This is a genomic window from Pseudomonas sp. Pseu.R1 (genome assembly GCF_045764065.1).
In the GTDB taxonomy this organism is placed as follows: Bacteria; Pseudomonadota; Gammaproteobacteria; order Pseudomonadales; family Pseudomonadaceae; genus Aquipseudomonas.
The window spans coordinates 4679064-4794406 of sequence record NZ_JBJGEE020000001.1 but is presented as its reverse complement, the minus strand read 5'-3'; the positions used below and the strand labels follow the sequence as shown (position 1 = coordinate 4794406).

The 115343-nt window shown below is 59.2% G+C and carries 98 protein-coding genes and 1 tRNA gene (2 of these 99 cut by a window edge); 42 read left to right on the top strand and 57 right to left on the bottom strand.

Going from position 1 to position 115343, the window contains the following annotated elements:
• Positions 1 to 534 carry the 5' portion of a serine O-acetyltransferase gene (gene cysE, locus ACI5GA_RS21820; RefSeq protein WP_404637292.1) on the bottom strand. Its footprint begins 255 nt before the window's first position, so only the first 534 of its 789 coding nucleotides appear in the window; its start codon is at positions 532 to 534; its stop codon lies off the left edge, out of view.
• Positions 534 to 1295 (bottom strand): tRNA (cytosine(32)/uridine(32)-2'-O)-methyltransferase TrmJ, encoded by a 762-nt coding sequence (gene trmJ, locus ACI5GA_RS21815; protein WP_404637290.1) that lies wholly within the window; start codon positions 1293 to 1295, stop codon positions 534 to 536. Before trmJ ends, cysE begins: the two co-directional genes overlap by 1 nt.
• Positions 1296 to 1521: 226 nt before the next feature.
• Here trmJ and suhB point away from each other — a divergent pair, with 226 nt between their 5' ends.
• Positions 1522 to 2337, top strand: a complete 816-nt coding sequence (suhB, locus tag ACI5GA_RS21810; protein ID WP_404637288.1) for an inositol-phosphate phosphatase — start codon at positions 1522 to 1524, stop codon at positions 2335 to 2337.
• A gap of 261 nt (positions 2338 to 2598) precedes the next feature.
• Here suhB and ACI5GA_RS21805 read toward each other — a convergent pair whose 3' ends face one another.
• Positions 2599 to 3543 carry a LysR substrate-binding domain-containing protein gene (locus tag ACI5GA_RS21805; protein ID WP_404637286.1) on the bottom strand — a complete coding sequence of 315 codons (945 nt, stop codon included), beginning with the start codon at positions 3541 to 3543 and terminating at the stop codon, positions 2599 to 2601.
• Between the two features lie 132 nt (positions 3544 to 3675).
• On the opposite strand from ACI5GA_RS21805, the gene ACI5GA_RS21800 reads away from it, so the two are divergent.
• Positions 3676 to 4929, top strand: a complete 1254-nt coding sequence (locus tag ACI5GA_RS21800; protein WP_421424239.1) for a cation:dicarboxylate symporter family transporter — start codon at positions 3676 to 3678, stop codon at positions 4927 to 4929.
• 33 nt (positions 4930 to 4962) lie between these two features.
• Here ACI5GA_RS21800 and ACI5GA_RS21795 read toward each other — a convergent pair whose 3' ends face one another.
• The 8 genes from ACI5GA_RS21795 to queA all read right to left on the bottom strand — a co-directional run bounded on the left by ACI5GA_RS21795 (position 4963) and on the right by queA (position 14275).
• Complete coding sequence (locus tag ACI5GA_RS21795; protein WP_421424238.1) at positions 4963 to 6561, bottom strand: argininosuccinate lyase; 1599 nt, start codon at positions 6559 to 6561, stop codon at positions 4963 to 4965.
• A gap of 66 nt (positions 6562 to 6627) precedes the next feature.
• The gene (locus tag ACI5GA_RS21790; RefSeq protein WP_421424237.1) at positions 6628 to 7872 is read right to left on the bottom strand and encodes an OprD family porin; all 1245 of its coding nucleotides are present in this window, start codon (positions 7870 to 7872) and stop codon (positions 6628 to 6630) included.
• Positions 7873 to 8163: 291 nt separating this feature from the next.
• Positions 8164 to 8709: a glycine zipper 2TM domain-containing protein gene (locus tag ACI5GA_RS21785; RefSeq protein WP_404637278.1), complete on the bottom strand. Its 546-nt coding sequence runs from the start codon at positions 8707 to 8709 to the stop codon at positions 8164 to 8166.
• A 119-nt stretch (positions 8710 to 8828) separates the two neighbouring features.
• Entirely contained in the window at positions 8829 to 9740 is a 912-nt protein-coding gene (secF, locus tag ACI5GA_RS21780; protein ID WP_404637276.1) for a protein translocase subunit SecF, read from the bottom strand.
• Between the two features lie 9 nt (positions 9741 to 9749).
• Positions 9750 to 11618, bottom strand: a complete 1869-nt coding sequence (secD, locus tag ACI5GA_RS21775) for a protein translocase subunit SecD (RefSeq protein WP_404637274.1) — start codon at positions 11616 to 11618, stop codon at positions 9750 to 9752.
• A gap of 62 nt (positions 11619 to 11680) precedes the next feature.
• A complete protein-coding gene (gene yajC, locus ACI5GA_RS21770) occupies positions 11681 to 12019 on the bottom strand; it encodes a preprotein translocase subunit YajC (RefSeq protein WP_108235905.1) in 339 nt (112 codons plus the stop codon).
• A gap of 55 nt (positions 12020 to 12074) precedes the next feature.
• A complete protein-coding gene (gene tgt / locus ACI5GA_RS21765; protein ID WP_421425507.1) occupies positions 12075 to 13190 on the bottom strand; it encodes a tRNA guanosine(34) transglycosylase Tgt in 1116 nt (371 codons plus the stop codon).
• A 14-nt stretch (positions 13191 to 13204) separates the two neighbouring features.
• Positions 13205 to 14275, bottom strand: a complete 1071-nt coding sequence (gene queA, locus ACI5GA_RS21760) for a tRNA preQ1(34) S-adenosylmethionine ribosyltransferase-isomerase QueA (protein WP_421424236.1) — start codon at positions 14273 to 14275, stop codon at positions 13205 to 13207.
• A gap of 107 nt (positions 14276 to 14382) precedes the next feature.
• Between queA and ACI5GA_RS21755 the strand changes: the two genes are divergently transcribed.
• Positions 14383 to 14467: transfer RNA gene (locus ACI5GA_RS21755), tRNA-Leu, on the top strand.
• Between the two features lie 178 nt (positions 14468 to 14645).
• Here the strand turns inward: ACI5GA_RS21755 and ACI5GA_RS21750 are convergent.
• Together ACI5GA_RS21750 and ACI5GA_RS21745 are read right to left on the bottom strand one after the other, a co-directional pair.
• Entirely contained in the window at positions 14646 to 15089 is a 444-nt protein-coding gene (locus ACI5GA_RS21750; RefSeq protein ID WP_404637270.1) for a BRO-N domain-containing protein, read from the bottom strand.
• A gap of 590 nt (positions 15090 to 15679) precedes the next feature.
• On the bottom strand, positions 15680 to 16423 hold the full coding sequence (locus ACI5GA_RS21745; protein ID WP_421424234.1) for an SDR family oxidoreductase: 744 nt from the start codon (positions 16421 to 16423) through the stop codon (positions 15680 to 15682).
• A gap of 137 nt (positions 16424 to 16560) precedes the next feature.
• Here ACI5GA_RS21745 and ACI5GA_RS21740 point away from each other — a divergent pair, with 137 nt between their 5' ends.
• The 5 genes from ACI5GA_RS21740 to ACI5GA_RS21720 all read left to right on the top strand — a co-directional run bounded on the left by ACI5GA_RS21740 (position 16561) and on the right by ACI5GA_RS21720 (position 20937).
• Positions 16561 to 17469, top strand: a complete 909-nt coding sequence (locus ACI5GA_RS21740; RefSeq protein WP_421424233.1) for a LysR family transcriptional regulator — start codon at positions 16561 to 16563, stop codon at positions 17467 to 17469.
• 130 nt (positions 17470 to 17599) lie between these two features.
• On the top strand, positions 17600 to 18262 hold the full coding sequence (locus ACI5GA_RS21735) for a hypothetical protein (RefSeq protein ID WP_404637264.1): 663 nt from the start codon (positions 17600 to 17602) through the stop codon (positions 18260 to 18262).
• 115 nt (positions 18263 to 18377) lie between these two features.
• Positions 18378 to 18956: a DedA family protein gene (locus ACI5GA_RS21730; protein ID WP_404637262.1), complete on the top strand. Its 579-nt coding sequence runs from the start codon at positions 18378 to 18380 to the stop codon at positions 18954 to 18956.
• A 78-nt stretch (positions 18957 to 19034) separates the two neighbouring features.
• The gene (locus ACI5GA_RS21725) at positions 19035 to 19820 is read left to right on the top strand and encodes a transporter substrate-binding domain-containing protein (RefSeq protein WP_404637260.1); all 786 of its coding nucleotides are present in this window, start codon (positions 19035 to 19037) and stop codon (positions 19818 to 19820) included.
• A 148-nt stretch (positions 19821 to 19968) separates the two neighbouring features.
• Positions 19969 to 20937, top strand: a complete 969-nt coding sequence (locus ACI5GA_RS21720) for an ATPase (protein ID WP_404637258.1) — start codon at positions 19969 to 19971, stop codon at positions 20935 to 20937.
• A 23-nt stretch (positions 20938 to 20960) separates the two neighbouring features.
• Here the strand turns inward: ACI5GA_RS21720 and ACI5GA_RS21715 are convergent, their stop codons facing one another.
• The 9 genes from ACI5GA_RS21715 to hmpA all read right to left on the bottom strand — a co-directional run bounded on the left by ACI5GA_RS21715 (position 20961) and on the right by hmpA (position 30031).
• Positions 20961 to 21584, bottom strand: a complete 624-nt coding sequence (locus tag ACI5GA_RS21715) for a CatB-related O-acetyltransferase (protein ID WP_404637256.1) — start codon at positions 21582 to 21584, stop codon at positions 20961 to 20963.
• 37 nt (positions 21585 to 21621) lie between these two features.
• Entirely contained in the window at positions 21622 to 22524 is a 903-nt protein-coding gene (locus ACI5GA_RS21710) for a glycosyltransferase family 2 protein (protein ID WP_404637254.1), read from the bottom strand.
• A gap of 240 nt (positions 22525 to 22764) precedes the next feature.
• Positions 22765 to 23655 carry a heme o synthase gene (cyoE, locus tag ACI5GA_RS21705; protein WP_404637252.1) on the bottom strand — a complete coding sequence of 297 codons (891 nt, stop codon included), beginning with the start codon at positions 23653 to 23655 and terminating at the stop codon, positions 22765 to 22767.
• A gap of 10 nt (positions 23656 to 23665) precedes the next feature.
• Positions 23666 to 23998: a cytochrome o ubiquinol oxidase subunit IV gene (gene cyoD / locus ACI5GA_RS21700; protein ID WP_404637250.1), complete on the bottom strand. Its 333-nt coding sequence runs from the start codon at positions 23996 to 23998 to the stop codon at positions 23666 to 23668.
• A complete protein-coding gene (locus tag ACI5GA_RS21695) occupies positions 23999 to 24625 on the bottom strand; it encodes a cytochrome o ubiquinol oxidase subunit III (protein WP_404637248.1) in 627 nt (208 codons plus the stop codon).
• Positions 24626 to 24628: 3 nt separating this feature from the next.
• Entirely contained in the window at positions 24629 to 26647 is a 2019-nt protein-coding gene (cyoB, locus tag ACI5GA_RS21690; protein WP_404637246.1) for a cytochrome o ubiquinol oxidase subunit I, read from the bottom strand.
• A gap of 3 nt (positions 26648 to 26650) precedes the next feature.
• Complete coding sequence (cyoA, locus tag ACI5GA_RS21685; protein WP_404637244.1) at positions 26651 to 27586, bottom strand: ubiquinol oxidase subunit II; 936 nt, start codon at positions 27584 to 27586, stop codon at positions 26651 to 26653.
• A gap of 468 nt (positions 27587 to 28054) precedes the next feature.
• A complete protein-coding gene (locus ACI5GA_RS21680) occupies positions 28055 to 28564 on the bottom strand; it encodes a disulfide bond formation protein B (protein WP_421424231.1) in 510 nt (169 codons plus the stop codon).
• A 285-nt stretch (positions 28565 to 28849) separates the two neighbouring features.
• A complete protein-coding gene (gene hmpA / locus ACI5GA_RS21675) occupies positions 28850 to 30031 on the bottom strand; it encodes an NO-inducible flavohemoprotein (protein ID WP_421424230.1) in 1182 nt (393 codons plus the stop codon).
• A gap of 291 nt (positions 30032 to 30322) precedes the next feature.
• Between hmpA and ACI5GA_RS21670 the strand changes: the two genes are divergently transcribed.
• From ACI5GA_RS21670 to ACI5GA_RS21655, 4 genes are all read left to right on the top strand, one after another.
• On the top strand, positions 30323 to 31219 hold the full coding sequence (locus ACI5GA_RS21670; protein WP_421424229.1) for a chemotaxis protein CheV: 897 nt from the start codon (positions 30323 to 30325) through the stop codon (positions 31217 to 31219).
• Positions 31220 to 31350: 131 nt separating this feature from the next.
• A complete protein-coding gene (locus ACI5GA_RS21665; RefSeq protein WP_404637236.1) occupies positions 31351 to 31731 on the top strand; it encodes a GNAT family N-acetyltransferase in 381 nt (126 codons plus the stop codon).
• A 44-nt stretch (positions 31732 to 31775) separates the two neighbouring features.
• The gene (locus ACI5GA_RS21660) at positions 31776 to 32099 is read left to right on the top strand and encodes a hypothetical protein (RefSeq protein WP_421424228.1); all 324 of its coding nucleotides are present in this window, start codon (positions 31776 to 31778) and stop codon (positions 32097 to 32099) included.
• Positions 32100 to 32140: 41 nt separating this feature from the next.
• Complete coding sequence (locus ACI5GA_RS21655) at positions 32141 to 33103, top strand: GlxA family transcriptional regulator (protein WP_421424226.1); 963 nt, start codon at positions 32141 to 32143, stop codon at positions 33101 to 33103.
• Between the two features lie 20 nt (positions 33104 to 33123).
• Here the strand turns inward: ACI5GA_RS21655 and ACI5GA_RS21650 are convergent, their stop codons facing one another.
• Genes ACI5GA_RS21650 through ACI5GA_RS21640 form a run of 3 tightly spaced genes read right to left on the bottom strand, consistent with a single transcriptional unit; the run spans position 33124 to position 37312 of the window.
• Positions 33124 to 34116: a fimbrial protein gene (locus ACI5GA_RS21650; RefSeq protein WP_421424224.1), complete on the bottom strand. Its 993-nt coding sequence runs from the start codon at positions 34114 to 34116 to the stop codon at positions 33124 to 33126.
• Between the two features lie 2 nt (positions 34117 to 34118).
• On the bottom strand, positions 34119 to 34880 hold the full coding sequence (locus ACI5GA_RS21645; protein WP_404637228.1) for a fimbrial biogenesis chaperone: 762 nt from the start codon (positions 34878 to 34880) through the stop codon (positions 34119 to 34121).
• Positions 34877 to 37312: a fimbria/pilus outer membrane usher protein gene (locus tag ACI5GA_RS21640; protein ID WP_421425506.1), complete on the bottom strand. Its 2436-nt coding sequence runs from the start codon at positions 37310 to 37312 to the stop codon at positions 34877 to 34879. Before ACI5GA_RS21640 ends, ACI5GA_RS21645 begins: the two co-directional genes overlap by 4 nt.
• Here ACI5GA_RS21640 and ACI5GA_RS21635 point away from each other — a divergent pair.
• Complete coding sequence (locus tag ACI5GA_RS21635; RefSeq protein WP_404637570.1) at positions 37251 to 37442, top strand: hypothetical protein; 192 nt, start codon at positions 37251 to 37253, stop codon at positions 37440 to 37442. The genes ACI5GA_RS21640 and ACI5GA_RS21635 overlap by 62 nt on opposite strands.
• A 169-nt stretch (positions 37443 to 37611) precedes the next feature.
• Here the strand turns inward: ACI5GA_RS21635 and ACI5GA_RS21630 are convergent, their stop codons facing one another.
• From ACI5GA_RS21630 to ACI5GA_RS21620, 3 genes are all read right to left on the bottom strand, one after another.
• Positions 37612 to 38361, bottom strand: a complete 750-nt coding sequence (locus ACI5GA_RS21630) for a molecular chaperone (RefSeq protein WP_421424222.1) — start codon at positions 38359 to 38361, stop codon at positions 37612 to 37614.
• A 58-nt stretch (positions 38362 to 38419) separates the two neighbouring features.
• Positions 38420 to 39001, bottom strand: coding sequence for a fimbrial protein (locus ACI5GA_RS21625; protein WP_421424221.1), 582 nt, complete (start codon positions 38999 to 39001; stop codon positions 38420 to 38422).
• A 331-nt stretch (positions 39002 to 39332) separates the two neighbouring features.
• Positions 39333 to 39662: a hypothetical protein gene (locus ACI5GA_RS21620; protein ID WP_404637222.1), complete on the bottom strand. Its 330-nt coding sequence runs from the start codon at positions 39660 to 39662 to the stop codon at positions 39333 to 39335.
• A gap of 266 nt (positions 39663 to 39928) precedes the next feature.
• On the opposite strand from ACI5GA_RS21620, the gene ACI5GA_RS21615 reads away from it, so the two are divergent.
• The 4 genes from ACI5GA_RS21615 to ACI5GA_RS21600 are packed head-to-tail and all read left to right on the top strand — an operon-like array spanning position 39929 to position 46313.
• Positions 39929 to 41092, top strand: a complete 1164-nt coding sequence (locus ACI5GA_RS21615) for an efflux RND transporter periplasmic adaptor subunit (RefSeq protein ID WP_421424220.1) — start codon at positions 39929 to 39931, stop codon at positions 41090 to 41092.
• A complete protein-coding gene (locus tag ACI5GA_RS21610) occupies positions 41089 to 44223 on the top strand; it encodes a multidrug efflux RND transporter permease subunit (RefSeq protein WP_421424219.1) in 3135 nt (1044 codons plus the stop codon). Before ACI5GA_RS21615 ends, ACI5GA_RS21610 begins: the two co-directional genes overlap by 4 nt.
• A gap of 43 nt (positions 44224 to 44266) precedes the next feature.
• On the top strand, positions 44267 to 44959 hold the full coding sequence (locus ACI5GA_RS21605) for a heavy metal response regulator transcription factor (RefSeq protein ID WP_404637216.1): 693 nt from the start codon (positions 44267 to 44269) through the stop codon (positions 44957 to 44959).
• Positions 44949 to 46313 carry a heavy metal sensor histidine kinase gene (locus tag ACI5GA_RS21600; RefSeq protein ID WP_421424218.1) on the top strand — a complete coding sequence of 455 codons (1365 nt, stop codon included), beginning with the start codon at positions 44949 to 44951 and terminating at the stop codon, positions 46311 to 46313. The genes ACI5GA_RS21605 and ACI5GA_RS21600 overlap by 11 nt, the downstream gene beginning before the upstream one ends.
• Positions 46314 to 46467: 154 nt before the next feature.
• Here ACI5GA_RS21600 and ACI5GA_RS21595 read toward each other — a convergent pair whose 3' ends face one another.
• From ACI5GA_RS21595 to pmbA, 7 genes are all read right to left on the bottom strand, one after another.
• The gene (locus ACI5GA_RS21595; RefSeq protein WP_404637212.1) at positions 46468 to 46806 is read right to left on the bottom strand and encodes a zinc ribbon domain-containing protein YjdM; all 339 of its coding nucleotides are present in this window, start codon (positions 46804 to 46806) and stop codon (positions 46468 to 46470) included.
• A 107-nt stretch (positions 46807 to 46913) separates the two neighbouring features.
• On the bottom strand, positions 46914 to 47801 hold the full coding sequence (locus ACI5GA_RS21590) for a ZIP family metal transporter (RefSeq protein WP_404637210.1): 888 nt from the start codon (positions 47799 to 47801) through the stop codon (positions 46914 to 46916).
• 26 nt (positions 47802 to 47827) lie between these two features.
• Entirely contained in the window at positions 47828 to 48439 is a 612-nt protein-coding gene (locus tag ACI5GA_RS21585; RefSeq protein ID WP_421424217.1) for a superoxide dismutase, read from the bottom strand.
• Position 48440: 1 nt separating this feature from the next.
• A complete protein-coding gene (locus tag ACI5GA_RS21580; protein WP_421424216.1) occupies positions 48441 to 48902 on the bottom strand; it encodes a hypothetical protein in 462 nt (153 codons plus the stop codon).
• A 41-nt stretch (positions 48903 to 48943) separates the two neighbouring features.
• Positions 48944 to 50320, bottom strand: coding sequence for a class II fumarate hydratase (locus ACI5GA_RS21575; protein ID WP_421424215.1), 1377 nt, complete (start codon positions 50318 to 50320; stop codon positions 48944 to 48946).
• The gene (locus ACI5GA_RS21570) at positions 50313 to 50708 is read right to left on the bottom strand and encodes a FagA protein (protein WP_404637202.1); all 396 of its coding nucleotides are present in this window, start codon (positions 50706 to 50708) and stop codon (positions 50313 to 50315) included. The genes ACI5GA_RS21575 and ACI5GA_RS21570 overlap by 8 nt, the downstream gene beginning before the upstream one ends.
• Before the next feature lie 267 nt (positions 50709 to 50975).
• Positions 50976 to 52322, bottom strand: coding sequence for a metalloprotease PmbA (pmbA, locus tag ACI5GA_RS21565; RefSeq protein ID WP_421424214.1), 1347 nt, complete (start codon positions 52320 to 52322; stop codon positions 50976 to 50978).
• A 93-nt stretch (positions 52323 to 52415) separates the two neighbouring features.
• Between pmbA and yjgA the strand changes: the two genes are divergently transcribed.
• Complete coding sequence (gene yjgA / locus ACI5GA_RS21560; RefSeq protein ID WP_404637198.1) at positions 52416 to 52937, top strand: ribosome biogenesis factor YjgA; 522 nt, start codon at positions 52416 to 52418, stop codon at positions 52935 to 52937.
• 108 nt (positions 52938 to 53045) lie between these two features.
• Here yjgA and tldD read toward each other — a convergent pair whose 3' ends face one another.
• The 8 genes from tldD to mreB form a co-directional block, all read right to left on the bottom strand.
• Positions 53046 to 54485, bottom strand: coding sequence for a metalloprotease TldD (gene tldD, locus ACI5GA_RS21555; RefSeq protein WP_421424213.1), 1440 nt, complete (start codon positions 54483 to 54485; stop codon positions 53046 to 53048).
• A gap of 2 nt (positions 54486 to 54487) precedes the next feature.
• The gene (locus ACI5GA_RS21550; RefSeq protein WP_421424212.1) at positions 54488 to 55339 is read right to left on the bottom strand and encodes a carbon-nitrogen hydrolase family protein; all 852 of its coding nucleotides are present in this window, start codon (positions 55337 to 55339) and stop codon (positions 54488 to 54490) included.
• Positions 55340 to 55487: 148 nt separating this feature from the next.
• The gene (locus tag ACI5GA_RS21545; protein WP_421424211.1) at positions 55488 to 59303 is read right to left on the bottom strand and encodes a YhdP family protein; all 3816 of its coding nucleotides are present in this window, start codon (positions 59301 to 59303) and stop codon (positions 55488 to 55490) included.
• Positions 59304 to 59503: 200 nt separating this feature from the next.
• On the bottom strand, positions 59504 to 60961 hold the full coding sequence (gene rng / locus ACI5GA_RS21540) for a ribonuclease G (protein WP_404637190.1): 1458 nt from the start codon (positions 60959 to 60961) through the stop codon (positions 59504 to 59506).
• Positions 60958 to 61569, bottom strand: coding sequence for a Maf family protein (locus ACI5GA_RS21535; protein WP_404637188.1), 612 nt, complete (start codon positions 61567 to 61569; stop codon positions 60958 to 60960). Before ACI5GA_RS21535 ends, rng begins: the two co-directional genes overlap by 4 nt.
• A 159-nt stretch (positions 61570 to 61728) precedes the next feature.
• On the bottom strand, positions 61729 to 62220 hold the full coding sequence (gene mreD, locus ACI5GA_RS21530; protein WP_421424209.1) for a rod shape-determining protein MreD: 492 nt from the start codon (positions 62218 to 62220) through the stop codon (positions 61729 to 61731).
• Positions 62220 to 63347: a rod shape-determining protein MreC gene (mreC, locus tag ACI5GA_RS21525; protein ID WP_404637548.1), complete on the bottom strand. Its 1128-nt coding sequence runs from the start codon at positions 63345 to 63347 to the stop codon at positions 62220 to 62222. Before mreC ends, mreD begins: the two co-directional genes overlap by 1 nt.
• Before the next feature lie 219 nt (positions 63348 to 63566).
• Positions 63567 to 64604 (bottom strand): rod shape-determining protein MreB, encoded by a 1038-nt coding sequence (gene mreB / locus ACI5GA_RS21520; RefSeq protein WP_020292894.1) that lies wholly within the window; start codon positions 64602 to 64604, stop codon positions 63567 to 63569.
• Positions 64605 to 64811: 207 nt separating this feature from the next.
• Here mreB and gatC point away from each other — a divergent pair, with 207 nt between their 5' ends.
• From gatC to ACI5GA_RS21495, 5 genes are all read left to right on the top strand, one after another.
• Positions 64812 to 65099 (top strand): Asp-tRNA(Asn)/Glu-tRNA(Gln) amidotransferase subunit GatC, encoded by a 288-nt coding sequence (gene gatC, locus ACI5GA_RS21515; RefSeq protein WP_404637184.1) that lies wholly within the window; start codon positions 64812 to 64814, stop codon positions 65097 to 65099.
• A 15-nt stretch (positions 65100 to 65114) separates the two neighbouring features.
• Positions 65115 to 66566 (top strand): Asp-tRNA(Asn)/Glu-tRNA(Gln) amidotransferase subunit GatA, encoded by a 1452-nt coding sequence (gatA, locus tag ACI5GA_RS21510; RefSeq protein ID WP_421424208.1) that lies wholly within the window; start codon positions 65115 to 65117, stop codon positions 66564 to 66566.
• A gap of 11 nt (positions 66567 to 66577) precedes the next feature.
• A complete protein-coding gene (gatB, locus tag ACI5GA_RS21505; protein WP_421424207.1) occupies positions 66578 to 68023 on the top strand; it encodes an Asp-tRNA(Asn)/Glu-tRNA(Gln) amidotransferase subunit GatB in 1446 nt (481 codons plus the stop codon).
• A gap of 146 nt (positions 68024 to 68169) precedes the next feature.
• Positions 68170 to 68544: a septal ring lytic transglycosylase RlpA family protein gene (locus ACI5GA_RS21500; RefSeq protein ID WP_421424205.1), complete on the top strand. Its 375-nt coding sequence runs from the start codon at positions 68170 to 68172 to the stop codon at positions 68542 to 68544.
• 60 nt (positions 68545 to 68604) lie between these two features.
• Positions 68605 to 69657: a calcium/sodium antiporter gene (locus ACI5GA_RS21495; protein WP_421425505.1), complete on the top strand. Its 1053-nt coding sequence runs from the start codon at positions 68605 to 68607 to the stop codon at positions 69655 to 69657.
• A 73-nt stretch (positions 69658 to 69730) separates the two neighbouring features.
• Here the strand turns inward: ACI5GA_RS21495 and ACI5GA_RS21490 are convergent, their stop codons facing one another.
• The 5 genes from ACI5GA_RS21490 to ptsP form a co-directional block, all read right to left on the bottom strand.
• A complete protein-coding gene (locus ACI5GA_RS21490; RefSeq protein WP_404637176.1) occupies positions 69731 to 70672 on the bottom strand; it encodes an AEC family transporter in 942 nt (313 codons plus the stop codon).
• A 230-nt stretch (positions 70673 to 70902) separates the two neighbouring features.
• Complete coding sequence (locus ACI5GA_RS21485) at positions 70903 to 72465, bottom strand: alkaline phosphatase D family protein (RefSeq protein WP_421424203.1); 1563 nt, start codon at positions 72463 to 72465, stop codon at positions 70903 to 70905.
• A 190-nt stretch (positions 72466 to 72655) separates the two neighbouring features.
• Positions 72656 to 74389: a PTS fructose-like transporter subunit IIB gene (locus ACI5GA_RS21480; protein ID WP_421424202.1), complete on the bottom strand. Its 1734-nt coding sequence runs from the start codon at positions 74387 to 74389 to the stop codon at positions 72656 to 72658.
• A gap of 13 nt (positions 74390 to 74402) precedes the next feature.
• Positions 74403 to 75359, bottom strand: coding sequence for a 1-phosphofructokinase (gene pfkB, locus ACI5GA_RS21475; protein WP_404637172.1), 957 nt, complete (start codon positions 75357 to 75359; stop codon positions 74403 to 74405).
• Positions 75359 to 78235 carry a phosphoenolpyruvate--protein phosphotransferase gene (gene ptsP / locus ACI5GA_RS21470; RefSeq protein ID WP_421424201.1) on the bottom strand — a complete coding sequence of 959 codons (2877 nt, stop codon included), beginning with the start codon at positions 78233 to 78235 and terminating at the stop codon, positions 75359 to 75361. Before ptsP ends, pfkB begins: the two co-directional genes overlap by 1 nt.
• A 284-nt stretch (positions 78236 to 78519) precedes the next feature.
• Here ptsP and cra point away from each other — a divergent pair, with 284 nt between their 5' ends.
• From cra to ACI5GA_RS21440, 6 genes are all read left to right on the top strand, one after another.
• Positions 78520 to 79515: a catabolite repressor/activator gene (gene cra / locus ACI5GA_RS21465; RefSeq protein WP_404637168.1), complete on the top strand. Its 996-nt coding sequence runs from the start codon at positions 78520 to 78522 to the stop codon at positions 79513 to 79515.
• 3 nt (positions 79516 to 79518) lie between these two features.
• Positions 79519 to 80298, top strand: coding sequence for a TatD family hydrolase (locus ACI5GA_RS21460; RefSeq protein WP_404637166.1), 780 nt, complete (start codon positions 79519 to 79521; stop codon positions 80296 to 80298).
• A 164-nt stretch (positions 80299 to 80462) separates the two neighbouring features.
• Entirely contained in the window at positions 80463 to 81821 is a 1359-nt protein-coding gene (locus ACI5GA_RS21455; RefSeq protein WP_421424200.1) for a DUF6861 domain-containing protein, read from the top strand.
• Positions 81822 to 81829: 8 nt separating this feature from the next.
• A complete protein-coding gene (locus ACI5GA_RS21450) occupies positions 81830 to 82471 on the top strand; it encodes a GAD-like domain-containing protein (protein WP_404637164.1) in 642 nt (213 codons plus the stop codon).
• A gap of 170 nt (positions 82472 to 82641) precedes the next feature.
• Positions 82642 to 83763, top strand: a complete 1122-nt coding sequence (locus ACI5GA_RS21445) for a DUF3182 family protein (protein ID WP_421424199.1) — start codon at positions 82642 to 82644, stop codon at positions 83761 to 83763.
• The gene (locus ACI5GA_RS21440; protein WP_404637160.1) at positions 83747 to 84517 is read left to right on the top strand and encodes an alpha/beta hydrolase family protein; all 771 of its coding nucleotides are present in this window, start codon (positions 83747 to 83749) and stop codon (positions 84515 to 84517) included. Before ACI5GA_RS21445 ends, ACI5GA_RS21440 begins: the two co-directional genes overlap by 17 nt.
• Positions 84518 to 84656: 139 nt before the next feature.
• Here ACI5GA_RS21440 and ACI5GA_RS21435 read toward each other — a convergent pair whose 3' ends face one another.
• Positions 84657 to 85868: a zinc-dependent alcohol dehydrogenase gene (locus tag ACI5GA_RS21435; RefSeq protein WP_421424198.1), complete on the bottom strand. Its 1212-nt coding sequence runs from the start codon at positions 85866 to 85868 to the stop codon at positions 84657 to 84659.
• Between the two features lie 216 nt (positions 85869 to 86084).
• On the opposite strand from ACI5GA_RS21435, the gene ACI5GA_RS21430 reads away from it, so the two are divergent.
• Positions 86085 to 87089 carry a ketopantoate reductase family protein gene (locus tag ACI5GA_RS21430; protein ID WP_421424197.1) on the top strand — a complete coding sequence of 335 codons (1005 nt, stop codon included), beginning with the start codon at positions 86085 to 86087 and terminating at the stop codon, positions 87087 to 87089.
• Positions 87090 to 87262: 173 nt separating this feature from the next.
• Here ACI5GA_RS21430 and garD read toward each other — a convergent pair whose 3' ends face one another.
• From garD to ACI5GA_RS21395, 7 genes are all read right to left on the bottom strand, one after another.
• Entirely contained in the window at positions 87263 to 88816 is a 1554-nt protein-coding gene (garD, locus tag ACI5GA_RS21425) for a galactarate dehydratase (RefSeq protein WP_404637154.1), read from the bottom strand.
• Between the two features lie 10 nt (positions 88817 to 88826).
• The gene (locus ACI5GA_RS21420; RefSeq protein WP_421424196.1) at positions 88827 to 90203 is read right to left on the bottom strand and encodes an MFS transporter; all 1377 of its coding nucleotides are present in this window, start codon (positions 90201 to 90203) and stop codon (positions 88827 to 88829) included.
• 251 nt (positions 90204 to 90454) lie between these two features.
• Entirely contained in the window at positions 90455 to 91366 is a 912-nt protein-coding gene (gene kdgD / locus ACI5GA_RS21415; RefSeq protein ID WP_404637150.1) for a 5-dehydro-4-deoxyglucarate dehydratase, read from the bottom strand.
• A 367-nt stretch (positions 91367 to 91733) separates the two neighbouring features.
• The gene (locus ACI5GA_RS21410) at positions 91734 to 92483 is read right to left on the bottom strand and encodes a FadR/GntR family transcriptional regulator (protein ID WP_404637542.1); all 750 of its coding nucleotides are present in this window, start codon (positions 92481 to 92483) and stop codon (positions 91734 to 91736) included.
• A 117-nt stretch (positions 92484 to 92600) separates the two neighbouring features.
• Positions 92601 to 94337: an ABC transporter ATP-binding protein/permease gene (locus ACI5GA_RS21405; protein WP_421424195.1), complete on the bottom strand. Its 1737-nt coding sequence runs from the start codon at positions 94335 to 94337 to the stop codon at positions 92601 to 92603.
• 99 nt (positions 94338 to 94436) lie between these two features.
• On the bottom strand, positions 94437 to 94997 hold the full coding sequence (locus ACI5GA_RS21400; protein WP_404637146.1) for a response regulator transcription factor: 561 nt from the start codon (positions 94995 to 94997) through the stop codon (positions 94437 to 94439).
• Positions 94994 to 96253 (bottom strand): ATP-binding protein, encoded by a 1260-nt coding sequence (locus ACI5GA_RS21395; RefSeq protein ID WP_404637144.1) that lies wholly within the window; start codon positions 96251 to 96253, stop codon positions 94994 to 94996. The genes ACI5GA_RS21400 and ACI5GA_RS21395 overlap by 4 nt, the downstream gene beginning before the upstream one ends.
• 233 nt (positions 96254 to 96486) lie before the next feature.
• On the opposite strand from ACI5GA_RS21395, the gene ACI5GA_RS21390 reads away from it, so the two are divergent.
• The 12 genes from ACI5GA_RS21390 to ACI5GA_RS21335 all read left to right on the top strand — a co-directional run bounded on the left by ACI5GA_RS21390 (position 96487) and on the right by ACI5GA_RS21335 (position 114622).
• Complete coding sequence (locus tag ACI5GA_RS21390; protein WP_421424194.1) at positions 96487 to 97203, top strand: SIMPL domain-containing protein; 717 nt, start codon at positions 96487 to 96489, stop codon at positions 97201 to 97203.
• A 253-nt stretch (positions 97204 to 97456) separates the two neighbouring features.
• A complete protein-coding gene (locus tag ACI5GA_RS21385) occupies positions 97457 to 99655 on the top strand; it encodes an HET-C-related protein (protein WP_421424193.1) in 2199 nt (732 codons plus the stop codon).
• A 29-nt stretch (positions 99656 to 99684) separates the two neighbouring features.
• Positions 99685 to 101850 (top strand): HET-C-related protein, encoded by a 2166-nt coding sequence (locus ACI5GA_RS21380; RefSeq protein WP_404637138.1) that lies wholly within the window; start codon positions 99685 to 99687, stop codon positions 101848 to 101850.
• A 105-nt stretch (positions 101851 to 101955) separates the two neighbouring features.
• Positions 101956 to 103554, top strand: coding sequence for an ABC transporter substrate-binding protein (locus ACI5GA_RS21375; protein ID WP_404637136.1), 1599 nt, complete (start codon positions 101956 to 101958; stop codon positions 103552 to 103554).
• Positions 103555 to 103838: 284 nt separating this feature from the next.
• Positions 103839 to 105467, top strand: a complete 1629-nt coding sequence (locus ACI5GA_RS21370) for an ABC transporter substrate-binding protein (RefSeq protein ID WP_404637134.1) — start codon at positions 103839 to 103841, stop codon at positions 105465 to 105467.
• Between the two features lie 334 nt (positions 105468 to 105801).
• Positions 105802 to 107403 carry an ABC transporter substrate-binding protein gene (locus ACI5GA_RS21365; RefSeq protein WP_421424192.1) on the top strand — a complete coding sequence of 534 codons (1602 nt, stop codon included), beginning with the start codon at positions 105802 to 105804 and terminating at the stop codon, positions 107401 to 107403.
• A 156-nt stretch (positions 107404 to 107559) separates the two neighbouring features.
• On the top strand, positions 107560 to 108939 hold the full coding sequence (locus ACI5GA_RS21360) for an OprD family porin (RefSeq protein WP_421424191.1): 1380 nt from the start codon (positions 107560 to 107562) through the stop codon (positions 108937 to 108939).
• A 157-nt stretch (positions 108940 to 109096) separates the two neighbouring features.
• Positions 109097 to 110659, top strand: coding sequence for an ABC transporter substrate-binding protein (locus ACI5GA_RS21355; protein ID WP_404637540.1), 1563 nt, complete (start codon positions 109097 to 109099; stop codon positions 110657 to 110659).
• Positions 110660 to 110736: 77 nt separating this feature from the next.
• Positions 110737 to 111747 (top strand): ABC transporter permease subunit, encoded by a 1011-nt coding sequence (locus ACI5GA_RS21350; RefSeq protein WP_404637128.1) that lies wholly within the window; start codon positions 110737 to 110739, stop codon positions 111745 to 111747.
• A 10-nt stretch (positions 111748 to 111757) separates the two neighbouring features.
• Entirely contained in the window at positions 111758 to 112669 is a 912-nt protein-coding gene (locus ACI5GA_RS21345) for an ABC transporter permease subunit (protein ID WP_404637126.1), read from the top strand.
• 10 nt (positions 112670 to 112679) lie between these two features.
• Positions 112680 to 113648: an ABC transporter ATP-binding protein gene (locus tag ACI5GA_RS21340; protein WP_421424190.1), complete on the top strand. Its 969-nt coding sequence runs from the start codon at positions 112680 to 112682 to the stop codon at positions 113646 to 113648.
• On the top strand, positions 113648 to 114622 hold the full coding sequence (locus ACI5GA_RS21335; RefSeq protein ID WP_404637122.1) for a peptide ABC transporter ATP-binding protein: 975 nt from the start codon (positions 113648 to 113650) through the stop codon (positions 114620 to 114622). The genes ACI5GA_RS21340 and ACI5GA_RS21335 overlap by 1 nt, the downstream gene beginning before the upstream one ends.
• A 150-nt stretch (positions 114623 to 114772) precedes the next feature.
• Here the strand turns inward: ACI5GA_RS21335 and ACI5GA_RS21330 are convergent, their stop codons facing one another.
• Positions 114773 to 115343 carry the 3' portion of a PepSY domain-containing protein gene (locus tag ACI5GA_RS21330; RefSeq protein ID WP_421425504.1) on the bottom strand. The gene runs 1991 nt beyond the window's last position, so 571 of the gene's 2562 nt are visible here — the last part of the coding sequence; its start codon lies beyond the right edge, outside the window — the gene reads right to left on this strand; its stop codon occupies positions 114773 to 114775.

Below are 115343 nucleotides of genomic sequence, written 5' to 3'. Positions count from 1 at the left end.
GGCTTCGGCGTCACTTTCATCGGTCTTGACGATGATTCGGCCCGGAATGCCCACAACGGTTGCGCCTGCTGGCACCGGCTTGGTCACCACGGCGTTCGATCCCACTTTCGCACCCGCACCGACGGTGAACGGACCGAGTACCTTGGCACCCGCCCCCACTACCACACCGGATTCCAGCGTCGGATGGCGCTTACCTTTGTTCCAACTGGTGCCGCCCAGGGTCACGCCCTGATACAGCGTCACGTCATCACCGATTTCGGCGGTCTCGCCGATGACGATGCCCATGCCGTGGTCGATAAAGAAGCGTCGACCGACCTTGGCGCCGGGATGAATTTCGATTCCGGTCAACCAGCGACCGAAATTCGACACCATGCGCGCAGGCCACTTGAAATCCTTGTTCCACAACCAGCCAGACAACCGATGCAGCCAGATCGCGTGCATACCGGGGTAGCAGGTCAACACCTCGAAAGCGTTACGGGCCGCCGGGTCACGGTGAAACACACTTTGAATATCTTCTCGCAGACGCTCGAACATCACTGATCCTTCCGCTTGTAGGGCTCACCGTTGGCCGCTTTTTGGGTTTCGGTGAGGATGCCACGCAAAATGCTCATTTCGGATCGGTCGATTTCCGAGCGACCGTACAGGCGACGCAGTCTGGCCATCAGATGGCGCGGCTTGTCCGGATCGAGGAAACCAATGTTCACCAGAGTGGCCTCCAGATGCTCATAGAATTTTTCCATGTCATCCATTGTCACTCGCTCGGCAGTCGGCTCGACCTTCTCGACTTTGCTCACCTGCCCTTCCGTTGCCAGCCAGGCTACGCGCGTTTCGTAGCTGAGCACCTGCACCGCCGCCGCCAGATTCAATGAGCTGAAGTCAGGGTTTGACGGAATGTGGACGTGGTAATGACAACGCTGTAACTCGTCGTTGGTCAGGCCTGCGTATTCACGCCCGAACACCAGCGCGATCTCTTCGCCCTGCGCAGCGTGTTCAACACTCATGACGCCCGCTTCGCGGGGGTCGAGCATCGGCCAGGGGATCTTGCGGTCACGCGCACTGGTGCCCATGACCAACGTGCAGCCGACCAGCGCGTCTTCAAGGGTCGACACCACCTGCGCGGTTTCGAGGATATCGGTGGCACCTGACGCGCGCGCATCGGCATCGGCGTGGGGGAAATGAGCCGGATCGACCAGCACCAGCCGCGAAAGCCCCATGTTTTTCATGGCACGGGCCGCGCCACCGATATTGCCCGGATGACTGGTGCCGACCAGAACCACACGAATGTTTTGCAGCACGGCTGAAGTCTCGCTTGCAGGGGATAAAGGGGGACGAATCTTACAGAAGCACCGGCCCCAAGGCTATGAACCGCTGCTCCAAGGCCTTTACATACACCTTCCGGCGACGCACATCCACTCCCTCTGAGGCGACCGGACGCATGGGAAACGCAGCACTCGCGCTGGAAATCATCGACGAGAACCCCTAGAATGCCCGGCTCTCTTTAACGACCTAGGTGATTTATCCATGCAGCCCATGCTGAATATCGCGCTGCGCGCCGCACGCAGTGCCAGCGAACTGATTTTCCGCTCCATCGAGCGCCTGGATAGCATCAAGGTCGATGAAAAAGACGCGAAAGACTACGTAACCGAGATCGACCGTGCCGCCGAGAAGACCATCATCGATGCGTTGCTCAAGGCGTACCCGACCCACGGCATCCTGGGCGAAGAAAGCGGCCTGAAAGAAGGCACTGGCGAAGGCGCCGACTACCTGTGGATCATCGATCCGCTGGATGGCACCACCAACTTCGTACGTGGCGTACCTCACTTCGCCGTCAGCATTGCCTGTAAATACCGTGGCCGTCTGGAACACGCTGTCGTGCTGGACCCGGTTCGCCAGGAAGAATTCACCGCCACTCGCGGTCGCGGTGCACAGCTGAACGGTCGTCGTCTGCGCGTCAGCCCTCGCAAGAGCCTGGAAGGCGCCCTGCTCGGCACCGGCTTCCCGTTCCGTGAAAACCAGATGGATAATCTGGAAAACTACCTGAACATGTTCCGCTCGCTAGTCGGCCAGACCGCAGGCATCCGTCGCGCAGGCGCGGCCAGCCTGGACCTGGCTTATGTGGCTGCCGGTCGTTTCGACGCATTCTGGGAGTCGGGCCTGTCCGAATGGGACATGGCAGCAGGCGCTCTGCTGATTCAGGAAGCAGGCGGCCTGGTCAGCGACTTCAACGGTGGTCACGACTTCCTTGAAAAGGGTCACATCGTTGCGGGCAACACCAAGTGTTTCAAAGCGGTACTGACCTCGATCGCCCCGTTCGTACCTGCATCGCTGAAGCGCTAAGCTTCGCGATATCAAAAGAACCGGCCCTGTGCCGGTTTTTTTGTGCCTGCTCATCTGACAGCACAAAATCCTGTGGGAGATTCTATGGTGGCTGGCCAACCTTTTGCGCCACCCAGTTGGTTTCCACAAAGATCGTGCCGAATCCAAATTTGGTGTTGGACGCCAAACCTGTGGGAGCCGGCTTGCTGGCGAAAGCGATGGGTCAGTCACCGCTGCGATGTCAGATCTGACGCCTTCGCCAGCAAGCCGGCTCCCACCGGTTCACGCACGGCGATAATCTTGCGCACGTTTTCTCCCGCTCAATTCGCGGGACAGGTCAATAAAGTTCTGCAATGGCGGCAGTTGGTTGAAGCTGCGACACACCAGCGTAATCGGCGCATGCAACCGAGGCTTGGCTCCGGCGATCGGGCAGTAAACGACGCTTTCTTTGTGCACATCCCGCATGGACGCCGGGACAATGGAAATACCCGCCCCCGCCGCCACCAGGCTGACGTTGGTGAGCATTCGCTCGACCTCGAACGCGATCTTCAGGTTGAACCCTGCGTGCTGGCAGGCCGTGATCAGGTTGGCGTACATGCCCGGCGCACCCGGACGCCGGACCAGAATGAATTGCTCTTCGGCCAAATCCTGCAAGGCAATCGACGGCGCCTCCCCCGCCCCATCAAATCCTGCCAGCAAGCGATGCCCCACCGGTAGCGTCAGCAGCATTTCCTCGTTCAGCAAGCGATGAAACTCGATGCTCTGGTGACGACTCACCGGCGCCCGCAGAATCCCTACATCGACACTGCCATCGATGGTCGCTTCGGTGAGTTGCTGCGCGCTGCCTTCTTTCAGCGACACGGCTACAGCGGGAAAGCGCTCCCGATATGCCCGAATGATGCGCGGAATCAGCGGGTGTGCGGCCGCCGAACTGGTGAAGCCGACACTCAATTGTCCCTCGATGCCATGGGCCGCACGGGACGCTTTTTGCGAACCCTCTTTGACCCGAGCCAGAATGTCCTGAGCCTCTTGCAAAAACACCTGGCCGCCCGCCGTCAGATCCACGCCTTTGGGATGACGCTTGAACAGATCGAAACCCAGCTCCTCTTCAAGCGCACGAATCTGCTGACTCAGCGGCGGCTGTTGCATGTTCAAACGCGCTGCCGCACGGGTGAAATGACGCTCTTCGGCCACCATGACGAAATAACGCAGATGACGAAGCTCCATGGTGGTCTATCCCGCAACGAGGTTTTATGATTGCCGCCCGATCGATGCGACAGTGGTCGGCAAGCGTGCCCAATCCCCAAGAGGCTGACAAGGCGCGCTCATAACAATAAATACGCCAGTTCCGGAATGCCGATGCTCATCAGGCTTTTCAGCAGCACCACCTTGCAACTGCTCGTCGCTATCATCTGCGGCGCGCTGCTGGGCGTGCTCGATCCTTATCTCGCAATCAATATGAAGCCATTGAGCGATGGGTTTATTCGCGTGATCGGCTGGTTGATGCCGTTCATGATGTTTCTGCTGATCGCATCGGGTGTCGCCGGTCTGCCTACTCGACAGAAAGGGCTGGCTGGCAGGATTCTGGTGTATTTCCAGAGCATGGCGCTGGTGTCACTGTTGCTGGGTGGCGTCATTGCCGAACTGACACATCCAGGCATCGGGGCGGTCACGCCTCATTTCTCGGCTCGCACCGTCGATGATGTTTTTTCCTGGCACGCAGCAGGTTCTGTGCTGGAGCGCGCCCTCACACAAAATCCCATCCTGCACGTCATGCTCGCGGGGCTTTTGACCGGCGTCGTCATGGGGCGATTCGGCAGCCATCCTCACGTTGAAGCCCTGCACAGGGTTCTGGAAAAGGCCGTCGAATGGCTGTTCAATGGGCTGCGATTGATCCTGAGATTCGCCCCCCTCGCTGCCTTTGGCGCTATCGCCTTCACCATCGGTAAATTCGGCCTGGCGTCAGCGCTCCCGCTGCTCAAGTTCGTGGCCGTGATGTATCTGGCGAGCGCAGCGTTCGTCATCCTGGTGCTGGCGCCAATGGCCCACCTTTCGGGCATACCCCTGTGGTCGCTCGTCAAACACATCAAGGATGAACTGCTGCTCGTGACCTTTACCGGCTCATCGGTAGCCGCCTTGCCCGGCCTGATCGAGAAAATGCAAACGCTTGGCTGCGACCGTCAGCTCACACGACTGGTGCTGACCACGGGTTATACCTTCAACCTCAGCGGCTCGAATATCTACCTGATCACGGCAGTGGTGTTTTTGGCGCAGATGTCGGGCATCGAGCTGACGGGCGCAGAATGGCTGACGCTGCTGCTGATTTCGCTGGTGACCTCACTGGGGTCGACGAGCATGGCGGGGTCTGCGTTCTTCACCCTGATCGCGACACTCAATCTGCTGCACATCGTGCCGGTGGAAGGCGTCGGATTACTGCTAGGGGTCGAACGGCTGATGAAGTGCCGGGTGCTGACCAACGTGCTTGGCAACTGCGTGGCCTGCCTTGCGATTGCCCGTTGGCAGAATGCAGTACACCTGTGGGAGCGAATTCATTCGCAAGACGATGATGCCGGCGATAAATCTTCTGTGCCTGAACTACCGAATCGCGAATGAATTCGCTCCCACAGGGATATCGATCTATAGACCTCAGCCCTTGGAAGACAACAACTTCTCAAACGCCTGATCCAGCTTGCCTTCCGCCTGCGTCAGCTTTTCCCGACGTTCATGCAGCCAGGTCTGGTCGGCGTCCAGCGTCTTGTGCGCTTCGGCCAGCATGCGCTTGACCTCCTCGGGCTGCGGACCGCCAGTGCCTTTTCGGGTCTTGACCATATTTTCCGGCGACAGCGCCGCACGGAAGGTCGCCTCATCCAGCGGCAAAGTGTTCTGCCTCCACTGGTACTTGTCAGCGGCTTTGGTGAACAACTTCTGCGCGTCGGCATACGGGAAGGTCTTCGGCGTCAGGCCTTGATCCCGCGCCTGCTCGACGATCAGCGAAGCAAAGCTGTGGCCGATGCGAAACGGTACTTTCTGTGTACGTTCCAGGGTATCGGCCAGCTCCATGGACGTGGTCCACTCGTTCTCCAGCTCTTCGCGAGCGCGCTGCGGATTGACCTGCAAGGCGTCAAGCACCGCGTCCATCGCACCGAACATCTCTTTGGTCGAATCGAACACCCCCAACGAATCAAACGCGAACTTGTAATCGGTCATGCCAGTGGTGACGTTGTGGGCGCGCAAGGTCACGGTCTGGGCCAGTCCCACCACATCGGACGCTGATTCGCGAGCACGCATCAACAGACCCGGATTGCGCTTCTGCGGCATGGCGCTGCTGGTGTAGGTCTTTTCTTCGTCTAGCAGGAGCCACGGGCGAATCTGGTGGTACTGGGTGTGAATGTCGCCGATCAGAGCACCGATGCGAATGGCCGACGATGAAGCGATGTTTGCCGCCTCGATCGGGATGTCGTAAGTCGAGACCTGGCTGGAGTCCAGCGAGTTCTCACGCACGCCATCGAAGCCCAACAGCTCGGCCATACGCTCGCGGTTCAGCGGGTACGCCGAGTTGGCCAGCACGGCAGTGCCCATCGGGCTGAGATTCAGGCGCTGATACAACTCGCGAACGCGCTGCCCGTCACGATCAAATGCAGCCTCGAACGCCAGCAAGTAGTGGGCATAAGTGATCGGCATCGCCTGCACGCCATTGGTGTAGGCCGGGATCAGCGTATCGACGTTCTTGTCCGCCAGTTCCAACAGGCGCTTGCGGGTGGCGTTCAACGCTTCGCTGTAAGCGAGCACATCGGAACGCAGCTTCGCGAGGCGGTAGGTCGCGAGCATGTCCTGACGACTGCGCCCCGAGTGAATCAGCGAGGCTTCGGGGCCGATCTTGTCGGTCATGATCTGCTCAAGTTGCAGCACATCGCTGGGGCGCTTGCCGTTGGGCTGGTCGGCCTGATCAATGGCATACCGCACGCCAGTGGCGATCTTCTGACCCATGTCGGGTTTGACGATGCCTTCCTCGGTAAGCATGACGATCGAGGCTTTGTTGATCCGGTTCAGCCAGGAAAACTGGCTCTCGGTCTTGCTGCCTTTGGTTTTGGACTTGTCGACAGTCGCGCCGATTTTCGCGGCCTGAGCGGCGCATTGCTCAGTGGTCGCACACGGCAACTCGGCGGTGTTGGCCGCATAGGCGCCATAGCTGTTGAACAGTGCAAAAGCGACGGCCAGATGAATGAGTGTTTTTCGTGCAGGCATTTCAGGCTCCGTTGCGGCAATGGCCGAGGGTGAGCGTTGTCGGGAAAAGGTTGAACCGGGCGCGACTCATAACAACGGCAGTGTGTAGCTGACGATGACGCGGTTCTGGTCGATGTTGTTGCCGCCGTTGCTGCGGTAGGTGCCGTTGCGCCATTTCAATTCGAGGTTCTTGAGCAGGCCGCTCTGGAACACATAGGCGATGTCGGTGTTGCGTTCCCACTCGGTGCCCTCTTTATTACCACGGGAGAAGTTGTCGCCTTGTAGATAGCGGGTCATGAAGGTCAGACCGGGCAACCCAATGGCGGCGAAGTCGTAGTCGTAGCGCGCCTGCCACGAGCGCTCTTCGGGGTTGGCAAAGTCGGGAGAAATCATCACGTAGTTGACGAGAAAGGAGTCGGTGCCCGCCAGGTGCGGAAATCCGGTTTCCCCGCTCATTTTCTGGTAGGCCACGCCAAAACCGTGCCCGCTGATGTTGTAGGTAAAGCGCGCGCCCACGGCGGTGTTGTCGACGTTGGTGTTGCCGTCCTTGAGCGAGCGCGCATAGCGCAGATCACTCTTGATCGACTGGGACTCACCCAGTGGAAAACTGTGCAGCAGCGTCACGATGTGCTGCTTGTAGTTGTTCTCCAGACCGCCGTAGTTGTAAGAAGTGGTCAGGCCTTTGGTCCAGTTGTAGCTGGCGCTGGCAAAATCGAACTTGTCGCTGGGACGCCCGCCTTTGATGCCTTTGCCTTCCGCTTCGATGTCTTCATGGCCACTGTCGTTGCGCTCGGTATTGCTGGTCAGCCGACCGACATTGAGGGTCATGTCGGTGATGTCTTTGGAGGTCACCTGTGCGCCGCGAAACGTCTGCGGCAGCAAGCGCCCGTCGTTGGGCAGCACGGTAGGCAGCCTGGGCATGAGAGTGCCGACGCGTAGCACGCTCTTCGAAATCCTGGCCTTGGCCGTCACACCGGAGCGACCGTAATCGTCCGGCGCTTTCTCGTCGCCTACCGGAAGCAAACCGGTGTTGCGCCGCTCAGGCCCCGAATCCAGCTTCAAGCCGAACAGGCCGATGGCATCCACGCCGAAGCCAACCGTACCTTCAGTGAATCCGGATTCGTAATTGAGGATCAGGCCTTGTGCCCACTCGTCACGTTTGGACTGACTGGCGCCGTCCTGACGGTAATCGCTGTTGAAATAGAAATTGCGAAATTCGAGATCAGCCTTGCTGTCCTCGAAGAAGTCGGCTTCGGCAAAGCCGGGAAAGGTCAGGCTCAGTCCGAGGGCAGCCGCAGACGTGAGACCAAGAGATACAGGGCTCTTATGCATTTTTATTCCCGCATGGCGTGGCGTTTTTTATTGGATTTATTCAGGTGGCCGGATCAGGGAAAGGCCCCCGTCGACCACGAGCAAAAGCTTACGCGGCGGGAATTCAAATAAAAAATATATAGTTAATACCTATTCAAGATTTTTTAGATATTGAAATTTCCGTAGCAGTCCGGCTTGTCGGCGGTGGCGCCTTCGAGAGCGTCACCGCCGGCAAGCCGGGCTGCTACAGATCATTGGTTTTCCTCAGACAAAAAAATACCCCTGCGAGAGGGGTATTTTTTTACAACCGACTTACTGAGCCGCCTGGCTCAACTCCAGTTGGCCGTCTTTGTTGACCGGGATTTGACTGCCCGGATCACGGTCCATACGTACCTGACCCACCTTGTCGTTCAGCTTGTACTTCACGTTGTAGCCCACGACTTTGTCGCTGATGTCATTGACGGTGTTGCAGCGGGTTTCGGTCGTGGTGTAAGTATCGCGGTTCTGCATGCCTTCCTGAACCTTGTTACCCGCATAACCACCGCCGACCGCACCGGCAACGGTCGCGATTTTCTTGCCGTTACCGCCACCGACCTGGTTGCCGAGCAGGCCACCTGCCAAGGCACCGACGACTGTACCGACGATTTGATGCTGATCCTTCACCGGAGCGCGGTGAGTCACGGCAACGTCCTTGCACACCTCACGTGGGGTCTTGATCTGTTCTTTGACAGGCTCGACGGCGAGCACGTCGGCGTACTCCGGACCGTTGTTTTTAACGAGGCTGTAGGTGGCCAAAGCACCACCGGCAGTCACACCGACAGCACCCAATACAGCACCAACGAGCAACGACTTGTTCACGATGAACCTCCTGACCATATTCAGCGTGATTGCTCACGCTACTCCCAGCCTTGGAGCACAAAAAAAGGCGCGAGTTCATACTCGCGCCTTTTAACGTGATGACCGGTCAGAACGGTTGGTTATGGACGGTCGTCAGCCTTCTCCGTGCTCACAGGTGGCAGCAGGTCTTCGGAACGCAGGTTCAGCCAGATCAACACCACGTTGGCGATGTAGATCGAGGAGTACGTACCCGCCAGAACACCGATGAACAATGCCACCGAGAAACCGTGCAGGCTGTCGCCGCCGAAGATCCAAAGCGCGATGATCGCCAGCAACGTGGAAATCGAGGTCGCCAGGGTCCGCAGCAGAGTCTGGGTTGTCGAGATGTTGATGTTCTCGATCAGCGAAGCCTTGCGCAGCAGTCGGAAGTTCTCACGCACCCGGTCGAACACGACGATGGTGTCGTTGAGCGAGTAACCGATGATCGCCAGCACCGCCGCCAACACCGTCAGGTCGAAGGTGATCTGGAAGAACGACAGGATACCCATGGTCACGACCACGTCGTGGATCAGGGAGATGATCGCACCGACCGCGAACTTCCACTGGAAGCGAAAGGCTACGTAGATCAGAACGCCGCCCAGTGCCAGCAACATGCCAATGCCGCCCTGGTCGCGCAGTTCTTCACCCACCTGCGGACCGACGAACTCGACGCGCTTCACGGTGGCCGGGTTATCGGCACCGGTCTTGCGCAGCGCTTCGGCGACTTGAGCTCCCAGCTGTGGATCCTCGCCCGGCATACGCACCAGCAGGTCGGTGGTTGCACCGAAGCTCTGCACGATGGCTTCGTGATAACCGGCACTGGCCAGCTCTTCACGCACCTTGCCCAGATCGGCAGGACGCTCGTAGGTCAGCTCGATCAGCGTACCGCCAGTGAAGTCCAGACCGAAGTTCAGCCCTTTATGGAACCAGCTGAACAACGCCAGAACGGTAAGGAGCATCGTAAGGGCGAACGCAACGTTGCGCACGCCCATGAAGTTGATCGTACGTTTCATGGCAGCCCCTTAAATCCACAGCTTCTTGAAGTCACGGCCGCCGTAAATCAGGTTGACCATTGCGCGGGTCACCATGATGGCTGTGAACATCGAGGTAAAGATACCGAGGGACATGGTCACGGCGAAGCCTTTGACCGGGCCGGTGCCCATGGCGTAGAGAATGCCGCCGACCAGCAGCGAGGTCAGGTTGGCGTCGAGAATCGCGGTGTAGGCGCGATCGAAACCTTCGTTGATCGCACGCTGCACGCTCATGCCGTTGGCCAGTTCTTCACGAATCCGCGAGAAGATCAGTACGTTGGCGTCCACCGCCATCCCCATCGTCAACACGATACCCGCGATACCCGGCAAGGTCAGCGTCGCGCCCAGAATCGACATCAGGGCCAGCAGCATGACCATGTTGAAGGCCAGTGCCACAGTCGCAATCAGACCGAAGAAGCGGTAGATGGCAATGATGAACAGCGAGACGAAGAGCATGCCCCACAGGGACGCGTCGATACCCTTGGTGATGTTGTCGGCACCCAGGCTCGGGCCAATGGTGCGTTCTTCAGCGAAGTACATCGGTGCAGCCAGGCCACCGGCACGCAGCAGCAGCGCGAGTTCGGACGACTCACCCTGACCGTTCAGGCCGGTGATGCGGAACTGGCTACCCAGTGGCGACTGGATGGTCGCCAGGCTGATGATCTTCTTGTCTTCCTTGAAGGTCTGGACCGGCACTTCTTTCTCGACGCCGTCGACCGTCTGCTTCACGTAAGTCGTGATCGGACGCTGTTCGATGAAAATCACCGCCATGCTGCGACCCACGTTCGAACGGGTGGCACGGCTCATCAAGTCACCGCCGTGGCCATCAAGCTTGATGTTCACTTGAGGACGACCATGTTCGTCGTAGCTGGCCTGCGCGTCGGTGACCTGGTCACCGGTGATGATCAGACCACGCTCGACCGCCGCCGCCGGACGACCGCCTTCGCGGAACTCGAACATCTCGGTGGTGGCCTTGGAATCATCCGGGCCTGCGCCCAGACGGAACTCCAGGTTGGCAGTCTTGCCGAGAATACGCTTGGCTTCGGCAGTGTCTTGCACGCCAGGCAACTCGACCACGATGCGGTTGGCGCCCTGGCGCTGAACCAGCGGCTCGGCCACGCCCAGCTCGTTGACCCGGTTACGTACGGTGGTCAAGTTCTGCTTGATGGAATATTCGCGGATCTCGGTGATCTTGGCCGGGGTCATGGCCAGACGCAGGATCGGCATTTCGCCACGATCGCTGGTGGTGATTTCGAAATCGCTGTAATCCTTGCGAATCAAGGCACGGGCTTGCTCGCGGGAATCGGTGTCGCTGAAGCCCAACTGGATGGCGCCATTGTCTTGCGGCAGGCTGCGATAACGCAGTTTTTCCTTGCGCAGCAGGCTCTTCACTTCGCCTTCATAGACATTCAGACGGGCGCTCAGCGCCTTGTCCATGTCGACTTCCAGCAGAAAGTGCACACCGCCGGAAAGGTCCAGACCCAGTTTCATCGGACGGGCGCCGATGTTGTGCAGCCACTTCGGTGTGGTCTGCGCCAGGTTCAGAGCCACGACATAGTCGTCGCCCAACGCTTTACGCGCGACATCCTTGGCCGGGAGCTGGTCTTCCTGTTTGGTCAGACGCAACAAACCGCCCTTGCCATTCTCGGCCAGAGACGCGCCCTTGACCGCGATGCCAGCATCGGTAAGCGCCTTGCTTACGCGATCCAGATCTGCCTGAGAAACCTGCAGCGCCGTGCTGGTGCCACTGACCTGAATGGCCGGGTCGTCAGGATAGAGATTGGGTGCGGAATAAATAAAACCGACCGCCAGCACTGCCAGGATCAGGATGTATTTCCACAGAGGGTATTTGTTCAACATCACGCCGCCTGCTTAGAACGCGGGGCGCCTTGCGCGCCCCGACGATGGAAAAAAAACTGAAATCAGATGGCCTTCAGAGTGCCTTTAGGCAGGGTGGCAGCGATCGCGCCCTTCTGGATTTTCAGTTCTACGGTGTCCGACACTTCAATCACGACGAAGTCATCGGTCACTTTGTTGATCTTGCCCGCGATACCGCCGGAAGTAACGACTTCGTCACCCTTCTGCAAGTTGTTCAGCAAGTTCTTCTGTTCCTTGGCACGTTTGGCCTGTGGGCGCCAGATCATCAGATAGAAGATGACCAGGAAACCGACCAGGAAAATCCACTCAAAGCCCGAACCCGCTGGGCCTGCCGCAGCAGGTGCAGCCGCGTCGGCCATGGCGTTGGAAATGAAAAAGCTCATTTAACACTCCAGTTGCATATTTTTAATAATAAGAAGCGGTAAGACCGGCTGTCTTTCAATCCAGTGGCGGCACAGGAAGCCCGCGTTTGGCATAGAAGGTTTCGACAAAGGCGGCCAATGTACCCTGTTGAATAGCCTCGCGCAAACCAGCCATAAGCAGCTGGTAATGCCGCAAATTGTGGATCGTATTGAGCATGCTCCCCAACATTTCACCGCACTTGTCCAAGTGATGCAGATAAGCGCGAGAGAAGTTCTTGCAGGTGTAGCAATCACAGGTTGGATCCAGCGGCGAATCATCGTGGCGATGAAACGCATTACGAATCTTCAGCACACCGGTGTCGATGAACAGATGACCGTTGCGAGCATTGCGCGTCGGCATGACGCAGTCGAGCATGTCGACTCCGCGGCGCACACCTTCAACGAGGTCTTCCGGCTTGCCTACCCCCATAAGGTAACGAGGTTTGTCAGCGGGCATACGACCCGGCAGATAGTCCAGCACCTTGATCATTTCGTGCTTGGGCTCCCCCACCGACAGACCGCCGATCGCCAGACCATCGAAGTCCAGCTCGTTCAGGCCCTCCAGCGAGCGCATGCGCAGATTTTCATGCATGCCACCTTGCACGATACCGAACAGCGCCGCCGTGTTGTCGCCGTGGGCGACCTTGGAACGCTTGGCCCAACGCAGCGACAGCTCCATCGAAGTACGTGCCACGTCTTCACTGGCCGGATATGGGGTGCACTCGTCGAAAATCATCACGATGTCCGAGCCCAGGTCACGCTGGACCTGCATCGACTCTTCCGGCCCCATGAACACCTTGGCGCCATCAACCGGAGAAGCAAAGGTCACGCCCTCCTCCTTGATCTTGCGCATAGCGCCCAGGCTGAACACCTGAAATCCGCCGGAATCCGTCAGGATCGGGCCTTTCCACTGCATGAAATCGTGCAGGTCACCATGGGCCTTGATTACTTCGGTGCCAGGACGCAGCCACAAGTGAAAGGTGTTGCCCAGAATGATCTCAGCGCCAATAGCCTCGATATCACGCGGCAACATCCCCTTGACCGTGCCATAGGTGCCCACAGGCATGAACGCCGGGGTCTCGACCGTGCCACGGGGAAAGGTCAAACGACCACGACGAGCCTTGCCATCAGTGGCAAGCAGCTCGAACGACATACGACAGGTGCGACTCATGCTTGATCCTCGGGGGCCGCATCTGATCCCAGAGGTGCAGTCGGCGCCGGATTGCGGGTGATGAACATGGCATCCCCGTAACTGAAGAAGCGGTAACCGTTTTCCACCGCAGCTTTATAGGCCGCCATGGTTTCCGGGTAACCGGCGAAGGCCGAAACCAGCATCAACAGCGTGGATTCAGGCAAATGAAAGTTGGTGACCAGGGCATCGATTACATGAAACGGCCGCCCCGGATAAATGAAGATGTCGGTGTCGCCACTGAACGGCTTGAGCACGCCGTCACGGGCCGCGCTCTCCAGCGAACGCACGCTGGTCGTTCCCACCGCAATGACCCGACCGCCCCGCGCACGGCACGCAGCCACGGCGTCGACCACCTCTTGAGTGACTTCCAGCCACTCGTTGTGCATATGGTGATCTTCGACCCGTTCCACACGCACCGGCTGGAAGGTCCCGGCCCCCACGTGCAGCGTGACGAAGGCCGTTTCGACGCCCTTCTCGGCGATCGCCTGCATCATTGGCTCATCAAAATGCAGCCCCGCCGTTGGCGCCGCCACCGCACCGGCACGCTGGGCGTACACGGTCTGGTAGCGCTCGCGATCAGCGTCCTCATCCGGACGGTCGATGTAAGGCGGCAGCGGCATATGTCCCACGCGCTCCAGCAACGGCAGCACCGGCTCGGCAAAACGCAGCTCGAACAACGCGTCATGGCGCGCGACCATCTCGGCTTCACCACCGCCATCGATCAGGATCGACGAACCCGACTTCGGCGACTTGCTCGACCGCACATGGGCCAGCACCGAATGCTGATCCAGCACCCGCTCCACCAGAATCTCCAGCTTGCCGCCCGAGGCTTTCTGCCCGAACAGCCGCGCCGGAATCACCCGGGTATTGTTGAAAACCATGAGATCGCCGGGGCGCAAATGCTCCAGCAAATCAGTGAATTGGCGATGCGCCAGCGCACCGGTTGGCCCGTCGAGGGTCAGCAAACGGCTGCCACGACGCTCCGCCAACGGGTGGCGAGCGATCAGGGCATCAGGGAGGTCGAAGGTAAAGTCAGCAACGCGCATGATGGGGTTCGTCTAGCAGGGCCGGGAAGTTTAGCGGAGAAAGTGAAAATTGACCATGAAACGTGATTGACCAACGGTAGGGACGTCTCTATACTCCGCCGCCACAAGCCCTGATGGCGGAATTGGTAGACGCGGCGGATTCAAAATCCGTTTTCGAAAGGAGTGGGAGTTCGAGTCTCCCTCGGGGCACCAAACAGCAGTACCTTCAAGGGGTTACGCCTCTTGGGGATGAAAGAAACCGGCCATGTTTGAGCCGGTTTTTTTTTGGGTGAAATTCATCGGCTCTGTGTTCCAAGTGACGCTGAGCGTCAATCAATGCGTTACCACGCGGAGCGTGGGAACGATCAAAAACGATCAGACAGCGGCTGCATCATTCCTGCCTGGACCTCATGAAGCGGCACATGGCGTGCACGGGCTTTGAAACACTCGCCAGCCATCCTTTCAACGCTTGATCACTTCCCTCGCTCCAGAGAGCACCAGTACCAGCTGCGCCATGTCTAATACGCAGCGCTGGCAAGACCTCATGAGTCAGCCACTGCCGCAAAGCCCGGTTTTCCGGGACGTAATGGTGAACCAGCAGCGCGAACAGCGCCGACTCGCTAATCAGGAATTGTTTGCTCCAGCGGCCATCGCTGTTGAGCCAGGCAACGCGGTGTTGATCAGGGTCGAGTTTGCGAAGGGCGCGTTCGTCGAGGGCTTTGCCCATGAGGCGGGCGGTGTCTGCAAGGCAGAACCAGGCTTGGTGATCGAGTTGCAGAGCTCGGAGTTGGCGGTGGTGGCGGATGAAGATTTGGGGTTCGAAGCAGTCGATCATTGCCTTGTCCTCTGCTCAATGGGAATCAAGCCGGACCGAAGGAGGGTGAGATGCGATGCCTGCATAGAGGGAAGCTCCTTTAGGTAGAACCACCTCCCAATGGCGTCAAACATTAAAGGTGGCGACTGTACGACGGTTGACGAACCGGCCCCAAAGACACCGGCAGACCCAGAGATCTCCGACGCACAGCCGCCATAACGCAGGCTTCAAGCTCTGAGCTTAACGCATGGTATGAAGGCTAACGCTCTTCGGGGTATCGGATCGTCAAATCCGGTCGCAGATCACAACGACGGCCGGAAGACTAGCGTGGGTGTTTTAGGGGAACAAGACAGCAAGAGAAATTCGGAAAGCTCCTACAAATGCGAGATGCTCCTACGACCTTCGTTCACAATCAAGAGCAGACCAGGTTGATTAGCAGAACATTGAATGAACTGTGGGAGTGAGCTTGCTCACGAAAGCATTGTGTCAGTCACCTAAAGTGGCGCTGATACAACCATTCGTGAGCAAGCTCACTCCCAGAAGGGCCGTTTTTCAATTTCATTATCGGGATGCTGCGGTAAGCCATACCTGCCGCAACACTCCCTTCAGCCTTAGAAATCCTGCGAAGTCGGGCGCAGCACAATTTCGTTGATATCGACATCACTCGGTTGCTCAATGGCATAAGCAATCGCCCGCGCCACGGACTCAGCCGGAATGGCCTGCTTGTAGAACTCTTTCACGACATCCGCACTTGGCTGATGACCACTGCCCAATTTCAGCTCGGAATCCACAGCGCCCGGTTCGATGGTGGTGGTGCGGATCTTGCCGCCGACTTCGTGACGCAAGCCGTCGGAGATCGCGCGTACGGCGTATTTTGTGCCGCTGTAGACCGAGCCGCCCGGGCTGAAGACTTTGATCCCGGCCACCGACGAGATGTTGATGAAGTGGCCAAAACCCTGGGCTTCGAACTTGGGCAGTGCAGCGGCAATGCCGTAGAGAACGCCTTTGACGTTGATGTCAATCATCCGGTCCCACTCATCGACACGCCGTTCGGAGATCGGAGCGATAGCCATCAAACCTGCGTTGTTGATCATGACGTCGACTTTGCCGAAGTCCTGAACCGCGTGGGCGACCAGCGCTTCGAGGTCTTCACGACGGGTGACGTCGACGGTGTAGGCCGATGCCTCTCCGCCTGCGGCTTTAATCTCCTGGACGATGATGTCCATACGTTCCTGACGACGGGCGCCGAGAACGACTTTGGCGCCGAGTTTTGCCAAATGACGGGCAGTGGACTCGCCCAGACCGCTGCTTGCACCAGTGATGACGACGACTTTGCCTTGGATGCCATTGCTCATGATCGATCTCCTACGCATTTGAGGGGGTGGTGAGGTGTTGAGAGCAAGTTTGCAGTGGATATTCGCTTCATAAAATGGAAGAGTTTGGCTTTGAGAATTCCAATTTATGGAACATGCTTTCGAAGAGGAGCCATTCAATGCTCAACCGCATGGAGATGCTGCGGGTCTTTCTGGTGGCAGCGGAAGCACCGAGCTTTCGTGAAGCGGCGAACCGGCTGGGGACATCACCGCAGAAAGTGACACGGGCGGTACAGGAACTGGAACGCTTGTTCGCCGAGCCACTGTTTCATCGCAGCACACGGCAGGCGCAGCTCACGGCCTTCGGCGCCGAGATCGCCCAGCAGGCGCGAGAGACATTGGGCCGGTTTGACCGATTGTTCACCTCCCACACCCGGCAGCCAAGCGAGGGCATCGCGGGACGGGTCGGCATCACCGCCCCCCATGCCATCGGCAAACTGTATCTGGCATGTTTTCTTAAACCGCTGATGCAGGCCAATCCGGGGCTGCGCATTGAATTGAGTCTGGATGACGAACTGACGGATGCCGTGGCGTCGCGGATCGATATTGGCATACGTGTGGGGGCCGTCAGAGACCGACGTTACATCGCGCGCTCGGCCTGTCCGGTGCGATTGAAGATCGTCGCAGCACCTTCGCTGATCGAATCAACCGGCGTACCGTCCAGCCTGGAAACGCTGAAGCAATTGCCGCTGTCGGTGCTGATCGACCGCAATAACGGCAGGCCCTGGCCGTGGTTCTTCGCCAACAGTCAGACCTATCTGCCACCCTCCCCTGCGTTCTGTTGCGACGATCCGGAAACCGAGCTGGAGTTCGTGCTGGCAGGGCTTGCGATTGGGCAGATGCCCACCTATCTGGCCGAGCCGGGTTTGAGCAACGGATCACTGCTAGAAATCTTGCCAGACATCGCGCCGCCGCCGATTGATCTGATGATTTACCGCACGCAATCAGGCCCTGTCCCGCCTCGTGTGCGATTGGTCTACGACCACCTGATGAAATGCTTGGGGGACGCGCAGATGTTCCCCCGATAAGCGGCGAACTTGTGTCAGGTTATTTCGTCCCTTTCCCCACACATCTCAAGGTTATCAACTAGCCTGAAAATTGACTGATCCAAAGCGAATGGACCAAACGTTTAACCTCGCTGATCGGATAAAAACAACAATGAAAGATCCCTACGCGTTCGGTTTCTACTGTGCCCTTTTCGCGCTTGCCGCGATGACAGGGTCTGTCTTCTACGAGTCCTACACAGGTGCCGGTGCCTCAGGTTCGGCCCGCGCGTACGACGTCATCAACTCCTGCTCTTCGCTGGTACAGGCTCTCGCAGCCATAGGTCTGGTGGGCCTGGCATTCAAAGCCTATCGCGCCTGGAAGAACGAGATCATCCACAACAAGGCGCTGGGCATCATCTGGGACGCCAATGTGGCGTTTCGCGAGATCGAACTGAGCTTCAACGAATGGTTTTTTGGACCAAATGCCGTGGACAAGGCCAACAGCGAAGGGGCGCGCATTACCTCGCTACTGGCCGCCAGCCCGTTCGGCGTGAGCCTGCGTAGTTTCAAGAAGCAGTGCATTCTCATCGACAAGGTGGTGATCAAGGACAACTGGCAGTGGGTCAATCACGCCACCGAGCTGGACATGTTGGCCCGCGTGCTGAGCATGGACGCCTTTCGTCCGACCACCAAGGCCAAGGAAACCGCCAACGTTATCGACTTTTTGTATTCCCGCGAAGGCGAAGCGCTGAAACGGACACAGGCCGAGTGGGAAATGTTGATGAAGGTGATCGAGAAAGACCTCGCAGCGCTGGAAGCCGAATACAGCGAATGAGCTTTCCAAGGCAGTGCGAAACAGGATAGAACTGTTCGCCGACGTATTGGGTCGAACGGTATGCCTGCGCCGGACCATCCTGCGGCCGCCCCTTGCCTTGAGACCGCTGTTGCCCATGTTCGAACATATCGACGTCACTTCCCTGTTGGTCAATTACGGTTATTGGGCAGTCTTCATCGGCTGTCTGCTGGAAGGCGAAACCATTCTGATCCTCGGCGGCCTGGCGGCGCATCAGACGTCTCTGCGTCTGCTGGACGTGATCGCCGTCGCTACGCTCGGCGGGATGATTGGTGATCAGATCCTGTTCTGGGCCGGTCGCTACTTCGGCCCCCGCATCCTGCCACGCCTGCACCGCCAGAAAGCGGCGATTGATCGCGTTTCCGGACTGATCGAGCGTTACCCTACAGCGTCGATTTTTTCGGTGCGCTTTCTGTACGGCATGCGCCTTGTCGGGCCGCTGGTGATTGGCGCCAGCCGCCTGTCACCCATCCGTTTCTCGCTGATCAACCTGCTGGGTGCGGCGGTCTGGGCGACCCTGTTCGTCATGGCCGGGTACTGGGCAGGTGAGGCCTTGGAAAACCTGCTGGGCAACCTGAAGCCTTATCGTCTGCCAATATTCATCGGCGTGGTGGTCATTGCTGCGGGGGTGGCGTTGTATCGACATCATCGGGCGAAGGTTCGGGCGGGGCGGTAGCTCACACAGGCACTTCCCATCCCAGACCCCTTCCCTCTATAACCACGGATTGCAAGCCGACCCACAGGGAACGACACGATGAAGAAAACCATCACCTGCGCACTCTTTTTTGGCCTGTCTGGCCTCACTCAAGCACAAGCGGCTGAGGCAGTTTCGCATCTGGACACTGTATTGCAAAAAGGCGAATTGGCCGTTTGCACCACCGGGGATTACAAGCCGTACACCTTTCATAACGCGGACGGCTCATACGAAGGAATCGACATTGAGATGGGTCAGTCGCTCGCGCAGAGTCTCGGGGTGAAACTGGCGTGGGTGCCGACGACCTGGAAGACGCTGATGCCGGACCTCACAGCGGGCAAGTGTGATATCGCGATGGGCGGGATTTCAGTGACGTTGGAACGGCAGAAAAAGGCCTTTTTCAGCAACACGCTGGATGTCGACGGCAAGATTCCGCTGGTGCGCTGCGAAGACGAATCGAAGTACCAGACGATCGCACAAATCAACCAGCCGAACGTGCGTCTGATCGAGCCGCAGGGCGGTACCAACGAAGCGTTCGCACGAGCCTTTCTGCCCAACGCCAAGCTCGATTTTCACGATAACAAGACCATTTTCCAGCAACTGCTGGACAAGAAAGCCGACGTGATGATCACGGATGCCTCGGAAGCGCTGTACCAGCAAAAGCGCATGCCGGGCCTCTGTGCGGTGAACCCGACGCGCTACATGCAATACGGCGAGAAAGCGTATCTTTTGCCTCGCGACGATGTGAGCTGGAAGGCCTATGTCGATCAGTGGCTTCACTTGTCCAAGGCGACCGGCGCCTATCAAAAGGTGGTGGGTGAGTGGCTCGCGGTGCCGGGAGAATGATTCCCCTGGAAACACGACAAATGACCATTGGATGAATCGGCGCGCCCACAGAGGTGTCCTGCCTCGTCAGCGTATCAAGGCTTGTGCAAAACTCTGGCGATTAAGCATCATGGCATCATGATTCTTCGCCAGAGGACCCGGCCGCTTCATGAAGACCAGCAGGAGTATCACTCGCGCGTTCTGCGTGGAGTTGCAGCAGGAATTGTCGATCGTCGCGGCACGTCGGGAGTATTTCTCCCAGGAGCCTCCACGTGTCCGGTTCAATTTTCTGTGTTCGACTGAGGCCTGTCGCGCTCAGGGAGTGAAGATCACCGGGGTGCGTTATGACGTGAAACCTCAGGAAAACCCTACCTTTGTCGCGGCGCATTTTCGAGCCAATCCCAATTATGAACATCACCCGGACTGTGAGTGGGTCGACGAAGCTGACGCTACGGAGCAAACACCTGTCGTCGACGAGTCTGATTCACAAGCAGCGCTGCGCAAGGCCAAGCGCAAGCTGGACGACTACATTGACGTGTTCGATCCCACGCTCAGAGAACGAGCGAAGGCAGAATCTACAGAGAACAAGCCTGACAAGGCGCTCGATGAAAAGCCTGCCCTTGCCGCGCCGCCGTCTGACGCTCCGAAAGTCAAACAGACGACCGAAACCCGCACGAACAATCTGGAGCGACTGGTCGACAGCTTCCGTCAGGCTCAGGCCCAGCTTACCAAGGAAGAATTCGCGCTGCTGACACTGCGCATCCCTGGCCAGGGTGAAATGTCACTGCGCGCGTACTTTCGCCACATCAAATACGCTCAGCCAGGCGATGAAAAGCGCGTGCTGTATGGCGGCGGCCTGGTGGAACGTTATGGCACGGGGTTCAAGTTCAAGTTCTTCGATCGACTACAGGGCAAGCTCGTCACCCTCTACGTGTCGCCCGCACAAATGCAGGCGTATCGCTCCAGCCGTTACATCAGCGAATTGCTGAGCCATGCTGACGAGGTGCGATTTTTCACCGTGTTCGCGCTGGGGACTGTTGTCGCAAGCCCTTCGGGTAAGAGTTTCAGTGTGGAGATTGAGGACCTGCGCCATTTGGCCATTGTGCTGGGACCATCGAAGGAGCCGGTATCCCCCTGACATCTGACGCATGGTCACTGCCCTCACACGCTCTTGCGTGAACGCGCGTACTCCAGAAACGCATCGAGATCGGGCCCGGACAACGTGCGGGCAACAGACTTCACTTCAGCCATCGGCCAATCCCACCAGGCGGTCTCCAGTAATCGCTCGCGTGTTGTTTCGTCAAAGCGCCAGCGAATGAACTTGCACGGATTGCCCCCCACCACCGCGTAGGGAGGCACATCCCGAGTGACCACTGCCCCTGCAGCCACAACTGCCCCGTGACCGATAGTGACCCCAGACAGAATCGTGGCGTTGGTGCAGATCCAGCAATCGCTACCGATGACCACGTCCCCCTTGCTCGGAGCGTAGTCCGGAATGTCTTTGAGCTCCTTCATCATCGCAGGAAACGGGTAGGAGCTGATCCAGTCAATACGATGCCCGCCACCCAAGAGAATCTTCACGCCGCCAGCAATTGAGGTGTAGGAGCCAATTCGCAGTGTCGTTTCATCATCGAATTCGACGACCTCAGGAATGCCATAGGTACCCGTGCCGACGGTATAGCCGGGATAGCGCAACCGGATTTTTTCGGGGCCGCGTTCAAGCTTGTCCAAGCGGCGCAAACGCCTCTTGGTTTTCATTTCTTTGAGCAGTTCGAATAAATTCATGCAGAAGTCCGGGGAGCAAATACTCAACAGTGACTGATCAATTGCCCTGCCGGTGCAAGATCAGCCGCTTGAAGCGGCGGAAGGTCGTTCTGTTTATCTGACGGAACGGAATTGAACGCAGAAGCGTCCAGGCATACTTCTTGTCGTTGACGACGGCGTACTTCAACGCCTTGTTAATGATCGCGGTCAGCCCTTTGTCGTAAGCCGGATGCCAACGGTAAGGCGCGATGGTGCGCATATCGGCATCGAGCAACACTTTGTAGCGACGCGAGAGGTTGTTGGGATGACGGCGATAGCGGGTGACGCTGACAGGCAGCACATGGACTTCATAGCCCTTGCTGGCGATCTTAAGGGTCATCTGGAAATCCTGAACCCGGATATCAGGGTCATAAAATTCCACAGCCCTCAGCGCATCCATCCGGTATAGCGAAACAGGCGCGCCGACCACCACTGCGTCGGCCAGGATCTCATCGAAGCTCAGTTTCTGGATCACCGACAGCTTTTGCGCCTTGGTGTCATTGCCATCCGAGTCCATGTAGATGATCAGCGCCCCCACGCAACCGACCTCCGGATGCTGATCCAGGTAATCCGCACGCACCCGGACCGATGAAGGCAACATGATGTCGTCCAGATCCGGCGTGCAGACATATTGGCCGCGGGCGTACTTCAACCCATGGTTCAGCGCAGCACTGACGCCCTGATTGACCTGAGAATAGAGCTGAAAGTCGTAGGTGCTCTGCAACGCCTGAAGCATCGCCACACTGTTATCACTCGACCCATCATCAACAATGATGACTTCGAAATTCGGATAGTCCTGCGCGAAGATGCTGGCCATTGCAACGTGCAGATACTTCTCTGCGTTGTAGCAAGGAGCAATGATCGATACGAGTGGCATCGAGTTGCGCGATGGGCGGTCTTCTGGCTTGATCTGCTCAGTCATAATTCCGATTGCTGCTCTACGGCTGGATCGTAAAGGTTTGGCTACGATCCCTGTACAAAACCCAAACATGATGCGGCAAAGCAGTGCGCTTTGTCATGGACTGATTGGGGACTTACGTACCAGTTGAACTGATTTGGCCTACAGCAAAGAGTAACTACAGCGTACGAACATTGAGATCGGCCAATAAAAAACCCCGTCGTTCTCGCGAACGACGGGGTTTTTTAAGTTTCTTTCAGATGATCAAGGGGCCGCGTAAGTAACCAACAGTTCCTTGGTGACCTGAAAGTCCAGCGACATCGCCACGCTCAACGCCGTGATGGTGAAGATGGAGAACACGAACAGCTTGCGTGCCCAAACGGTGTCATCCTTCGCCTTGTAGCCTGTCCAGGCCATGTACAGCCAGTACATGCCCATTGCAGCGGCAACGGCCAGATAGTTGAGCCCTGCTGCGCCGCAGAACGTCAGCATCAGGGTCGCGACCAGGAAGGCCAGGATGTAGACCAGAATGTGCAGCTTGGCGACCCGGATACCACGCTTGACCGGCAGAACCGGAATCGAGGCAGCCAGGTAGTCATTGAAACGGAAAATCGCGATGGCATACGAGTGAGGCATCTGCCACAGGCTGAACATGACCAGCAAGGTCAGCGCTGCGAGATCGAAGCTGTTGGTGACTGCGACGTAACCGATGACCGGCGGCATCGCACCCGACAAGCTACCAACCAGCGTGCCGTGAACGGATTTGCGCTTCAGGTACAGGCTGTAGAAGCCTACGTAGATCACGAAGCCGATGACTGCGAACAGAGCGGCGAGCGGCGTGGCTTTGTAGTACAGCATGCCAACACCGACCACACCCAGCACCGTGGCGTAGGCCAAGGCCAGTTTCACCGAAACCAGCCCCTGAACCAACACTCGATTACGGGTGCGCTCCATCTTCAGATCGATATCGCGATCGATGCAGTTGTTGAAGACACAACCAGAAGCGACGACCAGCGAAGTGCCGATCATCGCAATCAGGAACAGGCCGAAATCGACATGCCCCTTGGACGCCAGAAAAAAGCCACCCGCCACCGAAAGCACGTTACCGAAAATGATCCCCGGTTTGGTGATTTGGATAAAGTGCTTCAGCGACATCAGGGTTTCCTCACTTCGCCATCATGACGGTGTGAATGCTGAACATGATCCAGACAGACAGGCCGACCAGCAGGACGATAACCAGCGAAGCGAACGCGAAGGTGATCACGTTGTTGCGCTGAGCGATCGAACGGTCTAGGTGCAGGAAGTACACCAGGTGAACCAGAACCTGCACGACGGCGAAGATCAGTACGATCCACAGAGTGGCGACTTTCGACAGCGTCGGGAACATCACCAGACCGAACGGAATCGCGGTCAGGATGATCGACAGTACGAAACCGACCATGTACGACTTGAAGCTGCCGTGGCTGGAATCGTCATGGGAGTGATGCGAATTAGCCATTTAAATGGTCCCCATCAGGTAGACAACGGTGAACACACAGATCCAGACCACGTCCAGGAAGTGCCAGAACAGGCTGAGCATGCTCAGGCGGGTCTGGTTGGTCGAAGTCAGGCCGTTCTTGCTGACCTGATACATCAGGATCGCCATCCAGATCAGACCGCTGGTCACGTGCACACCGTGGGTACCGACCAGCGTGAAGAACGCCGACAGGAAGCCGCTGCGGTTAGGGCCGTAGCCTTCGGAGATCAGCAGATGGAATTCGTTGACTTCCATGCCGATAAAGCCCAGGCCGAACAGGAAGGTTACGAACAACCAGCCCAGAACGCCGGATTTGTTGCCTTTGTGCATCGCCAGCATGGCGAAGCCGTAGGTGATCGAGCTGAGCAACAGGCAGGCGGTTTCGCCCAGCACGTATGGCAGTTCGAAGATGTCGTGGCCCGAAGGACCACCTGCAACGTTGTTAACCAGTACGGCATAGATAGCGAAGATCGACGCAAACAGGATGCAGTCGGTCATCAGGTAGATCCAGAAGCCGTAGATTTTCATCTCGCCGGCATCGTGATGATCATGGGCGTGGTCATGATCGTGATCGTGACCTTTCGCCCCTTCGAATACTAAGTTGGACATTGTTTATGCCTGCTCCAGCTTGTTGACAGGAGTGTTTGCCTGGGCAGCACGTGCCGAAGCCAGGATCTTGTGGTGTTCGCCTTCGATGCGCGCTACTTCGGATGCAGGAACCATGTAGCCCTGATCGTCACGGGAAGCGTGGATCACGAAGTAGACGACAGTACCGATCAGGCTTGCAGCTGCCAGCCACCAGATGTGCCAGATCATCGCGAAACCGAAGACGGTCAGCAGGCCGCCCATGATCAGGCCGGTCGCAGTGTTGTTCGGCATGTGGATGTCGTGGTACTTGGCCGGAACCTTGTACGCCTCACCGTCACGCTTGGCTGCGTAGAACGCGTCGATTTCTTCCGCTTTCGGCAGTTCTGCGAAGTTGTAGAACGGCGGTGGCGAAGAGGTGGACCACTCCAGGGTGTGGCCATTCCATGGATCGCCAGTGACGTCCAGGTTCTGCTTGCGATCACGAATACTCACGTAGATCTGGATCAACTGGCAGGCAATACCGATCATGATCAGCGCCGCGCCCCAGAAAGCGACGTGCAAGTATGGCGTCCAGTCAGGGTTGTCAGTGGTGTTCAGACGACGGGTCATGCCCATGAAGCCCAGAGCGTAGAGCGGCATGAATGCCACATAGAAGCCCGAGATCCAGAACCAGAACGCTGCCTTGCCCCACTTCTCGTTCAGTTTGAAGCCGAACGCTTTAGGGAACCAGAACGCGAAGCCCGCGATGTAACCGAATACAGCACCACCGATGATCACGTTGTGGAAGTGCGCGATCACGAACAGGCTGTTGTGCAGAACGAAGTCAGCACCCGGGATAGCCAGCAGAACGCCGGTCATACCACCGATGGAGAAGGTAATCATGAAGCCCAGGGTCCAGCACACTGGCGCGGTGAAACGCAGACGGCCCTGATAGATCGTGAACAACCAGTTGAACAGCTTCACACCCGTCGGGATGGAGATCAGCATCGTCGCCAGACCGAAGAAGGCGTTGACGCTGGCGCCCGAACCCATGGTGAAGAAGTGGTGCAGCCAAACCATGAAGCCCAGTACGGAAATCGCGCCCGATGCGTAAATCATCGAGTGGTGACCGAACAGACGCTTGCCGGTGAAGGTCGAGATGACTTCGGAGAAGACACCGAACGCCGGCAGAATCAGGATGTAAACCTCAGGGTGACCCCATGCCCAGAACAGGTTCACGTACATCATTGGGTTACCACCCAATTCGTTGGTGAAGATGTGGAAGTCCAGGTAACGGTCGAGGGTCAGGAACGCCAGGGTGCCGGTCAGGATCGGGAAGGAAGCCACGATCAGGACGTTGGCCCAGGTGCAGGTCCAGGTGAAGATCGGCATGTCCATCAGTTTCATGCCAGGGGTGCGCATCTTCAGAACGGTAACCAGGAAGTTAACGCCCGTCAGTGTCGTACCCAGGCCCGACAGCTGCAGTGCCCAGATGTAGTAGTCCACACCCACGCCCGGGCTGTAGCCCAGTTCAGACAGCGGCGGATAGGCAACCCAACCGGTACGTGCGAACTCGCCGACGCCCAGGGACACGTTCACCAGCACCACGCCAGAGATCAGCAGGTACAGGGACAGGGAGTTCAAGAACGGGAAGGCAACGTCGCGAGCGCCGATCTGCAGAGGCAGAACGATGTTCATCAGACCGGTGAAGAACGGCATCGCCATGAAGATGATCATGATCACACCGTGAGCGGTGAAGATCTGGTCATAGTGTTCAGGCGGCAGGTAGCCGGGCGAACCCTCAGTGGCCAGAGCCAGCTGGGAACGCATCATGATGGCGTCAGCGAAACCACGCAGCAGCATGACCATGGCGATGATGATGTACATCACACCGATTTTCTTGTGGTCAACCGAAGTCAGCCACTCGGTCCACAGGTAGGTCCACTTTTTGAAATACGTGATCAGACCGAGAACCGCCGCACCGCCGATAGCGATCATCGCGAGCGTGATCATGACTATCGGTTCGTGAAACGGAACCGCGTCAAGCGTTAATTTACCAAACATCGTTTACTCCTCTGCCTGCGCAGCTGAATTCTTACCCATGTCCATCCCTTCCATACCGGCCACTTCTTTCTTCTCGTGGACAATCTTGCCCGGCTTCATACCTTCATACTTGTCGATGATGATCTGGAACAGGTTCGGAGTGACCGTGGAGTAGAGTTCAACCGGGTTACGTTCGCTAGGCTTGGCCAGAGCGGCGTATTCGTCGGTTGCCAGTTGTTTCGGAGAATTCTTGACCTCGGCGACCCAGGCGTCGAAACCAGCCTGATCGGTGGCCGTTGCCTTGAACTTCATACCGGTGAAGCCTGCGCCGCTGTAGTTCGCGGAGATCCCGTCGAACTCGCCGTTTTCGTTGGCGATCAGGTGAAGCTTGGTCGTCATGCCGGCCATTGCGTAAATCTGGCCGCCCAGTGCAGGAATGAAGAACGAGTTCATGACCGAATCGGAAGTGATGCGGAAATTGATCGGGGTATGAGCCGGGAAGACGATCTTGTTGACGGTGGCGATACCCTGTTCCGGGTAGATGAACAGCCATTTCCAGTCAAGTGCGACCACTTCGATGGTCACAGGCTTCACGTCGGACTCAAGCGGACGGTAAGGGTCCAGCGCGTGGGTGGACTTGTAGGTCACGTAGCCCAGCACGATGATGATGGCCAGAGGCACCAGCCAGACAACCAGTTCGATCTTGGTCGAATGCGCCCAGTCAGGAGTGTAGGTTGCGCTCTTGTTCGAGGCGCGGTATTTCCAGGCGAAGATGATGGTCATGAAAATGACCGGCACCACGACCAGCAGCATGAGCAAGGTTGCCGTGACGATCAGGTCACGTTCCTGCATGCCGATGTGGCCCTTGGGATCCAGCAGGGTGTAATCGCACCCGCTGAGCAGGAGCATGCTGAAAAGGGCCAAGAAGCCAAAAAACCTGGGGTACCTTTTTTTACTCATCTCACGACCTCTAAAAGCAGCTTTCGCATCGCAGTTGGGTTTCGACCGCCAACACTTCACCCTGCCAGGTGCTGGCAAATTTTTGGATTGAACAGGGGCCTGTCAGGAAGCTTGTGGCCTCGTAACAAATCCGGTTTTGCTGTGGTTTCTTATTCGAATGGTGGCAACCGCCAACGCGGCCCAAATCCCTTGGCGCAGACATTCAGAATTTGACGCAAGAGGCCATCCAAACGGTGTCTACAAAGGCGTAAAAACGCTTTCTGACCTCGATTTCCGCCGCCCTTCAAGTGATGGGGGCGTTAAGTGGGGGCGATTGTAGATACGTAAAGTTTTATTGACTATGAGTTTCTGCGCAACAATTAATTTCCAAATCTGTAAGAATGCGCGCATATGACGCACCAGAAAAACCCTGGAAGGCCCCAAATTTCCTAAGGATTTTGGGGCACTTTTTTACGCAACACTTTGTAATCAACGCGCTTTCATTCGGTTCCGGATGATGCCCGCCGGTACCAGAATTACAGTGAGAACAAAAGCGATCAATGCCCATTGCGCGAGCGAAAGTCCGAAAACTGGCGGATATGGCGTCTCGCAGAAGCCTGCAACCTGAAAACCGAGGGGAAACAGATCGGCCAGTGGCAGCCCGTCCACGATGGGCTGAAGCACATCGATACCGCAACTCTCGGTCGGGTGGCTCTGAATCCAGACATGACGCCCCGCTGCAACAATCCCGCCCACGGCGCTGAGCGTGACCAGCGCTTCGCACACCGTCAGGCTGCGTCGGCCGGGCATCCCCGCACCGATGAATGCGAAGACAGCGATGAACAGCAACGCGTAACGCTGCAGTATGCACAACGGGCATGGCGCCTCGCCCAATACGACCTGCATGTACAGCGCCCCACCGATCAACGCCAGGCAGATGATGCCCAGCAGAACCAGGAACTGCTTTTCGCGTCGCAGGTAAATCATCTCGTCAGTCATTCACATACCCTTTGAATGTGGTGTCCATCCAGATCGGCCGATCTGTGCAGTGCGTGCCCGGCAAGGCCCGGAAAGCCGACAATTCTACCATCGTCGCAGCGTCACGCCGGGCAGATAGTGAACACGTCGGCATTACCCGAACATTAAGCAAAACACGCAACAATCCATGGTCACCCTTCTCAATCTCTTCCTTATATATAGAAGAGTGCGACGCTATGCCGCAGGGACCGTTCGCCGCACCCTTCCTTATATATAGAAGGATGCGTCTTTATGTCGCAGGCCGGTTCACTCCAGCGCCGAAGCTGGGCCGAAGAATTCGTACCGAGCCTGTGCATCCGGCACACCCGCCGCCTTCAGTTGACGCTTGACCGCCGCCATGAAGCCTTTAGGCCCCAGGAAGTAGGCATCCAGATCACGATCCGCGGGCAGCCACTGCTCCAGACGCGCTTGATCGAGCAACCCTACGCCGTCTGCCGCAGGGCTCACGCCGTCATCCTCGCCGTACAGGTAGAAACGCTTTAGTTGAGGGTGTTTGGCAGCCAGACCATCGACCCACTCACGGAACGCATGCACTGAACCATTGCGCGCGCAGTGGATGAAGTGAATTGGACGTAAAGTCCCCAGCGCCGCTTCCAACATTGCCAAAGTAGGCGTGATGCCCACCCCGCCGCTGATCAGCACCAGCGGTTTATCGTTGTCGACCAAGGTAAACTCACCCGACGGTGCAAACAGGTTGATGCTGTCGCCGACGCTCATCTGATCATGCAGGTGATTGGAGGCCCGACCGCCTGGTTCACGCTTGACGCTGATGCGGTACTGGTTGTTGCCCGCCAGGGCAGACAGCGAGTAATTGCGACGGATTTCTTCCCCCCCCACGAAAAGCTGCATACCGATGTACTGGCCCGCTGCAAAATCGAGAATCGGCTGACCATCGGCGGGCGCGAAGTAGAACGAGGTGATTTCCGCACTTTCAGCCACCTTGGCCACAACCTTGAATTCACGAGCGCCACGCCAGCCACCTGGGGCCTGCTCCTTTTCTTCGTAGATCTGTTCTTCCGCGCCGATGAGAATCTGCGCCAGTTGGCCGTAAGCCCGCCCCCAGGCGGCGATAACTTCATCCGTCGCAACTTCAGCGCCCAGCACCTCACGAATGGCTTCCAGCAAACACTCCCCCACCAGTGGGTAGTGCTCGGGGAGAATTTGCAGGGCAACGTGTTTGTTGATGATTTTGGCGACCAGACCGCCCAGTTGCTCAAGCTGATCGATGTGTTTGGCGTACATCAATACACCGTTGGCCAAGGCGCGAGGCTGATCACCGCTGGCCTGGTGCGCCTGGTTGAACAACGGGCGAACCTGCGGGTAGCGGCTGAGCAGTTTCTTGTAGAAGTGAGTGGTCAGCGCTTCACCGCCGCTTTCCAGCAGAGGAACGGTGGACTTGACGATGGCACGATCCGAAGCATTCAACATGATGAACTCCTGTGACGCGATGAGTAAGGGACTGACTCATGTATTACAGAATGCGTGCCATATTTTATTTTCAATAATTTCAACGACTTAAAATACTTTTGTCATTTTGACTACGCCGTAAAAAGAGTCCTTATGACTACACAAAGTCATTTCGACAACACCACAGCACAGCCGCCGGGGCTGCTCAAACATCATTAGCGCTAAAGCCTCCGTGCAGCGAGTCGATAAACCGTCATCGACAGCTGTTTGCGCATTCAGACGCACGCAGCCACCGCAAGACAGAAGGTCCACATGTCCAAAAACGTCCGCGCAGATTCACTCTCGCTTCTGCTGTTCACGTTACGCAGCGGCAAGCTGATGGCGATCAACCTGCTCAAAGTCAGCGAAATCATCCCCTGCCCTCCCCTGACACGGCTGCCTGAATCGCACCCGCACGTCAAAGGCGTGGCCACGCTGCGTGGTAACTCGTTATCGGTCATCGACCTCAGCCGTGCCATTGGCGAACGTCCGTTGCTCGATCCTGACGGCGGATGCCTGATCGTCACCGATGTCAGCCGCTCCAAGCAGGGTCTGCACGTGCAGGCGGTGAGCAAGATTGTTCATTGCCTGACCACGGACATTCGTCCACCGCCCTTCGGCTCAGGCAATAAATCGTTCATCACCGGGGTCACTCAGGTGGATGGCACGTTGGTTCAGGTACTGGACATCGAGAAGGTGATTCACGGTATTTCCCCCGTGCAGATCGAACCGGCTCCCGCCGAGTTGTCACCCGAAGAAGCTGAAGTGCTGGCCAAGGCCCGCATTTTGGTCGTCGACGACAGCCAGGTTGCACTTCAGCAATCCGTGATAACGCTGCGCAATCTGGGCATCGAGTGCCACACCGCGCGCAGTGCCCGGGAAGCCATCGATCAATTGCTCGACCTGCAAGGCACGGCCCAACAAATCAACGTGGTGGTGTCCGACATCGAGATGTCGGAAATGGACGGCTATGCTTTTACCCGCACGTTGCGTGAAACGCCTGATTTTCAGCAGCTCTACGTACTGCTGCACACCTCGCTAGACAGTGCGATGAACGCTGAAAAGGCCAAGCTGGCCGGTGCCAACGCCGTCCTGACCAAATTTTCGTCCCCCGAACTGACGCGATGCCTGATCGAAGCTGCACGAACCGTCGAAGCCCAGGGGATCTGAAACCCGGTCCTGACGACGCATCGACATGCCATTACTGGTTGATGCGTCGTCGCCTCGACCCGCCTGAAGCGCCTGTCTTATGGCCGATGCCACTGCGCTATGTGCCTTTCGAATGCGAAAACGCAGAAGCCGTGCACCGACTTCTTGCGTTGGGGACAACCCTCGGTGGTGGTCACGTTCCGGATTTCGACACGTGGCTCACCGGCTTCAAAAACGATCCCGAGTTTGACCCGACATTGTGCTTTGTCGTCGTCGACGCTCAGGACGTCATCGCCGTCGCCCAATGTTGGACCAGTGCGTTCATCCGCAATCTGGTGGTCCATCCCCGCGGTCAGCGCCAAGGCATCGGTGAGCGGCTGTTGAGTCAGGTGTTTTCTGCCTTTGCCGGGCGCGAGGAAGGGCAGGTCGATCTCAAGGTCATGGAGAGTAATCTCACGGCCCGCCGCCTGTATGAGCGCGCAGGCATGCACTATGTGCAGCGCTGCGAACTCGACCTGCCTGAACCACTCTAAGTCGCTGTCACACCTCGTGATACCGATAAAAGAGGGAGATTCACATGAAAACGACCACCCTGCTCCTGCTTGCATTGACCGCCGTTGCGGGCCAGGCCAGCGCGTCGAGCACCGAAGCATGGAACGCGTTCGACAAGAAGTTGGTCGAGAGCTGCATCGCCGCCAGTTCCCTGAAAAACGCCAAACCGGCGGGCACATCAGCGATGTTCGATGACAGCGTGGGCTACAGCGCGTTGCTCATCAAAGGCCAGTACAAGCAGGCGTTCATGAAAAACAAGACCGGCACCGAACTGTGCCTGTACGACCGTAAGAACCAGAAAGCAGTGATCACCGAGTGGGATAACGTCACCACACTGCCGAAGAAATGAGCTATATGTTCATCCCTTTGCAGGGTGTCTGAGGCTCGTCGATGAGAAGCGTTGCGATCGTGCTGTTTCCCCATGTCCAGTCACTGGATGTTGCCGGGCCTCTGGATGTCTTCGCGGAAGCCAATCGCTTCGTCGCCGAGGGTGACGGCTACACGATCACAACCATTGGCGCAGCGCCCTACCCCATCATCGCGTCCAACGGCATGCCCTTGGGTGCTCGGCACGAACTCGATGACGCCCCCAAAGCGTTCGATATCCTGCTGATACCCGGGGGGCCCCTGTTGCCCGAAAGCCCTGAAATGCCCCACATCACCGCTTGGCTACACGACGTCACGCCGCTGGCCGGACGCTACGGTTCGATTTGTACCGGTGCGTTCATCCTCGGCCATGCCGGTCTATTGGACGACAAGCAGGCCGCCACCCACTGGAGCCACGCCCATCAATTGGCCGAACTTTTTCCAAAAGCACAGGTTGAGCCCGACCGGATCTACGTGCGCGACGGAAAGCTGATGACCTCCGCCGGAGTGACGGCGGGTATCGATATGGCCCTTTCGCTGGTGGCCGAGGATCACGGGCCGGCCATTGCGCTGGCAGTGGCCAAACGGTTGCTGGTGGTCGCACAGCGCCAGGGCGGGCAATCGCAGTTCAGCCCTTACCTCAACACGTCGGCGGATGATGACTCTCCCGTGGCAAAGATTCAGCGTTACGTCCTGGAGCACATCAGTGAGCCGTTTTCGGTGGAACGTCTGGCCGAAGTCGTCGCCATGAGCCCGCGCAGTTTCGCTCGGGTGTTCGCGCGGGACGCCAAAGTCACCCCGGCCGAGTTCGTGCAGCGAGCGAGGATCGACGCTGCACGACGTTTGCTGGAAGGCAGCGAAAAAGCGATCAAGGCCGTGGCCTATGAATGCGGGTTTGGCAGCGCAGCACGCATGCGACTGATCTTCACCCAACGGCTGGGCGTCACGCCGACGCAGTACCGCGACAGTTTCCGCAAGGACAGCTAAGCGCCCCCTGACCTGCTGGCCTACTTGTAGAACAGGTCCACCATCACCTCCGCAGAAAACGGACCGGGTTTCGGCGTATCAGTCTGCCAGAGCAATTCGGCGTTGAAATCCGCCGTGGCCGAATAGTTTTCGCCCTGTAGATCCGTCACATGAAAGGGTTCGTGATAACGCACGGGAACGTTATTGCGCGCATTGGTGATACGAATGCCGACGCTGTCGTTGTTCACCGGCACCAGCACATCCCCGGACAGCACGCCGGACACGGGTGTGAAGCGTGCATTCAGACTGAAGGGCGAATCACAGATGCGGCTGGTTGCCAGGGCAAATCGCTGGAAGGTCGCCACTTCGCCCACCCTGACGTTCTTGATCGCTACATCACCGAACTCGACCGTTTCCGGCATCACACGCAGCTCGGCGTTACACGCGACGAAGCGCAGCCCGGTGAGGTTATTGATCACGTAGTTAAGGTTGTTGTGCGGCACCGGATTCATGCCTTTCGTGCTGTCGATCTGAAACAGTCGATAATCGAGCAGGTCGCTGGCGACACCCGAGGGGGGTGTGGGACCGAACTTCTGGATGAACACTGAAAACGGCAGGCTAAAACTCACCTTGGGGCAGGCAGCCAGATTGTCAGCAGGCTCGCTGCACGCAGGCAACGTTTGCTGTGCAGGAATTTGCCCGCTGCTTTGCAGGTAATCGATGCCATTCAAGGTCAGCCCTGCGCGAATGCCTTGGCCGATCTGGAGGTTTTCGGGATTCAGATAAAGGGCGACAGACTCCGCGGGGCCGGGTTGATCCCGAACACATTCGACACCGATATTCAGGCGCTCGGAACGCCAGACCACGCTGGCATCCGGCAAGGTGGCGGGGATGGCGACGCTACTGCTCAGATCCGCGCGAATCACCGCCTCTCCCGAGCCTTGCGTTTTACACGACATGGCCAGGCCCGTGGCGGGTGCCATGAGCGCGATACAAAACGTTGAGCACCAACGTGAGAATGAGAAAGTCGTCATGATCAGCATTTCCCTATGGAGAGTGGGGTTCCCGGTGTCCGTAACCGGGCATGGAACGGTGCGCGATCCTTGGGCTGTGCGCAGAAATCTCGCTGACCGCCGTAATCGGTCAGCGCTTTGAACGTCAGGGTATCGACCCCGGACCGGTGGCCGAGCGATGCGGGTAAACGAAAGGTGAACGTCGAGAACGGCCCGAGCAGCAGGTCCTCACTGACCTCGACATCGCCCACCCTGATGTTGTGCAGCGACACATGAAAAGGGGTCGGGTTGGACAGGTTCAATAGCAGCGGATCATCCGGGCTGCGTTGCCAGGACAGCGCCTCCGGCGCCAGGGCCGGATCACCAACCAAAGCCTGTGGCCGATAGAACACGTTGATCCGCTGGCGTACCGCCAGGCTCAGTTGCTGGTTTGCAGCACTGCGCCAAGGCACCTCCAATACGTAGAGATGCAGCAGGGATTCCCGATCTCGCGGTAGCCCCACCCCTTCATACAGCACCCGCAGCGTCTGCCTGCCCTGTGGGGGCAACTGAGCGAGCGGCGGGGTGACCACAAAAGGCAGGTTTGCCCGATCGTCCTCAACCGGCTCGACGCTTTCAAGCCACGTCTGAATCAGCACATCGCGGACACCGGGATTGCTGAGCTCGAAAGCGACCTCATGGAAGCGGCCATCGAAGATCAGTCGGGTGCCGCTCAGTGCGACGACGGCTTGAACGTCGCAACTGAACAGCGCAACAGCGAGGCAGACAGCACGCTCCCACCTCATTGGCAGACCACCTTGATACGATCGTAGGTCCGTTGCGGATCTCTGGGGGGTAAATGGTATTGCGCCTGGCACTGTTGATCGGACCATCTGGCAATCAGCGTGCCGCTGTCCTTCTCACTCAGTATCAGCGCACGACCCGTTGGATCGACAGCCCCCAACATCTTGCCCTGTTCATCGTCGACCATCGCCCCCAGCGGTAAATGGGTGCCGTCAGGCAGGGTCAGTTCGAGCTGCACCCGTCGCCCGACTTGCGCCTTGAAGCTGACCACAGGTACGGCGCCACGACGGGGAACGACCTGAGTCACGGCACTTTCCAGCTCGACATCAGCCCCTAGACCGCGCGTGTCGAGGCTGACCCAATTGGTGCGATAGGGTTGGGCGTACGGAAGCACGGCATAGCCGTTATCTGCGGTTTCGACGTTACTAAAGTTGGTCAGGCGTGCCCCCTGAACATTTTCAACCTCGACCAAGGCGAACGTTTCTCCCAACGGTTGCCCGACATTGACGCCCCCCGCGTGCGCGACGACAGATCCCGATGCCCCGATGCTAAACGCACGATAATCGGCGCCTTGGCCGTAACCGGCATCGAAGCGACCGTAAGGCTTCGTGGTGCTGAGTTTGCCGAAGCCCGAGGACCCGGACCGGTTATCACGCCCGGCCTGCAAGGAGTAAAACGTGTTGCGATCATCGAACACTTGTCCATTCAAACCGGCCTGCATGTTGTAGTCGCCACCGCTGTCGCGCACCGCGTTGAGGAACACGCGGGAGCTGCCGGGGCTGTCACCCAACGGAATACTCAGGGTCAGGGCAAAGCGGTTATCGCTTTGACGCTGACCATCGCGCTCGAAGGTCTGATTACGCTCGACTGACAGGCTGTAACTGAGGCTGCGCCACGCTGCATTCCAGGACACATGCAACTGCCGCGTCTTGCTGGTGTTGTCCCAATACCGCTGTTCGGAGCCGGTAATGCTCAACGACGCAGATTGCTCCGACAGCGATTGGGTCAGGCTGAACTCCACACGGTCCTTGGCCCTGCCGGTACCTGCCAGCGTGCGAAGCTCCCGCTCTTCAACGTGCTCATCAAGCGTTCGGTACTGGTCGGTGGAATAGCGATATCCGGCCACGGCAAGTGTGGTGTTAGTCACTTCCAGCGTGTTGGCGTAGCGCAATCGCAGGCTTTGGCCGCTGTAGGTCTTTTGTGGTTGCTGGCTGTTCGACTGAGTGACGTCCAGCGAAACAGCGCCCAGCCCGGTGTTGACGCCTGCCCCGATATTCCCCGCCTGATAGTCTTCAGACACCTGAGCGCCACCGGCGAGTGTCACGCGGTCGGTCAGGCCGTAGATCAGGGTCATGCTGCCCAGCGCGGGTGACTGGCCGCCATCCTCATAACTGTCGTACCGGCCTGCCGCGATGCTGTAGCGCAACGCCCCTTTTGGCACCATGATGGGCAGCGAGGCGTAGGCCTGAATAAAAACACGCCTGCGACCGTCCGCCTCCACCACCGTCACTTCCAGATCACCGTTCGAACCGCTGGGGTAGATATCGGAAATTTCGAACGGCCCCGGTGAAACGTTGCCACTGAACAGCGTGAAGCCGTTTTGCCGGACCTCTACGGTGGCGTTGGTTTCTGCAATGCCACGAATGATCGGCGCGTAAATCCGCTCGTTGTCCGGCAGCATGCCGTCATCGGACGAAAGCATCGCACCGACAAAGCGGACGCTGTCGAAGACTTGGGCGTCGGTGAAGGTTTCACCCAGCGTCAGTTGGCTCTTGAGCGCCGTGATATCCCGCTGAGCAAAGGTCCGGTTGCTGCGAAACCGGTAAGGCTGACTGTCGCCATACACCAGCGACGATTCGTTACGCAGCCGCCACGCCCCGAGGTTCAAGCCATTGCGCAGGCCCAGGTAATATTGGTCCTGAGTCTGATGATTTCGCTCGCGACGCGCGCCGCTGAAGCTGTAATTCACAAACCCCGCGGAAGCCCCCTCATCCCAGAGCTCCGGAGCGACATACCCCCGCACGCTGCGCTGCATCATGGCTTGAGGAAGACTGATACTGAGCCGCAACCGGGTAGGTTCATACTCGACATGCGCGAACTCGACGTTCGCGGCCAGATCGAAGCACCCGCTGGACGAAGTAGCGTTATCTTTCAGGTCAGAAATGTTCATCCCCAACTGCCCCAGCATCTCCAGCGTCAGACACGCCTCAATCGCGCCCGTACGAGGATTGGCCACAAAGATGATGTCGCGTCGACCGCTCAATGCGCGGTTGACGTAAATGTCCACCCGATAGGTCCCAGGCAGCACACTGTTGCCTTGCAGGAAGGTGTTGAGGTCTGCAGGTTGATCCGTTCCTTGAATGAATGCGGTGTTGAACTTCACCCCAGCCGTGGTGGAGGGCGGCCCGGTATCGTGGCCGGAGCCGTCTGTCATCGCCAACGCACACGGCCCGGTCATCCACACGGCACTCACCGCGATCCAGAATGACCATGACTGGCGTTTGAGCGTTCTGCGCGGTCTCGATGAGCGTTGGCTGCTGCTCGGCAGGGTTACCCTCGACTGACTTCCTTTGCTGTTTTTGTCTCGCCGTTCCATTAGCTGTTTTCACTCGTGTCCTGAGTGTCGATGCACTGCCGAGTCCCTTCATGCAGGCGTGCGACGCAAAGCCGGAAACGCGTCCGACTTTAAAAAATGGGTCAACGGAAAAACCCTGAAGGGCGTGTTTTCTGCCTTCAGGGTGAGCGATCGGCCTTGTTGGCCTGTGTCGTCCGGTCTGCTGTCACGGTGGCGCGATATGGCTCCTGGGCACCAAAATCGTTAATGCTGATAAAGGCCAGGTCCACTGAACCACGCCCGCCTGACGCGAGAGGCAGCCGACGCCGTTCACCAGGCGCCAGCATCCTGCTGCCCTCCTGGATTACCACCCGCCCGTTTTGCCGCCCTTCCAGCTTGATCATCGAGACGTGGTAGTGACTCGTGTTAACCACTTCGATCTGACCATCGCGCACCTGCCATTGCAGTGCTTCGGCGGCTTTCAACGGATCGCCGATCAAGCCTTGTGGCCGATAGAACAATTTGATGCGCTGGCGAATGGCGATCTGCAATTCGTTGTCGCGGGCCGTCTGGGGGATTTCCTGAACGCTCAACCAGAGCACCGATTCGCGATCACCGGGCAGACCTTCACCCGAATACATGATCCTGATCAGTTGTCGGGCGTCACCGGGCATTCGCGCCAGCGCGGGTGTGATCGCGAACGGCGGTATGCTCAACCCAGCACCATTCGGGTCGCTCTCGATCCAGGACTGCGCGAGAATTTCAGATGCCCCGGTGTTGTGCACCTGCAGGCTGACTTCTTTGTCGGCTCCGGAATAAATGACACGCGTGGTATTCAGCACCACGCCTGCCTGGGCTTGAGCAGCCAGCGTCACGGCCAGTCCCGAGCACAGCCAGAGGGCCGACTTGCGGATAATCTTCGAAAACATGGGGGTGATTCCGGACAGGAAAGTGGCGAGATGAGCACTGCTCACCTCGCCAGGTGCATCACTTGTAATCCATCACAAACGGCAGGAAACCATCGGCGTTACCTGGATTGGTCGGAGTGCCGTTAAGCACGTATACAGCACCGAGATTGATCTCGGCCGTTGCGGTATCGCCGTCCTTGACCAGATCGGTGACGATCGTTTCGGCGCCGCTCAGGTCCATCAGGCGATTGGACGAGTTCAGCAGACCGATACCCACACCATCAGCCGCACCAGTGGTGCGCAACAGTTTTTGATCGTTGTTGTCCAGGCCGCTACCCTGGCGGGCAATGAAGCGCATGTCTACCGAGTCGTAGGCCGTGGCGCCACCGGTGCAGTTCACCAGCAACTGGATCGGCGACGCCGTCTCCAGTTTGGCTTGTGCGTAAGTCCCGATATCGGCGAACGATACGTTGCCCATATCAACGTTGATTTCACCGGGGTTAGAGCCTGGGCTCGCACCGGTTCCTGCATTGATGTCACACGTAATGTTGGTGAGCGTCCCGCTCAGGATCAATTTTCCGTTGTTCGCTGCGTTTGCAGTCCCAGCCATGCCCAGCCCCATTGCAGCCAAAATAGCGAGAGAAAGAGAGATCTTTTTCATGTTAACGACATTCCTTGTGTCAGTTCGTGTGTGCCCAGAGCACGGGTCGAACTATAAGCGGGCCGCTCAAGGCCGGATGTCAGGTTATCTACCTTGTACTTGCAGAAACGACAGTGAGACGTGAAGGAAATTTCCGTAGTCTCTGGGTGCAAATAGCCACACCCCGCGTAACTCCTGACGCTGCGCATCATCATCAAAAAATAATAATGAGCCGATGTTTGTCGATACGCTGTAAGGGTGTACATCGATTCCGAGTGGAATGCATAAAAAAACCGCCTTGGCGAGGGAGGCCAAGGCGGCTTTTATTGACGAGATGTTTGAAGAATCGGCGTCACTGATAAGTCAGTGTCACGACGCCGTTATGAACCCCGGTCTCGATGGACGTCTGCTCGACATAAGCCGTGGAGACAGGCACGGTAGCGCCTTCGCAGGCATCATCATGAACAACCAGCCCGACGGTAACGTGTGCGTTGACCCTTATCGACTTCGGTTGATCCCGCTGAGCGCTGACATCCAGCACTCTGGCTTCACACCCCGCGTTGACGAGTTGACCGTGGAACGACAGTGCACCTTGCTGCGACGGGGCTGCTGACACCGCCTGAGCAAAAGCCCCGACAAACGCGATCGAAAAAAACATCGAAACTGTCTTTTTACTGTTCATCGCCACACTCCGGAGTGAAGACTCACGTGGATCAGTTAAGTCGAGCCAGGAACAATCGACCAGAGAACGCAGACATTTGTGTAGGAATTGTCGTGCTCTCTATCCATCTATCGCCCCATTACTTCTTTTCTTTATGCCCCTTCATCCTCCCCCCATCACCACCTGACAATATTGACAGGTAGCAGTCATTTTGCTGACCGGGTGCAGGAGGTATAAAGGAGGCTCTCAATTATCTGCCCTCCATTTTTTGCTGGCGTTATATCTGTATGCACAAAAAGAAAAAATCTGTGTTAGCGGCTGTAACCGTTCTCGCAGTATCGCTGGCAGTGGGTGCCTGGACGTTGACCCGCCCGGCCCCCAAGAAAACCACTGCGTCCATCGCCGTTCCAGTGCAAGTGATCAATGTGGTCCGGGAAGATGTGCCGCGTTACGTCACGGGTATCGGCTCGGTGCTTTCGCTGCAAAGCGTGGTGATCCGCACGCAGGTGGACGGCATTCTGACCAGGCTGATGGTGAAGGAAGGCCAGCAGGTCAAAATCGGGGATTTGTTGGCGACCATTGACGACCGCTCGATTCGTGCGGCCCTCGAACAGGCCAAGGCGCAGTTGAGCCAGAGCCAGGCCCAACTCGATGTGGCGGAAGTCGATCTCAAGCGCTACAAACTGCTGACTGTGGACAACAGTATTTCCAAGCAGCAGTTCGACCAGCAACAGGCGTTGGTCAATCAACTCAAGGCGACCGTGCTGGGCAATCAGGCGTCGATCAATGCCTCTCAAGTGCAGCTTTCCTACACCCAAATTCGTTCTCCGGTGACAGGCCGCGTCGGCATTCGTAATGTCGATGAGGGCAACTTTCTGCGCGTCACGGACGCCAATGGACTGTTCTCCGTAACGCAGATAGATCCCGTCTCCGTTGAGTTCTCACTGCCGCAGCAGATGCTTCCAACCCTGCATGACCTGCTCGCATCTCCTACACCCGCAAAGGTCAACGCCTATATGGGCGATGGCGTAACCGGCACCTTGCTGGGCGAAGGCAAACTGACCCTGATCGACAATCAGGTCGCTGCCACCACGGGCACCATTCGCGCCAAGGCCATTTTCGACAATACCGCTGAAAAACTGTGGCCTGGCCAGTTGGTCAGCGTGCGCATCCAGACCGCCATCGAACGCGATGCGTTGAAAGTCCCGCCGCAGGTAGTCCAGCGCGGCATCGAGCAGCATTATGTGTTTCGGGTCATCGGCGACAAGGTTGAAGTGGTCCCTGTCAAAGTGCTTTACCAGAACAGTGATCTGGTGCTGATCAGCGGCGTGAGTGCCAATGACGTGCTGGTCAGCGACGGCCAGTCGCGCCTTAAGGACGGTGCGCACATTGAGGTGGTCAAGGCGGACCCAGCGGCCACTCTGGCGGATGCAGGAGGAACCGCGAAATGAAAGGCCACGGTTCGATTTCCGCATGGTGCGTGAATCACCCTATCGCCACCGTACTGCTGACATTCGCGCTGGTTTTGCTGGGTTGCATCGCTTTTCCGCGCCTGCCCGTCGCGCCGCTGCCAGAAGCTGAATTCCCCACGATTCAGGTGTCCGCCACACTGCCCGGCGCCAGTCCGCAAACCATGGCCTCCTCGGTCGCTACGCCCCTCGAAGTGCAGTTCAGCGCCATCCCCGGCATGACGCAGATGACCTCCAGCAGCGCCTTGGGTTCGACCAACCTGACCCTGCAATTCGTGCTGAACAAGAGCATCGACACTGCTGCGCAGGAAGTGCAGGCCGCGATCAACACCGCTTCGGGACGCCTGCCAGCTGACCTGCCAACGGCCCCCACCTGGCGCAAGGTCAACCCTGCCGACAGCCCGGTGCTGATCTTGAGCGTCAGTTCCAATCTGATGCCCAGCACCGAGCTGAGCGATGTCACCGAATCCCTGTTGGCCCGTCAGTTGAGCCAGATCAATGGCGTAGGCCAAGTCGCGATCACCGGCCAGCGGCGTCCGGCCATTCGCGTACAGGCCGCGCCGGAAAAGCTCGCGTCCATCGGGCTGACGTTGGGCGATTTGCGCACGAGCCTGCAACAAACCAGCCTCAACCTCGCCAAAGGTGCGTTGTATGGCAAGGACAGCGTGTCGACGCTGGCCTCCAACGACCAGTTGTTCCAGGCCAAGGACTACGACCAGTTGATCGTGTCCTACAAGGACGGCGCTCCGGTTCACCTGCGTGATGTAGCGAAAGTCATCGACGGTTCGGAAAACGCTTACGTCAATGCCTGGTCTGGCGATCAGCAAGGCGTGAACATCGTGGTCTTCCGTCAGCCCGGCGCCAACATCGTCGAGACCGTGGACCGCGTGCTCGGCGAGCTGCCTCGTTTGCAGGAAATGCTCCCGGCGTCCGTGGACGTTTCGGTGCTCAGCGACCGGACCAAGACCATTCGCGCGTCCCTGCATGAAGTGGAAATGACCCTGCTGATCGCCATCGTGCTGGTGATCGCGGTGATGGCACTGTTCCTGCGCCAGGTCTCTGCAACACTGATCGTGACCGCCGTACTCGGTGTCTCGCTGGTGGCCAGCTTTGCCCTGATGTACGTGCTCGGTTTCAGCCTCAACAACCTGACGCTGGTGGCCATTGTGGTGGCGGTCGGCTTCGTGGTCGACGATGCCATCGTGGTGGTGGAAAACATCCACCGCCATCTCGAAGCCGGTGAAAGCATGCGCGATGCCGCGATCAAGGGCGCGGGCGAGATCGGCTTCACAGTGGTGTCGATCAGCTTCTCGCTGATTGCAGCGTTCATCCCATTGCTGTTCATGGGCGGCGTGGTCGGACGCTTGTTCAAGGAATTTGCGCTGACGGCGACGTCAACCATTCTGATTTCGGTAATGGTCTCGCTGACCTTGGCGCCGACACTGGCCGCACTGTTCATGCGCGCGCCGAAACACGACGCCCATGCCAACCCCGGTTTTGGCGAAAAACTGCTGGCGCGCTACGCCCGTGGCGTGCGCTTCGCCCTCGCCCATCAACGCATGATGATGAGCATCTTTGGCCTGACACTGGTGCTGGCAGTGGTCGGTTACGTACTGATCCCCAAAGGCTTCTTTCCGGTTCAGGACACCGGTATGGTGCTCGGCACCAGTGAAGCGGCGGCGGACATTTCTTACCCGGACATGGTGGCCAAGCACAAGCAACTGGCGAAAATCATCGGCGAAGACCCTGCCGTCAAAGCCTTCTCCCATTCAGTGGGTGTTAGTGGCAGCAACCAGACCATCGCCAACGGCCGCGTGTGGATTGCGCTGAAGGACCGGGGTGATCGCGATGTTTCCGCCAGCGAGTTCATCGACCGGATCCGTCCGAAACTGGCGAAGATTCCCGGCATTGTCCTCTACCTGCGCGCAGGCCAGGACATCAACCTGAGTTCCGGCCCGAGCCGTGCCCAGTACCAATACGTACTCAAGAGCAACAACGGCGCTTTACTGAACGAGTGGACGCAGAAGCTCACTGAAAAACTCAAGACCATTCCGGCATTTCGTGACCTGTCCAACGACCTGCAACTGGGCGGCAGCGTCACGCACCTGGACATCGACCGCAGCGCCGCCGCGCGCTTCGGCCTGACCACCGCGGACGTCGATCAGGCACTGTACGACGCCTTCGGCCAGCGGCAGATCAACGAATACCAGACCGACATCAACCAGTACAAAGTCATCCTGGAACTTGATCCGTCCCAGCGCGGCAAGGCCGAGAGCCTGAACTATTTCTACCTGCGCTCGCCATTGACCAACGAGATGGTGCCACTGTCGGCGTTGGCCAAAGTGGGGGCGCCAAAAATGGGGCCGTTGTCGATCAGTCACGACGGGATGTTCCCCGCTGCGAACCTGTCATTCAACCTGTCAGCGGGCGTGGCGTTGGGCGATGCGGTGCAACTGCTGGATCAGGCCAAGAACGAAATCGGCATGCCTGCTTCAATCATCGGTAATTTTCAGGGCGCGGCCCAGGCATTCCAAAGCTCATTGGCCAACCAGCCGTGGCTGATTCTGGCGGCGCTGGTGGCGGTGTACATCATCCTAGGCGTGCTTTACGAGAGTTTCGTGCACCCGTTGACGATCATCTCGACACTGCCTTCGGCGGGCATCGGCGCACTGCTGTTGCTGTGGTTGATGGGCCAGGATTTCTCGATCATGGGCCTGATCGGTATCGTGCTGCTGATCGGCATCGTCAAGAAGAACGGTATCCTGTTGGTGGACTTTGCGCTGGAAGGCCAGCGTGATCGCGGGCTGTCGCCAGAAGAGGCGATTTACCAGGCCTGCGTCACCCGTTTCCGGCCAATCATCATGACCACGTTGGCGGCGTTGCTCGGCGCCCTGCCGTTGATGCTCGGCTATGGTGTAGGGGCTGAGTTGCGTCAGCCACTGGGCATTGCGGTCGTAGGCGGTTTGCTGGTGAGTCAGGCGTTGACGCTGTTCACCACGCCCGTGATTTACCTGCAACTGGAACGAATCTTTCATCGTCGGCAGCCGACCACGGCACCGACACCGCCCACGACAGACAGAAAAGCGGCGCCCCAGCTCGTGGCTGAAAAATAAGCATCAAAAAAGCAGTGAGCACAGAGAACGTGAGAGTGCACCCATGCGTGTCCTGATTATCGAAGACGAAGAAAAAACCGCCGACTACCTGCACCGGGGACTGACCGAACAGGGGTACACGACGGACGTTGCGCGGGATGGCATCGAAGGCCTGCACATGGCGCTGGAGAGCGACTACGCCGTGATCATTCTCGACGTCATGCTGCCCGGCCTGGACGGCTACGGCATCCTGCGGGCACTGCGCGCGCGCAAGCAGACGCCGGTGATCATGCTCACCGCCCGGGAAAACGTCGATGACCGGATTCGCGGCCTGCGCGAAGGCGCCGATGACTATCTGGGCAAGCCGTTTTCCTTCCTTGAACTGGTCGCACGTCTGCAAGCCCTGACCCGTCGCAGCGGCGGCCATGAACCGGTGCAGATCAGCATCGCCGATCTGTGGATCGACCTGATCAGCCGCAAGGCCACGCGCAACGGCGCGCGTCTGGACCTGACGGCCAAGGAGTTCTCACTGCTCAGCGTGCTCGCGCGTCGGCATGGCGAGATCCTGTCCAAGACGTCGATTGCCGAGATGGTCTGGGACATCAATTTCGACAGCGACGCCAACGTCGTCGAAGTGGCGATCAAACGCCTGCGCGCCAAACTCGATGGGCCGTTCGAGCAGAAACTGCTGCACACCATTCGCGGCATGGGTTATGTGTTGGAGAGCCGTGCACTGGAGCACCGTCGTGGCGAGTAACTCCATTGCCCTGCGCCTGAGCGGCATGTTTGCCCTTGTGGCACTGCTGGTGTTTCTGCTAATCGGCTGGGCGCTTTATCTGCAAGTGGACAAGGGCCTGGGCCTGTTGCCGGAAGCGGAAGTCGATGCCCGTTACAGCGTTCTGGAATCCCAGGTGCAGCGCTTCGGTGATCTGGAGCATTGGGGAAAACTCAGCGTCAAGCTCAAGCTGCTCAGCGAAGAGGACAAGCGGCTGCGCTTCTGGGTGGTCAGTGACAACCCTTCTTACGAATTCGGCAGCCCTGACCCCAAGATTCGCGCATTCGCCCAAGGCCCGTTGGGCATGCGCGACTTGTATCTGAACGATCACAACTATCCGTTCAAAGTGCGGGTCAGCGAGTTCCCGGCCAAAGATCAACGCCCTCCCCTGCGATTTCTGACGGCCATCGATACCGAAACATTCCGACAAACCCAGCATTCGCTGGTGATCGCCCTGATCAGTCTGGCCGCCATCGGCATCGCCTTGGCCTCGGCGTTGGGTTATTGGGTGGCGCATATCGGCCTCAAGCCGTTGCTGGATCTCTCGCTGGAGGCACGCAAACTGGCACCGCCCCGGCTGTCCGGTCGCTTGCAGTTGTCGTCACTGCCGCCTGAACTGGATCAGTTCGTGACCTCGTTCAACTCGACGCTGGAGCGAGTCGAACAAGCCTATTCGCGGCTGGAATCGTTCAACGCCGACGTCGCGCACGAACTGCGTTCACCACTGACCAACCTCATCGGTCAGACCCAGGTGGCGCTGACCCGAGGGCGCTCTGCCGAACATTACTTCGAGGTGCTGCAATCGAACCTTGAGGAGTTGGAGCGACTGCGCTCGATCATCAACGACATGCTGTTTCTGGCCAGCGCCGATCAGGGCAGCAAGGCCACTGAACTGACCGAAGTGTCGCTGGCCGAGGAAGTGGCGACCACGCTGGACTATCTGGATTTCATCCTTGAAGACGCTCAGGTGCAGGTTCAAGTACGCGGCGACGCGCAAGCGCCCATCGAGAAGGCCCATCTGCGGCGCGCCATGATCAATTTGCTGCACAACGCCGTGCAGCACACTGCGCCGGGGCGGGTGATTCACGTGGACATCAAGGACGAAGGCGATCACGTCAGCATTGGCGTCACCAACCCCGGTACGCTGATTTCCGGCGAGCATTTGCCGAAACTGTTCGAGCGCTTTTATCGGGTTGATGCGTCACGCACTAACAGCGGCGGGAATCATGGGTTGGGATTGGCGATTGTGAAGGCGATTGCGTTGATGCATGGCGGGACCGTGTTTGTTCGCAGCGAGCGTGGGGAGAACACGTTCGGGATCAACTTGCCGTGTTGAGGAATGGCGGCAGCCCGACCCGAGGTGCACCTCTGTGGGAGCCGGCTTGCTGGCGAAAGCGGTGGGTCAGCCAAGTCATCCGTATCTGACTCACCGATTTCGCCAGCAAGCCGGCTCCCACAAGGGTTGTGCTCGGCTTTGAAACCGGGACGAATCAACCCTTCTTCACGAACTCGGACTTCAGCTTCATCGCACCAATGCCATCGATCTTGCAATCGATGTCGTGATCGCCATCCACCAATCGAATGTTCTTCACCTTGGTGCCGACCTTCACCACCAGCGACGAACCTTTGACTTTCAGGTCCTTGATCACGGTCACAGTGTCGCCGTCCTGCAGCGTGTTGCCGACCGCATCCTTGATGATTTTCACGTCATCGTCCGCTTCAGCCACGCCGTTGGCGGACCACTCATGGGCGCATTCCGGGCAGACGAGTTGGGCGCCGTCTTCATAGGTGTATTCGGAATTGCATTTGGGGCACGGCGGTAAGCTCACGGCGGATCTCGCATCTGAGGAAAATAGGCGCGCGATTATAAGGGTTTTTATACAGAACGGGGACGTCCCCGCTCTGGATTCTGCCCGAAGAGCGTAAGCAATCTGCATTACGCCAACGCCGTATCCATCACCATCATCAGACAAAACCCGACCAACAGCCCGAAGCTGGCGATCTTGTCGTGTCCGTTGCGGCGTGATTCGGGAATGATTTCGTGAGTGACCACCAGCAACATCGCCCCCGCCGCCAGCGCCAACCCGACCGGCAACAAAAGCGCGGCGATTTCCACCAGCCACGCACACAGCACGGCAAACACCGGCTCGACCAGCCCCGACGCTGCACCGATCAGAAAGGCATTGAGCCGCGACATGCCTGCCGCCGCCAGCACCAGCGCAATCACCAGACCTTCCGGCACATCTTGCAAGGCGATGCCCATGGCCAGACTGTCCGCGTGCGCCAGACCGCCGCCCGCTGACACGCCTACGGCCATGCCTTCCGGAATGTTGTGGGCGATGATGGCGATGACAAACAGCCAGATATTCGAAGGGATAGACGCTTTTTCCGCCACCTCGGACAACTGCGGCCCTTGTGAGACCAGCGTGTCGACGACGAACAAACCGACCGCGCCCGCGAGAATGCCGACGCTGACCAACGCGCCCGCGCCCCATGCCGAGAAGCCCAGGCTTTGGGCTGCATCAAGGCCCGGCACGATCAGGGAGAAGGCCGTGGCAGCGAGCATGATGCCCGCGCCAAAGCCCAGCAACCCGTCGGACACTGCCACCGGCATTCCGCGAATCACCAGCACGGGGACTGCGCCCAGTGCCGTTCCCAGCGCGCACAACGCTCCGCCTTCCAGCGCCCTCAACATGCGCGGTTCAAGGCTCAGCCAAGTGAGTCCCTGGGCAATCAGCAGTCCCGTGCCGACCAATAGCAAAATCGAACCAATGGCCAGACGAAACAAGCGTCCGCTGCTGAGGGTGAGGAAATCCGAAGGCATAGATCGTCTACTTCTTGTTATGGGCGTTAAGAAATTGCAGCCGAATATCGCTTGGCCACTTCATCCCAATTCACGACGTTGTAGAACGCGGCGATGTACTCAGGACGACGGTTTTGGTAGCGCAGGTAGTAGGCGTGCTCCCAAACGTCCAGACCGAGGATCGGCGTGTTGCCATTCATCAACGGGCTGTCCTGGTTGCCGCTGCTTTCCACGACCAGTTTCTTTTCCGGGGTGACGCTCAACCAGGCCCACCCGCTGCCAAAACGGGTCAGTGCCGCTTTGGTGAAGGCTTCTTTGAAAGCGTCGATACCGCCCAATTGCTCATCGATGGCTTTGGCCAGCGCACCGCTTGGCAGGCCGCCGCCATTCGGGCTCATGACTTCCCAGAACAGCGAGTGGTTGGCGTGACCGCCACCCTGGTTGATCACCGCCGGGCGCAGTTTTTTCGGCAGTTGGCCGACACTGGCCACCAGTTTCTCGATTGGCCACTCAGCGTACTCAGTGCCCTCGACAGCGGCATTGAGGTTGTTGATGTAGGTCTGGTGATGTTTGGTGTAGTGGATCTCCATGGTCTGCGCATCGATGTGCGGCTCAAGGGCATCGTAGGCGTATGGCAAGGCAGGCAAGGTATACGGCATATCAATGGACTCCAAAGGACAATGTTCCGGCGGCAGCGGCATTACGCTGAAGCGCCGAACGTGTGTGTTCGCCGCTGCTATTGAGCAGGCGATGGGTACGTGGGTATTCACCGTGTTCGCTGATGAAGCCCAACAGTTCGCTGTAGGTTTTGTTGCTGTGGCGGAGCGCGGCCTGACGCAGCGCAGGTGCGAAACGGGTGTTCTGGATCACCTGTAACAACCGCTGGTGCGCCGCGCACAGGTACTCGGCGCTTTCTTCGGGCTGGTTCAGGCTCAGGTGCAGATCCGCCAGGTTGTGATGGGAAATCACGAACGCTGCCACCGCCTCGTCAGGGTCTTTCCAGCGCTCCAACAGCACTTGCGCCAGGGCGAGGGCTTGCAGATAGAGTTCGCGGGCGTCGACCAGATCGCCACGGTTGAAGCAGCTATTGCCTTTCAAAATGGTGCTTTTCCAATGCTCCATGGCGCGTCTCCTCGACGTGTGACGTGGGCGGAAGCTGGCGGTCAGATGCCGCCGGCCGTGAGTTTTTCCGGGTTGAGCAGGGTTTCCAGCTGGGCGCGGTCCAGATCGGTGTGCTCCAGCGCAACATCGATGATCGGACGGCCTTCCTTGTAGGCGGTCTTGGCGATTTCGGCGGCCTTGAGGTAGCCGATGATCGGGTTCAGCGCGGTCACCAGAATCGGGTTGCGCGACAAGGCTTCCTTGAGCTTGGCTTCGTTGACCTTGAACGTGGCGATGGCTTTGTCTGCCAGCAGACGGCTGGAATTGGCCAGCAATTCGATGCTTTCCAGCAGGTTGTGGGCGATGATCGGCAGCATCACGTTCAGCTCGAAGTTACCCGACTGACCGGCGACGGTGATCGCGGCGTCGTTGCCGATCACTTGTGCGGCGACCATCGCGGTGGCTTCCGGGATCACCGGATTGACTTTGCCCGGCATGATCGACGAACCCGGTTGCAGGCCTTCCAATTCGATTTCACCCAAGCCAGCCAAGGGACCTGAGTTCATCCAGCGCAGGTCGTTGGCGATCTTCATCAGCGACACGGCAGTGGCCTTCAACTGGCCGGAAACGGCGACAGCGGTGTCTTGCGAGCCGATCAAGGCGAACAGGTCCTTGCCCGGCACGAAGCCGACTTCACTCAACTGGCTCAGCTTGGTGGCAAAACGCGACGCAAATTCAGGGTGGGCGTTGATCCCGGTGCCCACCGCCGTGCCGCCCTGGGCCAGCGCTTGCAGGCTCGGCAGCAGGTTTTCGATGTGTTCGACATTGGCCTTGAGCTGCTGCGACCAACCGTTGAGCACCTGGCTCAGACGTACGGGCATGGCGTCCATCAGGTGAGTACGGCCAGTCTTCACGAACGGGTGCACCTGCACGGCTTTCTTCTCGGTGACCTGCACCAGATGCGCCAGCGCAGGCAGCAGTTGTTCGTGAATCGCCAGCGCAGCACTGACGTGGATGGTGGTCGGGATGATGTCGTTGCTGCTCTGGCCACAGTTGACGTGGTCGTTGGCGTTCACCGGTTCGCCCAGAATGCGGGTCGCGAGGGTCGCGATGACTTCGTTGGCGTTCATGTTGGTGCTGGTGCCGGAGCCGGTCTGGAACACGTCCACCGGGAAATGCACCATGTAATCGCCCTCCAGCAGCTCCTTGCACGCGGTGACGATGGCCTTGCTCTGGCCCTCGGTGATCTGTTTCAGCTCAAGGTTGGCCTGAGCGGCTGCGGCCTTGGCCAGCAGCAACGCACGCACGAACTGGCGCGGCATGCGCAACTGGCTGATCGGGAAGTTGTTCACCGCACGCTGGGTCTGCGCGCCGTACAGGGCCTCGGCCGGAACCTGCAACTCGCCCATGCTGTCGCGTTCAATACGGGTATTACTCATCGGTAGATCCTTGCATCAGTTCAGCGAGAGAAATCGAGGGCTGCAACACGCAGGTCGCCAGCTGATGGGCGAAGCTCTGCCAGCGTTGGCGTTGAATGACGGAATGAGCGAGGGCCTGCAGATCGCGCAGTGGACGCCAGGCTTGATCCAGACACAGGCAGCGCCAGTGCCAGGGCAAGGCGGTGTCACGGGCCGTGTCGATCAGCAGGCGGAAGGTGCTTTCAGCGATCAGCACCTGAGGCGTGGCGGTGAAACGCGCCAGATAGCGGCCTTCGGCAAGGTAATGCTCAATGACACGTGGCTCGTCCGGGTCCAGGGCACAGCGAATCCGCAGACTCAGCGCACGCCAGTTTTCCAGGTAAGGCGACTCGTGCAGAACAGCGGCCATGGCAGAGGCTCATTTAGCAAATGATATTCATTATTAAATGAGTTTAAGAATCAAAACAACCCCGACATTGAAGCGGCAGCGGACCTTGTGGGAGCCGGCTTGCTGGCGAATACGGTGGACCAATGGCAGATAAGGTGACTGACACGCCGCATTCGCCAGCAAGTCGGCTCCCACAGGGGTTTAGCGGTATGGCGAGTTTTGCGGCCAACAAAAAGGCCCGCACCGATATCGGGGCAGGCCTTTGGGTGTTGCGTGGGGCTGGAGAAATCAGCTCCCCGCCACGGTCATCCGCTCGATCAACACAGAACCCGTGCGAATGTTGCTGCGCATCTCCAGATCGCTGCCAACGGCGACGATCTGCTTGAACATGTCGCGCATGTTGCCAGCAATGGTCACTTCCTGAACCGCGAACTGGATCTCGCCGTTCTCGACCCAGAACCCTGCCGCGCCACGTGAGTAATCGCCGGTCACCATGTTCAAACCGCTGCCCATCAGCTCAGTGACCAACAGACCGCGTCCCATGCGGCGGATCAGGGCCGCCTGATCTTCAGTGCCATGGGAAACGAACAGGTTGTGCACGCCACCCGCGTTGGCGGTGCTCGGCAGGCCCAGTTTGCGGCCCGAATAGGTGCTGAGGATGTACGACACCAGATCACCGTTTTCGACGAACGGCTTGGCATAGGTCGCCAAGCCATCGCCGTCGAACGCAGCGCTGCCCATGGCGCGCATCAGGTGAGGACGTTCATCGATGGTCATCCACTCTGGAAACAGGCGCTGGCCGATCGCACCTTCGAGGAACGACGACTTGCGGTACAGATTTCCACCGGAAATCGCCCCCAGGAAGCTGCCGAACAAACCACCCGCCAGCTCTGCCGAAAACAGCACCGGCACTTCGCAGGTCGGCACCGGACGCGCCCCCAAACGGCTCGCCGCACGCTCGGCAGCTTTCTGGCCGATCAGCCTGGCGTCCATCAGCAACTCACCCTGACGATTGACGTCGTACCAGTAATCGCGCTGCATCTGGCCGTCTTTTTCGGCGATCATCACGCAGCTGAGGCTATGACGGGTCGACGCGTAGCCCCCGATGAAACCGTGGCTGTTGCCGTATACGCGGCAGCCTTGGTGCACATTCAGCGTGGTGCCATCAGCGTTCTTGATCAACGGGTTGGCATCGAAAGCCGCTGCCTCGCAGATCAGCGCTTTTTCAATGGCCTCTTCGGGGGTGATGTGCCAAGGGTGGAATAGGTCGAAGTCTGGTTGCTCTTTGGCCATCAAGGCAGCATCGGCCAGGCCCGAGCTTTCGTCTTCAGACGTGTGTTTGGCGATGGCCAACGCGGCCGCGACGGTTTCACGAATCGCATCAGGCCCGCTGGCCGAGGTGCTGGCCGAGCCTTTGCGCTGCCCCACATACAAGGTGATACCAAAACCCTGATCGCGGTTGAACTCCACGGTCTCGACTTCACGCTGACGCACCGACGTCGACAGGCCCTGATCTACCGACACCGCGACCTCACACGCCGTCGCGCCCTGACGCTTGGCTTCTGCGACGATTTGCTCGACCTGCTGTTGTAGCGCTGGCAAGGCCCGTGGGCCGACGCTTTCTGATGCACTCATGACTTACTCCATCAAATTCCGATTTCGGCAGCCGGGCCGGACAATTGGTCCCCGACTGGTTATCATGGCGGCGTTTATTTGCGGACTGCCCCCATGGTTGATTCTTACGACGACTCCTTCGACGGAGAGAAAAGCAAATCCCAGGTCAAGCGAGAGCTTCACGCGCTGGTCGAACTGGGTGAACGCTTGACGACATTCAAGCCCGACGTGCTGGCCAAGCTGCCGTTGACCGACGAGTTGCGTCGGGCACTGGCCGATGCGCCCAAGCACACCGCGCACATCGCGCGTAAACGCCACATCTCGTTCATCGGCAGGCTGATGCGTGATCAGAGCCTGGATGAAATCCTGGTGCTGCTGGACCAGCTTGACGCCTCCACACGTCAGTACAACGAGCGTTTCCACAACCTGGAACGCTGGCGCGACCGTTTGATCGGCGGCACCGACGACGTCCTCGAACAATTCGTCAACGAGTACCCGGAGGCCGATCGCCAGCAACTGCGTTCGCTCATCCGTCAGGCCCAGCACGAAGCCAAGCAGAACAAGGCGCCCTCCGCGGCCCGTAAAATCTTCAAATACATCCGCGAACTGGACGAAACCAAGCGCGGATTGCGGTAAGCCTCGTTGCGTCCCCTGTAGGAGCTCGCTTGCCCGCGATTGCAATCTGTCAGTGACAGATGTGGTGATTGACACACCGCAATCGCGGGCAAGCGCGCTACTACAGTATTAAGCGCCAGTACCACCCACAGTAATCGCATCAATCTTCAACGTCGGCTGCCCCACGCCCACCGGCACCGATTGCCCATCCTTGCCGCACGTCCCCACGCCGCTGTCCAGCGAAAGGTCGTTACCGACCATCGACACCCGGCTCATGCACTCAGGTCCATTGCCGATCAGCGTCGCGCCCTTGACCGGCGCGGTGATCTTGCCGTCTTCGATGAGATACGCCTCGCTGGTGGAAAACACGAACTTGCCGCTGGTGATGTCCACCTGACCGCCGCCGAGGTTGGCGCAATAGATGCCTTTTTTCACCGAGGCAATGATTTCTGCTGGATCGCTCTGGCCACCTAACATGTAGGTGTTGGTCATGCGTGGCATCGGCAGGTGCGCGTAGGACTCCCGACGACCGTTACCGGTGCGCGCAACACCCATCAGGCGCGCGTTTAGCTTGTCCTGCATGTAACCCTTGAGCACGCCGTTCTCGATCAGCGTGGTGCATTCGGTCGGGGTGCCTTCGTCATCGACGCTCAGCGAGCCACGACGCCCGGCCAGCGTGCCGTCGTCGACAATGGTGCAGAGTTTCGAGGCAACCATTTCGCCCATGCGACCGCTGTAGGCCGAACTGCCCTTGCGGTTGAAGTCACCTTCAAGGCCATGGCCCACGGCTTCATGCAGCAGAACACCGGACCAACCAGAGCCCAGCACCACCGGGAGCGTGCCAGCAGGCGCGGGAATGGCTTCCAGATTGACCAGTGCCTGGCGCAATGCCTCACGGGCATAGCCCATGGCGCGGTCTTCCTGAAGGAAATAGCGATAGTCGGTGCGCCCGCCGCCACCATGACCGCCACGCTCGCGTCGGCCATTCTGCTCGACGATCACGCTGACGTTGAAGCGCACCAGCGGGCGCGTGTCTGCGGCCAGACCACCGTCAGTGGAGGCTACCAGAATGCGCTCCCAGACACCGGCCATGCTCACCGTGACCTGCTGAATGCGGGGGTCCAGCGCTCGGGTCGCCGCGTCGACGCGCTTGAGCAACTCGACCTTTTCAGCGCGGGTCATGACCTCCAGCGGGTTGTCCGGTGCGTACAACTGAGCGACGTCTTGGGTGGTAAACGCCTGCACGCGGCCATTCTGCCCTGCGCGGGAAATCGAACGGGCAGCCCGAGCGGCCTGGCTCAGGGCGTCGGGTGTGATCGCATTGCTGTAGGCAAAACCGGTTTTCTCACCGGACTGCGCACGCACGCCCACGCCTTGATCGAGGTTGAAGCTGCCTTCCTTGACGATGCCGTCTTCCAGCGCCCAAGACTCGGAAATCTGGCCCTGAAAATACAGGTCAGCCGCGTCGATCCCGGGACCGGCAAGCTCACCGAGCACCGATTGCAGGCTGTCGATACTCAGGCCGCCTGGTGCCAGAAGGTGTTCGCTGACAGAGGACAAGTCGCTCATATTCACTCCGGGGTATTAGCAGGCCGCAAGACGTCCTGCGAAAAAAATCGCCGGTGGTTCGATACCGGCATCCGCGCCCGTATGGACGCTTGTTCATCACTGTCTCGTTCGGCCAGCAGCACGGCTTCACCCTGTGCCTGCTCGGCCAACACGCGGCCCCATGGATCGATGATCGCCGCGTGCCCAAATGTCTCTCTCGGCCCCGGGTGTATTCCGCCTTGTGCGGCCGCCAGTAAGTAGCACTGGGTTTCAATGGCTCGCGCACGCAACAGAACCTCCCAGTGCGCCGCGCCGGTCACGGCGGTAAAGGCCGACGGCGCGGTAATCAATTCAGCCCCGGCTTCCCGCAGGGCGGTATACAGCTCCGGGAAACGCAGGTCGTAACACACCGTCAGACCGAGTTTTCCCACGGGGGTGTCAGCCACCACCACGTTGTTGCCATGAGCATAGTCGTCGGATTCACGATAGCGCCCGCGCGCATCGGCCACGTCCACGTCGAACAAGTGCAGCTTGTCGTAACGCGCCACGTGCTCGCCCTGATCATCGACCAGCAATGAACAGGCGGTCACCTTGCCATCAGGCTGATCTTGCGGCGGCAACGGAATGGTTCCGGCGACAATCCATAACTTGAGGTCGCGAGCGGCGAGTTTCAACCACGGAAGGATCGGACCTTCGCCCAAGGCTTCGGCACGCCCGATGGCAGCGACGTCGCGACGCCCCATCGCGGTGAAGTTTTCCGGCAGCACGGCCAGCTTCGCGCCCGATGCAGCAGCCTGCTCAAGCAATGCGCGAGCGCGGGCCAGGTTGGCTGCGATGTCGCTCTGACTGACCATCTGAATCACAGCGAAGGACATGGGTGCTCCTTGGGTGGGTGGGATGGCATTGTGGGCAAGACACGTCCAGATGCCCGATGCCGCCCCGTGGCAGTCCGGCTTGTCGGCGGCAGCGATCTCGAATACGCCACCGCCGGCAAGCCGTGCTGCTACGGATGCGTGGCGTAGATCATTGCGGCTTTTCGAACGGTTTGTCGAAGGTAATCTTAGGCTCTTTCCATGGCCCTTCGACCTTGTATTGCACGCTGGCGAAACGCGCCACGCGGTCGCCCAGCAGCTTATCGACCAGGAACAACGCACCGCCAATCGCAGGGGCGCCGACGATGAGCGCCGCGATCGGCAGGTTGTTGGTCACCGGCAAGGTCACCAACAACTTGGCGTCCACGCGGTCCTGCACCATGTCCAGCGTGCCGTTGAGTTCCAGATTGCTCGATGGGCCAATCAGCGTGATCGGGTCGCGAGTCACGTAAACGCCATCACTGGCCACCAGCAGCCCCTTGACCTTGTCGTAGCTCAAGCCTTTGCTGAGCAAATCGGAGAAATCCAGCCGCAGGCGACGGCCAATGGAGTTGAAGTTCAGCAAGCCGAACACCCGCAGCGCCTGCGCGCCACCCTCCACTTCAACGAACTGACCGTTCTTCAGCGTCGCATCCAGGCTGCCGGAATACCGCTTGAGACCAACCCACGCAGGCGATCCCGGCCAGCGCCCATCGGCGTTCATTTCAAACTCCTGACTGGTCACCGTAGGCGCGAAGCCCCAGGCCTTCAGGACATCCGCCAGATTCTTGCCCGCCACCTGGCCTTTGAACCAACTGCTGGTCGCACCCGGCGTGCCTTCCCAGCCGCCATTGCCTACCAGGTTGATGCCTTTGAGGCCCAGGTCCATGTCGTTCAACAGAAGGCCACTGGCGGTCGGGCGGGCCTTGAGCGACCAGGCACCCACCAATTGATCCCCTTGAAACAACTGAGTGATCTTGATGTTCATTGCCGGAATATTGTGTGGGTCGACGTCCGCCAGTGGGTCCGGCGCATTCTCCACCACCGCCGCGTTAGGATCCGGCGCAGGCAGGCGCACATAAAGCAGATTGATGTCCGCAGGCGTGGCCTTGTTGTCCGGCAGGGTCGCCGAGCCTTTGATCTTCTGACTGTCGAGCGCCACTGCCCAACTGGCGTCGTTGCGATTGAGCTGAACCCGTGCCTGACCCAGTGTCGTGCCGAACGCCGTCAACTTGCCGATTTGCAGGTCGACGCCACCGAGCATCTGCTTGGCGCTGCCGCCTGGATCATTACCGGCATAGCGCTGCACCATCGACTGCCAAGGTGCGATGTCGAGTTCGGACAGTGAACCGCGCACGCGCAGGCCCTTACCGTCCGGCACAATCGCCCCGCCTTCGCCGAGGAACAACTCGCCACGACCTTCAGCGAACTTGCCTGCCGGTGCCGCGAACGCCAGATTGGCGAGATTGCCGTAGCCCACGTTGATACGCCGCTCAGGCCCTTGCAGGTTCATGCGCAACGCGGTGTCTCGGGTTTCATCGGCGCCCTTGCCGAACGGTGCGGGCAGATCGACTGTGACCCCTTTGAGGTTCGAATTGATCAGCAACTGGCTGTCGGTGCCGTTGAGGGTCAGTTGCAGTTGATACGGCAGATCCCCCGACACCGGCAGCGGCTGGGTCACGCTCAACCAGTCGGTCAGGCGCTTGGTGTTGATCTGGCTGGTAGCCGCAATCCGCGTCACCAGTGCACCCGGTTTGCCCTCGGCGAAAATCTCGGCATTGAGCGGCTTGTCGAAGGCCATGGCCCGAATATTCTTGCCACTCAGTCCCTTGTTGTAATCGAAGCGAAAATTGCCCTTGAGCTGGGTCAGGTCAAGCACAGGATCCGGCAACCGCAGACGTGCGCTGTCGGTGTTGAAGTCCACGGCGACCTTGGGCTCCTGGCCCTTGACCAGCGGAACATCCAGATTGATGTGCCCCTGCAACGGGCCTTCAGCCTGCCAGCCCGCGAAGGTCGAACCGGTGCCAATGGGCGCCTCCTGCAAGATTTTCATGCCGTCTTGCAGACTGCCATTGAAATCGCCGTCCACCAGCAAATGGCTCGGCTGACCGCTCGGCACATGGGGTACATCCACGGCCACGTTGCTGACCTGGGTGCCCAGCAACTGGCCCTTGGTGGCACGAATGCGCACGCCGCTGTTTTCGACGAACACGTTGCCATCCACGCCGGTCAGTTGCGGCCAGCCCGGCTGGAACGCGAGGTTGGCGTTGTTCACCTTGAAGAACAGGCTGATCACCCGCGCCACATCTGGCGCGTCATGGTTGAGCGAGCCCTGATACTGGAAAAAGCTCTGCTCGACGTTACCGCTGAGAATGGCGGTGCGCAGCCAATTGTCCAGCGCAGGGCTGAGCACGGCGGGCAGGTATTTGGAGGTGTAGCGGCCGTCCGCGTCCACCAGACCGACGCGCAAGTCCATGTAATCTTCCTGGCTCTGGTCATAATGCAGGCGAATCAGAAAATCGCTGGCGATCTTGCCTTCATCCCCCAGCACCTTGATGTACGGCGCGATCAGCGTGAAGCCTTGATCGTCCAGCGCCCAGGTCAGGCGCGCATCGGCGTGGCGATAGCGCCATTCGTTCTTGAATATGGGGTCAAGGTGCAGCATGAAGTCGTCAGTGTCCAGGCGCAGCTCGCCGCCCGCCAGATCACCGCTGATTGCCCCGCTGACGTTCCCCGCCGCCGGCGCGCCGTGGTAGGCGTCAAATCCGACCTTGTCGAGGTTGGCCGCGAAGCTCAGACGCTTCGCGCCCTCAGCTTGCGGGCGGTAATCCACCAAGACATTGCGCAAGCCACCGGTGACCTTGAGGTGATCGAGCACCACCATCAGCTTGTCCGGCAGCGGCGCCAGAGAGTCGAGCAACGGCGTGATGGGGGTCAGATCCAGCCGGTCAGCCTGTACGTGCCATAACGCCTCACTCTCAGACGTCGCCGCCGTCTGCTTGAGCTGAAGATGGCTCTCCCAACGTTTGCTGGCGATGTCCATGGCCAGCGAGTTCAGCGACAGGGTGAAACCGCTGTCATCCCGCTGGAACCAGGCGTTGAGCGCCATATTGTCGAGCTTCGACGCCTTTCTGTCGGCATAGCCGCCCTTGAATTGTGGAGCGTTGACCCGCGCCACCCCCGACTGCAAATTGCCTTTGCCCCACGTCAGCCAGAATTCGCCACCGGCCTTGAACGTCTTGATTTTCCAGTCACGGGTCAAGCTGTTCGGTAGCCATTTTGCCCAGTCACTCTGCGGCAGGCTCAGGTAGGCCTCGGCTTCGGCGTCACGCCACGCTTCGGCGCGCATTTTCGAGCGAACGTTGAGGGACAACGGCTGGCCGTCAGGCAGCGTCAGGCGTGCGTCGAGGCGCTGGTGAAAGCGCCCGGTCCTGAGGGTCATGCTGACGTAGGTCAGGGTCAGTGGCGATTGTTCGTAGGGTTGCAGCGTGATCTGGCTGTCGAACAACGACAACTGCGAGATCATCTGCATTTGCGTCAGGGTCTGCTGCGGATCGAACGGTTTGTCGTCCTGCACCGGCAGCCCTTGAAGCGCCCAGTGACCGTCCTTGTCTTCCTTGAGGCCCAATTGCAGGCCGTCGAGTTCAAGCCGCGCGATGCGCACTTGTCGGGCCTTCAGGCTGGCCCACAGGTCAGGCACGGCACGGACGTGATCGAGGCGCACGGTGCCGGCGCCCTGCCCCACCATGACGTCCCGTGCCGTGAAGATCGGCGCAAAGCCGCTCCATGTCCCTTCCAGCTTGCCGATGCTGACGGGCATGCCCACCGCTTGCTGCGCGTTGAGTTCGACGTCAGCGCGATACTCGGCCACCATCGGCACCAGTTCGCGGCCCACGCTGACGTACAGCGCAATCAGTACCAGGACCAACGCACACAAGCTCAGTCCCCAGCGCGTCAGGGCAGCGAGGAAACGCGTCAGACGCTCCATGTCGTCGAGCCTCCGCATTGCACACCTGCACAGGGCATCCGGGTCAATAGAGCGGTTAACAGGTCAGGGAATTGCTCATTTGCCACGCATCAATCTCTTTGAAAGGCATCCATGCCGTCAGCCTGCACAGGCTCGGTTTACTGGGGTCAAGCAGCCGCGCAGTGCTCCGCGCAGCGCCTCAGGCAACGTTTCGAGCACAATCAGAGCAGCACAACATCATATTGTTCCTGGGAGTACATGGTTTCGACCTGAAAACGAATGGTCCGCCCGATGAACATCTCCAACTCTGCCACGTTACCGGATTCTTCATCCAGCAGTCGGTCGACCACCTTCTGATTGGCCAGCACGCGATAACCCAGCGCCTGATAGGCTCGGGCCTCGCGCAGGATCTCCCGGAAAATCTCGTAGCAGATGGTTTCCGGGGTCTTGAGCTTGCCACGCCCCTGGCAACTGATGCATGGCTCGCACAGCACTTGTTCCAGACTTTCGCGGGTGCGCTTGCGGGTCATCTGCACCAGCCCCAATTCGGTGATGCCGATGATGTTGGTCTTGGCGTGATCACGCTCCAGCTGCTTCTCCAGCGTGCGCAGAACCTGGCGCTGGTGCTCGCCATCCTCCATATCGATGAAGTCGATGATGATGATGCCGCCGATGTTGCGCAGACGCAGTTGGCGCGCGATGGCGGTGGCCGCTTCCAGGTTGGTCTTGAAGATGGTTTCTTCGAGGTTGCGATGACCGACGAACGCCCCGGTGTTGACGTCGATGGTGGTCATCGCCTCTGCCGGGTCGATCACCAGATAGCCACCGGACTTGAGCGGCACCTTGCGCTCCAGGGCCTTCTGGATTTCGTCTTCGACGCCATACAGGTCGAAAATGGGCCGCTCGCCGGGGTAATGCTCAAGGCGGTCCGCGATTTCAGGCATCAGTTCGGCGACGAACTGGGTGGTCTTCTGGAAGGTTTCCCGGGAATCGATGCGAATCTTCTCGATACGTGGGCTGACCAGGTCGCGAAGGGTGCGCAAGGCCAGGCCCAGGTCTTCGTAAATAACGCTTGCGGGGCTGATGGTCTTGATCTGCTCGCCGATCTGGTCCCATAGGCGGCGCAGGTAGCGGATGTCCATCATGATCTCATCGGCCCCGGCGCCTTCGGCTGCCGTACGCAGGATGAAACCGCCCTTTTCCTTGATGCCTTCTTTGGCCACGCAGTCGCTGACAACCTGCTTGAGCCGCTCGCGCTCGGTTTCATCCTCGATTTTCAGCGAGATGCCGACGTGCGCCGTGCGCGGCATGTACACCAGATAGCGTGAAGGGATGGACAACTGGGTAGTCAGGCGCGCGCCTTTGCTGCCAATCGGGTCTTTGGTGACCTGCACCACCAGACTTTGGCCCTCGTGGACCAGCGAACTGATGGTCTCGACGGCCGGGCCTTCGCGCATGGAAATTTCCGATGCGTGAATGAACGCAGCGCGATCCAGACCAATGTCGATGAACGCCGCCTGCATGCCGGGCAATACGCGCACGACCTTGCCTTTGTAGATATTGCCGACGATCCCGCGACGCTGGGTCCGTTCGACGTGGACCTCTTGCAACACACCGTTTTCGACAACGGCCACGCGCGACTCCATCGGCGTGATGTTGATCAGGATTTCTTCACTCATGGCTTTTCACCTTCCAGGCATTGCCAGCAGGGTATGCCAAAACGCTGGAGAATTTCTGCGGTTTCGCACAAGGGCAGGCCAACGACTGCGGAATAGCTGCCACTGAGGTGTTCCACGAACACTGCGCCCAGCCCTTGGATGCCATAGCTGCCTGCTTTGTCGCGAGGCTCGCCACTGGCCCAGTAGGCCTTCGCCTCTTCGGGAGAAATTGCACGAAAGCGCACGCGGCTACTGACCACGCGGATTTCACAGTGCTGCTCGTCGACCACGGCGATGGCGGTCAGGACTTCGTGTTCGCGATTGGACAGTGCCGCGAGGGTGGCGAGGGCTTCGGCCTCGTCGGCGGGCTTGCCGAGAATACGGCCATCGAGAACGACGGCGGTGTCGGCGCCCAGTACGCAAGCGGTGGGATAAGCGGGATCATTGGCCAGTTGCAGCAGACCGGCATCGGCCTTGCCGCGAGCCAGACGCTCGACGTAAGCGGTCGGGGATTCGTCTTTGAGCGCGGTCTCGTCGATGTCGGCAATGAGCGTCGTGAAGGGCACTCCGATCTGAGTCAGCAATTCACGACGGCGCGGGGAGCCGGAGGCGAGCAGAAGTTGGGGCATGGGACGTCTCCGTGTCAGTGGTCTTCAACCTGGGCAGCGCCAATCCTGTGGGAGCGAATTCATTCGCGAGACGCCGGTAAAGCCGGTAGAGATGTGTCGCCGGACAAACCGCATCGCGAATGAATTCGCTCCCACAGGTCCTGCCCGCAACCTGCTATTTCAGTTGATCTTCAACCGCAACCGCAACCCGCGCAGGCCATAACTCACCCACGGCCAAAGCAAAGCGCTGACCAGTGCTGGCAAAACAAGCGCAAGCGTCGGCTGGCGATTACCGGTCAGGGCGCTGAGCCACAACTGGACCAACTGCGCCAGGCCGAAGATCACCAGAATCACCAGGCATTGCTGCCACATCGGGAACATACGCAGACGCTGTTGAAGCGACAGCACCAGGAAGGTGATCAACGTCAAAATCAGAGCGTTCTGCCCCAGCAATGTTCCATACAAAACGTCCTCGGCCAACCCCAGCATCCAGGCGGTGACCATGCCGATCTTGTGCGGCAACGCCAGCGCCCAGAACGCCAGCAAAAGCGCCAGCCAGAGCGGACGGAAGATTTCCATGAATTGCGGCAACGGCGAAACACTGAGCAACAGGCCGATGGCGAAGGTCAGCCAGACCACCCAGCCATTACGAGGAGGTGCGTGACGGGCCATTACTCTTCCCTCTCATGCGTTGTCACAGGCGTCGTCGGCGTGGGCGGTTTTGACGCCGCGGGCTTGGCGGGCTGGTGGGCGGGCGGTTTGCTCGCGGCAGGTTTCGCAGGCGCGGCGGCAGCAGGAGCAGTCGCGGGCGAGGCGGCAGGCGTTGTCGAGGTGCCGTGGGCAGTGGCTGCCGGTTTCGGCACGGTGGCCGGAACGACTGGCTTGTTCGGCGTCGCAGTGGGCGCTACGCCCGGTGCGGTGGCAGACGGAACGGCCGAGGGATCAGCCGACTGACGGTCCAGCGATTCCTGCTGCTGCGCGGCATCGGCAGCGCGCTCTTCCGGCGAGCGACCATCAGAGAACACCAGCAGCAGGTAACGGCTGCGGTTGAGAGCAGCGGTTGGCACAGCGCGAACGATCGCAAAAGGCTGGCCGGAATCGTGAATCACTTCCTTGACCGTCGCCACCGGGTAGCCTGCCGGGAAGCGCTGCCCCAGGCCGGAACTCACCAGCAGATCGCCTTCCTTGATGTCGGCAGTGTCCGCCACATGGCGCAGTTCCAGCCGCTCCGGGTTACCGGTGCCGCTGGCAATCGCGCGCAGGCCGTTGCGGTTCACTTGCACCGGAATGCTGTGGGTGGAGTCGGTCAGCAGCAGCACGCGGGAGGTGTACGGCATCAACTCGACCACCTGCCCCATCAGACCGCGGGCATCGAGCACCGGCTGGCCCAGCACCACACCGTCGCGCTCACCCTTGTTGATGATGATGCGATGGGTGAACGGATTGGGGTCCATGCCGATCAGCTCGGCGACTTCGACTTTCTCGTTGACCAGTGCCGACGAGTTCAGCAACTCACGCAGACGCACGTTCTGCTCGGTCAGCGCAGCCAGCTTTTGTAGGCGGCCCTGGAGCAGCAGGTTTTCGGTCTTGAGTTTTTCGTTCTCGGCGGCCAGTTCCGTGCGGCTGCCAAACTGGCTGGCAACGCCTTGATACAAACGCTCGGGCAGATCGGCAATCCAGTAAGACTGCATCAGCACCAGCGACATCTGGCTACGGACAGGCTTGAGCAGGGTGAAACGCGCGTCCACGACCATGACGGCCACAGACAGGACGACCAGCACCAACAGACGAACGCCCAGCGACGGGCCCTTTGAGAAAAGCGGTTTAATGGGCCGCTCCTTCCAGGGATGCTTGTGTTTGGCTGTGCTTATTCATGGGACATGAAAGGCCTGGTGCGGATTGACGGAAATAAGGTGTGCAAGCCTTGCAACATCGCGAGGCGACGTCAACAGGTCAGACACGAACAGGCAGCACCGTCAGATGCCGCCCGTCCAGCTCAACAGGGTACTTCCGGCGACTTATTCGCTGGAGAGCAGGTCCATGGTGTGCTTGTCCATCATTTCCAGCGCACGGCCACCGCCGCGAGCGACGCAGGTCAGCGGGTCTTCGGCGACGATCACTGGCAGGCCGGTTTCCTGTGCCAGCAACTTATCCAGGTCACGCAGCAATGCGCCACCACCGGTCAGAACCAGACCACGCTCGGCGATGTCCGAAGCCAGCTCAGGAGGCGATTGCTCCAGTGCGCTCTTGACCGCCTGAACGATGGTTGCCAGGGATTCCTGCAACGCTTCCAGCACTTCGTTGGAGTTCAGGGTGAAGGCACGTGGCACGCCTTCTGCCAGGTTACGACCGCGTACGTCGACTTCACGTACTTCGCCACCTGGATAGGCGGTGCCGATTTCCTGCTTGATGCGCTCCGCGGTGGACTCACCGATCAGGCTGCCGTAGTTACGGCGCACGTAGGTGATGATCGCTTCGTCGAAACGGTCGCCACCCACGCGAACGGATTCAGCGTAAACCACGCCATTGAGGGAGATCAGAGCGATTTCAGTGGTACCACCACCGATATCGACGACCATCGAACCACGGGCTTCTTCGACCGGCAGGCCTGCACCGATGGCAGCGGCCATTGGCTCTTCGATCAGGAACACTTCACGTGCACCAGCGCCCAGGGCCGACTCGCGAATGGCGCGGCGCTCAACCTGAGTGGATTTGCACGGAACGCAGATCAGCACGCGAGGGCTAGGCTGCAGAAAGCTGTTTTCATGCACTTTGTTGATGAAGTACTGGAGCATCTTTTCGCACACGCTGAAATCGGCGATCACGCCGTCTTTCATCGGACGAATGGCAGCGATGTTGCCCGGAGTACGGCCCAGCATGCGCTTGGCTTCCATCCCGACAGCAACGACGCTCTTCTGATTTCCGTGGGTCCGAATGGCCACAACCGATGGCTCGTTCAGGACAATACCGCGCTCACGCACGTAAATAAGGGTGTTGGCAGTGCCCAGGTCGATGGAAAGATCGCTGGAAAACATGCCACGCAGTTTCTTGAACATGGGAAAAGGACCCTAGGGAACGCGTGGGTAAAAAAGTGCGGCAAACTCTAACAACGACAGGGATTTTGGGCAAGGAGCCAATATGTTAAATTGGCGGTTTTTCCGAGCACTACCCTCGACGATCGCGGCCCTTCGACCGTCAATCTTGGGGAGTGTTCCGTAATCTGACGTACGGTCGACACCGTATGCATTCCACTGGAGAACCCCATGGCGCTTGATCGCTCCGACGTGGAAAAAATCGCGCATCTGGCCCGTCTGGGCCTCAATGACGCCGATATCCCGCGTACCACCGAAGCACTGAACAGCATTCTCGGGCTGGTCGACCAGATGCAAGCCGTTGACACCACCGGTATCGAACCGCTCGCGCACCCGCTTGAAGCGTCGCAACGCCTGCGTGAAGACGTGGTCAGCGAAACCAATCATCGCGATTCCTACCAAGCCATCGCACCAGCGGTCGAAGACGGCCTTTATCTGGTTCCGAAAGTCATCGACTAAGGGAATGAGCCTGCAATGCATCAAATGACTCTGGCTGAGATCGCTCGCGGTCTGGCCGACAAAAAGTTTTCCTCTGAAGAACTGACCCGTTCGCTGTTGGCGCGCATCGCCCAGGTTGACCCTCAGCTCAACAGCTTCATTTCCGTCACCGAAGACCTGGCCATCACTCAGGCCCAGGCCGCTGACGCCCGTCGTGCCGCTGGCGAGAACGGCGCGCTGCTGGGCGCCCCGCTGGCGCACAAGGACCTGTTCTGCACCCAAGGCATCCGCACCAGCTGCGCGTCGAAGATGCTCGACAACTTCAAGGCCCCTTACGACGCCACCGTCGTTGCCAAACTGGCCGCTGCGGGCACCGTGACCCTGGGCAAGACCAACATGGACGAATTCGCCATGGGTTCGGCCAACGAATCCAGCCATTACGGCGCGGTGAAGAACCCGTGGAACCTGGAACACGTACCGGGCGGTTCGTCCGGTGGCTCGGCCGCCGCTGTTGCCGCACGTCTGCTGCCTGCCGCGACTGGCACTGACACGGGCGGTTCGATTCGCCAGCCTGCGGCGTTGACCAACCTGACCGGTCTGAAACCGACCTACGGTCGCGTATCGCGCTGGGGCATGATCGCCTACGCGTCGAGTCTCGATCAGGCAGGCCCCATGGCCCGCACCGCCGAAGACTGCGCGCTGCTGCTGCAAGGCATGGCCGGTTTCGACATCAATGACTCCACCAGCATCGACGAGCCGGTGCCGGATTACAGCGCCAGCCTGAACGGCTCGCTGCAAGGCCTGCGCATTGGTGTGCCGAAGGAATACTTCAGCGCCGGTCTGGACCCACGCATCGCCGATCTGGTCATGGCCTGCGTCGAAGAGCTGAAAAAGCTCGGCGCCGTGGTCAAGGACGTCAGCCTGCCGAACCTGCAACACGCGATCCCTGCTTATTATGTGATCGCCCCGGCAGAAGCCTCTTCGAACCTCTCGCGTTTCGACGGCGTGCGTTTCGGCTATCGCTGCGAAGACCCGAAAGACCTGACCGACCTGTACAAGCGCTCCCGTGGCGAAGGCTTCGGCCCGGAAGTGCAGCGCCGGATCATGGTCGGTGCCTACGCGCTGTCCGCGGGCTACTACGACGCCTATTACCTGCAAGCACAGAAGATCCGCCGCCTGATCAAGAACGACTTCATGAACGCGTTCAAGGACGTCGACGTGATCCTCGGCCCGACCACGCCAAACCCGGCCTGGAAAATCGGCGCCAAGAACGCCGATCCGATCGCTGAGTACCTGGAAGACTTCTACACCATCACCGCCAACCTCGCGGGCCTGCCGGGCCTGTCGATGCCAGCCGGTTTCGCCGACGGCTTGCCGGTCGGTGTGCAACTGCTCGCGCCGTACTTCCAGGAAGGCCGCCTGCTGAACGTCGCTCACCAATATCAATTGGTGACCGATTGGCACACTCGTTCGCCTGAAGGCTTCTAAGGAGAAAACACATGCAATGGGAAGTCGTCATCGGGCTGGAGATTCACACCCAGCTCACCACCCAATCGAAGATTTTCTCCGGTAGTGCCACCACGTTCGGCTCCGAACCGAACACTCAGGCCAGCCTGGTTGACTTGGGCATGCCCGGCACCCTGCCGGTGCTGAACAAGGAAGCCGTGCAGATGGCGGTCAAGTTCGGCCTGGCCATCGACGCCGAAATCGGCCAGCACAACGTGTTCGCGCGCAAGAACTACTTCTACCCGGATCTGCCGAAGGGCTATCAGATCAGCCAGATGGAACTGCCGATTGTCGGCAAGGGCCACCTGGACATCACCCTGGAAGACGGCACCATCAAGCGCATCGGCGTGACCCGTGCTCACCTGGAAGAAGATGCGGGCAAGAGCCTGCACGAAGACTTCAGTGGCATGACCGGTATCGACCTGAACCGCGCGGGCACCCCGTTGCTGGAAATCGTTTCCGAGCCGGACATGCGTTCGGCCAAGGAAGCGGTGGCCTACGTCAAAGCGATGCACGCGCTGGTCCGTTATCTGGGCATCTGCGACGGCAACATGGCCGAAGGTTCGCTGCGTTGCGACTGCAACGTGTCGGTACGCCCGAAAGGCCAAGTCGAATTCGGCACCCGCTGCGAGATCAAGAACGTCAACTCGTTCCGCTTCATCGAGAAGGCGATCAACAGCGAGATACAGCGCCAGATCGACCTGATCGAAGACGGTGGCAAGGTCATTCAGCAGACCCGCCTGTACGACCCGAACACCAACGAAACCCGCGCCATGCGCAGCAAGGAAGAAGCCAACGACTACCGTTACTTCCCTGACCCTGACCTGCTGCCGGTGATCATCGAGGATTCGTTCCTCGAACAGACCCGCGCCGGCCTGCCAGAGCTGCCACCGCAGAAACGCGAGCGCTTCCAGTCGCAGTTCGGCCTGTCGCTGTACGACGCCAGCGTGCTGGCTTCCAGCCGCGAGCAGGCGGACTACTTCGAAAAAGTGGTCGGCATTGCCGGTGACGCGAAGCTGGCCGCCAACTGGGTCATGGTCGAGCTGGGTTCGCTGCTGAACAAGCAAGGCGTGGAAATCGACGAATCGCCGGTCAGCGCCGAGCAACTGGGCGGCATGCTGCAACGCATCACCGACAACACCATCTCCGGCAAGATCGCCAAGATGGTGTTCGAGGCCATGGCCAACGGCGAAGGCAGCGCGGACGAGATCATCGAGAAACGCGGCCTCAAGCAAGTGACCGACACGGGCGCCATCGAGTCGATCCTCGACGAGATGCTGGCCGCCAACGCCGAGCAGGTCGAGCAGTACCGCGCGGCGGACGAAGCCAAACGCGGCAAGATGTTCGGCTTCTTCGTCGGTCAAGCCATGAAGGCGTCGAAAGGCAAGGCCAACCCGCAGCAGGTCAACGAAGTGTTGAAGCGCAAGCTGGAAGGCTGAGGCCGCAGCGCTCTCGTGATTGTTCCCACGCGCTGCGTGGGAACATCTATTCGAACGCTCTGCGTTCGCCTTTTATGACGCGGAGCGTCACGGGCTGCATTCCCCACGCAGAGCGTGGGAACGATCAGGAAGAGGATTGTAAATCCATGTGGCGGCTCCTAGGCGCTTGCGCCCTGCTCTCCCTGCTGGCCGGTTGTGCCAGTGAAGGCATCATCGATCCACACGGCTACGACGCCACCGGCGGCGCCTCGTACTACGGCTCAAAACACCAAGGCAAGCGCACCGCCAGCGGTGAACGCTTCGACCAGAACTCCCTGACCGCCGCGCATCGCCAGCTACCCTTCGGCACCCGCGTGCAAGTCACCAACCTGGACAACGACCGCAAGGTCATCGTCCGCATCAACGATCGTGGCCCGCACACCCGTGGCCGGATCATCGACGTTTCCCGCTCAGCCGCCGAGCAATTGGGTATGCTGCGCAGCGGAACGGCCCAAGTCAGGGTTCAAGCCCTCGACGACTGACTCAGAATGAACTGTAAGGTGCCCTGAATTCTCGCCCTCTCGACTCTGCCACTGCCCACACTGATCGAACTGGTCTGTGGCCTCATCATGATGATCATCGGCGCCGAATTCTCGGTCCGTGCCGCTGTGGTTCTGGCTGCCCTGCTGAAAACCCGTCCGCTGTTTCTCGGTCTGACCGTCGTCGCCCTCGGCAGCAGCGCGCCACAGATGGCTGTCGGCCTGCAAGCCGCACTGACCGACAGCACTGACATCGCCGTGGGCAGCGTCATTGGCAGCAACATCTTCAATATCCTGGTGACCCTCGGCCTGTCGGCGCTGATCATCCCGCTGCGCGTGGCGCGGCAACTGGTGCGTGTTGATCTGCCGCTGATGATCGGCGCTACCGCGCTGGTAGCGGGCCTGGCGTGGAATGGCGTGCTAAGCACGTTCGACGGCGTGATTCTGCTGATCGGCATGGCGGTCTACCTGGCCGTGGTCATCCGCCAGTTCGCCCACGGTGCGCGGCATGTCAGCGCCCCGGAAGAACTACCCCGTCGCAAGGTCTGGCCCATCACCGGGCGCTTGATCCAGATGAGCTGCGGGCTGGCGTTGCTGATTCTGGGCAGCCATCTGTTGGTGGGTGCGGCCGTGATCGTGGCGCAGGATCTGGGGCTGTCGGAACGGGTCATCGGTCTGACCGTCATCGCCGTCGCCACCTCCCTTCCTGCCTTGATGACCTCACTGATCGCCGCCCTGCGTGGCGAGCGCGACATCGCGGTGGGCAACATCATCGGCAGCAACCTGTTCAACCTGCTTGGGGTGCTGGGCATCACTTCGCTGATCGCTTCGGGACCACTGTCAATTTCCCCCAACGCGCTGGATTTCGACCTGCCGGTGATGCTCGGCGTCGCACTGCTGTGTCTGCCGCTGTTTTATTCGGGTTATCGGATTACCCGGCTGGAAGGCTTGCTACTGCTGGGGCTGTACGCGGTGTACGCGCTGCACATCGTCTCATTCACCACTGGCATGCCGCTGGCTGGGCGGCTGGAGCGGTTGATGATTCATTACGCGTTGCCGGTGTTGGGGATGGCGGTGTTAATCGGCACCGTTCGCGCATGGCGGCGACAACACTAAACCTGTGGGAGCGCCGCCCGGCCGTCTCCCACAGGTTTGAGTTCACGATTAGATGCCGTGTCCGTTTCGACGATTAAATCCAGCCACCCCACTGCAAGATGAATATCCCGATATTGGTGGTCACTGCCGCCGCCAATGTGGTCATGACGATGATCGACGCCGCCAGTTCATGATTACCCTCCGCCGCCCGCGCCATGACGAAACTGGCTGATGCGGTCGGTGCGCCGAAGTACAAAAACAGAATTCCCAGTTCCGCATGGCGAAAGCCCAGCAACCACGCGCCCACGGTGCAGATCAACGGCAGCCAGACCATCTTCATCATGCTCGCGCTGATGGCCAGTGCGCCGCTTTCGCGCAACGACTTGAGCGACAGCGTGCCACCGATACACATCAAGGCCAGCGGCAACGTCATCTGCGCCAGATAGCTGCCGGAGGTGTCGAGCCATTTCGGCAGCGGGATTTGCCAATACGCGAACGGCGTCGCGGCCACGATACTGATGATCAGCGGGTTGGCCACCACGCTTTTGCAGATGCTCCACGGGTCGGACTTGATTACCGGGCTGTACACCGCCAGCACCACAGTGGACAGCGTGTTGTAGAACAGAATCACCAGCGCGGCGAGGATCGCGCCGAGGGAAATGCCGTAATCGCCATACATGCTCGCGGCCAGTGCGAGGCCAATCACACCGTTGTTACCGCGAAACGCGCCTTGCACGTATATGCCCCGCTCAACGTAAGGCACGCGATAGATCGCCCAGCCCCAGACCAGCGCAAAGCCCACCAGCGTGGCGACGATGAAGTAGATCAAAACGCCCGGCTGCAACGCCGCGTGCAGGTCGGCGTGGATGATGCCCAGGAACAGCAGCGCGGGCATTGTGCAGTTGAACACCAGCGAGGAAGCGGTATGGATGAAGCTGTCGTTGATCCAGCCAACGCGTTTGAGCACCACGCCCAGAAACAACATGGCGAACACAGGTGCCGTGATGTTCAGGGTTTCCCAAAATATTGCCAGCATGCACACCCAACCCTGAGCCGTCGTTAGGAGGCTAATGATAGGCCAGTGGCGGGTGAAGTGTTATCGGGAATTGCGTGGTGGTCGTACAACTTATCAATTTTTGAAAACACATAGCTGTGGGAGCCGGCTTGCTGGCGAATGCGATGGATCAGTGACAACAATGTGGCTGACACAACGCATTCGCCAGCTAGCCGGCCCACAGAGAATTGCATTTCAACAGGGAATTGATATCAGGCAGAAATCGCCGGTTGCAACTTCTTCTCAAACACCGACACCCCATCCAGATCCCGCAGCGTCACGGTCAACTCACCGCTCTGCCCTTCGATGTTCACTTCACCAAAGAACTGAAACCCGGCAAAGGGCGAGGTGTTCTGCGCAGGCGGGGCTTTCTGGAACACCAACTCCGGACCAAAGGTCTTGTCCAGCGTGTTGGGGCCGAAACTGCCCGCGTTCAAAGGTCCGGCGACGAACTCCCAGAAGGGGTCGAAATCCTGAAACACCGCCTGATCCGGGTGATAGTGATGGGCCGCGCAGTAGTGCACGTCGGCCGTCAACCACACGGTGTCGCGGATCTTCTGCTGGCGCATGAACGCCAATAACTCCGCCACCTCCAGCTCACGCCCTTTCGGCGCACCGTTGTCGGTGTTGGCGATCGCCTCCCAGCGCATCACGCCAGGGCTGATCTCACCATCCGGTACACCCAGGCTGATCGGCATGTCCGCTGCAATGACCTTCCACTGCGCGTTTGACGCCTGCAACTCGCGCTTGAGCCAATCCAACTGTTCACGCCCGAGAAACGCGGTGGTTGGCCCCGGTTTGTCAGCGAGGTTGGCGTCGTTGCCGTCGCGATAACTGCGCATGTCGAGCACGAACACGTCGAGCATCGGCCCGTAACTGAGTTTGCGATACACCCGCCCGCCGTTGTCGGCGTTCTGCAGACGCATCGGTGCGTATTCCAGAAATGCCTGACGGCCCCGTGCGGTAAGCAACTGGATGTCCTTGACCTTGTAGCGATCATCGAGCTGCTTGCTCGGCGACCAGTTGTTGGTCACTTCGTGGTCGTCCCATTGCCAGATCTGCGGCACCTCGGCGTTGAAGCGGCGCAGGTTTTCGTCCATCAGGTTGTAGCGATAGGCGCCGCGATATTCGTCGAGGGTTTCGGCGACTTTGCTCTTGGCTTCGGTGGTGAGGTTGCGCCAGATGCGCCCGCCTTCGGTGACCACTTCGTCAGGCACCGGACCGTCGGCGTAAATAGTGTCGCCGCTGTGGATGAAGAAGTCCGGCAAGCGCAGGCGCATGGCTTCATAGATGCGCATGCCGCCGATATCCGGGTTGATGCCGAAGCCTTGGCCCACGGTGTCGCCGCTCCACACGAAGCGAATGTCACGGCGGGTTTGCGGCACGCTGCGCAGATGGCCGAACCAGGGTTCGCTGGCAACACCGGTCTGGGCGTCTTCGAAGAACACCCGATAGAAAATGGCTTGGTCGGTGGGCAGGCCGGTCAGTTCGACGCGAGCGGTGAAGTCGGTGCGTTGATCGGCCAGCAGAGAAACGGCTCGACGCGGGTTGGTGAACATGCTGCGGGTGTCCCATTCCACGACCATGCGCGAGGGACGATCACTGCGGCTCCAGACCATGGCGCAGTCGCCCAGCAGGTCGCCGGACTGTACGCCATCGGTCATCTTCGGACGATCCTTGACCGAAGCAATGACCGCAGGCGCCAGGCCCGGCAGGAGCAGGCCTGCGCCAGCGGCTTGAATGATGCGACGGCGAGTCGGGTCAAACTGAGTCATTTTTGTTCCTCTTAGGCGAATGGCGAAGAGAGGAACCTAGCAATGCAATGTTGGGTGAATGTGACAGGACACACGGAACCTGTAGGAGTGAGCTTGCTCGCGATGGCGTTGTGTCATTCAACATCAACTTGTCTGACACGACGCCATCGCGAGCAAGCTCACTCCTACAGCGGTGATCGGCGCTATTGAATCAAGCCCCCGCAGGCACCGCATCCAGCTCAACGACCTCAGGCCGTTTCAGCACCGCATAAACAACCCCCGTCACCACACTGCCCGCAACAATCGCCAGCAAATACAGCAACGCATGGTTCATGGCATTCGGGATCAGCAGCACGAACAGCCCGCCATGGGGCGCCATCAGTTTGCAGCCGAAGAACATCGACAGCGCACCGGTCAGTGCACCACCGACGATGCTCGCCGGAATCACCCGCAGCGGGTCTTTGGCGGCGAATGGAATCGCGCCTTCCGAAATGAAGCACAGGCCCAGTACGAAGGCCGCTTTCCCCGCCTCGCGCTCGCTCTGTGCAAACTTGCGACGAGCGATCAGCGCAGCGATACCCATGCCAATCGGCGGCACCATACCCGCTGCCATCGCAGCGGCCATCGGCGCATAACTTTGCGACGCCAACAGCCCGACCGAAAATGCATAAGACGCTTTGTTGATCGGCCCGCCGAGGTCGACGCACATCATCGCGCCGAGTAACACGCCCAACAGAATCGCGTTGGTGGTGCCCATGCTGTCGAGGAAATGGGTCAGCCCTTCGAGCATGCCGGCCACCGGCTTACCGACCACGTAGATCATCACAAGGCCGGTGAACAGACTCGCCAGCAGCGGGATGATCAGAATCGGCTTCAGCGCTTCGACACTGGTAGGCAGCTTCGCGTAACGATTGATCGCTGCCGCGCTGTAACCCGCCAGAAAGCCTGCGACGATGCCGCCGATGAAACCGGCCCCCAACGTACTCGCCAACAGCCCGCCGATCATGCCGGGCGCAAGCCCCGGACGGTCGGCGATGGAATAGGCGATGTAACCCGCCAGTAAAGGCACCATCAACTTGAACGCAGCATCGCCACCGATCTGCATCAACGCCGCCGCCAGCGTGCCCTGCTCCTTGAACGCGGTGATGCCGAACACAAACGACAGGGCAATCAGCAGACCGCCCGCCACCACCATCGGCAGCATGAACGACACGCCGGTGAGCAGGTGTTTGTAAACGCCGGTTTTCTCTTTCTTCGCCGGAGCTTTCGAGGTTGTTGCAGAAGATTCGATTTCACCTTCCGCCAGCGCCTTTTTCAGCGTGGCTTCGGATTGTTTCAGTGCGATACCGGTGCCGCAGCGATAGATGCGCTTACCGGCAAAACGCTCGGTGGCGACTTCGATGTCAGCGGCGAGCAACACTACGTCAGCGTCGGCAATTGCCTGGGCGGTGAGCGGGTTGCGTGCGCCCACCGAGCCTTGGGTTTCCACTTGCAGGTCGTAGCCGAGCTTCTTCGCGGCCTGCTGAATGGCTTCGGCGGCCATGAAGGTATGCGCGACCCCGGTTGGGCAGGCGGTGACCGCCACCAGACGCGGCGTTTTATCGGCAACAGGCGCGCCCGCCTTCTCGCTGACGACATGAACTTTCGCCAGTTCATGGGCCGAATGCATGAACGTGTCGATGTCCTGCAACGCTTGCGACGGCGTGGATTGGTGCACGCGCTTACCCGCAAAACGGCTCAGGTCCAGCGGCCCGGTGTTGACCACCAGCACCCAGTCGGCGCTCTCAATGTCAGCGGCAGACAGTTGTGTTTCAGGATGACGCGGATCGTGCACTTCAACGCAGGTGCTCCAGCCGCGACGCTGCGCCGCCGCCTCCAGCAGGCGAGCGCTGAGGACACTGCTGATCTTGCCGTTCGGGCAAGCCGTGACAATGGCTAACTTCATCACACTTCCTCTCTTATTCTTCGATCCTGGAGCGTTCGGTCATGGCGCGTACATTGACGCCGCTTTCCAGCCGTTTGAGCTGCGTCGCGTCGTTGATGCCAAAGCCGATCTGGGTCACGGCCATCGCCGCAATCGCCGTGGCAGTGCGTAGCACCTGCTCAGGTTTTTGGCCACTGAGCAGCCCATGAACCATACCCGCCAACAGCGAGTCCCCCGCCCCCACCGTGCTCGCGACCGTGACCTTCGGCGGCAACGCCTGCAACGCCACGTCAGGGCTGAACCAGTGCACGCCCTCAGAGCCTTGGGAAATCACCACATGTTCGATGCCTCGCTGATGCAGAGCCTTCGCGGCCTCGGCTTGAGCGGCGATGGAAATGATCGGCGCGTCCAGCGCATCCGCCAGCTCTTCAGTGTTGGGTTTGATCAGCCATGGCGAGGCTTCAAGCCCGGCGCGCAAGGCTGCGCCGCTGCTGTCCAGTGCGACCTTCAATCCCTTTTCGGTGAGCATGAGCAGTAGCGTTTTCAGCCACTGTGGATCAACGCCCCGAGGCAAACTGCCCGCCACCACCACAGCGTCGAAGTCGCCCGCAATCTGCTCGACCCGCGCCGCCAAGGCCTGCTGCGCCTGCGCGCTGACTTCAGGACCGGGGCCGTTCAAATCGGTGATCCGGCCGCTGCTTTCCGCCAGTTTGATATTGCTGCGCGTCTCCCCGGCTACGCGGACGAATTCGTCAACGAAACCACGCTTCTCGAACAGCGCTTCAAAGGGCTGCTGATTGTCGACACCCAGAAATCCAGCAACGGTCAGTTCATGGCCGAGATCCGCCAACACTTGCGCCACGTTGAGGCCCTTGCCCGCCGCGTGGCTGAGCATGCATTCGCTGCGGTTGACCTGGCCGACCTGCAAAGGCCCCAACTGGACGGTCAGGTCCAGCGCCGGGTTCATGGTCAATGTCAGAATTTTTGCCATCACAGCTTCTCCACACACAGCCCCTCCACGAGGCCACGTACTTCAGCAGCAGTACCCACCGCCAGCGCGTTTTGCGCCAACTGCCGGGCACCGGTCAGATTCAACTCGCGAACGCAGGCTTTGACCTCGCCAATGCTGCGCGCCGCGACACTCAATTCATCCACACCCAAACCGACCAGTACCGGCACCGCCTGCGGGTCTGCGGCCAACTCACCACACACACCGACCCACTTGCCGTGGGCATGGGCCGCACGCACAGTGATGTCGATCAGTTGCAACACAGCGGGATGCAGGCCATCGGCCTGGACAGACAACGTCGGGTGACCACGGTCGATGGCCAAGGTGTATTGCGTCAGGTCGTTGGTCCCGACGCTGAAAAAATCGACCTCTTTGGCCAACACTGGCGCCAACAACGCGGCTGAGGGCACTTCGATCATGATCCCCAGTTGCAGATCCGCAACCGGGATTTCCTGAAACAGGCGCGCGGTCATGTCCCGCGCCTGACGCCATTCTTCAACCGTGCCGACCATGGGGAACATGATGCGCAACGGGCGGCCATCGGCGGCGCGCAACAAGGCGCGCAACTGACTTTCCATGACGTCCGGACGTTGCAGGGTCAGACGAATGCCGCGCACGCCGAGGAAGGGGTTTTCTTCTTGGTCGATGGGCCAGTAAGGCAGCGGTTTATCGCCCCCCACATCGAGAGTGCGCACCACCAGTGGACGGCCCTTGAGGTCGTCCATCACGCGGCGGTACTCGGCTTCTTGCGTGGCCTCATCGGGCGCGGAACTGTGGGCCATGAACAGCAATTCGGTGCGCAACAGGCCAATGCCTTCAGCGCCCTGTTCCACAGCGCCAGACGTGCCGGTGCTGTCGCCGATATTGGCGAATACCTCGACGGCATGGCCGTCCTGGGTGATCGCCGGCTCCATGCGCAGGGCCGCCGCTGCTTTCAGGCGCAGTTCGCGCGTGTCGCGGTCAAGCAACGCGCGTTGCAACGTCTGCTCATCAGGCGCGACATCCAGACGCCCGCGCTGGCCGTCGATCAACAACACGGTCCCGGATTTGATCAACAGCACCGCATCGCCCGCCCCCACCAGCGCTGGAATGCCCAACGCACGGGCGACGATGGCGCTGTGGGCCGTAGCGCCGCCACGGGCGGTGAGAATCCCGGCAACGCGGGCGGGATCAAGGCGCGCCACGTCCGAGGGGCCGACTTCATCCATCACCAGAATGTAAGGTTCTTCCGGTTCGACCAGATCCTCGACACCGCAAATTTGCGCCAGCACTCGACGACCGACATCACGCAGGTCAGCGGCACGCTCAGCCAACAGCGGGTCATTGAGTTGTTCCTGCTGTTTCGCCGCCGCTTCGACCACATGGGCCCAAGCGGCCGCTGCACTTTCCCCGTCTTTGAGGCGCTGCGAGACTTCATCGACCAACTCGGGGTCGTCGAGCATTTCCTGGTGGGTGACGAAAATCTCGCGAATCGCTTTGGCGGTGCTTCGCTGAATCAACCGGCCAATGTCCTCGCGCACCTGCACCAGCGCGCCATGCAGACGTTCGCGCTCTGCCCGGTGGGATTCGCCACGCAACGGGTACTCGATCACCGGCAAGACATGAACGTGGGCCGGCCCCGTGGCGATGCCCGGCGAAGCAGGCACAGCGTGAACCTGTGCCCCGGCGATCGGCGCGCTCAGGGCTTTTTCCACCATAGCAGCGATAGGCGATGGTGCGTGTTCCGTGGGCAATGGCTCAATGTCTTCGCCCAAGCCTTCACGCACCGCGGCAATCAACGCTGGCAACGCATCGTTGGCAATCGAAGGCTCGGCGATAAACTCCAGCACCTGTCCGCGACGCACGCCCAGGCTCAACAATTTACTCAGGCTCTTGGCCGACACCGGATTTTCAGTGCTGTCGAGCACGCGCACGCGCACATCGCCTTCAAAGTTCTTGGCCAGTTGCGCGAGAATTTTCGCCGGGCGCGCGTGCAAACCGTGGGCGTTGGCCAGCGCGATACGTTCGCTCGGCCAGTCCGGTGGCACGTCACCGCCCAACGCCTGAAGCACCGCGCGGCTGCTGGTGGCCTGGCCCAGCTCGTGGCCGCGACCTTCGATGAGCAACGCGCACAAACGTTCGAGCAACGCCTGATGGGATTCGCCCAGACTGGCGAGGCAAAACAGCCCGTTCAGTGGCTGCCCCAAATGACGCATCGGTTTGTCGGGGGTAACGAACGCAAGGCCCGGTTTGTTGACCATTTGCTCGCTGTGCAGCCACCACAAGCCTTCGCCCAACGGCAGGGCGTCCACCTGCTGCAATACCGCCGCGAATCCGTTGCTCACGCATTCGGCGCGACGCAGCAGACGCGCGCCGCGCCAAACCAGTTCTTCGAAGTCATCCACCGACGCGCCGAGGCTGATCATCTGTGCGTCCAGCGCCAACTCCTGCGGCGCGCCTTGCAGCAGTTTGAGCAATGACTCGGGACTTTTCGCCTGACGCAGCGCTTCGCCCAGATCGGTCTCACCGAGGGCGCGGGTCAGCAGTTGCAGCAGACGCAAGTGTTCGTCGGATTTGGCGGCAATGCCGATGGCCAGATAAACAATCTGCCCGTCGCCCCAATCAACACCCTGTGGAAACTGCATCAGGCGCACGCCTGTGGCATGCACCTGGTCGCGCGTCTGTGGCGTGCCATGGGGAATCGCGATGCCTTGCCCCAGAAAGGTCGAGCCCTGCTGTTCGCGGGATTGCAGGCCATGCAGATAACCCGGCGCGACCAGGCCGTCGGCTACCAGACGATCAGCGAGCAATTGCAATGCGGCGGGTTTATCCACAGCCGACTGGCCCATGGAAATTTGCTCAACGGTCAGTTCGAGCATCGCGTTCTCCTGTGCGGCGCAGACGCGCCTGATTCTTGTTGTAGACCAACGGTTTTGCCCGATTACAGCAAGAAAATAGCTTGCTGAATCGTTTCATCTAGAATGGTGGGCACGTTACTCGATAATCTTCAACGTTTGAAGCTCATCCGATCAAATGCTGTAGGAGACGTCCTAAAAAACTTAAACCCGTCACTTCCCACCATGGTCTGCTGTAATGATGGCCGCGAATCGGTGAAAATCCCGAACGCATTTCGTCCGAGCCAAAGAATAAAAGGAAGGTCCGTTTGAAACTCAGCGATATTGCGCGTCTGGCCGGTGTGTCCGTGACCACCGCCAGCTACGTGATCAACGGCAAGGCCGAGCAACAGCGCATCAGCAATGCGACGGTCGAGCGCGTGCGTGCGGTGGTCCAGGCTCATGATTTCCGGCCCAACCCACAGGCGGCCGGATTGCGCAGCCGTCATACCCGCACCTTGGGCTTCATTCTGCCGGACCTGGAAAACCCCAGTTACGCGCGCATCGCCAAGCAGTTGGAACAAGGCGCTCGCGCCCGGGGCTACCAGTTGCTGATCGCCAGTTCCGACGACGATCCGGTCAGCGAGTTGCAGCTCATGCAGTTATTCCGCGCCCGCCGCTGTGACGCCCTGTTCGTCGCCAGTTGCCTGCCCGCCAGCGATGACAGCTACCGAGACCTGCAACAGCATGGCATCCCGGTCATCGCCATCGACCGGGAAATGGACCCGGCTCATTTCTGCTCCGTCGTCAGCGACGACCACGACGCCAGCCAGCAACTGACCCGCAGCCTGCTGGAGATCAACCCCAAGCACATCGCTTTGATCGGTGCCCGCCCCGAATTGAGCGTCAGTAAGGCCCGCGCCAGTGGCTTCGAGGATGCAGTGGAGGGTTTCAAAGGCTCGGTCATCATCGAGCACGGCGAGACCTTCAGCCGCGAATGTGGCCTGCGTGTGGCGGGTGAAATGCTTGATCGGCTGGGGTATTTCCCCGATGCGCTGATTACCACGTCCTATGTGTTGTTACAGGGGGTGTTTGACCTGTTGCACGAGCGGCGGCTGAACCCCGATCAGCTTCATCTGGGCACCTTTGGTGATACGCAGTTGCTGGATTTCCTGCCGTTGCCGGTCAACGCCATGGCCCAACAGCATCAATTGATCGCGGAAAAAGCACTGGCGCTGGCGTTGTCCGCCGTTGAGCAAAATCAGTACGAGCCTGGCGTGCATGCCATTGTTCGTACCTTCAAACAGCGCATTCACGGGGCCTGATACGTGACGCTGATCGACACCCACACCCATCTGGATTTCGACGACTTCGACGCCGACCGCCAGGCAGTGCTCAGCCGCTGCCAGCCATTGGGCGTCGAGCGCATGGTGGTGCTGGGGGTCTATCAGCGCAATCTGCAACGGGTGTGGGATTTGGCGCTGCAAGTGCCGTCGGTGTACGCCGCCTTGGGGCTGCACCCGATCTACCTCGATGAGCATCGCCCCGAACACCTTCAGGAGCTACGTGAACGGCTTTCCGCACTCGCCGGTCATCCCAAGCTTTGCGCGGTCGGCGAAATTGGTCTGGATTACTACGTCGAATCCCTGGACCGCCCCCGGCAACAAGCAGTGTTCGACAGCCAGTTGCAGATGGCCGCCGACTTCAATCTCCCCGCCCTCCTGCACGTGCGCCGCAGCCACGCCGACACCATCGCCGCCCTCAAGCGCTTCAAACTCAAGCGCGCCGGAATCGTCCACGCCTTCGCAGGCAGCCGGGAAGAAGCGAAGGAATACATCAAACTGGGTTTCAAACTCGGCCTCGGCGGCGCACCGACCTGGCCACAAGCGCTGCGCATGCACCGGGTCATCGCCGAACTGCCGCTGGACTGCGTGGTGCTGGAAACCGACTCGCCTGACATGGCGCCTGCGATGTACCCCGGCATGCGTAACAGCCCGGAACATTTGCCAGAGATTTGTGCGGCGTTGGCGACGTTGATGAATGTCTCTGCCGAGCGGTTGGCCGAGGTCAGTACGTTGAATGCCAGGGCGGTATTTGGCTGGTGTTGATACGGCGTTCGCCACACGTTTGATTCAACTCTTTGCGTAAGAAAAACCCTACTCCCACGACAGACTGCGAGCACCTTCCGGGCATCCGCACGCCCCTGTAACGCCCTCTCCCCCACGCCTTGAATGGCGTCTTGTCCCGGCAAGGCTGGCGCCAGAGAGGCCACGTGTTCTTTCGCAACATCGTCCCGTCGTGGTTCGAACTCCAGCGGCTGATCGCCGACACGCTCGCACGCCGAACCCATCAGCACTCGGACGGCCACACCCATTTGTCCGGGCCACCCGCGCACTCCCCGGCCAATCGCGCCCACCAGGTGCGCATGGCGTTTCATCAGGCGCTGTCGCTGGCCGCGCAGATGATGCGCCAGCGTTTCGCCGATCTGGACATCGACGAGGTGCTGAGCGAACTGCTCGACGTAGTCAGTCAGGCCGCGCTGATCATCGTGGGCAGCGTGCTGACCGGCGCCGTGATTGGCGGCGGAGTCGGCGCATTCGCGGGAGGCATTGGCGCTGTGCCCGGCGCTGTCGCTGGTTCCGCGATCGCTCTGAAAGCCAGCGGCTGGATTCTCGGCGTATTGGGGCTGGCGGCAGTGGCCGAGTTCTTCGTCGACGGCTTGCCGAAAATTGCCGGTTACTACTGGCGCGGCATCAACATCGCCTGGGACGCCCCGCAACCCCACGATCCCTACTGCTGTGGCGACCCCATGGTCGTCGCCCGCGCCGCCCGCGAAATCGCCCAGGGCCACGTCGCCATGGTCGCGCTGCTGCTCAGCGCCATCGTCGCCTACCTGACACGCGGGCGTGGCCAGGCGCAGCTGCTCGCCAGCGACATGCAGCAAAGCGCCAGAGGCGCGAAGCTCGGGCAGTGGATGCTCAAACACGAAGACGCCCTGAAACAGCGTCCGGATTTGCAGCCTCGCGGGCCAGTGACCAGCGGTCGGATTGATTCAGTGGAGGCGCCGAAGCCTTCCCCGCATCACCCAAAGCAGGAACAACCGCCCGTTAAAAAACCATTGGGCATGCCCGAGCACAACGTGCCGTGCTTCAGCGCTGATAACCTGCCAGAGAAAAAGATTCCAGAGTTTGATCGGCAGTTGGGCGGGCAGCAGGGCGGGCTGAATGATTTGACGGTGGATGAGTATTTGAAGGGACGGGAAGCGTTTAAGGCGGGGGATGGGGTGCGTGATCCGAAGGTGGCAATTGATGCACGTAAAAATCTGGAGAGAAATCTTATTGAGCGTCTGGCCAGCGAGTTACGAATAAAAGGCAGATCAGTTTCTGAAGCCAGACAGATGGCTAAAATCGCTGCACGAAAAAAAATGAATATGATTGCTGCGCTTCATAACCCGGATCTGGTTGCCGGAGGAAAAGATAAAATTTCGGACTTCGGAGACAGGCAGGTGAATTCAAGCATAGGCGCACAATGGCGAGGGAGAATACAGGGGCTTGATGAGGCTGCTACCAGGATCGATCCCAATCAGCGCACCAAATTCAAGTTAAATGCGAGATTAACTCGTTGCAAGTAGGAGACATTATGGACGCTTATTTTGAGTGCTTCACCGAGAACATGGGACCGTCACACAACCGCGTTGATGTCGCTTATTCAACGGTACAAGCTTACCGAAACAAGCTACCTGATCAATTACTCACTTATTGGCAGCAGCACGGCTGGTCAGGTTACGCGAACGGTAATTTCTGGACAGTTAATCCTGGCGATTACGACGGAGTGGTACACCAATGGCTGTTGGATTCTGGCACTCCCGATCCGGACAAGCATTACGTCATCGCTAGAGGTGCATTCGGCGATCTTTATCTTTGGGCAGCTGCCAAGCAAAACCTACTTACTATAAATGTTAAATATGCTCGTTACACAGCAGGTTTTGAAGATTCCACGCCAGTCAGCGCAGATGAAAAAATCAGATCTTTTTTTACAACCATGAGTCCTGAGTACAACGACTTCGATGACCTGTTCGAAAAAGCCCTAAAAAAACTCGGCCCACTCAAATCAGACGAAATGTACGGATTCCTCCCTGCTTTAGCTTTGGGCGGCCCCAGTGAGTTGAAAAATCTACAGAAAGTGAAAATCATCGAGCACTTGGCGTTCCTATCCCAACTCTCCCCCCTGACCGACTGGGGCTTTCCGGACTTCGAGACGATCATGAAGCTGACGGAATGAGCCCCGCCGCCGACCATTGATCAGCCTCGCTGGAACTAACGTGGCCTGAGCCTCTTCTTAGCTGATGACACCCCAGCGCTGTCGATGATGGCTGCGTCACCCACGTCGCTACCACTGGCAAGCCGGGCTGCTACACAAACGGCGGCGTGCGTTGCACAGGGAGTTCGCCCATGAGCGAATCATGCAGCACTGCAAAGTCTGAAGTCGTACTGCTGGCCACGCACAAGAAGCTGGCAACCCATGAAGTGGTGGTGCAGCAGGCTCTGGCCGAGCGCATCGCCGGGCTGTTGGGGGCGACGTTCGTCGGTGATTACGATCCGGCGTTACACAAGGGTCAAGCCCTCTATTACATCCCGTCCGACACGCTGATCGGCAAGAAAGCTGGCGATGCGCTGAGCATTCATACGGTCGATGACTTCTTCGGCGGCTTGATCGATTTCCCGTTCATGGCAACCAAGGCCATTTCTCATCCCCTGTTGAAAGACGCCACCGCTCAACCACCGGGCTGGTCAACACGCTTTTTTGAAGACGCGGGCGATTCGGTGCTCAACGGCTTTAGCGTGTTCAACGAGGCTGACGCACGACGCGCCGGTCGGCAGTTGCTTGAAGACGGCCCCGTGCGCATCAAACCCGTGTTGGCCACTGCGGGTCGTGGCCAGGTCGTGGTGACGTCCGAAAGCGAACTCGATCAGGCCCTCGCGCAGCAGAACATGACCGAGGTCAGCGAATGGGGCCTGGTGCTGGAAGAAGACTTGCATGACGTAATCACGTACAGCGTTGGCCAGGTTCAGGTGGCCGGCATGACCGTCAGCTACCACGGCACTCAACGCCTGACCAAAGACAACCACGGCGAACAGGTCTACGGGGGCTCGCAGTTGTGGCTGGTGCGCGGCGATTACGAGGCGCTGCTCACCCTCGACCTTGACGACGACGTGCGTCGCTCCGTGACTCAGGCCATGCGCTATGAAAAAGCCGCACTGACGTGCTTTCCCGACTTCCTCGCCTCGCGCCGCAATTACGACATCGCTCATGGCACCAACGCGCGGGGGCAAGTCTGCTCAGGGGTGTTGGAGCAATCATGGCGCATCGGTGGCGCCAGCCCTGCGGAGATCGAGGCGCTGGTGGCCTTCGCGGCGGATCCCTCATTGCAGCGCATCGGCGCGTCCAGTCACGAAATCTACGGCCCCGCCACCCTGCCCGCTCAGGCCCATGTTCTGTACGAAGGCGACGATCCCGACGTCGGTCTTATCAGCAAATTCACACAGGTCCAGCCTTATGACCGTACGCAGTGAAACCATCGACATCCACGTCAGCGACGAAACCATTTCCGGCACCATCCTCACCCCCGGCGCGAAAATGCCCGGCATTCTGTTCGTCCACGGATGGGGCGGGAGCCAGCAACGCGACCTCGCTCGGGCGAAGAACATCACGGGGCTGGGCTGTGTGTGCCTGACCTTCGATTTACGCGGCCATGAACGCACGCACGAAATGCGCGCCTCGGTCTCTCGGGAACACAGCATGGAGGACTTACTGGCCGCCTATGACCGACTTGCCAGCCACCCGGCGGTGGATAACAACGCCATCGCGGTGATCGGCAGCAGCTACGGGGGATATTTGGCGACCATTCTCAGTGGAATGCGCCCGGTGAAGTGGCTGGCGCTGCGCGTGCCCGCGCTGTATTGGGACGCTGACTGGGACATGCCCAAACAGGCGCTGGACCGAGACAAGCTGGCCCATTACCGGCGCTCGGCGGTCACAGCGGCGGACAATCGCGCGTTGGCGGCGTGCAAGGAGTTTCAGGGGGATGTGCTGCTGGTCGAGTCCGAGCAGGACGACTACGTGCCCCATGCAACATTGATGAGTTATCGCACAGCGTTCGACCTGGCCCATTCGCTGACCTATCGGCTGCTCGACGGTGCGGATCATGGGTTGAGCAGCGACACCAGCCAGCATGCGTACACGACCTTGCTGACCGACTGGATCAGCGAGATGGTCATTGGTTCGCGGTTGGTGGATTACCCACATCATTCGCCGGCGTATTCCTGAGGCCGAGTGATATTTCCTCAACAAACACCACTCCCCTGTGAGAGCCGACTTGCTGGCGAAAGCGTTGTGTCATTCAGAGCCATGCGCCCTGACACGCCGCACTCGCCAGCAAGCCGGCTCCCAGAAAGGTAACGCAGCGCTACAACTGCCCATCATTCGCCGACGCATCCACCCGGCTATCGAAACCCGGTGTAAGAATAATCTTGCGACAATCCTCTTCCTTCTTGTCGAAGATCGCATACCCCTCTGGGGCCTCTTCCAGCGACAGGCGATGGGTGATGATCGCTTCAGGGGCCAGTGCCCCCTCTTCAATCAACGACAGCAGCCCCGGCAAATGACGATGCACATGGGTCTGGCCCATTTTGAATGTCAGCCCTTTGTCGAACGCGTCGCCAAACATGAAGCCGTGAATGAACCCAGAGTAAACGCCCGCGACGCTGACCGTACCACCGCGTCGCACGGCCGCAATGCACTGGCGCAGGGCCTTACCGCTGCTGCCTTCGAGCTTGAGTGTGGCGAGAATGGTTTCGGTGGTGCTGCCTTTGGCTTCGAAGCCCACGGCATCGATCACCGCGTCGACGCCTCGCAGGCCTGACGTCTGACGCACGATGGTGTCCGCCGGGTCATCGTCTTCATCAAAATTGACCGGAATCGCGCCATAGGTGAATTGCGCGTACGCCAGCCGATACGCATGGTGATCAACCATGAAAATCTTTTCGGCTCCGAGCATTTTCGCGCAGGCAGCACTCAGCAGTCCGACAGGCCCCGCGCCATAAATTGCGACGCTTGAGCCTTTTCCCACCCCCGCATTGAGCACCGCCTGCCAGGCGGTGGGCAGAATGTCCGACAGGAACAGCACCTTTTCGTCCGCCAACGTGCCCGGCACCTTGAACGGTCCCACATTGCCCTTGGGCACTCGCACATATTCCGCCTGCCCGCCCGGCACCCCGCCGTACTGATGGCTGTAGCCAAACAAGGCAGCTCCGGGCGCAATCGACTTCTTGTTCAGAATCGCTCCGCGCCCGGTGTTGGTGGTTTCGCAGGCGGCGAACGCCTCCATCTGACAGAAGAAACAGCTCCCACAGGCGATCACGAACGGGATGACCACACGATCACCTGCCTTGACGGCGGTGACCTGCGGCCCGACCTCTTCAACGATGCCCATGAACTCATGCCCGAAAATATCGCCCTGTTCAGTGGCCGGAATCTTGCCGCGATACAGGTGCAGGTCCGAACCACAAATGGCCGTTGCGGTGACCTTCAACAACACGTCATCGGGTTCCTGGATGACCGGATCGGCGACGGTTTCGACCCGGACATCGTGGGCGCCGTGATACGTCAATGCACGCATGAACTTCTCCTTGGCCCGCAGGCCAGAGCGCTTCCAAGAGGCATGCAATAAGGATAGGCGGGCGTGGGGTGAAGTTCAGGTATCGAGGCAGCAAGTGACCAGCGGGCAAATCCATATCCGGATGCAAACCACCCTCCCACAGGGGCCTCGCTGTTTGTTTGGATTCAGGCAATATGGCGCAACGACCTGAAACAACTTCAATCGGCGGGAGCCCTTATGAATTCAGCCCCCTTGCGGATCTGCATCGCTGGCGCAGGCGCTATCGGTTGTACGCTGGCCGCGCGGATCGCCCTGACCGGGCGCCCCGTGAACGTTTTCGCCCGTGGCCGCACGCTTGAAGCGCTGCAACGCAACGGCATTCACCTTCAAGACTTACAGGGCCGCCATCACGTCAAAGTCAACGCCAGCGACAATGCGCAGACATTGGGCGAACAGGACATTGTCTTTCTCTGCACCAAGGCCCCTTCTCTGAGCGGTTTGTTACCCAACATCGCCCCGTTGATCGGCCCGAATACCGTTGTGGTGCCCGTGATCAACGGCGTGCCATGGTGGTATTTCCATGGCGAGGGCGGTCAATTCGATGGCCATCGCGTTGAATCGGTCGACCCTGACGGCCGCATCACCGATACGCTGAATCTGCATCAGGTCATTGGCTGCGTCGTCTTTATCACCGCGCAAAGCTCGGCCCCGGCCGTGGTGAAAACCCACAACCCGTATCGCATCATTTTCGGTGAGCTGAACAACGAATTGACGCCACGTCTGGACGAACTGGTGGCGCTGATCGAAAGCGCAGGCATCGAGGCCCATGGCACCGACCGCATTCGTGATCAGCTCTGGACCAAGATCATCGCCAACCTGACGTCAAACCCCGTGTCAGTGGTGACCGGCGCCACGCTGGAGCAGATCTACGGCCTGCCGGACATGAAAGATCTGGCGCTGGCGACGTTTACCGAAGCGATGCAGGTGGCGACGGCATACGACGCAAAACTGGGGATGGAGCCTGCGACGTTCATGCAGTTCGGCGCCAGCATGGGACCGGTGCGCACGTCAATGTTGCAGGATTTCGACAAGGGCTTGCCGCTGGAACTGGCAGCGATAGGGGACGCAGTGCTGGAATTGGCGGAGAAGGTGAATATTGCGATGCCGATCACCAGGACCGTGCTGACGCTGGCGCGATTTTGCGGGGAGCATCCGCACCATAAGGAGCATGGGCGGCATTGAGTCCAGGCTGATGATCGTGTCCGCGCATGATCGTTCCCATGCTCTGCGTGGGAATGAATCACGTGACGCTCCGCGTCACCGGACGCAGAGCGTCCTGGACTGCATGCCCACGCAGAGCGTGGGCACGATCACATCGCGAATGAATTCGCTCCCACAGGGATCAACACTGAGCGTTATGTAATCGGCGCCGGGTTGAACAGGGTGATGTCGTTGTGCAAACGATAGTGCTCGGTCCAGGTCTTCTTCTTGCCGCTGGCGACATCGAGATAGAAATGGAACAGCTCCCAGCCCAGGTCCTCGATGCTCGCGCGACCGGTGGCGATGCGTCCGGCGTCGATGTCGATCAGGTCCGGCCAGCGATGGGCCAGCTCGGTCCGGGTCGACACTTTCACCACCGGTGACATGGCCAAGCCATACGGCGTACCCCGTCCAGTGGTGAACACGTGCAGGTTCATCCCGGCCGCCAGTTGCAGCGTGCCACAGACAAAGTCACTGGCAGGCGTCGCACAGAAGATCAAACCTTTGCGGCTCACCCGCTCGCCAGGGCCCAGCACCCCGTTGATCGCGCTATTGCCGGATTTGACGATCGACCCCAAGGATTTCTCGACAATGTTCGACAACCCGCCCTTCTTGTTGCCCGGCGTGGTGTTGGCGCTGCGATCCGCTTCGCCGCGGGCCAGGTAACGGTCGTACCAGTCCATCTCACGCACCAGTTCTTCGGCCACTTGCGTGGTTTCGGCGCGGGAAGTGAGCAGGTAAATCGCGTCACGCACTTCGGTCACTTCCGAGAACATCACTGTGGCGCCCGCGCGCAGCAGCAAGTCCGAGGCATAACCCAAGGCCGGGTTGGCGGTGATGCCGGAGAAGGCGTCACTGCCGCCGCATTGCATGCCCAGAATCAGCTCGGACGCCGGAACGGTTTCCCGACGACGCTGGTCGAGCTTCTTCAAACGCACTTCGGCCAACTCCATGATCTGCTCGATCATTTCGTTGAAGCCGTGCTTGGAATCCTGCAACCGATACATCCACTCATCGCTCAGGTCGACCGACGGGTCGTTCTGATGCATCACTTGCTCGGCCTGCAACTTCTCGCAACCCAGACCAATCACCAACGCTTCGCCACCCAGGTTCGGGTTGCGCGCCAGGTTGCGCACGGTGCGAATCGGGATGTACGCGTCCTTGGCGGTGATCGCCACGCCACACCCGTAGGTGTGGGTGATGGCGACCACGTCGTCAACGTGCGGGTATTTGGGCAGCAGCTCTTCGCGAATGCGCTTGACCGCAAAGTCCAACACGCCCGTGACGCACTGAACGGTGGTGGTGATGCCGAGAATGTTGCGCGTACCGACGGTGCCGTCGGCGTTGCGATACCCCTCGAAGGTAAAGCCTTCCAGCGGCTCGCCACGCCCCGGCACATCAGTGGAAAGCGGCAAGCTGTCCAGCGGCGGCGCGCTCGGCATGCGCAATTGATCTTCCTTGACCCAACTGCCGCGCGGAATCGGTTGCAGGGCATACCCGATGGTTTGCCCGTAACGAATCACTTCCCCACCCTCGGGGATGTCCACGGTGTTGACTTTATGGCTCTGGGGCACGTTATCGATGGTCACCAGGCCATTATCGAATTCTGTCCCCGCCGGTACGCCCTGGTCATTGACCACGACGACAACGTTATCGCGCTCATGCAAGCGGATGTAACGCGGCGAGTCGGCATGTTGAATCAAGTTCATCACGGTTTCCTCAGGATTTTGCTTGAGAAAGTTCACTGGCTTCGCTGGCCAGTGAATCACCCTGCGTCGGGGTGTCTTTCAATTCCACACGTTTGATCTCGCCCACGATGAACACGTAGCTGATCACCGCTACCAGCGCGTTGGCGCCGACGAACACCAGTGCCCATTTGAACGAGCCAGTGGAACTGATGATGTAGCCGATGACGATCGGGGTGGTGATCGAAGCGATATTACCGAACATGTTGAACAGACCGCCGCTCAGACCGGCGATTTGTTTCGGCGAAGCGTCAGACATCACCGCCCAGCCCAGTGCGCCCACGCCCTTGCCGAAGAAAGCCAATGCCATGAAGCCCACCACGACCCATTCGATGTCCACGTAGTTGCAGGTCACGATGGAGGTCGACAGCAGCAGACCACCGATGATCGGCACTTTGCGCGAGAAGGTCAGCGAGTTGCCGCGACGCAGCAGCCAGTCGGAGATGACCCCACCGAGCACACCACCGACGAAGCCGCAGATCGCAGGCAACGAGGCGATGAAACCGGCCTTGAGGATGGTCATGCCGCGCTCTTGCACCAGGTACACCGGGAACCAGGTCAGGAAGAAGTAGGTGATGCCGTTGATGCAGTACTGAGCCAGATAGATACCCAGCATCATGCGATTGGTCAGCAGTTGCTTCACGTAGTCCCATTTCGGACCACCGGATTTCTTGCCCTTGCCCTGATCGTTGTCCATGTCGACCATGCCGCCGTTGTTGGCGATGTGGTCGAGTTCGGCCTTGTTGATCATTGGGTGGTTGCGCGGGCTGTGGATGATTTTCAGCCAGATCAGCGAGAACACGATACCTACGCCGCCCATCACCACGAACACGTGCTGCCAGCCGAAGGTGAAGACGATCCAGCCCATGATCGGGGCGAACAGCACGGTGGCGAAGTATTGCGCCGAGTTGAAGATCGCCGAGGCGGTGCCGCGCTCGGAGGTCGGGAACCAGGCCGCAACGATGCGCGCGTTGCCGGGGAACGATGGCGCTTCGGCCAGGCCCACTAAAAAGCGCAGCATGAACAGCGCAACGATGGCGGTGGAAAGGCCGAATTCACCGACATAGCCTTGCAGCACGGTAAACAGCGACCAGGTGAAAATGCTCAGTGCGTAGACTTTCTTCGAACCGAAACGGTCGAGCAGCCAGCCGCCTGGGATCTGGCCAGCCACGTAAGCCCAGCCAAAAGCAGAGAAGATGTAACCGAGGGTGACTGCGTCGATGCCGAGGCTTTTTTGCAGGCTGGAACCGGCGATAGCGATGGTGGCACGGTCGGCGTAGTTGATCGTGGTGACCAAGAACAGCATGAGCAAGATCAAATAGCGGACGTGCGTCGGCTTGGTTTTTTGCATGTTCGAAAACTCCCACTCATTATTTTTTTACGCGGGTTAAACGATTTTTTATGTGTGTGCCGCTCGCCTCTGCCCCTAAATTCAGACGCGATTGAAGCTATTTGTCACGGTGGTGCCTAGGGTAGAACTCACGCACGGGCGACCTTGCCAGCGCAGTGCTGCTCAAAAAGGGAAAGCCTGGACCTTGCGAAAACAAAGCCCCGACGGCAAAAAACCGCTGATCGCTCAGCGGTTTTGCGAAAGGTCGGCGATTACTGCTGGCCTTGCTTGTCCATCAGCGCAGCGAGCATTTCGAACTCTTCTGCGGTCAGGTCGGTCAGCGGTGCGCGGACTGGGCCTGCGTCGTAGCCAGCGATTTTCGCGCCTGCTTTGACGATGCTGACGGCGTAACCAGCTTTACGGTTACGGATGTCCAGGTATGGCAGGAAGAAGTCGTCGATCAGTTTGCCAACGGTGGCGTGATCGTCTTTGGCGATGGCGTGGTAGAAGTCCATGGCCAGCTTCGGTACGAAGTTGAACACGGCGGACGAGTAAACCGGCACGCCCAGCGCCTTGTAAGCAGCGGCGTAGACTTCAGCGGTCGGCAGACCGCCCAGGTACGAGAAGCGGTCACCCATGCGACGGCGGATCGAAACCATCAGTTCGATGTCGCCCAGGCCGTCTTTGTAGCCGATCAGGTTCGGGCAACGCTCAGCCAGTTGCTCCAGCAGCGCTGGGGTCAGGCGGCAAACGTTACGGTTGTAGACAACAACGCCGATCTTGACCGATTTGCAGACCGCTTCAACGTGAGCGGCAACGCCGTCCTGGCTGGCTTCGGTCAGGTAGTGAGGCAGCAGCAGCAGGCCTTTGGCACCCAGACGCTCGGCTTCTTGAGCCTGTTGAATCGCTTGACGGGTCGGACCACCCACGCCAGCCAGAATTGGCACGCTCTTCTCGCAGGTATCAACGGCAGTTTTGATGATCTCGGAGTATTCGCTGCCCGACAGGGAGAAGAACTCACCGGTGCCGCCAGCGGCGAACAGGGCAGAGGCGCCGTACGGGGCCAGCCACTCCAGACGTTTGATGTAGCCAGCGCGGTGGAAATCGCCCTGGGCATTGAAATCGGTAACCGGGAAGGACAGCAGACCGTGGGAGAGGATGGACTTCAGTTCTTGTGGATTCATTATTCGAACACCCTGGGAAGCTAATTGTAAGAATGGATCACCAGACCTGCGCTGATGTCGTAAGTCATCGTACAACTAGGAATGACATCTCTCAATAGGGGAAGCGAATTATTTATCCAAGGAAGGGACGAGTGGTGAATGGGCTTGAGAAAGTGACGCCACAGCGCTTGATTCTGGCCAAAGGCCGTAGGAGCCTGGCTCGCCCGCGATCTGGCGCGAAGCGGCAGCCAAGGCTGCGCACGCGGCGTGCCAGATGTACTGAGTGGTGAGGTTTTGCTCCTGCTGCGCAGAGGATCGTCAGCAAGCTGGACGCCTACGCCCTTCGGCCAGAACCAGACCTGCTGACTTCACATCAGGTCATACGACCTCAAGCCCGCTGCGACTCCGCTTCTTCATGCGCATGACGCAACCGCTCGCGGCTGTTGGTCAGGTGCAGACGCATGGCAGCACGGGCGGCATCGGAATCCTGACGCGCGATGGCGTCGTAGATTTCTTCGTGCTCGCGGCTCAGACGGGTCATGTAATGCTGCTGGTCATCATGGGCCAGGCGCGCCGAGTTCAGCCGCGTGCGCGGAATGATGCTGGTGCCCAGATGATTCATGATGTCGGTGAAATACCGGTTGCCCGTGGACAGCGCAATCGCCATGTGGAACTGGAAATCAGCACCGACGGCATCAGTGGCATGGGCCGCGCTTTCATTCAAGGCATCAAGGGCAGCGCGCATGTCGGCCAGTTGTTCAGTGGAACGACGCTGGGCGGCAAGACCGGCAGACTCCACTTCAAGGCTGATGCGCAACTCAAGAATCGCCAGAACATCACGCAAGGTGACAATGGTCGCCGGATCGATACGGAAACCGCTGGTGCTGGGTACATCGAGTACGAAGGTGCCGATCCCGTGGCGGGTTTCGACCAGGCCGGAAGCCTGCAGGCGTGAAATGGCTTCACGGACGACAGTGCGACTGACACCCTGCTCTTCCATGATCGCGGACTCGGTGGGCAATTTGTCGCCACGCTTGAGTTCGCCGTTGCGAATGCGCTCGGAGAGTTCGGTCACCAACTCCTGCGCGAGGCTGCGGTGCTTTCTACGTGCGCGAGGCGGAGCACTCTGATTTTCCATATCCAACAGGCATCTCTAAATACGGTGAAAGGCTCATCATAGCTCACCGGGTTGTACGATCACATAACAAACCCGGCGACTTCGTAGGTTTTTGCGGCACTTTGGCTCAATCGGACCTCAGATGACCGTTTCAGGACGGGGCTGCTCCTGCAAATGCCCGCCCTCGATGCGCACGTGGCGACGATGGAAACGCTTCAGGCTGCTGCGATGGCCGATGCTGAGCAGCGTCACGCCAGGCAACTCGTCGATCAGCGCCTGATACAGCGCGGCTTCGTCCTCTTCGTCCATGGCAGACGTGGCCTCGTCGAGGTACAGCCAATCGGGCGCAAACAAGAGTGCGCGGGCGAACGCCACACGTTGCTGCTCGCCTGGGGAAAGCACGCGCTGCCAGTGATTGCTTTCGTCCAGACGCGGCACCAGATGGCTCAGGCGGCAGGTGTCCAACACCTGAGCAAAGCGCTCGGCGGGATAAACGTCCGGCGTCAGGGGATAACTCAATGTTTCACGTAAGGTGCCAATCGGCAAATAGGGCTTTTGTGGCAGGAATAGATAGCGCCCTTCTGGCAATTTCACCTCGCCCGCGCCGTCACTCCACAACCCGCCCATGGCCCGTAGCAAGGTACTTTTACCACTGCCGGAACGGCCACTCAGCATCACGTGCTCACCTGCGGAGATGTTGATGCTGGCCTGATCCAGCAATTGTCGGTCACCCGCCAGATCCAGCGTCAGGCGCTCAAGCTTCAGCGTGTTGCCCGCATGATGCAGTTGAATCGTCGAAACCCGCTCTTCGTTCTCGGCCATGGCATCACGGAATGCCAGCAGACGATCAGACGTCGCTCGCCACCCCGCCAGCGTCACATAGGCATCGATGAACCAACTGAAGCTCTCTTGAACATTGCCGAATGCCGAGTTGATCTGCATCAGCTCGCCCAATTCGATCTTGCCGGAGAAATAACGGGGAGCCGCAACCACGAACGGGAAAATGATCGCGATCTGGCCATAACCGGTCGTGAAGAATTTAAGACGCTTCTGCACGCCCATGATTTGCCAGAAATTGCCCCAGACCAACGCGAAACGGGATGTCAGCCTGCGGTTCTCATTGGCCTCGCCGTCATACAGGGCGATGCTTTCAGCGTTTTCACGAATACGGACCATGGCAAAACGCAGGTCCGCTTCATAACGTTGCTGCTTGTTGCTCAGCCCGATCAACCGCCGCCCGATGAGATGGGCCAGCCAACTGCCGACGCCCGCGTACAGCAACGCACACCAGAACATGTAGCCCGGAATCTCGATGCCGAACACTTCGATGCTGCCGGACACGCCCCACAAAATGATCGAAAAGGACACCAGACTGACCACCGTGCTGATCAACCCCAGTACCAGCGACAATGTCGAGGACGTGAAACTGTTGAGGTCTTCACTCAAACGCTGGTCGGGGTTGTCGGTATATCCACCCTGCTCCAGCCGGTAGTAATTCTTGTGGTCGAGCCAGCGAGCGAAGTGCTTTTCGGTCAGCCAGGTCCGCCAACGAATGGTGAGCATCTGCGTCAGGTACAACCGATAGACCGCAGCCAGAATGGCAACGGCAGCAATGCCGCAGAAATACAGCATCAAGTGAGTGAAGGCCGCCAGGTCCTTCTGTTGCAAGGCGTTATAGAAATCCTTGTACCAACTGTTGATCCACACCGAGACCGCCACATCGAACAGCACAAGGGCGATCACAACGATCAGCAACACCCAGGCGATACGCTTTTCTTCACTGCGCCAGTACGGCGTGATCAGGTGCCAGACCTTATTGAAAAACTGGCCGCGGGACGTGTCGTTGGCCGCAGAATACTCAGCGTTTTGATTCATGTGATCACTCGGTGGCAGGCATTTAGTGGCGTTGGCACCAATGTGCCAGACGCCACACGCGATCTTCCATGAAGAAATCTTTAACTGGCGTTCCTCTGCTCAGCGGCGAACCGGGCGCTTCTGCAACTTGCGTTGAAGCGTTCGACGATGCATCCCGAGCGCCCGTGCCGTGGCCGAGATATTGCCCTCGTGCTCGGTCAACACCCGCTGAATGTGCTCCCACTGCAAACGGTCCACAGACATCGGGTTTTCTGGCACCAGGGTGTCCAGATCAGCGTGCTCGGACAGCAGCGCGGCCAGCACATCATCAGCATCGGCGGGTTTGCACAAATAGTTGCAAGCGCCGCGCTTGATGGCTTCGACCGCCGTGGCGATGCTCGAATAACCGGTCAGTATCAGGACACGCATTTCCGGGTCCAGTTCCAGCAGCTTGGGCAGCAGCACCAGACCGGAATCGCCTTCCATCTTCAGATCGACGGTCGCGTAATCGGGAATATCCTGCTGTGCAAGGGTCAGGCCCTCTTCGGCAGAACTGGCCGTGCTGACACGGAAGCCGCGACGCGCCATTGCGCGAGCCATTACGCGGGTGAAGGTGGCGTCGTCGTCCACCAGCAACAGGTGCGGCAACTCTTCGCCGTCGACCTGGGTTTCGTCAGTCATGCTTCATCTCCTGTTGCGTTCCGGGGCAGGCGCAGCTCGGTGAGCGTGCCGCCTTCCTCGTGAGGATAGAGTTTTACCGAGCCGCCTGCGCGGGTCACGCTGGCCTTGCTCAAAAACAGGCCCAGACCGAAGCCTTTGCCCTTGGTGGTGAAAAAGGGTTTGCCGATCTGTTCAGCGATGGCCAGCGGCACGCCTGCACCATGGTCGCGAATGGTGATGCTGATTTCCGTGACGTCCCAGTCCAGTGTCACCTCCAGCCCTTCCGCGCAGGCATCGGCCGCGTTGTTCAGCAAGTTCAGCAGGGCCTGGGTCAGATCGGGCGGCGGCGCGACCATCGGTACGTCGCCCTGCCCCAGACGCTGAAAACGGTACGTGGATTCGGGGCGCATCAGGTGCCAGCGATTCAGGGCTTGATCCAGCCAGTGGCTGACGGTCTGCTCCTGCACGGCCATCCGGCGATTGGCCTCGGCGGCGCGCACCAGTTGCTGCAAGGTTTCCTTGCACAGCTTGACCTGATCCTGCAGCACCGACAGGTCCTCCCTCAGCGCCGGATCCTTGTTGTCCTGCTGCATCTCTTTGAGCAGCACGCTCATGGTCGCCAGCGGCGTGCCCAGTTCATGAGCCGCCCCGGCCGCTTCAGTGGCCACGGCCAGCAATTGCTGATCACGCGCGCCTTCTTCGCGGCGCAGCGCGCGCATTTGTTCCTGACGACGCAGCTCTTCGGCCATCCGTGCGGCAAAAAAGGTGATCACACCGGCGGCCAGCGCGAAACTCAGCCACATGCCATAAATCTGCATTTTCTCGCGAGCGATGGCGAAGGCCGCTACCGGGTAGAAATTGGCGAGCATCAGGGTATACAGCGCCAGTGCGATGCCGGACAGGATCAGCGAGTAGCGCCATGGCAACGTGACCGCAGCGATGGTCAGCGGCACCAGGTAATAGGACACGAACGGATTGGTCGAGCCGCCGGAGAAATACAGCAGCGCACTGTGGATAAACAGGTCGAACGCCAATTGCACGGCGTATTCCAGCTCGGTCACCGGCCATGAAGTGCGTAACCGGATTGCCGTCAACAGGCAGACAATGGCCGAGAAACCGAGGGTGATGTCCAGTTGCAGCCATGGCAGGGACAGCAGATTGAACAAGTACGCAAAGCCCACCGAACCGGCTTGGGCACCCAAGACGAGAATACGGACGAACGTCAGACGCCAGAGGTTCTGGCGGGTAGCAGAGGTCAATTGTACGGGGGCGAGCATGAGCTCTCCTGATGAGCGCTCCAGGCGGATCCGGGCGAGTATAACCAAAGCGGCGCGGCTTGCCCCTAAAGTGCGTCAAAGCGCCACAGCAATGCGGGCCGTTGCTCTTGCTCTTCGTACGCGATAGCTCAGACGCCACCGGAACAAGATCCCGGGATGACAGTCTCATGGGCATCCGTTTGCCCTGACACTTCTCGTGCGCAGCGGACGGTTTGCCAAACAAGGAGTTTTCCATGCTCAGTCTTCGCCCCATTGCCACCCTGCTCGCCTTGAGCACAACGGCTCTCGCCAGCGTTCCGGCTCTGGCCAACGACGTTCATTACAACCAGGTGTCCGTCCGCGCCGAGGTCAATCAGGAAGTCCAGCGCGATCTGATGACCGTCACCGTGTACACCGAATCGCAGAACACCGATCCGGCCAAGCTGGCCGCTGAAATCACCGAATCCCTTAACAAAGCACTGGGCGAAGCCCGGCAGGTCAAGGACGTGACCATCCGCCAGGGCAGTCGTAACAGCTACCCGATCTACGACGACAAAGGCCAGAAGATCACCGGCTGGCGTGAGCGCGCCGAGCTTCGTCTGGAAAGCCCCGACTTCGCGGCTTTGTCCAAGCTGACCGGCGAACTGCTGGGCGGCGACATGAAAATGGGCGGCATGGATTTCTCCATTTCCGACCCGGCGCGCAAAGCCAGCGAAGACACCCTGCTCAAAGACGCCGTCACGGCCTTCAAGGCTCGCGCCCAATTGGTCACCGACGCACTGGGCGGCAGCGGCTACAAACTGGTGAACCTTAACCTGAATACATCCGGCTACCCTCAGCCTTACATGCGCGCGCCAGTCATGATGATGAAAGCGGCACGCGCCGATGCAGCACCGACCCCGGACGTCGAAGCAGGGACCAGCCAGGTCAGCGTCACGGCGGACGGCGTGATCGAAATCGCAATACCTTGATTCAATGCGGCGTCAGCCAAAAGCTGACGCCGCTTGCGGCACTTGCCTACTTGTACTACGCCCGCCCTCGATAAAAACCTTGCCGGTCCTGCCGTCTAGTCCTACCTGCCATGCCGAACCGGCTGATTTTCTCGCGTTCGCAAACGCCTAAAATTCGACCTTGAAGCCCCAGTGGCATGCACAGAAGGCAGGCCTGCTCCGGACACACCACACACGGACAGGCTGACTTACATCATTCAAGGAAGAATTCACCATGACATCCAATGCCCCCGCTCACCCGAGCGCTGACCGCTCTCGCCAGTACCTGCACAGCACGCTGATCCTCAATCAGTTGGCCCGGACCACAGAACGCCTCGATGAAACCGACGGTATCAACGCCCTGCAACACATTTTTGGCTACGACATTTCGCCGCTAGCCTGCCAGGATCTGTGGCGTTGTCTGCAGCAAGGCACTCTGCAATCCCCTGCACTCTTCCTGACCGACATTCCGGGCTTTCGCGCCGACTACGACAACCGGGACCGCATTATCCGTATCGACCGGACATTCTTTTCCAAGGCAACCGAACACCCCGACCATCACTGGGAGCTGCTATCGGTCCTGATACACGAATTCGGTCATCATCTGGACAATCTCTTGCGCCAGGACTTCAGCCGTCCCTCTGTCGGACTAGAAACGTTGTCTCAAGATGCCGAAGGCGAAGAGGGGCATCGCTTTTCCGCCTGGCTGATGTCGACGTGCGCCCCGGCTCAGGATCAGGTCACGATTGCGACACTGCACGAGGAGGCACATCCTGCGCGCGAGTACGCCGTCTCCTGGCAACAGGCACGGCAGGCCATCGAGGAGATGCTGGACGGCATTGACGACCGTATCGACAGTCAGCACCTGCTCCCCGACCGGGAGGGCTTCGAAGCAGGCAGCGACGATTCGCAAGGGCATACGCATCAAAACATCGAGTGGGTCCTGAGCGATCACGGCTTCAGTCGCAAGGAAGTGGACGCGGTCTACTTCGGCAATTGGCTACGCGATTATTCACAGGTGGTCGACCCCAAGATCACCCGAGGCGTCGATATGACCAAAGACTTCCCGGCCATCGTTTCGCGTCAGGCCTGGACAGATATTGTGGATGTTCTGGCGGCGAAAAAATTTATCGACCTGCGCATGGAATCCCCTGCCGAGATGAAAGTGACCACCGAACGCCTCGGTGTCTACCTGCCGCACGAACACCTCGACAATCCGTTAACCGTCTCCCCCGCCTTCCCGGACCCAAAAGAGCGAGACCCGGATTTCGAACCCTGGGTTTTGCCTGGAAACCCGCTGACAGAGATTGATCCCGAGACCTCGATGAAGCGCTATGTATCGCGGTCAGTGACCTACCTGCAGCAACAGATGCAACAGGCAATGAAGCATGGCCGCTCGCTGGAAGGTTTACGTCACTACGGCGCAGCATTGCATGTACTGGAAGACCTGTTCGCTCATTCGAACTTCGCCGAACTGAGCCTGATTCAACGCGGCCACGAGAACGTGATTCCCTGGACCGCAGCAGCGGCGAGTCGACACGATCTGGCACTGGTCACCGGCACGTTTGGCGGCAGCGATGTCATTGCGAGTCTGGCGGCACCTCTAGGGAAGATGCTGTTCTCCACCACCGATCTGGAATTTGAACTGACCCAGCCTGGCTACCGCTCTGATCGAGACAAGTTGATGGCGATCCTTCTGAGCGAGCATTCCAATCCGCAGTATCTGTCTGTCTTCAATGCCCTTCTGACCGTGCGCGACGAACTCATCAAACTCGCCAACGGATGGGGGCTGGACACGTTGAAATTCTATCGCTGGCTGATCTCCACACCGGCTGGGATTGTATTGAACGCCTACAACGGCGCGATGCGGGGTGTCTTCAGTTGGCTAGGAGACAGCATCGACGACGCTCAGACAGTGTTGGGCAGAGACCCGAATACCGATCCATCGGTCGAGCCTTCCCACTCGCAGTTGTCCAAGGATCACGCAGAACACCCGCTGCACGATCTGACAGCACAACTGGCACGTGAAGCAGTACGCCGTACGACCCTGGCCATGGTTGACCACTGGAACGGCCACACGACTGCCGACCCCATTGCCGTCGCGACGGCGTTTTTCTGTCATCCCGCCGACACCGATTGGCACCATGAGATCGTACGCACCTGGGTTGACGCTAATCCTGATCAACTGGAGCGGGCACAGTCCCGGACAGAACTCGACCGTGTGCACCAAAAGGCGGTTGAAGAGCTGCGCAGGCTCCACACCCAATTGGAGGCGGACAGCCAGCGATTCCTCGAACAAATGTTCGACCGCCAACATGGTGAGGCCAACAAGCATTTATCGCTCGTTGAACAGGCATTTCTGAACGCCTTCTCCGCAACCCCGTGGGGCAAGGCACTGCTGGAACTGATCACCCCGTCGACCCCTAAAACTTGACCCATTCCGATTCAAGGACGAATCCGACCATGACTGTTCAACCTCAAGCCATAACCTCTATCGCCTCAACCACCGTCCGGATCCAGAGCACGGTCGCGCTGGACATTTTGACCGGCATTGCTGCGAACCTGCCCCTGTCCGCCTTCACCGACGCCATGGCCCGCGTTTATAGCCAGGACATTCCTGAATGTGTCTATGCCGCGCTCCAGGGTGACCTGATCGCCGGCAAGATCCCGAATCCCGCAATTCTGCTCGACGCAGATGAGTATCTGGGCGATTACGACAACCGCCAGCGCGTCATCCGCATCCACCCCGAGCTTGTCCGCGATGCACTTAGCGGTGCTCGTTCTGATGTGTTGTTCGACGTCCTGCTGCACGAATTCGGCCATCACATCGATAACCTCCTGCGCCATGACTTCACTGATCTTCTCGACGGCGCCTCCCCTCTTCTGGCTGAGGATGCGTCGGGCGAAGAAGGCGCGCGGTTTTCACTGATGATGGCCTGCCTAGGCGCAAGTACCAGTGCGCGCCTGAAGATTGCCACCTGCCAGTACGCGCCGGACGCTGAGACCATCGACATCTCCGTAGGCTGGGAAGCGGCGCGCCAAAGCATCGTCCGACGCCACGACGCCAATACTGCCGACCATGATCATCGTCATGAAAACCCGAATCGTGAAGCCTTCGAAGCGGGGGATGGGCATGAGCAGAAAATGACCCACAGGGAAATCGAAAAGGTACTGAACAAGCATGGTTTCGATGAAGAGGCGCGTCAGTCGATCTACTTCGGTAACTGGCTGCGTGACTACTCACAGCTGCTCGATCCCAAAATCGTTCGATCCGTCGACATGCCAAAAGATTTCCCAGACGTGCTGTCACGTGAGGCGCTGACGAAAATCGTCGATGTGCTGTCCATCAAGCACTTCGCCGATCTGCGCAAGGCCTCTGCACAGGACTACACCGTCACACCCGACAAACTTGGCGTCTACCGGCCCAGCGAGCATATCGACAACCCCAGGACAACCAACGCGAATGCCGTCGACCCCATCACGCGCGACCCCGATTTTGAACCCGTCGTTCAGGATGGTGACCCACTTTTGGACGTCGATTACGACACGTCCATGAAACGCTACATCGAGCGTTCCATTGCGTTCATGGAAAGTGAACTGAGGGTTGCAATAAAGCACGGTCTCAGGCCTGAAGGTTATCGTGCGTTCGGATCGGCGTTGCATGTGCTGGAAGACTTTTTTGCGCACTCGAACTTCGTCGAACTCGCTTTGATCAAGAATGGACACGCCGAGGTCTTGCCTTGGACGTCGCCAGCCGATTGCGCGGCCGGTTTGCCACTAGTGACCGGAATGTTCGGTCCCAGCGACGCGCTGGCAAGCATTGGCGGTACGTTGGGAGATATTCTGTTTTCGATCGAGGATGTGACCTACCAACCTCAAAAACCGGGAGATCGCAGTACACGCGAGCAGATCCTGTCGATTCTGCTGGCTGAACACCACAATCCACGGTATCTGGAAATCTTCGAGGCATACCTGTCTACCAGGGACGCCTGGGTCGGCTTGCCGTTCGCTGACTTTCTCCAGCGCTGCGCCGCCTATCTGCAAGGCGCCTCGGGGGTGACGGGCAACGCGGTGGCCATTGCCATGAAAGAAGTGCTCAACCGACTCAGCCACAACGTGGATGACTGGCAGACGCGCTACGGTCAGGACCCACATGAAAACGGCTCAACCAATCCGACCCATTCACAACTGGCAAAAGATCATGCGGAACACCCACTGCATACACTGGCCGGTTCTCTTGCGGCGCATGCAGTGGGCAATGTCGCCAAGGCGATGGTTGATCGCTGGTATGGCGACCCGCATGCTGATCCTGTTGCTGTCGCCCGCTCCTTTTTCAAACACCCGGCTGACAGCGAATGGCAAGACGCTCCGGTCAAGGAATGGGCAGAGCGCAATCCGGAAGGCATTCGTCGCAGTGCCTCGAAAACCGAACTTCTGGACATTCGTCGCCACGCCGCCGAAACCGGGTATAGAGTCGTTGAACAAATGGAGAAAGATGGTCTTGCGTACCTGAATTTCATGCGCGGAGAGTTTCTCGACAAAGACTCGCCCCTCTGGGTGGTACTGAGATTTACGCTCATCGGTCTGGTGACACGCGCGCTTCTGATCAAGCTCGAAGTCATCAAGTGACCCTGCGGGACTGCTTGTCGTAAAACTCGGCAGTGCGGCATTCTCGACGCTCTATCATCCGTCAATGATGTTCAGGCACGACTGCCGCACTTGCATGAGGTTCACATGGAGAACACCTTTAAGCCGCTGCTTCTGGCGACTGCGATCACGTTGTGCGCCCCTGCTGTTCACGCTGCCAGCACCCTGGTGTACTGCTCGGAAGCCAGCCCGGCGGGCTTCGACCCGAGCCAATACACCAGCGGCACCGAGTTCGACGCTTCGGCCGAAACGGTCTTCAATCGCCTGACTCAGTTCAAACGAGGCGGCACTGAAGTCGAACCGGGACTGGCCACGAAATGGGACGTGTCCGAGGATGGCCTCACGTACACGTTCCATCTTCGCCAGGGAGTGAAATTCCACACCACCGATTACTTCAAGCCCAGCCGCGAATTCAACGCTGACGACGTGCTGTTCACGTTCAATCGTCTGCTCAACGCCGATGACCCTTTCCGCAAGGCCTATCCGTCCGAGTCGCCGTACTTCACCGACATGGACATGAACACCACCATCAAACAGGTGGAAAAAGTCGACGAGTACACCGTCCGCTTTCACCTGAACAACATCGATGCCGCGTTCATCCAGAACCTGGCGATGAGCTTTGCGTCCATTCAGTCCGCTGAATACGCAGCGCAACTGCTCAAGGAGGGCAAAGCCGCCGAGATCAACCAGAAGCCGATCGGCACAGGCCCCTTCGTCTTCAAGCGCTACCAAAAGGATGCGCAAATTCGCTACGCCGGCAACAAGGATTACTGGAAGCCCGACGACGTGAAGCTCGACAACCTGATCTTCTCGATCAACACCGACGCCGCCACCCGCCTGCAGAAGCTCAAGACCGGTGAATGCCAGATCAGCGGCTACCCTCGCCCGCAGGACATCGAAGAAGCGCAGAAAGACCCGAATCTGAAAGTGCTGAGCCAGCCGGGTTTCAATCTCGGCTTTCTGGCCTACAACGTGACTCATCCACCGCTGGACCAGCTCAAGGTGCGACAGGCGCTGGACATGGCCATCGACAAGCCCGCAATCATCAAGGCGGTGTATCAGGGCGCAGGCCAACTGGCGCAGAACGCCTTGCCGCCCGCTCAATGGGGCTATGACCCGAATATCAAAGACGCGCCCTACGATCCCGAAAAAGCGAAGCAACTGCTCAAGGAGGCAGGCGTTGCACCAGGGACGCAAATCAATCTGTGGGCCATGACCGTGCAACGCGCCTCGAACCCGAATGCACGAATGTCAGCGCAGATGATTCAGTCCGACTGGGCGAAGATCGGCATCAAGGCCAACATCGTCAGTTACGAATGGGGTGAATACATCAAGCGCGCCAAGGCTGGCGAACACGACGTGATGATCTATGGTTGGACAGGCGACAACGGCGATCCGGACAACTGGCTCGGCGTGCTCTACAGCTGCGCGGCGGTCAAGGGCAGCAACTACGCAAAATGGTGCAACCCCGGTTACGACAAGCTGGTGACCCAGGCCAAGCTGACCAGCCAGCGTGACGAGCGCATCAAGCTGTATCAGCAAGCACAGAACATCCTGAAAAACGACGTGCCGATCACCCCGATCGCCAACTCCAAAGTGTTCCAGCCCATGCGCAAGGAGGTGCAGGACTTCAAACTCAGCCCGTTCGGCCTGACGCCCTTCTATGGGGTGAGTCTGGCGAAATAGCACCACAAAAAAACAGCAGCGAAGTAACACTGCAGATACAAACGGGTGCATTCGCAACTGGCGAATGCACCAAAAATGCTCACTAAACATGCCGATATGCGACACGCAAACGTTTAACCACGTCAGGAATTATAGTTTTGCGACATTCGTGTACGTTCGTGCCACTCTTTGACACTTGTTTGGCGCCAGCATCTTGCTTTGGGTATGGCGCCTGCATAAGTATCCGCGGGATCGACTCAAAAGGTCGTACCCTCAATTAAAAAATGACAACAACTGAGGCCACCATGCTCAAAAAAGCGGTCATTCCGTTTCTTCTCGGCGCAGGTTTGATCGCCAGCGCTCCCTTCGCTCATGCAGCATCGAATCTGGTGTTCTGCTCCGAAGGCAGCCCCGCTGGTTTCGACCCAGGTCAGTACACTACCGGCACCGACTTCGACGCTTCGGCCGAGACCGTTTTCAACCGTCTGAGCCAGTTCGAACGTGGCGGTACCGCCGTTATTCCAGGTTTGGCCACCAGCTGGGACGTGACCCCGGACGGCCTGACCTACACCTTCCACCTGCGCGAAGGTGTCAAGTTCCACACCACGCCTTACTTCAAGCCGACGCGCGAATTCAATGCCGATGACGTGCTGTTCACGTTCAACCGCATGATCAACAAGGACGACCCTTTCCGTAAGGCGTATCCGACCGAATTCCCGTACTTCACCGACATGGCGATGGACACCAACATCACCAAGATCGAGAAGGTCGACGATCACACCGTCAAGATGACGCTGGGCACCGTCGACGCCGCCTTCATCCAGAACCTGGCCATGAGCTTCGCATCGATTCAGTCCGCTGAATACGCCGCCCAACTGCTCAAGGAAGGCAAGCCGGAAGACATCAACCAGAAGCCGATCGGCACTGGCCCGTTCGTCTTCAAGAGCTACCAGAAAGACTCCAACATCCGCTTCACCGGCAACAAGGATTACTGGAAGCCTGACGACGTCAAAGTCGACAACCTGATTTTCGCCATCACCACCGACGCTTCGGTGCGTGCCCAGAAGCTGAAAAAAGGCGAATGCCAGATCACCGCTTACCCGCGCCCAGCCGACCTGGCGCCGCTGAAAGCTGACCCTGCGCTGAAGATGCCTGATCAGGCGGGCTTCAACCTGGGTTACATCGCCTACAACGTGATGCCGCAAATCAAGGGCGAGACCAAGCCTAACCCGCTGGCCAAGCTGGAAGTGCGTCAGGCGCTGGACATGGCTGTCGACAAGAAAGCCATCATCGACGCGGTTTATCAGGGCGCAGGCCAACTGGCCGTCAACGCCATGCCGCCGACCCAGTGGTCTTACGACACCACCATCAAGGACGCCCCGTACGACGTCGCCAAAGCCAAAGAATTGCTGAAAAAGGCGGGCGTGGCCGAAGGCACCGAGATCACCCTGTGGGCGATGCCGGTTCAGCGTCCATACAACCCGAACGCCAAACTGATGGCTGAAATGCTCCAGAACGACTGGAAGAAAATCGGCATCAACGCCAAGATCGTTTCCTACGAATGGGGCGAATACATCAAGCGTGCGAAGAATGGTGAAAACGGCGCGATGCTGATTGGCTGGAGTGGTGACAACGGTGACCCGGACAACTGGCTCGGCACCCTGTTCGGCTGCGACGCCATCAATGGCAACAACTTTGCCAAATGGTGTGACAAGCCGTTCGACACCCTGATTCACCAGGCCAAGGAAACCACCGACCAGGCCAAGCGCACCGAGCTGTACAAACAGGCTCAGCACTTGCTCAAGGACGCGGTTCCGATGACCCCCATTGCGCACTCGACCGTTTACCAGCCAATGCGTAAAGAGGTGCAGGACTTCAAGATCAGCCCATTCGGTCTGAACTCGTTCTACGGCGTGAGCGTTAGCGGCAAGTAATACCTCCCCATGACTTCACGGTCGCGATATTTCTGATATCGCGGCCGTGTCGTTCTGTGCGTGATAGATACATGAAAATGACTATCGTTAGATGAGTAATCCGCGACACTAAGAATTTGCCTACTAACGATATGCACTTTTCCTACAAACTTTGAAGTAATCAGAAGTCTTTACTGTCGGGCTTGGCGGACATACCGTTTCAGGCCCCGCCCTGAGATTTGCCATTTATCTGTCGGTCGGGTTTTCCTGTCCGGGAAACTTCGTTTGCGCAAACGATTGCCGCGAGTTTTCCGAATCATTCAGGCCATTCGAGTTCCAGACGATAAGGATTGTCATGCGTAAACATCGTGCTATTCCATCGCTGTTCGCTGTTGGGCTATTAGCCACTACTCCCGCTGTCCATGCGGCCACCAAAAGCCTGGTGTTCTGCTCCGAAGGCAGCCCTGCGGGTTTCGATATTGGCCAATTCACGTCGGGTACTGACAACGATGCTGCCGAGCCTATCTACAACCGGCTCGTCGAGTTCGAGCGAGGCCAGACCAGTGTCGTGCCTGCACTGGCGACCCGTTGGGATGTCTCACCTGAAGGCCTGAGCTACACGTTTCACCTGCGCGAGGGTGTGAAGTTCCATAGCAACAAGGCCTTCCAACCCACTCGTGATTTCAATGCCGACGACGTGCTCTTTACTTTCAATCGAATGTTGAATAAAGAGCACCCGTTTCGTGTCGCTTATCCGACAGAATTCCCCTACTTCACCAGCATGGGACTGGACAAGAATATAAAATCGGTTGAAAAAACCGACTCAATGACGATGGTGTTTACCCTCAATCAGGTCGATGCCGCATTCATTCAAAATATTGCGATGAACTTCGCGTCGATTCTTTCGGCGGAATATGCTGACAAACTGATGGCATCCGGCGAAGTTCGTGCAATCAATCAGGCACCGATCGGCACCGGCCCTTTCGCATTTCAGCGGTATCAAAAAGATTCGCAAATCCGCTACGTCGCCAATAAACAGTTCTGGGACCCGAAGCGGGTCAAAATCGATCAGTTGATCTTTGCGATCAACACCGATGCGTCAGTGCGCGTACAAAAACTCAAGAAAAACGAATGCCAGATCACCTACAACCCTCGTCCCGCTGACGTCGAGGCGTTGAAGGCGGACAAGCAGCTCAAGGTCGTAGAGAAGCCGGGGTTCAATCTCGGCTACATTTCCTACAACGTGCGTCACGCGCCACTGGATAATTTGCAGGTTCGCCAGGCGCTCGACATGGCCGTCGACAAGAAAGCCATCATCGACGCGGTGTATCAGGGCGCCGGCCAACTGGCGCAAAACGCCATGCCGCCGACGCAATGGTCCTACGACGAGACCGTCAAAGATGCGCCGTACAACCCCGAAAAAGCCCGTGAATTGCTGCGCGCGGCGGGCGTCAAGGAGGGCACCGAGCTGACGCTCTGGGCCATGCCGGTTCAGCGCCCTTACAACCCCAATGCCAAGCTGATGGCGCAAATGCTTCAAGCCGACTGGGCCAAGGTCGGTATCAAGGCGACCATCGTCAGTTACGAATGGGGCGAGTACCTCAAGCGCAGCAAGAACGGCGAACACGACATCTCGCTCATCGGCTGGACCGGCGACAACGGAGATCCGGACAACTGGCTGGGCACGTTGTATAGCTGCGCCTCCATCGGCGGCAACAACTACTCGATGTGGTGCGACGAAAAATACGACGCACTGGTCAAGGCGGCCATCGCGACGGCAGACAAAGATCAACGTATCGACCTGTACAAACAGGCCCAACACTACCTGAAACAGCAAGTGCCGATCACCCCAATCGCGCACTCGACGGTCAGCCAGCCATTGCGGGCCAGCGTCGAGGGCTTTGAGGTCAGTCCATTCGGCCGCAACAACTTCTCCGGCGTCAGCATCGTCGATTAACCCCAGAACACGTGCCTCAGGTGAACCCTCATCTTTGGCACGGCTTTATCCGCAATCCGCGGAACGAGCAAAAAAAGGCCCACAAGGCCGCAACACCCAAGCCGGCCACCCCAAAAAAGCCGGCCTTTATAAAGATGTCATCGGGAGCTTTAAAACGTGAGAAATGCCAGCACCGCTGTATTCGCCTTGTCCTTGCTCGCCGCCAGCGTAGCAGCACAGGCAGAGCCGACCAGTCAGGAATTCGTTCCGACCACACTGGCCACCACCAATGCCCAGAGCGAAGCCAAAGGCTTCCTGGAAGACTCGAAAATCACCGGTTCGACCAAGAACTGGTACTCCAACGAACTGCTGCGCCGCGGCGCCGAGTTTTCCTACAACAAAAACGGCAGCCCGCATTCTGATCCACGCCGGATCAACTGGGTGCAGGGCACTATCGTTGATTACAGCTCAGGCTTTACCCAAGGCACCGTCGGGTTTGCTACCGAAATGGCCGTGTACAACGCTGTCGCGCTCGACCGCGACTCCGACGACATCATGGGCCGCAACAACCGTACTCTGACTCACAGCGACGGTGACGCCGTCGGCCAGTGGAGCAAACTGGGCCTGGCCAACGTCAAGGCACGCATCTCCAACACCACGCTGACCGCAGGCCGCCAGTCGCTCAACACGCCGGTACTGGCTTACATCGGTAACCGCGCGCTGCCGTCGAGCTTCGAGGGTGTGAGCATCCTCAGCGAAGAGTTCAACAACCTGTCGTTCACTGCGGGCAGCTTCGACCGCGTTTCGCCGCGCTCCGAGCAAAGCCTGACCAAGTTCCGCTCCGAGTACACCGCCAACGCCAACATCGAGGCGGATCGCGTGGACATCGCAGGTGTCGACTACAAACCGTTCAAGAGCCTGACCACCAGCTTCTACGCTTCAAACGTTGAAGACTTCTGGCACCAGTACTACTTCTCGTTCCTGCACGAGATGGGCGACACCGACGTACTGGGCCTCTCCACCAACCTGAACTACTACAAGACCAAAGACTCGGGCGCCAAGAAGATGGGCCCGATCGACAACGACACCTACTCCCTGTCGTTGACCGCTACCCACAAGGCGCACAGCTTCAGCATTTCGTATCAGGAAGTGGAAGGCGACACCTACTTCGACTACATCCACGACAGCAACGCCATCTTCCTGGCCAACTCCCTGCTCTCGGACTTCAACGGCCCGAACGAGAAATCCGTGCAGTTGAGCTACCTGCTGAACATGGCTGACTACGGCGTGCCAGGCCTGAAGTTCAACATTTACCAGGCTCGCGGTTTCGACATCGACGGTACCCACTACAAAGGCACCGCCTATGACGTGCGCGGTATGGACGGCGAAACCCACTACGAATACGGCATCGGTGCCTCGTACACCATGCAGTCCGGCCCGCTGAAGGCCTCGACCATGCGTGGCACGTACACCACTCACCGTGCGAGCGCCAACCAGGCTGACGGCAACATCAACGAGTTCCGTCTGGTGACCACGATTCCGTTCAACATCCTGTAATCACTGACCCGTGGGTTGTTTCGGGCCATTGTTCACACAGAACCTAATGGCCCGAAACACCCACTCATTATCGGCTTCATCACTTGCGGAGGGCGTTTCCTTGAAATCGACATTCAAACTCGCAACATTGCGCAACGCAGTCGCGCTGGCACTGGGAATGACTTTGCTCAGCACCGCGGTCGGCGTTTCGGCCAAGCCTCTGGTGGTTTGCACCGAAGCCAGCCCGGAAGGGTTCGACACAGCGCTGTACACCACAGCGGTGACCGCCGACGCCGCAGCGGAAACCATTTACAACCGTCTGGTGGACTTCAAGCCGGGCACCACCGAGATCGAGCCCGCGCTGGCCGAGTCCTGGGACATCAGTGAAGACGGCCTTCATTACACGTTTCACCTGCGTAAAGGCGTCAAGTTCCACAGCACCGACTACTTCAAACCGACCCGCGACATGAACGCCGACGACGTGGTCTGGAGCTTCCAGCGTCAACTGGACCCGAACCATCCGTGGCACAAGCAATCCACCGTCGGTTTCCCTTATTTCGAGAGCATGGGCTTCAAAGAACTGCTCAAAAGCGTGGAAAAGGTGGACGACAGTACCGTCAAATTCACCCTGACCCGCCGCGAAGCACCCTTCCTGGCCGACGTGGCCATGGCCTTCGCTTCAATCTATTCGGCGGAATACGCCGACCAATTGCTCAAGACCAACAAGCTCGACGGCCTGAACAGCCAGCCGATCGGCACTGGCCCATTCATCTTCCAGCGCTACGCGAAAGACGCCCAGGTGCGCTTCAAGGCCAACCCGGATTACTTCCGCGGCAAGCCACCGGCCGACACGCTGGTGCTGGCTATCGCCACCGACAACAACGTGCGCCTGCAAAAGCTCAAGGCCAACGAATGCCAGATCGCGCTGTATCCCAAGCCTGACGACATTCCTAGCATCAAGAACGACCCCAACCTGAAGGTCGACGAACTGAACGCGATGACCACCGCTTACATCGCGATGAACACCACCAAGAAGTACATGAGCGACGTGCGGGTGCGTAAGGCCATCGACATCGCTTTCGACAAAGAAGCCTACGTCAACGCCCTGTTCGGCAAAGGCAACGCCACCGTTGGCGTCAACCCGTACCCGGACACCCTGCTGGGCTACAACAAACAGCTGAAAAACCCGGCCCACGATCTGGACAAGGCACGTGCCTTGCTTAAAGAAGCGGGCGTTCCGGAAGGCACCACCTTTACTCTGTTCACCCGCAACGGCGGCGGCCCGACCAACCCGAACCCCATGCTGGGCGCGCAAATGATGCAGGCTGACTTGGCAAAAGTCGGCATTAAGTTAGATATACGCGTCATGGAATGGGGCGAAATGCTCAAACGGGCGAAAAACGGCGAACACGACATGGTGTCGGCAGGCTGGGCAGGCGACAATGGCGACCCGGATAACTTCCTGACGCCGAACCTCAGCTGCGAAGCCGCCAAGAACGGCGAAAACTACGCACGCTGGTGCAATGAGAAGTTCCAGACGTTGATCGATCAGGCACGGGAAAAAACCGACCCGGCCGAGCGTGCCGCGCTTTATGAGCAGGCCCAGGCGATCTTCAACCAGGATCAGCCATGGATCAGCATGGCGCACACCAAAATGTTCACTGCAATGCGCAAGAACGTAGAGGGCTATCACATTAGCCCTCTGACCACTAATAACTTCGCCACTACCCAGGTGAAGTAGAAGAAGAATCCGGTGGGTTCATCATCCGATGAACCCAATCGGCATACGCCTAACCGGCTGATGAGGTACACAAGAAGATGTTTAGTTTTATCGCTCGCCGAGTGGGGTTACTGATACCCACCTTCTTCGGCATCACCTTGCTGACCTTCGCACTGATTCGCCTGATCCCGGGCGACCCGGTCGAAGTCATGATGGGTGAACGCCGGGTCGATCCGGAAATGCACGCCCAAGCCATGGAACGCCTTGGCCTGAACAAACCCCTGTATGCGCAGTACATTGACTACGTCGGCAAGCTCGCTCATGGCGACCTCGGCGAATCGCTGCGCACACGCACGAGCGTGTGGACCGAATTCACTTCGCTGTTCCCGGCGACCCTGGAACTGTCGATTGCGGCGCTGATATTCGCTGGCATCATCGGGCTTCTGGCCGGTGTCATTGCAGCCTTGCGGCGAGGGTCCCTGTTCGACCATGGGGTCATGGGGATCTCTCTTGCAGGCTATTCGATGCCGATCTTCTGGTGGGGCCTGATCCTGATCATGTTCTTCTCGGTATCGCTGGGCTGGACCCCGGTATCGGGTCGTATCGACCTGCTGTACGACATTCCACCGAAAACCGGCTTCATGCTGATCGACACCCTGCTCAGCGATGAAGAAGGTTCGTTCATGGACGCCCTGCGTCACCTGATTCTTCCGGCCATCGTGCTGGGCACCATTCCGCTGGCAGTGATCGCCCGGATGACCCGTTCCTCGATGCTCGAAGTGCTGCGCGAAGACTACGTGCGCACCGCCCGCGCCAAGGGCCTGTCGCCTGCCCGCGTGGTGTTCGTCCACGGCCTGCGCAACGCGCTGATTCCAGTGCTGACCGTGTTCGGCCTGCAAGTGGGCACCCTGCTCGCCGGTGCCGTGCTGACCGAAACGATCTTCTCCTGGCCGGGCATCGGCAAGTGGCTGATCGAAGCCATCGGCGCCCGTGACTATCCCGTCGTGCAAAACGGCATCCTGTTAATCGCCTGCCTGGTGATTCTGGTGAACTTCGTGGTGGACATCCTCTACGGCTTCGCCAACCCACGCATTCGTCACCAGCGCTGAGATCACGACCATGAATACACCTGCTCCTGTCACAGCGGTCGATCAAAGCCTGCTGTACCCCTCCGTCTACAAAGAGTTCTGGCAGCATTTCGCCAAAAACAAAGGTGCCGTCGCCGGTCTGGCTTTTATGGCCTTGATCGTGTTTTGCGCCATCTTCGCCCCATGGGTCGCCCCCCATGACCCGAGCGAACAATACCGTGACTTCCTGCTGACCCCACCGGTCTGGCTGGAAGGCGGCCAATGGCAATTCGTGTTGGGCACCGACGAACTGGGCCGTGACCTGCTGTCGCGCCTGATTCAAGGCTCGCGTCTGTCGCTGCTGATCGGTCTGTCGTCGGTGGTGATGTCGCTGATTCCGGGGATTCTGATGGGCCTGCTGGCCGGTTTCTTCCCGAAAATCCTCGGCCCGACCATCATGCGCTTGATGGACATCATGCTGGCCCTGCCGTCGCTGCTCCTGGCCGTGGCCATCGTCGCCATCCTCGGCCCAGGCCTGATCAACACTGTGATCGCCATCGCCATCGTCTCGCTGCCCTCCTACGTGCGCCTGACCCGCGCAGCGGTCATGGGCGAGCTGAACCGCGACTACGTGACCGCAGCCCGGCTGGCCGGTGCCACCCTGCCGCGCCTGATGTTCATCACCGTGCTGCCAAACTGCATGGCGCCGCTGATCGTTCAGGCGACCCTGAGTTTCTCCTCGGCCATCCTCGATGCCGCAGCATTGGGTTTCCTGGGTCTGGGCGTACAACCGCCAACCCCTGAGTGGGGCACCATGCTCGCTTCGGCTCGCGATTACATCGAACGCGCCTGGTGGGTGGTGAGCCTGCCGGGTCTGACCATTTTGCTCAGCGTGCTGGCAATCAACCTGATGGGCGACGGCCTGCGCGATGCGCTGGACCCGAAACTCAAAAACGCCGCCTGAGGACGCCAGAATGCCATTGCTAGAAATCAACAATCTGAACGTCCGCTTCGGCGACGCCACCGCCACTCCGGTCGTCGACGGCCTGAGCCTGAGCGTGGACAAGGGCGAAGTGCTGGCCATCGTGGGCGAATCGGGCTCGGGTAAATCCGTGACGATGATGGCGCTGATGGGCCTGATTGATCACCCCGGCATCGTCACCGCCGACTCGCTGAGCTTCGACGGCAAGGACATGCTCAAACTGTCCCCGCGCCAGCGTCGCCAAATCGTTGGCAAGGACCTGTCGATGGTCTTCCAGGACCCGATGACCGCGCTGAACCCAAGCTACACCGTGGGTTTCCAGATCAAGGAAGTCCTGCGTCAGCACCTGGGTCTGAAAGGTAAAGCCGCTCACCAGCGCGCATTGGAACTGCTGCAAAAAGTGGAAATCCCGGGCGCAGCTCAGCGTCTGGAAGCCTACCCGCACCAGCTGTCTGGCGGCATGAGCCAGCGGGTTGCAATCGCCATGGCCATCGCCGGTGAGCCGAAACTGCTGATCGCCGACGAACCGACCACGGCTCTCGACGTGACCATTCAGGCACAGATCATGGACCTGCTGCTGGCCCTGCAAAAAGAACAGAACATGGCGCTGGTGCTGATCACTCACGACCTGGCCGTGGTCGCCGAAACCGCGCAGCGCGTGTGCGTGATGTATGCCGGGCAAGCGGTGGAAGTGGGTCAGGTGCCTGGCCTGTTCGACGTGCCTGCGCACCCGTACAGCGAAGCGCTGCTGGCGGCGATTCCCGAGCACAGCATGGGCGCCGAGCGTCTGGCGACCTTGCCGGGCATCGTGCCCGGTCGCTATGACCGTCCAAGCGGCTGCCTGCTGTCGCCGCGCTGCCCTTACGTCCAGGACAAATGCCGTCAACAGCGCCCGACGCTGGACCCACAGGTCCACGGTCTGGTGCGTTGCTTCTACCCGCTGAATCAGGAGGTGGCGTGATGAGCGAGATCGTACTGACCGCCCGTGACCTCACCCGTCACTACGATGTATCCCAAGGCTTGTTCAAACCCCACGCGACCGTGCGCGCCCTCAATGGCGTGTCGTTCGAACTGGAAGCGGGCAAGACGCTGGCTGTGGTCGGTGAATCCGGCTGCGGCAAATCCACCCTCGCCCGCGCCCTGACGCTGATTGAAGAGCCGTCTTCTGGCTCGCTGAAAATCGCCGGTCAGGAAGTGGCGGGGGCCACCAAGGCGCAACGCAAGCAACTGCGCAAAGACGTGCAGATGGTGTTCCAGAGCCCGTATGCGTCGCTCAACCCGCGGCAGAAAATCGGTGACCAACTGGCCGAACCGTTGCTGATCAACACCAGCCTGTCGGCGGCTGAACGTCGTGAGAAAGTACAAGCGATGATCAAGCAGGTGGGGCTGCGCCCTGAGCACTATCAGCGCTATCCGCACATGTTCTCCGGTGGTCAGCGCCAGCGTATCGCGCTGGCCCGCGCCATGATGCTGCAGCCGAAAGTGCTGGTGGCGGACGAACCGACCTCGGCGCTGGACGTGTCGATTCAGGCACAGGTGCTGAACCTGTTCATGGACATGCAGCAGGAGTTCAATACCGGTTACGTGTTCATCTCCCACAACCTGGCGGTGGTGCGTCACGTCGCCGACAGCGTGTTGGTGATGTACCTCGGTCGCCCGGCGGAAATGGGGCCGAAGGAAGAAATCTACAGTCGTCCGCTGCATCCTTACACCCAGGCGCTGCTGTCGGCGACCCCGGCGATTCACCCGGACCCACTGAAGCCGAAGATCAAGATCGTCGGCGAACTGCCCAACCCGCTCAACCCGCCGAGCGGCTGCGCCTTCCATAAGCGCTGCCCCTACGCGACCGAGCGTTGCAGCAGTGAAGTGCCGGAGCTGAGGGCTGTGGATAACCGCCAGGTGGCTTGCCACTACGCGGAGCAGTTTGTGGCTTAAGAGGGTAATGATCGTGCCCACGCTCTGCGTGGGCATGCCTTCCGTAACGCTCCGCGTCACCGCCAAAACGGACGCGGAGCGTCCAGAGCGGCGTTACCATGCGGAGCGTGGGAACGATCAATCGGATTCACTGCTACAAGGACAGCAACATCAGTACACGTCGCGGCGATAGCGCCCTTGCTCAATCAGGCGTTGCACGACGTGTTCGCCCAACACTGCTTTCAACACCTCATCCACACCGCCAGCCATCCCTTCCAGACTGCCGCAGATGTAAATCGCTGCGCCTTCATTGATCCAGACACGCAATTCATCGGCCGCTTCGCGCAACCGATCCTGGACATAGACCTTCTGCGCCTGATCACGGGAGAACGCCAAGTCCATCCGCGCCAGTTCACCAGACGCCTGCCAGCTCTGCAGCTCACCACCGCAATGGAAATCGTGAGCCACATTGCGCTCGCCGAACAGCAACCAGTTACGCGGTTCGCCTTGGGCGATACGCGCCTTGAGCAAGCTGCGCAGCCCCGCCAGCCCGGTGCCGTTACCGATCAGAATCAGCGGCACAGGCTCACTTGGCAGATGGAAACTGCTGTTGCGACGAATGCGCAGGCTAATCGTATCGCCTACTGCCGCATGTTCGGTCAACCAGCCAGACCCCAGGCCCAGGCTGCCGTCCGGGTGCACTTCCTGTCGCACGATCAGTTGCAGCGTGCCGTCTTCGGGA

What these genes read in the sequence shown, in the direction of transcription:
- suhB (WP_404637288.1), top strand. Translation starts at nt 1,522, where the DNA reads ATGCAGCCCATGCTGAATATCGCGCTGCGCGCCGCACGCAGTGCCAGC.
- ACI5GA_RS21805 (WP_404637286.1), bottom strand. Translation starts at nt 3,543, where the DNA reads ATGGAGCTTCGTCATCTGCGTTATTTCGTCATGGTGGCCGAAGAGCGT.
- ACI5GA_RS21800 (WP_421424239.1), top strand. Translation starts at nt 3,676, where the DNA reads ATGCTCATCAGGCTTTTCAGCAGCACCACCTTGCAACTGCTCGTCGCT.
- ACI5GA_RS21795 (WP_421424238.1), bottom strand. Translation starts at nt 6,561, where the DNA reads ATGCCTGCACGAAAAACACTCATTCATCTGGCCGTCGCTTTTGCACTG.
- ACI5GA_RS21790 (WP_421424237.1), bottom strand. Translation starts at nt 7,872, where the DNA reads ATGCATAAGAGCCCTGTATCTCTTGGTCTCACGTCTGCGGCTGCCCTC.
- secF (WP_404637276.1), bottom strand. Translation starts at nt 9,740, where the DNA reads ATGAAACGTACGATCAACTTCATGGGCGTGCGCAACGTTGCGTTCGCC.
- secD (WP_404637274.1), bottom strand. Translation starts at nt 11,618, where the DNA reads ATGTTGAACAAATACCCTCTGTGGAAATACATCCTGATCCTGGCAGTG.
- yajC (WP_108235905.1), bottom strand. Translation starts at nt 12,019, where the DNA reads ATGAGCTTTTTCATTTCCAACGCCATGGCCGACGCGGCTGCACCTGCT.
- tgt (WP_421425507.1), bottom strand. Translation starts at nt 13,190, where the DNA reads ATGTCGTTCGAGCTGCTTGCCACTGATGGCAAGGCTCGTCGTGGTCGT.
- queA (WP_421424236.1), bottom strand. Translation starts at nt 14,275, where the DNA reads ATGCGCGTTGCTGACTTTACCTTCGACCTCCCTGATGCCCTGATCGCT.
- ACI5GA_RS21750 (WP_404637270.1), bottom strand. Translation starts at nt 15,089, where the DNA reads ATGATCGACTGCTTCGAACCCCAAATCTTCATCCGCCACCACCGCCAA.
- ACI5GA_RS21745 (WP_421424234.1), bottom strand. Translation starts at nt 16,423, where the DNA reads ATGAGCAATGGCATCCAAGGCAAAGTCGTCGTCATCACTGGTGCAAGC.
- ACI5GA_RS21740 (WP_421424233.1), top strand. Translation starts at nt 16,561, where the DNA reads ATGCTCAACCGCATGGAGATGCTGCGGGTCTTTCTGGTGGCAGCGGAA.
- ACI5GA_RS21735 (WP_404637264.1), top strand. Translation starts at nt 17,600, where the DNA reads ATGAAAGATCCCTACGCGTTCGGTTTCTACTGTGCCCTTTTCGCGCTT.
- ACI5GA_RS21730 (WP_404637262.1), top strand. Translation starts at nt 18,378, where the DNA reads ATGTTCGAACATATCGACGTCACTTCCCTGTTGGTCAATTACGGTTAT.
- ACI5GA_RS21725 (WP_404637260.1), top strand. Translation starts at nt 19,035, where the DNA reads ATGAAGAAAACCATCACCTGCGCACTCTTTTTTGGCCTGTCTGGCCTC.
- ACI5GA_RS21720 (WP_404637258.1), top strand. Translation starts at nt 19,969, where the DNA reads ATGAAGACCAGCAGGAGTATCACTCGCGCGTTCTGCGTGGAGTTGCAG.
- ACI5GA_RS21715 (WP_404637256.1), bottom strand. Translation starts at nt 21,584, where the DNA reads ATGAATTTATTCGAACTGCTCAAAGAAATGAAAACCAAGAGGCGTTTG.
- ACI5GA_RS21710 (WP_404637254.1), bottom strand. Translation starts at nt 22,524, where the DNA reads ATGACTGAGCAGATCAAGCCAGAAGACCGCCCATCGCGCAACTCGATG.
- cyoE (WP_404637252.1), bottom strand. Translation starts at nt 23,655, where the DNA reads ATGTCGCTGAAGCACTTTATCCAAATCACCAAACCGGGGATCATTTTC.
- cyoD (WP_404637250.1), bottom strand. Translation starts at nt 23,998, where the DNA reads ATGGCTAATTCGCATCACTCCCATGACGATTCCAGCCACGGCAGCTTC.
- ACI5GA_RS21695 (WP_404637248.1), bottom strand. Translation starts at nt 24,625, where the DNA reads ATGTCCAACTTAGTATTCGAAGGGGCGAAAGGTCACGATCACGATCAT.
- cyoB (WP_404637246.1), bottom strand. Translation starts at nt 26,647, where the DNA reads ATGTTTGGTAAATTAACGCTTGACGCGGTTCCGTTTCACGAACCGATA.
- cyoA (WP_404637244.1), bottom strand. Translation starts at nt 27,586, where the DNA reads ATGAGTAAAAAAAGGTACCCCAGGTTTTTTGGCTTCTTGGCCCTTTTC.
- ACI5GA_RS21680 (WP_421424231.1), bottom strand. Translation starts at nt 28,564, where the DNA reads ATGACTGACGAGATGATTTACCTGCGACGCGAAAAGCAGTTCCTGGTT.
- hmpA (WP_421424230.1), bottom strand. Translation starts at nt 30,031, where the DNA reads ATGTTGAATGCTTCGGATCGTGCCATCGTCAAGTCCACCGTTCCTCTG.
- ACI5GA_RS21670 (WP_421424229.1), top strand. Translation starts at nt 30,323, where the DNA reads ATGTCCAAAAACGTCCGCGCAGATTCACTCTCGCTTCTGCTGTTCACG.
- ACI5GA_RS21660 (WP_421424228.1), top strand. Translation starts at nt 31,776, where the DNA reads ATGAAAACGACCACCCTGCTCCTGCTTGCATTGACCGCCGTTGCGGGC.
- ACI5GA_RS21655 (WP_421424226.1), top strand. Translation starts at nt 32,141, where the DNA reads ATGAGAAGCGTTGCGATCGTGCTGTTTCCCCATGTCCAGTCACTGGAT.
- ACI5GA_RS21650 (WP_421424224.1), bottom strand. Translation starts at nt 34,116, where the DNA reads ATGACGACTTTCTCATTCTCACGTTGGTGCTCAACGTTTTGTATCGCG.
- ACI5GA_RS21645 (WP_404637228.1), bottom strand. Translation starts at nt 34,880, where the DNA reads ATGAGGTGGGAGCGTGCTGTCTGCCTCGCTGTTGCGCTGTTCAGTTGC.
- ACI5GA_RS21640 (WP_421425506.1), bottom strand. Translation starts at nt 37,312, where the DNA reads ATGACAGACGGCTCCGGCCACGATACCGGGCCGCCCTCCACCACGGCT.
- ACI5GA_RS21630 (WP_421424222.1), bottom strand. Translation starts at nt 38,361, where the DNA reads ATGTTTTCGAAGATTATCCGCAAGTCGGCCCTCTGGCTGTGCTCGGGA.
- ACI5GA_RS21625 (WP_421424221.1), bottom strand. Translation starts at nt 39,001, where the DNA reads ATGAAAAAGATCTCTCTTTCTCTCGCTATTTTGGCTGCAATGGGGCTG.
- ACI5GA_RS21620 (WP_404637222.1), bottom strand. Translation starts at nt 39,662, where the DNA reads ATGAACAGTAAAAAGACAGTTTCGATGTTTTTTTCGATCGCGTTTGTC.
- ACI5GA_RS21615 (WP_421424220.1), top strand. Translation starts at nt 39,929, where the DNA reads ATGCACAAAAAGAAAAAATCTGTGTTAGCGGCTGTAACCGTTCTCGCA.
- ACI5GA_RS21610 (WP_421424219.1), top strand. Translation starts at nt 41,089, where the DNA reads ATGAAAGGCCACGGTTCGATTTCCGCATGGTGCGTGAATCACCCTATC.
- ACI5GA_RS21605 (WP_404637216.1), top strand. Translation starts at nt 44,267, where the DNA reads ATGCGTGTCCTGATTATCGAAGACGAAGAAAAAACCGCCGACTACCTG.
- ACI5GA_RS21590 (WP_404637210.1), bottom strand. Translation starts at nt 47,801, where the DNA reads ATGCCTTCGGATTTCCTCACCCTCAGCAGCGGACGCTTGTTTCGTCTG.
- ACI5GA_RS21585 (WP_421424217.1), bottom strand. Translation starts at nt 48,439, where the DNA reads ATGCCGTATACCTTGCCTGCCTTGCCATACGCCTACGATGCCCTTGAG.
- ACI5GA_RS21580 (WP_421424216.1), bottom strand. Translation starts at nt 48,902, where the DNA reads ATGGAGCATTGGAAAAGCACCATTTTGAAAGGCAATAGCTGCTTCAAC.
- ACI5GA_RS21575 (WP_421424215.1), bottom strand. Translation starts at nt 50,320, where the DNA reads ATGAGTAATACCCGTATTGAACGCGACAGCATGGGCGAGTTGCAGGTT.
- ACI5GA_RS21570 (WP_404637202.1), bottom strand. Translation starts at nt 50,708, where the DNA reads ATGGCCGCTGTTCTGCACGAGTCGCCTTACCTGGAAAACTGGCGTGCG.
- pmbA (WP_421424214.1), bottom strand. Translation starts at nt 52,322, where the DNA reads ATGAGTGCATCAGAAAGCGTCGGCCCACGGGCCTTGCCAGCGCTACAA.
- yjgA (WP_404637198.1), top strand. Translation starts at nt 52,416, where the DNA reads ATGGTTGATTCTTACGACGACTCCTTCGACGGAGAGAAAAGCAAATCC.
- tldD (WP_421424213.1), bottom strand. Translation starts at nt 54,485, where the DNA reads ATGAGCGACTTGTCCTCTGTCAGCGAACACCTTCTGGCACCAGGCGGC.
- ACI5GA_RS21550 (WP_421424212.1), bottom strand. Translation starts at nt 55,339, where the DNA reads ATGTCCTTCGCTGTGATTCAGATGGTCAGTCAGAGCGACATCGCAGCC.
- ACI5GA_RS21545 (WP_421424211.1), bottom strand. Translation starts at nt 59,303, where the DNA reads ATGGAGCGTCTGACGCGTTTCCTCGCTGCCCTGACGCGCTGGGGACTG.
- rng (WP_404637190.1), bottom strand. Translation starts at nt 60,961, where the DNA reads ATGAGTGAAGAAATCCTGATCAACATCACGCCGATGGAGTCGCGCGTG.
- ACI5GA_RS21535 (WP_404637188.1), bottom strand. Translation starts at nt 61,569, where the DNA reads ATGCCCCAACTTCTGCTCGCCTCCGGCTCCCCGCGCCGTCGTGAATTG.
- mreD (WP_421424209.1), bottom strand. Translation starts at nt 62,220, where the DNA reads ATGGCCCGTCACGCACCTCCTCGTAATGGCTGGGTGGTCTGGCTGACC.
- mreB (WP_020292894.1), bottom strand. Translation starts at nt 64,604, where the DNA reads ATGTTCAAGAAACTGCGTGGCATGTTTTCCAGCGATCTTTCCATCGAC.
- gatC (WP_404637184.1), top strand. Translation starts at nt 64,812, where the DNA reads ATGGCGCTTGATCGCTCCGACGTGGAAAAAATCGCGCATCTGGCCCGT.
- gatA (WP_421424208.1), top strand. Translation starts at nt 65,115, where the DNA reads ATGCATCAAATGACTCTGGCTGAGATCGCTCGCGGTCTGGCCGACAAA.
- gatB (WP_421424207.1), top strand. Translation starts at nt 66,578, where the DNA reads ATGCAATGGGAAGTCGTCATCGGGCTGGAGATTCACACCCAGCTCACC.
- ACI5GA_RS21500 (WP_421424205.1), top strand. Translation starts at nt 68,170, where the DNA reads ATGTGGCGGCTCCTAGGCGCTTGCGCCCTGCTCTCCCTGCTGGCCGGT.
- ACI5GA_RS21490 (WP_404637176.1), bottom strand. Translation starts at nt 70,672, where the DNA reads ATGCTGGCAATATTTTGGGAAACCCTGAACATCACGGCACCTGTGTTC.
- ACI5GA_RS21485 (WP_421424203.1), bottom strand. Translation starts at nt 72,465, where the DNA reads ATGACTCAGTTTGACCCGACTCGCCGTCGCATCATTCAAGCCGCTGGC.
- ACI5GA_RS21480 (WP_421424202.1), bottom strand. Translation starts at nt 74,389, where the DNA reads ATGAAGTTAGCCATTGTCACGGCTTGCCCGAACGGCAAGATCAGCAGT.
- pfkB (WP_404637172.1), bottom strand. Translation starts at nt 75,359, where the DNA reads ATGGCAAAAATTCTGACATTGACCATGAACCCGGCGCTGGACCTGACC.
- ptsP (WP_421424201.1), bottom strand. Translation starts at nt 78,235, where the DNA reads ATGCTCGAACTGACCGTTGAGCAAATTTCCATGGGCCAGTCGGCTGTG.
- ACI5GA_RS21450 (WP_404637164.1), top strand. Translation starts at nt 81,830, where the DNA reads ATGGACGCTTATTTTGAGTGCTTCACCGAGAACATGGGACCGTCACAC.
- ACI5GA_RS21445 (WP_421424199.1), top strand. Translation starts at nt 82,642, where the DNA reads ATGAGCGAATCATGCAGCACTGCAAAGTCTGAAGTCGTACTGCTGGCC.
- ACI5GA_RS21440 (WP_404637160.1), top strand. Translation starts at nt 83,747, where the DNA reads ATGACCGTACGCAGTGAAACCATCGACATCCACGTCAGCGACGAAACC.
- ACI5GA_RS21435 (WP_421424198.1), bottom strand. Translation starts at nt 85,868, where the DNA reads ATGCGTGCATTGACGTATCACGGCGCCCACGATGTCCGGGTCGAAACC.
- ACI5GA_RS21430 (WP_421424197.1), top strand. Translation starts at nt 86,085, where the DNA reads ATGAATTCAGCCCCCTTGCGGATCTGCATCGCTGGCGCAGGCGCTATC.
- garD (WP_404637154.1), bottom strand. Translation starts at nt 88,816, where the DNA reads ATGAACTTGATTCAACATGCCGACTCGCCGCGTTACATCCGCTTGCAT.
- ACI5GA_RS21420 (WP_421424196.1), bottom strand. Translation starts at nt 90,203, where the DNA reads ATGCAAAAAACCAAGCCGACGCACGTCCGCTATTTGATCTTGCTCATG.
- kdgD (WP_404637150.1), bottom strand. Translation starts at nt 91,366, where the DNA reads ATGAATCCACAAGAACTGAAGTCCATCCTCTCCCACGGTCTGCTGTCC.
- ACI5GA_RS21410 (WP_404637542.1), bottom strand. Translation starts at nt 92,483, where the DNA reads ATGGAAAATCAGAGTGCTCCGCCTCGCGCACGTAGAAAGCACCGCAGC.
- ACI5GA_RS21405 (WP_421424195.1), bottom strand. Translation starts at nt 94,337, where the DNA reads ATGAATCAAAACGCTGAGTATTCTGCGGCCAACGACACGTCCCGCGGC.
- ACI5GA_RS21400 (WP_404637146.1), bottom strand. Translation starts at nt 94,997, where the DNA reads ATGACTGACGAAACCCAGGTCGACGGCGAAGAGTTGCCGCACCTGTTG.
- ACI5GA_RS21395 (WP_404637144.1), bottom strand. Translation starts at nt 96,253, where the DNA reads ATGCTCGCCCCCGTACAATTGACCTCTGCTACCCGCCAGAACCTCTGG.
- ACI5GA_RS21390 (WP_421424194.1), top strand. Translation starts at nt 96,487, where the DNA reads ATGCTCAGTCTTCGCCCCATTGCCACCCTGCTCGCCTTGAGCACAACG.
- ACI5GA_RS21385 (WP_421424193.1), top strand. Translation starts at nt 97,457, where the DNA reads ATGACATCCAATGCCCCCGCTCACCCGAGCGCTGACCGCTCTCGCCAG.
- ACI5GA_RS21380 (WP_404637138.1), top strand. Translation starts at nt 99,685, where the DNA reads ATGACTGTTCAACCTCAAGCCATAACCTCTATCGCCTCAACCACCGTC.
- ACI5GA_RS21375 (WP_404637136.1), top strand. Translation starts at nt 101,956, where the DNA reads ATGGAGAACACCTTTAAGCCGCTGCTTCTGGCGACTGCGATCACGTTG.
- ACI5GA_RS21370 (WP_404637134.1), top strand. Translation starts at nt 103,839, where the DNA reads ATGCTCAAAAAAGCGGTCATTCCGTTTCTTCTCGGCGCAGGTTTGATC.
- ACI5GA_RS21365 (WP_421424192.1), top strand. Translation starts at nt 105,802, where the DNA reads ATGCGTAAACATCGTGCTATTCCATCGCTGTTCGCTGTTGGGCTATTA.
- ACI5GA_RS21355 (WP_404637540.1), top strand. Translation starts at nt 109,097, where the DNA reads ATGACTTTGCTCAGCACCGCGGTCGGCGTTTCGGCCAAGCCTCTGGTG.
- ACI5GA_RS21350 (WP_404637128.1), top strand. Translation starts at nt 110,737, where the DNA reads ATGTTTAGTTTTATCGCTCGCCGAGTGGGGTTACTGATACCCACCTTC.
- ACI5GA_RS21345 (WP_404637126.1), top strand. Translation starts at nt 111,758, where the DNA reads ATGAATACACCTGCTCCTGTCACAGCGGTCGATCAAAGCCTGCTGTAC.
- ACI5GA_RS21340 (WP_421424190.1), top strand. Translation starts at nt 112,680, where the DNA reads ATGCCATTGCTAGAAATCAACAATCTGAACGTCCGCTTCGGCGACGCC.
- ACI5GA_RS21335 (WP_404637122.1), top strand. Translation starts at nt 113,648, where the DNA reads ATGAGCGAGATCGTACTGACCGCCCGTGACCTCACCCGTCACTACGAT.